The organism is Caproicibacter fermentans (assembly GCF_009746625.1).
Classification (GTDB): domain Bacteria; phylum Bacillota; class Clostridia; order Oscillospirales; family Acutalibacteraceae; genus Caproicibacter; species Caproicibacter fermentans.
The window spans coordinates 1-115343 of the sequence record NZ_VWXL01000053.1; the positions used below are offsets into that span (position 1 = coordinate 1).

Annotated in this window: 102 protein-coding genes, 3 riboswitches and 1 other annotated feature (1 of these 106 running past the window's edge); of the genes, 40 read left to right on the forward strand and 62 right to left on the reverse strand. The window is 53.5% G+C overall.

Translation table 11 applies throughout. The annotated features are described in order from the left end of the window. The first annotated feature begins 574 nt into the window (after positions 1-574). The 6 genes from CAFE_RS09565 (at position 575) to CAFE_RS09590 (ending at position 8054) form a co-directional block, all read left to right on the forward strand. Positions 575-1306 carry an HAD-IB family hydrolase gene (locus tag CAFE_RS09565; protein ID WP_156990522.1) on the forward strand — a complete coding sequence of 244 codons (732 nt, stop codon included), beginning with the start codon at positions 575-577 and terminating at the stop codon, positions 1304-1306. A 231-nt stretch (positions 1307-1537) separates the two neighbouring features. Then, positions 1538-3328 carry an ABC-F family ATP-binding cassette domain-containing protein gene (locus tag CAFE_RS09570; RefSeq protein ID WP_413814427.1) on the forward strand — a complete coding sequence of 597 codons (1791 nt, stop codon included), beginning with the start codon at positions 1538-1540 and terminating at the stop codon, positions 3326-3328. Positions 3329-3449: 121 nt separating this feature from the next. Further along, positions 3450-4280 carry a Cof-type HAD-IIB family hydrolase gene (locus CAFE_RS09575; RefSeq protein ID WP_156990523.1) on the forward strand — a complete coding sequence of 277 codons (831 nt, stop codon included), beginning with the start codon at positions 3450-3452 and terminating at the stop codon, positions 4278-4280. 234 nt (positions 4281-4514) lie between these two features. Further along, positions 4515-5558 (forward strand): GGDEF domain-containing protein, encoded by a 1044-nt coding sequence (locus CAFE_RS09580; protein ID WP_233452769.1) that lies wholly within the window; start codon positions 4515-4517, stop codon positions 5556-5558. 36 nt (positions 5559-5594) lie between these two features. Next, positions 5595-6497, forward strand: coding sequence for a PhzF family isomerase (locus tag CAFE_RS09585; RefSeq protein ID WP_156990615.1), 903 nt, complete (start codon positions 5595-5597; stop codon positions 6495-6497). 197 nt (positions 6498-6694) lie between these two features. Further along, positions 6695-6937: a binding site (T-box leader), on the forward strand. A gap of 91 nt (positions 6938-7028) precedes the next feature. Next, entirely contained in the window at positions 7029-8054 is a 1026-nt protein-coding gene (locus CAFE_RS09590; protein ID WP_066643974.1) for a branched-chain amino acid aminotransferase, read from the forward strand. A 216-nt stretch (positions 8055-8270) separates the two neighbouring features. On the opposite strand, the gene CAFE_RS09595 is transcribed toward CAFE_RS09590, so the two are convergent. From CAFE_RS09595 to CAFE_RS09620, 6 genes are all read right to left on the reverse strand, one after another. After that, positions 8271-8702: a hypothetical protein gene (locus tag CAFE_RS09595; RefSeq protein WP_066643973.1), complete on the reverse strand. Its 432-nt coding sequence runs from the start codon at positions 8700-8702 to the stop codon at positions 8271-8273. A 226-nt stretch (positions 8703-8928) separates the two neighbouring features. After that, positions 8929-9663: a phosphatase gene (locus CAFE_RS09600; protein ID WP_156990524.1), complete on the reverse strand. Its 735-nt coding sequence runs from the start codon at positions 9661-9663 to the stop codon at positions 8929-8931. After that, entirely contained in the window at positions 9660-10697 is a 1038-nt protein-coding gene (locus CAFE_RS09605; RefSeq protein ID WP_156990525.1) for an ABC transporter ATP-binding protein, read from the reverse strand. The genes CAFE_RS09600 and CAFE_RS09605 overlap by 4 nt, the downstream gene beginning before the upstream one ends. Continuing rightward, entirely contained in the window at positions 10694-12421 is a 1728-nt protein-coding gene (locus tag CAFE_RS09610; protein WP_156990526.1) for an ABC transporter permease, read from the reverse strand. The genes CAFE_RS09605 and CAFE_RS09610 overlap by 4 nt, the downstream gene beginning before the upstream one ends. Before the next feature lie 63 nt (positions 12422-12484). Further along, the gene (locus tag CAFE_RS09615) at positions 12485-13549 is read right to left on the reverse strand and encodes an ABC transporter substrate-binding protein (RefSeq protein ID WP_156990527.1); all 1065 of its coding nucleotides are present in this window, start codon (positions 13547-13549) and stop codon (positions 12485-12487) included. Beyond that, positions 13546-14328, reverse strand: coding sequence for a sugar phosphate isomerase/epimerase family protein (locus CAFE_RS09620; protein ID WP_330593920.1), 783 nt, complete (start codon positions 14326-14328; stop codon positions 13546-13548). Before CAFE_RS09620 ends, CAFE_RS09615 begins: the two co-directional genes overlap by 4 nt. A 161-nt stretch (positions 14329-14489) precedes the next feature. Here CAFE_RS09620 and CAFE_RS09625 point away from each other — a divergent pair, with 161 nt between their 5' ends. Next, the gene (locus tag CAFE_RS09625) at positions 14490-15317 is read left to right on the forward strand and encodes a MurR/RpiR family transcriptional regulator (RefSeq protein WP_156990528.1); all 828 of its coding nucleotides are present in this window, start codon (positions 14490-14492) and stop codon (positions 15315-15317) included. Positions 15318-15451: 134 nt separating this feature from the next. Next, the gene (locus tag CAFE_RS09630) at positions 15452-15940 is read left to right on the forward strand and encodes a ribonuclease H-like YkuK family protein (RefSeq protein ID WP_066649708.1); all 489 of its coding nucleotides are present in this window, start codon (positions 15452-15454) and stop codon (positions 15938-15940) included. A 212-nt stretch (positions 15941-16152) separates the two neighbouring features. Here CAFE_RS09630 and CAFE_RS09635 read toward each other — a convergent pair whose 3' ends face one another. The 10 genes from CAFE_RS09635 to nifH all read right to left on the reverse strand — a co-directional run bounded on the left by CAFE_RS09635 (position 16153) and on the right by nifH (position 26807). Further along, on the reverse strand, positions 16153-16986 hold the full coding sequence (locus tag CAFE_RS09635) for a beta/alpha barrel domain-containing protein (RefSeq protein WP_330593921.1): 834 nt from the start codon (positions 16984-16986) through the stop codon (positions 16153-16155). Further along, complete coding sequence (locus CAFE_RS09640) at positions 16961-17959, reverse strand: homocitrate synthase/isopropylmalate synthase family protein (protein WP_156990529.1); 999 nt, start codon at positions 17957-17959, stop codon at positions 16961-16963. The genes CAFE_RS09635 and CAFE_RS09640 overlap by 26 nt, the downstream gene beginning before the upstream one ends. Positions 17960-17999: 40 nt before the next feature. Beyond that, entirely contained in the window at positions 18000-18308 is a 309-nt protein-coding gene (locus CAFE_RS09645) for a 2Fe-2S ferredoxin (protein WP_156990530.1), read from the reverse strand. Continuing rightward, a complete protein-coding gene (locus CAFE_RS09650) occupies positions 18305-20743 on the reverse strand; it encodes a nitrogenase component 1 (RefSeq protein ID WP_156990531.1) in 2439 nt (812 codons plus the stop codon). Before CAFE_RS09650 ends, CAFE_RS09645 begins: the two co-directional genes overlap by 4 nt. A 28-nt stretch (positions 20744-20771) precedes the next feature. Beyond that, positions 20772-22121, reverse strand: coding sequence for a nitrogenase iron-molybdenum cofactor biosynthesis protein NifE (gene nifE, locus CAFE_RS09655; protein ID WP_156990532.1), 1350 nt, complete (start codon positions 22119-22121; stop codon positions 20772-20774). An 80-nt stretch (positions 22122-22201) separates the two neighbouring features. Then, positions 22202-23566 (reverse strand): nitrogenase component 1, encoded by a 1365-nt coding sequence (locus CAFE_RS09660; RefSeq protein WP_066649717.1) that lies wholly within the window; start codon positions 23564-23566, stop codon positions 22202-22204. Continuing rightward, a complete protein-coding gene (locus tag CAFE_RS09665) occupies positions 23559-25175 on the reverse strand; it encodes a nitrogenase component I subunit alpha (protein ID WP_156990533.1) in 1617 nt (538 codons plus the stop codon). Before CAFE_RS09665 ends, CAFE_RS09660 begins: the two co-directional genes overlap by 8 nt. 43 nt (positions 25176-25218) lie before the next feature. Further along, positions 25219-25608, reverse strand: a complete 390-nt coding sequence (locus CAFE_RS09670) for a P-II family nitrogen regulator (RefSeq protein ID WP_066649721.1) — start codon at positions 25606-25608, stop codon at positions 25219-25221. A 14-nt stretch (positions 25609-25622) separates the two neighbouring features. Further along, a complete protein-coding gene (locus tag CAFE_RS09675; protein ID WP_066649723.1) occupies positions 25623-25949 on the reverse strand; it encodes a P-II family nitrogen regulator in 327 nt (108 codons plus the stop codon). Between the two features lie 33 nt (positions 25950-25982). Continuing rightward, on the reverse strand, positions 25983-26807 hold the full coding sequence (gene nifH, locus CAFE_RS09680; RefSeq protein WP_066649726.1) for a nitrogenase iron protein: 825 nt from the start codon (positions 26805-26807) through the stop codon (positions 25983-25985). 355 nt (positions 26808-27162) lie between these two features. Here nifH and CAFE_RS09685 point away from each other — a divergent pair, with 355 nt between their 5' ends. The 4 genes from CAFE_RS09685 to CAFE_RS09700 all read left to right on the forward strand — a co-directional run bounded on the left by CAFE_RS09685 (position 27163) and on the right by CAFE_RS09700 (position 29120). After that, complete coding sequence (locus tag CAFE_RS09685) at positions 27163-27492, forward strand: hypothetical protein (protein WP_156990534.1); 330 nt, start codon at positions 27163-27165, stop codon at positions 27490-27492. Beyond that, the gene (locus CAFE_RS09690; protein ID WP_066649732.1) at positions 27449-28393 is read left to right on the forward strand and encodes a hypothetical protein; all 945 of its coding nucleotides are present in this window, start codon (positions 27449-27451) and stop codon (positions 28391-28393) included. The genes CAFE_RS09685 and CAFE_RS09690 overlap by 44 nt, the downstream gene beginning before the upstream one ends. A gap of 175 nt (positions 28394-28568) precedes the next feature. Then, a complete protein-coding gene (locus CAFE_RS09695) occupies positions 28569-28913 on the forward strand; it encodes a phenylpyruvate tautomerase MIF-related protein (protein WP_066649735.1) in 345 nt (114 codons plus the stop codon). 27 nt (positions 28914-28940) lie between these two features. Beyond that, on the forward strand, positions 28941-29120 hold the full coding sequence (locus tag CAFE_RS09700) for a YjfB family protein (RefSeq protein ID WP_066649737.1): 180 nt from the start codon (positions 28941-28943) through the stop codon (positions 29118-29120). Positions 29121-29217: 97 nt separating this feature from the next. On the opposite strand, the gene CAFE_RS09705 is transcribed toward CAFE_RS09700, so the two are convergent. The 11 genes from CAFE_RS09705 to CAFE_RS09755 form a co-directional block, all read right to left on the reverse strand. Beyond that, a complete protein-coding gene (locus CAFE_RS09705; RefSeq protein WP_156990535.1) occupies positions 29218-30261 on the reverse strand; it encodes a zinc-binding alcohol dehydrogenase family protein in 1044 nt (347 codons plus the stop codon). Positions 30262-30580: 319 nt separating this feature from the next. Further along, a complete protein-coding gene (locus tag CAFE_RS09710) occupies positions 30581-31792 on the reverse strand; it encodes a YibE/F family protein (RefSeq protein ID WP_156990536.1) in 1212 nt (403 codons plus the stop codon). Positions 31793-31896: 104 nt separating this feature from the next. After that, complete coding sequence (locus tag CAFE_RS09715) at positions 31897-37638, reverse strand: CehA/McbA family metallohydrolase (RefSeq protein WP_156990537.1); 5742 nt, start codon at positions 37636-37638, stop codon at positions 31897-31899. A 303-nt stretch (positions 37639-37941) separates the two neighbouring features. Further along, a complete protein-coding gene (locus tag CAFE_RS09720) occupies positions 37942-38730 on the reverse strand; it encodes an alpha/beta hydrolase (protein ID WP_156990538.1) in 789 nt (262 codons plus the stop codon). A gap of 28 nt (positions 38731-38758) precedes the next feature. Continuing rightward, positions 38759-39112 (reverse strand): VOC family protein, encoded by a 354-nt coding sequence (locus CAFE_RS09725; RefSeq protein ID WP_156990539.1) that lies wholly within the window; start codon positions 39110-39112, stop codon positions 38759-38761. Between the two features lie 144 nt (positions 39113-39256). Continuing rightward, positions 39257-40666: a glucuronate isomerase gene (gene uxaC / locus CAFE_RS09730; RefSeq protein WP_156990540.1), complete on the reverse strand. Its 1410-nt coding sequence runs from the start codon at positions 40664-40666 to the stop codon at positions 39257-39259. Between the two features lie 93 nt (positions 40667-40759). Further along, on the reverse strand, positions 40760-42046 hold the full coding sequence (locus CAFE_RS09735) for a TRAP transporter large permease (RefSeq protein ID WP_156990541.1): 1287 nt from the start codon (positions 42044-42046) through the stop codon (positions 40760-40762). Further along, positions 42043-42591, reverse strand: a complete 549-nt coding sequence (locus tag CAFE_RS09740; protein WP_156990542.1) for a TRAP transporter small permease — start codon at positions 42589-42591, stop codon at positions 42043-42045. Before CAFE_RS09740 ends, CAFE_RS09735 begins: the two co-directional genes overlap by 4 nt. A gap of 64 nt (positions 42592-42655) precedes the next feature. Further along, complete coding sequence (locus CAFE_RS09745; RefSeq protein ID WP_233452770.1) at positions 42656-43711, reverse strand: TRAP transporter substrate-binding protein; 1056 nt, start codon at positions 43709-43711, stop codon at positions 42656-42658. A gap of 115 nt (positions 43712-43826) precedes the next feature. Further along, positions 43827-45317, reverse strand: coding sequence for a UxaA family hydrolase (locus tag CAFE_RS09750; RefSeq protein WP_156990543.1), 1491 nt, complete (start codon positions 45315-45317; stop codon positions 43827-43829). Between the two features lie 2 nt (positions 45318-45319). Further along, on the reverse strand, positions 45320-46780 hold the full coding sequence (locus CAFE_RS09755) for a tagaturonate reductase (protein ID WP_233452771.1): 1461 nt from the start codon (positions 46778-46780) through the stop codon (positions 45320-45322). A 231-nt stretch (positions 46781-47011) separates the two neighbouring features. Here CAFE_RS09755 and CAFE_RS09760 point away from each other — a divergent pair, with 231 nt between their 5' ends. Both CAFE_RS09760 and CAFE_RS09765 read left to right on the forward strand, forming a co-directional pair. Then, positions 47012-47758, forward strand: a complete 747-nt coding sequence (locus CAFE_RS09760) for a GntR family transcriptional regulator (protein ID WP_066649756.1) — start codon at positions 47012-47014, stop codon at positions 47756-47758. A 216-nt stretch (positions 47759-47974) separates the two neighbouring features. Continuing rightward, the gene (locus CAFE_RS09765) at positions 47975-49147 is read left to right on the forward strand and encodes a DUF362 domain-containing protein (RefSeq protein ID WP_156990545.1); all 1173 of its coding nucleotides are present in this window, start codon (positions 47975-47977) and stop codon (positions 49145-49147) included. Between the two features lie 31 nt (positions 49148-49178). Here the strand turns inward: CAFE_RS09765 and CAFE_RS09770 are convergent, their stop codons facing one another. From CAFE_RS09770 to CAFE_RS09790, 5 genes are all read right to left on the reverse strand, one after another. Beyond that, complete coding sequence (locus tag CAFE_RS09770) at positions 49179-49976, reverse strand: MerR family transcriptional regulator (protein WP_066649762.1); 798 nt, start codon at positions 49974-49976, stop codon at positions 49179-49181. Between the two features lie 150 nt (positions 49977-50126). Next, positions 50127-51290 (reverse strand): AI-2E family transporter, encoded by a 1164-nt coding sequence (locus CAFE_RS09775; RefSeq protein ID WP_166525109.1) that lies wholly within the window; start codon positions 51288-51290, stop codon positions 50127-50129. Positions 51291-51616: 326 nt separating this feature from the next. Continuing rightward, a complete protein-coding gene (locus tag CAFE_RS09780) occupies positions 51617-51775 on the reverse strand; it encodes a DUF6132 family protein (protein WP_139104158.1) in 159 nt (52 codons plus the stop codon). 60 nt (positions 51776-51835) lie between these two features. Further along, complete coding sequence (locus CAFE_RS09785; RefSeq protein WP_156990547.1) at positions 51836-52063, reverse strand: 4Fe-4S binding protein; 228 nt, start codon at positions 52061-52063, stop codon at positions 51836-51838. A 130-nt stretch (positions 52064-52193) separates the two neighbouring features. Further along, positions 52194-52826, reverse strand: coding sequence for a CatB-related O-acetyltransferase (locus tag CAFE_RS09790; protein WP_156990548.1), 633 nt, complete (start codon positions 52824-52826; stop codon positions 52194-52196). Between the two features lie 288 nt (positions 52827-53114). Here CAFE_RS09790 and CAFE_RS09795 point away from each other — a divergent pair, with 288 nt between their 5' ends. The 4 genes from CAFE_RS09795 (at position 53115) to CAFE_RS09810 (ending at position 56323) form a co-directional block, all read left to right on the forward strand. Next, positions 53115-53540, forward strand: a complete 426-nt coding sequence (locus CAFE_RS09795; protein WP_066649768.1) for a DUF3842 family protein — start codon at positions 53115-53117, stop codon at positions 53538-53540. Between the two features lie 61 nt (positions 53541-53601). Beyond that, positions 53602-54165, forward strand: coding sequence for an ECF transporter S component (locus CAFE_RS09800; RefSeq protein ID WP_066649771.1), 564 nt, complete (start codon positions 53602-53604; stop codon positions 54163-54165). 201 nt (positions 54166-54366) lie between these two features. Continuing rightward, a complete protein-coding gene (locus CAFE_RS09805; protein ID WP_066649773.1) occupies positions 54367-55362 on the forward strand; it encodes an asparaginase in 996 nt (331 codons plus the stop codon). Between the two features lie 103 nt (positions 55363-55465). Then, positions 55466-56323 carry a patatin-like phospholipase family protein gene (locus tag CAFE_RS09810; protein WP_066649776.1) on the forward strand — a complete coding sequence of 286 codons (858 nt, stop codon included), beginning with the start codon at positions 55466-55468 and terminating at the stop codon, positions 56321-56323. Here CAFE_RS09810 and CAFE_RS09815 read toward each other — a convergent pair. The 14 genes from CAFE_RS09815 to CAFE_RS09880 all read right to left on the reverse strand — a co-directional run bounded on the left by CAFE_RS09815 (position 56320) and on the right by CAFE_RS09880 (position 72104). Next, entirely contained in the window at positions 56320-58110 is a 1791-nt protein-coding gene (locus tag CAFE_RS09815) for a glycosyltransferase (protein ID WP_066649779.1), read from the reverse strand. The two genes, CAFE_RS09810 and CAFE_RS09815, sit on opposite strands and share 4 nt — an antisense overlap. Positions 58111-58279: 169 nt before the next feature. Continuing rightward, positions 58280-59419 (reverse strand): PdaC/SigV domain-containing protein, encoded by a 1140-nt coding sequence (locus CAFE_RS09820; protein WP_156990549.1) that lies wholly within the window; start codon positions 59417-59419, stop codon positions 58280-58282. Between the two features lie 115 nt (positions 59420-59534). Beyond that, positions 59535-60941, reverse strand: a complete 1407-nt coding sequence (lpdA, locus tag CAFE_RS09825) for a dihydrolipoyl dehydrogenase (RefSeq protein WP_156990550.1) — start codon at positions 60939-60941, stop codon at positions 59535-59537. Positions 60942-60996: 55 nt separating this feature from the next. Beyond that, the gene (locus CAFE_RS09830) at positions 60997-61998 is read right to left on the reverse strand and encodes a lipoate--protein ligase (RefSeq protein ID WP_156990551.1); all 1002 of its coding nucleotides are present in this window, start codon (positions 61996-61998) and stop codon (positions 60997-60999) included. After that, complete coding sequence (gene gcvPB, locus CAFE_RS09835; RefSeq protein WP_066649791.1) at positions 61988-63427, reverse strand: aminomethyl-transferring glycine dehydrogenase subunit GcvPB; 1440 nt, start codon at positions 63425-63427, stop codon at positions 61988-61990. Before gcvPB ends, CAFE_RS09830 begins: the two co-directional genes overlap by 11 nt. Continuing rightward, the gene (gene gcvPA, locus CAFE_RS09840) at positions 63424-64749 is read right to left on the reverse strand and encodes an aminomethyl-transferring glycine dehydrogenase subunit GcvPA (protein ID WP_156990552.1); all 1326 of its coding nucleotides are present in this window, start codon (positions 64747-64749) and stop codon (positions 63424-63426) included. Before gcvPA ends, gcvPB begins: the two co-directional genes overlap by 4 nt. A 4-nt stretch (positions 64750-64753) precedes the next feature. Beyond that, the gene (gene gcvH / locus CAFE_RS09845; protein WP_156990553.1) at positions 64754-65140 is read right to left on the reverse strand and encodes a glycine cleavage system protein GcvH; all 387 of its coding nucleotides are present in this window, start codon (positions 65138-65140) and stop codon (positions 64754-64756) included. A 61-nt stretch (positions 65141-65201) separates the two neighbouring features. Next, positions 65202-66290 carry a glycine cleavage system aminomethyltransferase GcvT gene (gcvT, locus tag CAFE_RS09850; RefSeq protein WP_156990554.1) on the reverse strand — a complete coding sequence of 363 codons (1089 nt, stop codon included), beginning with the start codon at positions 66288-66290 and terminating at the stop codon, positions 65202-65204. 77 nt (positions 66291-66367) lie between these two features. Then, a riboswitch (glycine riboswitch) is annotated at positions 66368-66439 on the reverse strand. A gap of 3 nt (positions 66440-66442) precedes the next feature. After that, positions 66443-66528, reverse strand: a riboswitch (glycine riboswitch). A gap of 283 nt (positions 66529-66811) precedes the next feature. Then, positions 66812-67582 (reverse strand): LamB/YcsF family protein, encoded by a 771-nt coding sequence (locus CAFE_RS09855; protein WP_156990555.1) that lies wholly within the window; start codon positions 67580-67582, stop codon positions 66812-66814. Between the two features lie 18 nt (positions 67583-67600). Then, complete coding sequence (locus tag CAFE_RS09860) at positions 67601-68386, reverse strand: putative hydro-lyase (protein WP_156990556.1); 786 nt, start codon at positions 68384-68386, stop codon at positions 67601-67603. A gap of 72 nt (positions 68387-68458) precedes the next feature. Then, complete coding sequence (locus tag CAFE_RS09865; RefSeq protein WP_066649807.1) at positions 68459-69400, reverse strand: 5-oxoprolinase subunit C family protein; 942 nt, start codon at positions 69398-69400, stop codon at positions 68459-68461. Then, positions 69390-70130 (reverse strand): 5-oxoprolinase subunit PxpB, encoded by a 741-nt coding sequence (pxpB, locus tag CAFE_RS09870; protein WP_066649810.1) that lies wholly within the window; start codon positions 70128-70130, stop codon positions 69390-69392. Before pxpB ends, CAFE_RS09865 begins: the two co-directional genes overlap by 11 nt. Before the next feature lie 14 nt (positions 70131-70144). Then, on the reverse strand, positions 70145-71215 hold the full coding sequence (locus CAFE_RS09875; RefSeq protein ID WP_066649813.1) for a DUF4392 domain-containing protein: 1071 nt from the start codon (positions 71213-71215) through the stop codon (positions 70145-70147). Between the two features lie 25 nt (positions 71216-71240). Beyond that, complete coding sequence (locus CAFE_RS09880; protein WP_066649816.1) at positions 71241-72104, reverse strand: aminotransferase class IV; 864 nt, start codon at positions 72102-72104, stop codon at positions 71241-71243. A 385-nt stretch (positions 72105-72489) separates the two neighbouring features. Here CAFE_RS09880 and CAFE_RS09885 point away from each other — a divergent pair, with 385 nt between their 5' ends. Continuing rightward, on the forward strand, positions 72490-73617 hold the full coding sequence (locus CAFE_RS09885) for a GGDEF domain-containing protein (protein WP_066649819.1): 1128 nt from the start codon (positions 72490-72492) through the stop codon (positions 73615-73617). On the opposite strand, the gene CAFE_RS09890 is transcribed toward CAFE_RS09885, so the two are convergent. The 3 genes from CAFE_RS09890 to CAFE_RS09900 form a co-directional block, all read right to left on the reverse strand. Continuing rightward, positions 73611-74366, reverse strand: a complete 756-nt coding sequence (locus tag CAFE_RS09890; protein ID WP_066649822.1) for a protein-glutamine gamma-glutamyltransferase — start codon at positions 74364-74366, stop codon at positions 73611-73613. The two genes, CAFE_RS09885 and CAFE_RS09890, sit on opposite strands and share 7 nt — an antisense overlap. Then, complete coding sequence (locus CAFE_RS09895; protein WP_066649823.1) at positions 74363-75355, reverse strand: hypothetical protein; 993 nt, start codon at positions 75353-75355, stop codon at positions 74363-74365. Before CAFE_RS09895 ends, CAFE_RS09890 begins: the two co-directional genes overlap by 4 nt. A 142-nt stretch (positions 75356-75497) precedes the next feature. Beyond that, positions 75498-77126, reverse strand: coding sequence for a peptide ABC transporter substrate-binding protein (locus CAFE_RS09900; RefSeq protein ID WP_166525110.1), 1629 nt, complete (start codon positions 77124-77126; stop codon positions 75498-75500). Positions 77127-77288: 162 nt separating this feature from the next. Between CAFE_RS09900 and CAFE_RS09905 the strand changes: the two genes are divergently transcribed. From CAFE_RS09905 to CAFE_RS09920, 4 genes are all read left to right on the forward strand, one after another. Next, a complete protein-coding gene (locus CAFE_RS09905) occupies positions 77289-77732 on the forward strand; it encodes a LytTR family DNA-binding domain-containing protein (protein ID WP_228725136.1) in 444 nt (147 codons plus the stop codon). A 12-nt stretch (positions 77733-77744) separates the two neighbouring features. After that, positions 77745-78179 (forward strand): DUF3021 family protein, encoded by a 435-nt coding sequence (locus CAFE_RS09910; RefSeq protein WP_066649825.1) that lies wholly within the window; start codon positions 77745-77747, stop codon positions 78177-78179. Between the two features lie 148 nt (positions 78180-78327). Continuing rightward, the gene (locus CAFE_RS09915) at positions 78328-79242 is read left to right on the forward strand and encodes an ABC transporter ATP-binding protein (RefSeq protein WP_413814428.1); all 915 of its coding nucleotides are present in this window, start codon (positions 78328-78330) and stop codon (positions 79240-79242) included. Next, the gene (locus CAFE_RS09920) at positions 79239-80099 is read left to right on the forward strand and encodes an ABC transporter permease (protein WP_156990557.1); all 861 of its coding nucleotides are present in this window, start codon (positions 79239-79241) and stop codon (positions 80097-80099) included. Before CAFE_RS09915 ends, CAFE_RS09920 begins: the two co-directional genes overlap by 4 nt. A gap of 76 nt (positions 80100-80175) precedes the next feature. On the opposite strand, the gene CAFE_RS20650 is transcribed toward CAFE_RS09920, so the two are convergent. From CAFE_RS20650 to CAFE_RS09950, 6 genes are all read right to left on the reverse strand, one after another. Beyond that, on the reverse strand, positions 80176-80358 hold the full coding sequence (locus CAFE_RS20650) for an energy coupling factor transporter S component ThiW (protein WP_187038036.1): 183 nt from the start codon (positions 80356-80358) through the stop codon (positions 80176-80178). A gap of 115 nt (positions 80359-80473) precedes the next feature. Then, positions 80474-80583, reverse strand: a riboswitch (TPP riboswitch). Positions 80584-80715: 132 nt separating this feature from the next. Next, on the reverse strand, positions 80716-81039 hold the full coding sequence (locus tag CAFE_RS09930; protein ID WP_066649831.1) for a P-II family nitrogen regulator: 324 nt from the start codon (positions 81037-81039) through the stop codon (positions 80716-80718). A gap of 230 nt (positions 81040-81269) precedes the next feature. Beyond that, positions 81270-82781, reverse strand: coding sequence for a 2,3-bisphosphoglycerate-independent phosphoglycerate mutase (gene gpmI, locus CAFE_RS09935; protein WP_066649833.1), 1512 nt, complete (start codon positions 82779-82781; stop codon positions 81270-81272). A 21-nt stretch (positions 82782-82802) separates the two neighbouring features. Then, entirely contained in the window at positions 82803-83570 is a 768-nt protein-coding gene (gene tpiA / locus CAFE_RS09940; RefSeq protein ID WP_066649836.1) for a triose-phosphate isomerase, read from the reverse strand. Between the two features lie 68 nt (positions 83571-83638). Next, a complete protein-coding gene (locus CAFE_RS09945) occupies positions 83639-84832 on the reverse strand; it encodes a phosphoglycerate kinase (protein WP_066649837.1) in 1194 nt (397 codons plus the stop codon). A gap of 156 nt (positions 84833-84988) precedes the next feature. Beyond that, positions 84989-85489 (reverse strand): tRNA (cytidine(34)-2'-O)-methyltransferase, encoded by a 501-nt coding sequence (locus CAFE_RS09950; RefSeq protein WP_066649839.1) that lies wholly within the window; start codon positions 85487-85489, stop codon positions 84989-84991. 155 nt (positions 85490-85644) lie between these two features. Between CAFE_RS09950 and CAFE_RS09955 the strand changes: the two genes are divergently transcribed. The 6 genes from CAFE_RS09955 (at position 85645) to CAFE_RS09980 (ending at position 95087) form a co-directional block, all read left to right on the forward strand. Beyond that, entirely contained in the window at positions 85645-85824 is a 180-nt protein-coding gene (locus tag CAFE_RS09955) for a hypothetical protein (RefSeq protein ID WP_066649843.1), read from the forward strand. A gap of 266 nt (positions 85825-86090) precedes the next feature. Further along, positions 86091-87623: an MORN repeat-containing protein gene (locus CAFE_RS20335; protein WP_156990558.1), complete on the forward strand. Its 1533-nt coding sequence runs from the start codon at positions 86091-86093 to the stop codon at positions 87621-87623. Next, a complete protein-coding gene (locus CAFE_RS09965) occupies positions 87610-88908 on the forward strand; it encodes a ComEC/Rec2 family competence protein (RefSeq protein ID WP_156990559.1) in 1299 nt (432 codons plus the stop codon). The genes CAFE_RS20335 and CAFE_RS09965 overlap by 14 nt, the downstream gene beginning before the upstream one ends. 415 nt (positions 88909-89323) lie before the next feature. Further along, the gene (locus CAFE_RS09970; RefSeq protein ID WP_156990560.1) at positions 89324-92209 is read left to right on the forward strand and encodes a hypothetical protein; all 2886 of its coding nucleotides are present in this window, start codon (positions 89324-89326) and stop codon (positions 92207-92209) included. A 286-nt stretch (positions 92210-92495) separates the two neighbouring features. Continuing rightward, on the forward strand, positions 92496-93887 hold the full coding sequence (locus tag CAFE_RS09975) for an MBOAT family O-acyltransferase (protein ID WP_156990561.1): 1392 nt from the start codon (positions 92496-92498) through the stop codon (positions 93885-93887). A 12-nt stretch (positions 93888-93899) separates the two neighbouring features. Further along, on the forward strand, positions 93900-95087 hold the full coding sequence (locus CAFE_RS09980; protein WP_156990562.1) for a DHHW family protein: 1188 nt from the start codon (positions 93900-93902) through the stop codon (positions 95085-95087). A 36-nt stretch (positions 95088-95123) separates the two neighbouring features. On the opposite strand, the gene spoIID is transcribed toward CAFE_RS09980, so the two are convergent. Continuing rightward, on the reverse strand, positions 95124-96122 hold the full coding sequence (gene spoIID / locus CAFE_RS09985) for a stage II sporulation protein D (RefSeq protein ID WP_066649855.1): 999 nt from the start codon (positions 96120-96122) through the stop codon (positions 95124-95126). Between the two features lie 277 nt (positions 96123-96399). Between spoIID and CAFE_RS09990 the strand changes: the two genes are divergently transcribed. The 8 genes from CAFE_RS09990 to CAFE_RS10025 all read left to right on the forward strand — a co-directional run bounded on the left by CAFE_RS09990 (position 96400) and on the right by CAFE_RS10025 (position 107333). Further along, on the forward strand, positions 96400-97767 hold the full coding sequence (locus CAFE_RS09990; protein ID WP_066650110.1) for a citrate/2-methylcitrate synthase: 1368 nt from the start codon (positions 96400-96402) through the stop codon (positions 97765-97767). Positions 97768-97786: 19 nt separating this feature from the next. Beyond that, the gene (locus tag CAFE_RS09995; protein WP_066649857.1) at positions 97787-98800 is read left to right on the forward strand and encodes a hypothetical protein; all 1014 of its coding nucleotides are present in this window, start codon (positions 97787-97789) and stop codon (positions 98798-98800) included. Positions 98801-98895: 95 nt separating this feature from the next. Then, entirely contained in the window at positions 98896-99912 is a 1017-nt protein-coding gene (gap, locus tag CAFE_RS10000) for a type I glyceraldehyde-3-phosphate dehydrogenase (RefSeq protein WP_066649867.1), read from the forward strand. A 344-nt stretch (positions 99913-100256) separates the two neighbouring features. Next, the gene (glgB, locus tag CAFE_RS10005; protein ID WP_156990563.1) at positions 100257-102251 is read left to right on the forward strand and encodes a 1,4-alpha-glucan branching protein GlgB; all 1995 of its coding nucleotides are present in this window, start codon (positions 100257-100259) and stop codon (positions 102249-102251) included. A 1-nt stretch (position 102252) separates the two neighbouring features. Then, positions 102253-103488, forward strand: coding sequence for a glucose-1-phosphate adenylyltransferase (locus CAFE_RS10010; RefSeq protein ID WP_066649870.1), 1236 nt, complete (start codon positions 102253-102255; stop codon positions 103486-103488). After that, complete coding sequence (gene glgD / locus CAFE_RS10015) at positions 103475-104587, forward strand: glucose-1-phosphate adenylyltransferase subunit GlgD (protein ID WP_066649871.1); 1113 nt, start codon at positions 103475-103477, stop codon at positions 104585-104587. The genes CAFE_RS10010 and glgD overlap by 14 nt, the downstream gene beginning before the upstream one ends. 31 nt (positions 104588-104618) lie before the next feature. Beyond that, the gene (glgA, locus tag CAFE_RS10020) at positions 104619-106046 is read left to right on the forward strand and encodes a glycogen synthase GlgA (RefSeq protein WP_066649874.1); all 1428 of its coding nucleotides are present in this window, start codon (positions 104619-104621) and stop codon (positions 106044-106046) included. Between the two features lie 24 nt (positions 106047-106070). Then, the gene (locus tag CAFE_RS10025; protein WP_066649875.1) at positions 106071-107333 is read left to right on the forward strand and encodes a glycoside hydrolase family 3 protein; all 1263 of its coding nucleotides are present in this window, start codon (positions 106071-106073) and stop codon (positions 107331-107333) included. A 94-nt stretch (positions 107334-107427) separates the two neighbouring features. On the opposite strand, the gene CAFE_RS10030 is transcribed toward CAFE_RS10025, so the two are convergent. After that, on the reverse strand, positions 107428-108132 hold the full coding sequence (locus tag CAFE_RS10030) for a helix-turn-helix domain-containing protein (RefSeq protein ID WP_066649877.1): 705 nt from the start codon (positions 108130-108132) through the stop codon (positions 107428-107430). Positions 108133-108285: 153 nt separating this feature from the next. Here CAFE_RS10030 and CAFE_RS10035 point away from each other — a divergent pair, with 153 nt between their 5' ends. Next, positions 108286-109029 carry a histidine phosphatase family protein gene (locus CAFE_RS10035; protein ID WP_156990564.1) on the forward strand — a complete coding sequence of 248 codons (744 nt, stop codon included), beginning with the start codon at positions 108286-108288 and terminating at the stop codon, positions 109027-109029. A 169-nt stretch (positions 109030-109198) separates the two neighbouring features. On the opposite strand, the gene CAFE_RS10040 is transcribed toward CAFE_RS10035, so the two are convergent. After that, positions 109199-109687 (reverse strand): deoxycytidylate deaminase, encoded by a 489-nt coding sequence (locus CAFE_RS10040; RefSeq protein WP_066649882.1) that lies wholly within the window; start codon positions 109685-109687, stop codon positions 109199-109201. A 98-nt stretch (positions 109688-109785) separates the two neighbouring features. Here CAFE_RS10040 and rsmA point away from each other — a divergent pair, with 98 nt between their 5' ends. Together rsmA and CAFE_RS10050 are read left to right on the forward strand one after the other, a co-directional pair. Then, positions 109786-110643, forward strand: a complete 858-nt coding sequence (gene rsmA / locus CAFE_RS10045; protein WP_156990565.1) for a 16S rRNA (adenine(1518)-N(6)/adenine(1519)-N(6))-dimethyltransferase RsmA — start codon at positions 109786-109788, stop codon at positions 110641-110643. Beyond that, positions 110640-110879 carry a hypothetical protein gene (locus CAFE_RS10050; RefSeq protein WP_066649888.1) on the forward strand — a complete coding sequence of 80 codons (240 nt, stop codon included), beginning with the start codon at positions 110640-110642 and terminating at the stop codon, positions 110877-110879. Before rsmA ends, CAFE_RS10050 begins: the two co-directional genes overlap by 4 nt. A gap of 16 nt (positions 110880-110895) precedes the next feature. Here the strand turns inward: CAFE_RS10050 and CAFE_RS10055 are convergent, their stop codons facing one another. The 4 genes from CAFE_RS10055 to CAFE_RS10070 form a co-directional block, all read right to left on the reverse strand. Next, positions 110896-112068 carry a homocysteine S-methyltransferase family protein gene (locus tag CAFE_RS10055; RefSeq protein WP_066649891.1) on the reverse strand — a complete coding sequence of 391 codons (1173 nt, stop codon included), beginning with the start codon at positions 112066-112068 and terminating at the stop codon, positions 110896-110898. Between the two features lie 33 nt (positions 112069-112101). Beyond that, positions 112102-113796, reverse strand: coding sequence for an arginine--tRNA ligase (gene argS, locus CAFE_RS10060; protein WP_066649894.1), 1695 nt, complete (start codon positions 113794-113796; stop codon positions 112102-112104). Further along, entirely contained in the window at positions 113768-114229 is a 462-nt protein-coding gene (locus CAFE_RS10065; protein ID WP_066649896.1) for a YwiB family protein, read from the reverse strand. The genes argS and CAFE_RS10065 overlap by 29 nt, the downstream gene beginning before the upstream one ends. 66 nt (positions 114230-114295) lie before the next feature. Next, positions 114296-115343: the 3' portion of a D-alanine--D-alanine ligase family protein gene (locus tag CAFE_RS10070; RefSeq protein ID WP_156990566.1), read on the reverse strand. Its footprint extends 20 nt past the window's final position; the window shows 1048 of its 1068 coding nt (coding positions 21-1068); the start codon falls outside the window, past its right edge; its stop codon occupies positions 114296-114298.

A 115343-nucleotide genomic window follows, 5' to 3' on the forward strand; every position in this document is an offset into this window, starting at 1 on the left:
CAGGAAGGCTAAAAACACATTTGTTTTGCCTTCAAAAAGAGTAGATTCCAGAAAAACAGAAAATGATTGATTTTTCAGCTTCGCTTTACGGCGGAGCTTAGCATTGCTATTCCTATTTCGACGATTTATCTCGCAAAGTTTTCAACAAAAGCTTCGTATTTAGATCACTTTTCAACATAAATGGGGGTGTTGCAAAATTTTCATTTTGCAACACCCCCATTTTGTTTGTTTCAGTATGGTTCTTTGGCCCCAAATGGCGGAAGCGGTCGTTACCACTCCGATTACGCTTCTTGCAGGAGGTCTTTTCTACGAGTGAATGTATGCCATCTGTGTTAACGGACCGAATCGTGGAACAGAATCAGAGCAAAGGCTTCTTAAACTGAAAAGTAGACTGAACAAATTGACCTCACATCATGCTGGTGTTATTCTAAAAAGTCATAATCAAATTTAATGCCGGTAATTGAAGGTGAAATTTATAATATTTTGCAGCCTGAGCACGCGGAGTAAACTGTCGTTTGGCACTCATAATATGGGAAGGCAGACATACCATCGCGCCTGGAGGAGGATTTCGGCAATGAGAAACATCGCCGCTTTTTTTGATATTGACGGGACAATCTCCCGTGAAGGTTTAATCAGTGAGATGTTCAAAAAAATGATCAAATACGAGCTGATCAACAGCAGCAAATGGTATATTGAGGTGGAACCGGCCTTTACAAGATGGGACAAGCGTGTCGGCGATTACGACGACTACCTGCAGAAAATGGTAGATATTTATACCGAGACCGTCAAGAACACGGATTCTTTCCATGTTGCCTACATCGCTAAAAAGGTGATTGAGCAAAAGGGGGAACGTGTGTATACCTACACGCGCGAAAGAATTAGGTGGCATAAGGCGCAGGGGCATTTGGTGATCGCTATTTCCGGTTCTCCCATCGAATTGGTGCGCGAGATGTCTGCTAAATACGGCATGGATGACTACAAAGGGACTATCTACCAAGTGGACGGCAACGGAATCTACAACGGAAAAATAACCCCTATGTGGGATGCCGAAAGCAAACGAAAGGCGGTTCTTGAAATCGCCGAAAAATATCGCATCGACCTTTCGGCCAGCTATGCTTACGGAGATACGAACGGTGATTTCGCCATGCTGAAGCTCGTCGGCAATCCATTCGTGATCAATCCAACCAGGGAATTGCTTACAAATATCCGGAAGGATAAACCGCTCAGCGATAAGATCAGCATTATCGTTGAGCGCAAGGACGTAACATACCGGATGAACGTGGACCGACTCGATCTGCTCCAGTAAAATCGGTTAACGGTTTTTTGCAAGGAAAGTCAGGCCATGGTAGCCGACGAAATGAGACGGTCAGAAAGTATTTTGAAATTGTGGAAGAAATCGGACCGGAGCCGCTTCGATTTGCCCCAAAAACATGAAAGTTTATACCGCGTTTTGGTTTACTTTATTTGACGGACGCCGCCCGCTAAAGGTATAATGAAATTAATACAGACCATCATGATGCTAAAAGAGGATAATAATGTGCTGCTATTAACTGCGGAAAAGATTCGTAAGAGTTACAATGAAAAAACGCTGCTGAAAGAGGCTTCCTTTGGGATTAACAGCGGGGATAAGATCGGTTTGATTGGAATCAACGGCGCGGGAAAATCCACTTTGCTGAAGATCATTGCGGGATTGGAACCCCCCGACGCCGGAACCGTCACAAGATCCGGAGGGGTTCGTGTGGGTTATCTGCCGCAGAATCCGTTGTTCGAAGACGGCGTCACCGTCCTCGGGCAGGTCGTTCGGGGAATCTCGGAGCAGCAGAGGGAATCGAAAGAATACGAGTGCAAGGCGATCCTCACAAAGCTGGGAATCCATGAATTTGACGCGCCTTTAAGCCGGCTTTCCGGCGGACAGAAGAAACGTGTTTCACTTGCGAGCGCTCTGGTAACACCGGTGGAAGTGCTGATCCTGGATGAACCCACCAATCACTTGGACAACGATATGGTGGACTGGCTGGAAAACTATCTTGCCGGTTATAACGGCGCTCTGCTTATGGTAACGCATGACCGCTATTTTCTGGACCGCGTCACAAATAAAATCATGGAATTACACAACGGGAATTTGTATTCCTATCAGGCAAACTACACGAAGTATCTCGAACTCAAAGCGGAACGGGAAAGCATGGTTGCCGCAAGCGAGCGGAAACGCCAGAGTCTGCTCAAAAAGGAGCTCGCGTGGATCAGCCGGGGAGCCCGCGCACGGGGAACCAAGCAGAAATTCCGGGTGGAACGCTTTGAAAAGATGAGCTCGGAGTCGGTTGACCTGGAACAGGAAAACCTGCAAATGAATTCCATGAGTTCAAGGCTTGGGAAAAAAATCATTGAGATTTGCGGCGTTTCCAAGCGTTACGGTGACAGGCAGTTAATCAGTGATTTTTCCTACAACCTGCTGCGCCGGGACCGCATTGGCGTCGTCGGCCCGAATGGCTGCGGAAAATCCACGCTGTTGAAAATTATCCTCGGTGCCGTCCCCGCGGATAATGGCGAAGTCCATATCGGGGAGACGGTGCGGATCGGTTATTTTTCGCAGGAATGCGAAGAAATGGATCCGGCGCTGCGCGTGATGGATTATATCAAAGATATTTCGTCGGAAATTGAAACGCCGGAGGGAACCCTGACGGCATCCCAGATGCTTGAAAAATTTCTGTTTTCATCCGACTTGCAGTATACAGCCATCCGAAAACTTTCCGGCGGAGAACGGCGCAGACTGTATCTGCTGGGAATCTTGATGCAGGCGCCGAATGTTCTGCTTTTCGACGAGCCTACCAATGATCTGGATATTCAGACGCTTACGATTCTTGAGGATTACCTGCAAAATTTCTCAGGCGCGGTCATTGCGGTATCACATGACCGTTATTTTCTTGATAAGATTGCGGAGCATGTGTTTTCCTTTGAGCAGAATGGAGAAATTCTCGATACCATCGGAGGTTATTCAGACTATTTCATACGAAAAGAACAAAGACAGCAGAACGAACCGAAGGCTGCCGTCAGCAGACCAAAATCAAGTCCGCGAGTGAAACCCGGTAAATTGAAATTCTCGTTCAAAGAGCAGCGCGAATATGAAGGGATTGACGCCGCCGTCGCGGACCTCGAAAATCAGATTTCTCAAATTAACAGTGAAATAGAGCAGGCATCCAGCAACTACCTTCTCCTGACGGAGCTGACGACGAAAAAAGAAGCGCTGGAAGCGGAGCTGGATGAGAAAACGGAGCGATGGGTCTATTTAAATGAGCTGGCGGACCGAATCGCGGAGCAGAATCAGGATTAAATCCGACGTACGGCGCAAAGGCTTTTTGAAGCAGATGCCGGAATCGGGGGCTTTTGCGTACTTCGTCCCTTCCTATCATTGCGATAGAACCGGGGGACACAGAAATGTGTGAGGAAAATTTATGAGTACATATGATTTGATTGGCTTCGATATGGACGGGACAATATTAAACAGCGAAAAGACCATATCCGGCCGCACGCTGGATGCGGTAAACCGCGCGGCCTCTTCGGGCAAGAAGGTGATCCTGTCGACGGGCCGATGCATCAGTGAGCTGAAAGAGTTTGAAGATCTTCTTCAAAATGTCCGCTACTATGTCTGCGAAAGCGGTGCGCTAATCTATGATACCGCCTTAAAAAGCGTTCTTCACTCGGAAACTTTTCCTAGGGATACAGTGGAAAGAGTGCTTGAGATTGCGGCGGCGGAAGACGTCATGGTGTATATGATGAGCGCCGGAGCTCCCTTTGCAAACCGAAGAGAGGTTTCCAATACAAGCCACTTCCATATGGGCCTCTATCAGGATATGATGAATCGCACGGCGAATCAAAAAGACGACCTTGCTGCCTATTACCGGTCTACTCAGATTCCTGTGGAGAAATTAAATCTGTTCTCGGCCTCCGCCGAGATTCGCGAACGGATTTACGCGCGTATTCGGGAGCTTCCCGTTTCCATCGCTTACTCGGAAGAAACTTCGCTGGAGCTGTCGCCGCTTCATGTCAGTAAAGCAAGCGGGCTGGTTTGGCTGTGCCGTTATCTTCGGATCCCGCTGGAGCGAACCGTCGTCGTCGGTGACGCGGACAACGACGCGGAGGTACTGCGCATCGCGGGCTTATCCGTTGCCATGGGCAATGCGCTGCCGCGGATCAAAAAAATATGCGATGTGGTGGTCGCGGACAACGACCACGACGGCTGCGCCGAAGCCGTCGACCGTTATCTGCTTTCAGCAAACTCATAGGGAGCGAAGTATCAGACGGTTCCCGGGTCGGCAAACATTCTGACTTTCTGTCCTTATCCGAACAGAATCGTGAAATGAGGCGGAATCCGGGCATTCGGAGGATATAGGTGGAAGATGAACATTCTCGCTTATTCAGAGCTTAATAGTTTCGCATTCGCATTTCTTTTTGTGATATTTTTAAATGTCCGCAACAAAGGTCAAAAATATCTTTATGACCAAAGGGTATTTTTAACGATGCTGGCATTGAATGCGGTTCTGCTTGTCCTGGACACGATGCAATGGATTCTAATCGGAAAGCCGGGCGCAGTCATGAGGATCCTTTCGCTGCTGACAGCGACGGTCTACTGCGCGATGACTCCGTTTCCCTGCTTCTTTTGGAGCATCTATGCGGACTATCAGATTTACAAGGACGAAGACCGCATTAAAAAACGGTTCGTTCCGATGGTAATTCCTTTAATCCTCAATCTGCTTCTTACTTTTTTGAGCGTTTTCTACGGATTTTTGTTTGTCATCGATCAAAATAACATCTACCACCGGGGCGGTCTTTTTTACTTCATGGCCGGCGTCTGCTATTTCTACCTTGTGTATTCCGTCATTTCCATCGTTCGCAACAGAGAGTCCCTTGAAAAAAAGGTTTACATTTCGCTGCTTTTATTTGCGCTGCCGCCCTTTCTCGGCGGAATCATCCAAGCCTTGTTTTATGGGGTTTCCATTGTGTGGGCCTGTACGGCGCTTTCCATTATGATTATCTTTCTCAATATTCAAAACAGCCAACTGTACACGGATCCTTTAACCGGGCTTTACAATCGCAGGCAGTTGGAAAACTATATGCGGGGCTGGATTAAAAACGGCAGGGAGGGCGCCGCGCTCGGAGTCATTATGACGGATTTGGATTCGTTTAAGAGGATCAATGATTCCTGGGGCCATGATGCCGGGGATCAGGCTCTTGTGGAAGCCGGAAACATTTTGAAAGACAGCTTCAGAAGGGAAGACCTGATCTGCCGCTTTGGAGGAGATGAGTTTGTCATCGTTTTAAAAATCAAAGAGGGCGGCGATTTAACCGACGCGGTAAAACGGTTGAAAACGAACACGAGAACATTCAATGAACGGACGGAATTTCCGTATTCAATCAATTTCAGCGTGGGGTTCGACGTTTATGACCGGGAATCCGGAATGTCGGTTCAGCAGTTTATGAAACAGATCGATCTTTTCATGTACGAAGATAAGAGCCGCAAGAAATCTGCTGAAAAAACCGGTGCCGGCCTCCATAAGATTTGATTGGTACATACGGAAATACCGGAAACGGAGGAAATGATGAAAAATCTTTATCGCGTTTATCAAATCGACTCATTCACGCAGGAAAAGCTGTCCGGAAACCCCGCCGGGGTGGTTACTAACGCGGACGGATTATCAGACCGGCAGATGCAGAAAATAGCGCGCGAGCTAAATAATTCCGAAACGGCTTTCATTTTTCAATCGGAAGACGACGCTTACGATGTCGAGGTCCGTTTTTTTACCCCCATGAAAGAAGTTCCGATTTGCGGCCATGCCACCATCGCCGCACATTATGCAAGAGCGGTCGAAAACCATTTCGGCTCGACGCGGGTATTACAAAAAACCGGCGCCGGAATTTTACCGGTTGACATCATAAGGGAAAATGACGACTACAAAATTGTCATGACGCAGGGGAGAATAGAGGTACATGATGAGCTACCGGGTAAGGCAAAACAGGCACTGACCGACGCGTTGGGGATTCGTTTAAGTGATATTCTTGACAACTGCCCGATTGCAATCGCATCGACGGGGCATTCCAAAGTAATGGTCGGCATTCGGGATATCAACCTGCTGCATCGTTTGCAGCCCGATATGGCCAGGCTTGTAAAACTGAGTAACGAGATCGGCTGCAATGGGTATTATGTTTTTACCATGAATCGGAGCGAAACGCCGATGATACACGGAAGAATGTTTGCGCCTGCGATTGGAATTGATGAGGACCCTGTAACGGGGAACGCAAACGGGCCCCTCGGCGCTTATTTGGTTCACTATGGGTTAGCAGATCATAACGGAGCTCTGCTTGCTTTTTACGCGGTACAAGGCGAGGCGATCGGCCGGCCGGGCACAATGGAAGTTCAGGTAAAAATCGAGAATGGCAAACCCGCGGAAGTTAAAATAATCGGTCATGCCGTGATTGCGCTTTCTGCAGAACTGATGCTTTAGCGCTCTCGCCAGAGCAGGCCGTGCGGGCAACGAGACGGATGAGCTTCCCGCGATGTTATGGCATACTCGGAAAATCGCGGAGAAATCATATGACAGCGAAAGCACTGATTGGCCGCCGCGATGAATTCTGAATCAAATTCAGTTGCAGCGTTGACTTTTTGACGGGTTCGAGCTATAATAGCTTCAATTAAAAAATATCAAAAGCTGAGAAGAAGAGCAGTACCCGTTTTTGGATGCGCAGAGAGAAGATGGCCGGTGCAAATCTTCGGGAAAAAAACAGGGAAGTCGTTTCCGAGCTGTTGAACCGAACGAATCCATTCGCTAAGTTTTACCGGAGCTCCGACCGTTAGCGCGGAAAGCAGTGCTTTGCTCTGCTGATGAGTGCAGAGAGTATCTTCTCTGAATTAGGTGGTACCACGGATTTCAGATTCGCCCTAAGCTTTTTGGCTTAGGGCTTTTCGTTTACGCGGATGGCCGCTAAATTGGCAGTATTTACAGTACTTTTAATAAAATACAGAAAGGTCGTTTAAGATGGAAAAGAAAAATCTCGACTGGGCGAATCTTGATTTCAGCTATAAAAAGACAGACAAGAGATTCGTTTCAAATTTTCGTAACGGGGCATGGGACGAGGGAAAACTGACCGAAGACGATACCGTGACAATCAGCGAATGCGCAGGCGTTCTGCAGTACTCCCAGTCTTGTTTCGAAGGCCTGAAGGCGTACACGACGGAGGACGGGCGAATTGTGGCGTTTCGTCCAGACATGAATGCGAAACGAATGGAAAACAGCGCGAAAAGACTGGAAATGCCGACGTTTCCGCCGGAAAGGTTCATTGACGCGGTCGTTCGGACCGTAAAGGCGAACGCGGGCTATGTTCCGCCGTTCGGCTCCGGTGCGACGCTTTATGTACGCCCGTATATGTTCGCAAGCGGCCCGGTGATCGGCGTTGCCCCGTCCGACGAATATCAGTTCCGCATTTTCTCAACGCCGGTCGGGCCGTATTTCAAAGGCGGCGCGCGCCCGCTGACCCTTTGCGTCAGCGACTTTGACCGGGCGGCGCCGAACGGCACCGGGCATATCAAGGCGGGACTGAATTATGCCATGAGCCTTCACGCGATTGTTACGGCGCATAAAAACGGATTCAACGAAAATATGTACCTTGATGCGGCGACTCATACCAAGGTTGAGGAAACCGGCGGCGCAAATATTATCTTTGTCACAAAGGACAATAAAATTGTAACGCCAAAGTCCGGCAGCATCCTCCCGTCGATTACCAGACTTTCCCTTTTGGAAATTGCCAGGGATTATCTTGGCCTTGAAGTGGAAGAAAGAGAAGTTTACTTTGAGGAAGTCAAGGACTTTGCCGAATGCGGCCTTTGCGGCACGGCGGCCGTCATCTCGCCGGTCGGCAAAATTGTGGACCACGGGAAGGAAATCTGCATGCCGAGCGGAATGCAGAATATGGGGCCGATTACAAAGAAGCTGTACGACACGTTAACTGGAATTCAGATGGGCCGGGTCGAAGGACCGAAGGGTTGGATCAAAGTAATCGAATGAACCCCGTTCTGCGAATCAAGGCGCACTGGAGCCGAAGGTTATTGAAAAGTCCGGCGAAAGCCGGGCAAAAGGGAGACAATGCGGGTCGAACTTGCGCGGACGCGGGTCGGCGATCCGCGTTCGGGACTTCCGCCTGTCATCACGGTGGGCAAAACAAAGGGGTGCCGGTCTGAAAAAACAGATCGGCATCCCTTTTTGTTTTACTTCCCGCCCCGTTCAGTCTTTTGGGGCATAAAAAAACGTGGTGTTATCCACGATTTTGCACCATGTCTGGTGCTCCAGAACATGAATGATGTCGTTTCGCTTGACGCCCTTTCCGATCGCTTTTGAAAGATCGGAGATATGAATGAGTTTATTTGCGTTTTGCTGGAAAACGACGAGCAGCCGGTCCGCCAGATCTTCCGTGTTGGAGGAAGAGGCCTTTGTTTTGGTCTTAGCGCCAACCAGACATTCCGGATGTTTTCTAAAATAAAGAACGCAGATGGCCTTGATCCGGCTGAGCAGCATGGGAGAAAGGTGAATTAATTCCGGCAGCTCTTCAAACCTGCAGCCCATCAGGTCACGCATTCGTTTAAAACCGTGAAGATCGCAATAGCTTAAAAACGCGGTGTAGCTGTCGCCACAATAGATTTGCTTAATTTCGTCCATTCAATCTGTCCTTTCGATTCCGTATGACACAAATAATAATTCTACTCGGATTCCCGGGTCTATTCAAGACTTGACATTTCTTAAAAAATTGCTTGTGAGGACTTTATTCGGGAAGATCGTCATAAAATTGTCATGGAATCGAGGAGAGCCCGGCTTCCGGAAATCCCCGAGAAGCAGCTTCCCATGAAACGGTGCGCTGGGGTCGGCGATATTTTCCGACCGGATTTTAGAAGGCCGGCAATATCCTGTGTGATTTTGAATTTAAAATCATTTTAAGACCGTCAAAACTCAGATTCAGAACCAATTCCTCGGGAAATCCAACCTCGTTGATGAGCGCAAACGCCTCCTCAAAACGTCCCACGTCATACCAGATGTGAGCGTCGCTCCCAATGACGACGGACGCTCGATTTCTTTTACAGGCTTCCAAAAGTTTTTTGGCGTTTGCTCTTGCACCGACTCTGGTCGAGCCGGGGATCAGGGAGGAATTGTTGAGTTCCAGAGCGGTTCCGCGTTTTTTAGCGGCGGAAACAAGCGCCCCGTAATCCAATGGGTAGCGGCTGTCGTCGGGATGGCCGATGATTTTTACAGATGGATTTTCCATTGCTCGGATCAGGGCGTTCGTGTTCTGCCGGATGCTTCCGCTCTGAATACAGGGGGAGTGAAGGCTTGCGATCACATAATCGAGTTTTTGGAGCAGGGAGTCGTCTACGTCGATTGTGCCTTCAAAATCACAGATGTTTGCTTCGATCCCGCAGAAAACCCGGACGCCCTCGAAGGATTCCCGAACAACTTTATAATTGCTGAAAAGGGCGGGATTTGCACGCGGCATTTTTTCCGCGTGGTCGCTGGTTCCGACCGCCAAAAGCCCTTTCTGCCGTGCCGATTCGATGTTTTCCCTGAGGGTGCTGAACGCGTGGCCGCTTGCAAGCGTGTGCGTATGCAGATCAAAAAGCGCTTTCAATCTGTTTCCTCCTTTTTGATCAGGACGACCGTGTCGTTCAGATCGTAGTCTTCCCGCACGGGGGCGTAGACCGTGACCGGTCTGCCCGAACAGTCGACAGAATAGTGAATCTCACGCCCGCAGTACTGCCGGTTTGTGATTTTTCCCTCTATTCCGTCTCCCTGCTTAACAATTCGGAATTGATCCGGACGAACGGGAAACAGGTTCTGCTCTTTTAACTCCGAACAGGTCGTGCGGTCGTGAAAACACGCGTTGGAGCTTTCTTCATAAAACCGATCGTGGTCCCAGATTCCGCGCAGCAGGTTGTATTTTCCCACAAAGGCGGCGGTAAAGGCCGTGCGGGGATGAAGGTAAATTTCTTCCGGGGTGCCGATCTGTTCCACTCTGCCGTTTTTCATAATCATCATGCGGTCCGCCATCGCGAGCGCCTCGTTCTGGTCGTGCGTAACGTACAGGATGGTTGCCCCGGTCATTCGGTGGATATCCTGGATTTCTTTTCTCATGCTGATCTTCAGCTCCGCGTCCAGCGCGCTGAGCGGTTCGTCCATCAAAAGAATTTTCGGCCTTGTGATAATGGCCCTGGCAAGGGCGACGCGCTGCTTCTGCCCGCCGGACAGTTCGTCGGGGTAACGGTCCGACAGAGTTGACAGCCCAACGCTTTCGAGCGCCTGATCGATCAGCCTGTTCTTTTCCGCCGCGTCCATCCGGGCGTATTTTTTCCGGAGCAGGGGAAACTCCGCGTGCTGGCGAACCGTCATATTCGGCCAGAGGGCGAAGGACTGGAATACCATTCCAAGATTTCGCCGTTCGACCGGGAGACATTGCTCAGGGGAGGAGTAAAGTGTGTCGTTTAAAAGAATGGAGCCTGAGGATGGCGTTTCAAAGCCGCCCGCCAACCTGAGCAGCGTGGTTTTTCCGCAGCCGGAGGGCCCAAGAATACAGAGAAATTCCCCGTCGCCGATTTCTATGGATACGTCGGACAGAGCAATGTTTTTTCCATATAGTTTTGACAAATGTGTGATTCTCAGGCTCATAAAATGCTTTCCTCCATCCTTTTTAAGGCGTCTTTATGGCTGGAACGGGTTCCTTCGGCATCGTGCTCCGGCGATCGTTCTTTCTTTCCGCCGGATTCCCGGCATCCATACTGAATCAGGCCGTAGCCGAAAAGAATCAGAATGACGATCAGAACGGAGAACGCATACGCAATGTTGTAATCGCCGGACTGCTGAAAGTTGAAAACGGTCAGCCCGATGGTTTTGGTTCCGGCGGAGGCCAAAATGGAGGACAGCGTCATTTCCGTCAGGGAGGAGACAAAAATCAAAAGGGAGCTGGATAAGGTTTGCCTGAACAGCAAAGGAGTCAGAATTTTTTTCCACATTCTGATTTTTCCGCCGCCGGCTACATGGGCCGCCTCTTCCAGGGACGGGTGAATGCAAAGCATGGCCGCGGTGCTGCCTTTGATCTGAAGAATCAGATAACGTGTAAGGTAGGCCGCGATCAGAATCCAAATGCTGCCGTAGACGCCCGGAATCTTCGACCAGTGGAAGATCATTGCGAGGGCAAGCACAATGCCGGGAATCGCATAGGTCAGCGACGCGCAGAATTCCAGCAGGCGAACCGCGGCGCCTTTGCCGCGCAATTTTTGGTAGGCGGCCGCCGTACCGATGAGAATACACACCGCGCAGGTGGTTAGCGAGAGGAACAAGCTGTTGCAGACCGCATTCAGCACGCCGCTGTTGGTAAACAGGAACCGGTAGTTTTGAAAGGAAAGGTTCGCGGGTGAAAAGCGCTGGCCGTAAATTTTTTGAAAGGACGCGGCTGTCATATTCAGCAGAGGAACCAGATCAAGCAGCAAAAAAACCGTGATGCCGATCCACTCGACGCGTCTGCGCGCAGTTTGATTCAGAAAGATGCGCGCGGAAAAATCAGGACGGATGCTGTCCGTCTGCCTGGATTTTCCGGCAAAGGCGGTCATGGTAAGAGATCCGGCAACCGCCACGACGGAAAGCAGCACGGACAACGCGGAAGCGAGGGAAAACGAATCGGGGCCGAAACCGATCGCCTTTTCATAGATATAGGTGCTGAGTACCGGGATGGAAGCGGGAATTCCCAGAAAAGCGGGCACTGAAAAATTATCCATGCACGAAAGGAACGCCAGTACGCTTCCGCCGAGGATTGCCGGCGCGGCCTGAACCAGATCGATTCGAAACAGGGTTTCCCACCGGCCGCAGCCGGCTGCCCTGGCAGCCCACTCCAGCTCTCTGGGAATTTTCCGAAGCGTGTTGACGGTCGTCAGGTAAACGAGCGGAATGTTGCAGATGCCGAGAACAAAAATGATTCCGCCAAGCGAATACAGATTGACCGGTCCAAGATGCAGCAGGCGCAGAACGCGATTGAGTTCGCCGCTGCCCGTTAAAACGCTGGTCCAGGAAATGGTGATGACGTAGGATGGAATGATGAAAGGGGCGAGCACGAGCAATTCGAGCAGCTTTTTCCTTTTCAGATTCCAATAGGCGTTCAGAAAAGCAAACAAAACGCCCAGAGCGGTCGACAAAAGCGTTGAGACCAGCGCGATTACAACCGTGTTTCCGATTGCGCGAATGGTTCGTGAATCTTCAAACAGCGCGGCATAGTTCCCAAAGCCATATCCGCCGCCCTGCGACAGGCTCATCAGGACCAGTCGGAATAAGGGAACAAGGAACAGAAAAACGACGGCGGCACAGCCGAGCGCCTGATAGAGCAGGTTCCTTTTTTTCATTTCTGATAATCTCCAAAAAGGGCCGCGGTTTTCCGCAGCCCGGCTTTTTATCATCCCGGTTCGTTAACCGAACATTTTGCTGAATTTTTCTTTATCGCTGTCTCGTGTCTGAACAAGTTTTGAAAGATCATACGTCAGATTTTTGATTTGATCGACGGATTGAAACCCGTCGGGAGCCTTTACTCCGGATTTAATGGGCGTATAGCCGATTTGCGAGGTTGCCGCCTGGCCGCCGTCGGACAGAAGAAAATCCACAAAGGCCTTGGCCTGGCGCTCGTTCGGAGTACCTTTGACAATTCCAATCGGTTCGGTGACGCTTAAAGAGCCCTCGCTGGGGTAGATGAAATCGACCGGCGCGCCCTTTGCCTTGTCGCGAAGCGCAAGATAATCCACTACAATGCCGCAGGATTTCTGACCGGCGAGCACCGCTTTTTCCACGGCACCGTTACCCTGCTGAACGGATACGCCGTTTGTTTTCAAAGACTGATAATAATCCCAGCCGATTCCGTCCGTCCTTGTCAGAACCCCGAGATTGTATGCCGCCGCGCCGGAATACAGCGGGCTCGGCATCACCAGATTGTCCTTGTAATCGGCGGACTTTAGGTCCTTGTACCCCGCCGGCGGTTTTTTCACCAGGTCGGTGTTAATCACGATTCCCGTGGAAATAATTTTGGTTCCGGTGTATGTATGGTCCGCGTCATAGTAATCGCTGCTGATTCCTTTCAGCTCCGGGGAAGCGTAGCTCATCAGCAGGTCGGCCGATTTCAGGGATTCAAAGGTTGCCGCGTCCGCCACCAGAAGCAGATCGGCTTTTACCGCCCCGGCCTTTTTTTTCGCGAGAATTTTACTGACGACTTCTTCCGTTCCGCTGCGGAAGACGTTGACTTTGATCTCGGGCTGCTTTTTGTTGAAAGCCTGAATCAGCGCCTGAATATCCTGCTCCGGCTGCGAGGTGTAGATGGTTACGCTCCCTTTTAAAGTATCCTTCTGCGACGATGCTGCCGAACTGCTTGATGACGGCGCCGTGTTCGTTTGGGAGGAAGCCGAGCCGTTCCCGGCACAGCCTGAAAAATTTGCCGCCATGCAAAGAGCGAGAATGCCGGCTGCCAGCTTGGTTTTTGTTTTCATTGCAGATTCTCCTTCAGCTTTTTAATATATTTCATATTTTCGCGAAGCATGGTGTATTGGCCGGAAGCGTCAAAGCCCTCAATGACCATGGGACAGCCGCTGTGTTCCAATGCCGGCCACAATCTTCTAAAAGAAAAATCGCCGTCCGAAAGAAGCGTGTGGTACGTCGCGCCCCGGCGGTTGCTGATGTGGATTTTCGAGACCTTGGGGAGGTCCCGAAGATGATTGAACAGCTCTTTTTCATTGTCGCAGTGAGCAACATCGACCGTATAGGAAAATTCGCGGTAGAGGCCGCGGGTGATTTCCCGGACGTCGTCCGGAGTTGTCATGATCTCCTTTGGGATTTTTTCCATCATCTCAAGAGAAACCGAGACGCCAGACCGACTCGCGTACCGGAAGATTTCTTCCAATCCCCGATAGGCTAGCTCCTGATAAAGCGGACGGTTTCCGCAAAGGGATTCCCGGGGAGGGTGCACCGTCAATTCCCGGGCGTGCAATTTTGCCGCCAGATCAATGGAATTCCTGATTTCGTCCAGCGAGGCTCTGCGGATTCGCCGGTTCACCGATGCAAAATTCAAATCCCAGGTTTTGCTGTGTACAAAAATTGGAAGCGGACAGCGATCCAGCAGGCTGAGACATTCCGCTTCCCTGTATCCTCTGCTGTCGAACTGCTGCGCCCAAAGCTCGATGCCTTCCGCCTGGAATTCACGCGCCGCTCGGAACAGCTCCGGCAGCGCAGCGCTCCACATGAGCGTTGAAGAAAAAAAGATTTGATTCACGGCTGTTTCCCCCTAAATGACAAGCTCATCATAAAGCCGGCGCGTTAAGTCAATGTTATCGGATGGTTATGATTTGTTTAATGTTTTTCATATAAATTTAAATGAAATTTAATTTTCATTTTTGATCAAGGACAGTATAATGGAACAAAGGAGGAATAGGGATGGATTTGTCCGATGTGAATCAAGCTGATTTTACCAAAGCAGACCATATCATCCTGAATTATCTGATGAGTCACGAAAACACGCTGTATTTTGAAACGGCGAGCGAGATATCCGCCAAAATCGGCGTCAGCCCGGCGACCATCGGCAGGTTCTGGCCGAAGATTGGCTATGCGAGTTTGAAGGAGTTAAAACGAAAGCTGGTTTCCCAAAACAGCACGACTCCGGTTTCCAAAGTAAAAAAGACGCTGTCCGCGCTGCCGGACTCCGACCGGACGACGTCCGAACTGATTCTTAAAAACATAGAGGCGCTGGAAAAAACGCTGCGGCTGATTTCCCCGGAAGCAATGGACACGGCGGCCCGACTGATTACCCAAACGCCGAAAATCTATATTTTTGCTCCGGATGCTTCCTATGGGGTTGCCCTTGTCATGAGGTACCGGCTGCGGCGGTTCGGCATGGAACCGATCTTTCTGGAGGGCGGTTCTTCCCTGTATGAATCCCTGAACAATGTTCGAAAGGAGGATCTGGTAATTCTTTTCTGTTTCAGCCGTGTTCTTGCGGAAACGACTGTTTTGATGCAGCACAGGCAAAACGTAGGATACTCCTGTGTCGTGTTCAGCGACCTGTTGTCGGACGGACTTCAAAACACGGAGGCTTTTCTCTATTGCTACCGGGGAGAACCGACGGAGTACCACTCCATGGTAAGCGCGATGGCCGTAGTGGACAGCCTGATTATTAAAATAGCCATGAAATCACATGATTTCATGGCTAGGATCGACCAGCTGAACGGCCTTCGGGGGAAATATCAAAAATTGATCCGCCGATAGGTGGAACAATCCCCGCCTGCGTGATATAATCTGGGGTAAAAGAAGAGCGGCTCTCAACAAAAGCCCGTGCCGGAAGGCGGAATGCACTTGACGGGATTCAGATTTTATATTTCATGACAGAAAGGAATAACGCGATGATCAGTCCAACCTACGGGAAATGCAGCGACGAGCAAATGATCAATATCATAGCAAATTACATCCGGACGAACAGCAAAACATCCGAGGGATTTAACCTGACTGTAGGAACGGACAGCCAGAATTTTTCCGATACCAAGATAGTGGTTGTAGTCGCCGTTCAGAATATCGGTCATGGCGGAATCTTTTTCTACGATGTTTTCAGAATCAACAAGATCGACAACATCAGGCAAAAGCTTCTTTACGAAACCAATATGAGCCTGATGTATGCGGACAGGGTGCTGTCGAGATTTGAAGACCTTTGTCAAAAAATGAATTTGGATTCGAGTAAAATTAATATTTGTATTCACGTTGACGCAGGTTCCAATGGAAAGACCGGTAAATTGATTCCGGAGCTTGTCGCATGGGTCAGGGCCTGCGGCTATGAATGCAAGGTCAAGCCGGACTCTTTTGCGGCAAGCAGTATAGCGGACAGATTCAGCAAATAGATCATATCACATTCCTTGTTTCCCCGGATCTCGTTGGCTTTATCGGTCCTTTCCGATGGGATCCGGCAGTGCGCCCGGAAGCCGGCATAGCGCAGATTACAGCCGGTCAGAAGCGCCGCGGCCAGAGTTTTCGAATTTCGGAAGAGGCCGCTTTCCCGCTGCGCCCGCTGGAAGCAAATAGGATCGCCGCGCAGAAAACGAACAGAAATTTTCTAATTCCACATTTCATAAGAACCGTTCCTTTGCTTTTTCAGTAGAACTTCGCTGGCTTTTCGCTCAACCTCCCTGGCCTCGCCGCGGTTGGGCCGAATGGAAAAAGCAGGTTCGCAGACGCGGACAAACTGCGACATGTTGCAGTTTCCAGCCCGTTCGCCGATGCCGAAAATGGTTGTGTCAATATAAAGAGCCCCCGCTTTTGCGGCGGCAAGGGAGTTTGCAACGGACATGCCCAAATCGTTGTGAGCGTGGATCTCAACCTCCATGCCGGTATACTGAATCAATTCCTGAATAGCCTGAAACGCACGGGAGGGGCTCAGTACCCCGACCGTATCGGCGAAGCGGACGCGCTTGATTCCTTTTTGCCGCAGCTCGTTTGACAGCGTAATCAGGAAGGTCGGGTCCGCCCGGGACGCATCCTCAAAGCCGACCGTCACCTCGGCGCCCCCGGAAAGGGCGAGCTCGACGCAGGACAGCATTGTTTTAAGAAGCCAGCTTTTATTACGCCGCAGCTTGGAATAGATTTGAACATAGGAAACGGGTACGCCGATATGGATGATATCCGGTCCGCACGAGGATGCGGCTTTGATTTCATCGGCATTCATGCGGCTCCACACGGAAATTCTGGAATTGCGCTTTCTATGGACGATTTCCCGTATGGTATCCTGCTCATAGGACCCCATCGCGGGGATTCCCGCTTCAATCTGGTCGATTCCGGCGTCGTCCAGCATGGCAGCGATTCTGACTTTCTGCTCCGTTGTCATGGCGAAGCCGGGGCTTTGCTCACCGTCGCGCAGGGTGGTGTCAACCAGCTTCTTTTTTGGTTTCACCGCATTCACCCCCTTCCCGGGTATTCGTTTTTATCAGTTCAAGAAATTCACCGTCCGTCAGGCTTCTCCGCTTGGCGACGCTGACCCGGCGAACCAACTGCACAATTTGAGAAATCTCATCGGAATAAGCCGCGAGTCCCATTTCCCGCATTTTCAGCGCGACGGAGGCTTTTCCTGAATGCTTGCCGATGACAAGCCTTCGCTGCGCACCGACCAGCTCCGGTTTGTAGGGCTCGTAAATTCTTGGGTTTTTCGCGACTCCGTCCGCATGAATCCCGGCTTCCACATAAAAAATTTCTTCGCCGATTACCGGCTTGTGCCTTGGAACCGGAATTCCGGTGATTTCTTCCAACAGCCGGCTTGCGCGCGGCATCGCGGAATAATCCTGAGTCGGCTTATACCGGGCGAGCAGGCGAAGGGCAAGAAAAACTTCCTCCGTCGGGGCGAATCCGCCGATGCCGTTAAAACCGGTGACCACGTTCCGCTCCCCGAACAGAATCCATTCCACCGCGGCGGCCGTCGCACAGGCATAGCCGTTTTCCGGGCAGAACTCGATTTTTCCGGAGAGGTTTTTTACAATCTGCCGGTACGCCATGTCTGCGTTGTGGCACATTAAATCGTCCAGACCGGTTACGCGCACATAGGGCAGAACACGGCACTGCCGGAGAAAAGGGATTTCACTGATTCCGTTAATATGTACCTCGCGGATCACATCCGGTCTGACGGCGCCGCCGTTTATCCGGCACACGTAGAATCCGATTTCCGGAATTCTGGGAACCTCCGACAGATCGTCTAATTTGAGAATGTATTTTCCGCCGCGCGGCAGTGCTCCGATTTTTCGGTATGCGTTTTCTGAGAGTTCGATATAATCCGTTCCCAGTTCCAATAGAAGCTCACAAAGCTCGCCGAGCTGACCTGGCGACGCCTGATAGCAATCCAGACAACTCAAAGTTTTGTCCGTTACTCGAATCATTCCCAAATCCCTCCTGTTCCAAAACGGGGAAACGTCCCCGTCAGATCATCAGCGACTGAACGGGTTCATCCCCCTCGATGTGCTGTTCCATAATGGTCTCGACGTCTTCTGGGGTTACGTTGCCGTACCACACGCCCTCCGGATACACCACGACGACCGGGCCTTTCTCACAAAGCCCGAAGCAGCCTGTGTTTGTCACCGTCACTTCGCCCTCCAGTGCGCGCTCCTCAATTTCCTCCTGAAACCGCCGGGCGACGGCGGCGGAGTCTTTTGTGCAGCAGAATCCCCTCTGCGTTCCGTTGATCCGGCTGCTTGTGCAGACGAAAATATGATGCTTCGGCCGATTCATGTTTCAATCCCTCCTGTCATCTGCTTTGCCCCGTTTTTGACCGCGTGTTCCATCTTGTCGTAAGTCGTGAACAGCCTGATGCCGTGCCCGCTCAACTTCTGCTCCGGTATGGCGTCAGCCTCGCATGTGGGCTCCGGTTTGCCGTCCCGCGCCGCAACGGCAAACCGGAGCGGAGCTTCTGACTTTTGCTGAGGTTTTTCCCGGAATTCAATGGAACGGTCGTTGTCGAGCGTCCCGATTGCGTCGGCGCGGCAGTGACGGCAATGAAGCATTTGGGGCAGAATTTTTCCGCATTCCCGCCGGAGGTCCGCCAGCTTTCGGTTTGGGACGGGAGAAAGATGCTCAAACGCGCTGCCTTTGACCGGAACAAGCTGCATGATGTTGGTCAGCTTGGCGCCAAGCTGTTTTACCGTTCTCACGACTTCTGCAATTTCATTTTCGTTGATGCCGCTGAGCAGAACGATGTTTATCTTGCAGACGACTCCGAGCGAGCAGAGAAGCTTCAGCCCGGAAAGCTGGTTCGCGAGAAGGATGGAAGCCCCTTCCTCGCCGTAATACCGTTTTCCCATAAAATCGATATGGGAGTAAATCTTTGCCCCGGTCTCAGGACTTACGGTGTTCAGGGTGACGGTCACATGCGTTACGCCGAGCCGGACCAGCTCCTGCGCGTAAAGCGGAAGCATCAGGCCGTTTGTCGACAGGCAGAAGGTGACGTCCGGGTCATACGCGCGGATCAGGCGAAGCGTTTCCGAGGTTTCGGGAAAGTTCGCGAGCGCGTCTCCCGGCCCTGCGATGCCGGCCACGGTCAGGTTCGGAATTTTTTCCTTGACGCGCTTGTATTTTTCCAGTGCTTCCTCCGGGGTCAGAATGCCCGATGTGACGCCGGGCCGGCTTTCGTTGGGGCAGTCGAATTTTCTCACGCAGTAGCCGCACTGAATATTGCATTCCGGCGCGACGGGAAGGTGCATTCTGGCATATTTCCCCTCGGCGCAGGTAAAGCATGGGTGTTTTGCCGTTCGAAGAGCAAGGCTTTCGGCGGTTTCATCGGGGGGCGAAGTCTCTTTCGCACCCCGATAATATTTTTCATACTGTTCGCCGCGAAAACGTGAGTTCCGTTTGGACAGCAGCGTGTTTGTCATGCGGTCCAGCAGCTGAAGCGACCCTTCGTACCCCAGCATCCGCAGGCGCTGCCCGCCGACGTGGTCGTGAACCGGGAAACTGTGGCGCACCAGGTCAAGCCCCAGGTTGGCGGCGGCCCGACGCGCGTCGGAGCTGCCGATGATCAGATTGGCGCCGTTTTCCCTCGCGGCGTGTTCAATTTCATCAAAATCCGCGTCGTTTAAGACGGAGAACCGTTTCACAAGCTGAACGGAGGCGGCTTTTTCGATTTGCGGATGTATGCTTTCTTCCCAGCCCTTGCAGTCCGAGCCCGTTGCCGCAACGACCGGCACCGCGCCGTTTTCACAGCAGAGGCCGACGACCGACCGGACGAAATCCGGTTCCCCGCAGATTACGGGGCGGGCGAGCGCGTTGTATTTATGGGAGTCGATCATCGCGTCGAGGTATCGTTCGCGCTCTTTCCTCAGTCCTTCCGAAACCGTTCCGCCCAGCTTTTTCAGTTCACGGATGAGCGCATCCGTGGCGGCAAGCCCGCAGGGCAGGGGAAGGCGGAGAAACGGGACTCCGTATTTTTCATTCAGGACCCGAGCCGGAGACGTGTCCTTGTTCTGAAACGCCGAGAGCTCCAGAGTCATCCGCGCGCCGCCCATTAGCCCAATTTCCGAAATCGGCGTGCCGCCCATCGGAAGGCGGCTGTAGGAATCACCGTGGCCGCCGTCAAGATTTTCAGAAAGGTCGGGAAGAAGAATCGCCTCGACGCCCATCCCTTCCAAAAGCGATTTCAGCCAGCGCGTATCCGCCGGAGAGATCATTCCCGTGATGACGTTCACTTTCCCGTTCGGACGAGTGTCCATCTCGACTTGGGAGACAACGGCCCGCAGAGTTCTGAAAAAACCCTCGTACTGAGTCCCGGAGTAACCGGCGGACGGGACCGTGATCAGCGCTGCGTCAAGCTCAGGGTGTTTCTGCCGAAAGGTTTCAACAATGGCGGGTACATCTTCGCCGATTGTCTCCGCAAGACAGGAGGTCGCAACGCCGATGACCTCCGGGTGGTAAAGCTGAATCAGATTTTCAAGCCCGCGAATCAGATTGTCCGCTCCGCCGAACACGGTCCCCTGCTCGGTCAGCGAAGAAGAGGCGATATCCACCGGCTCATTGTAATGCGTCGCCATGTGGCGGCGGATATAAGTACTGCATCCCTGCGACCCGTGCAGGATGGTCATGCAGCCGCGAATGCCGAAAAAAGCGGTGAGGGAGCCCATCGGCATGCACATTTTGCAGGGGTTTACGTTGAGCTGAACCAGATTTGCCCCCATAAGCGTAACTCCTTTCTGTTTTCCATGATTATATCGTCCGGGAGGAAACTGCCTGCCACACGGGACTGTTCACGGACAGATTGATTTCCTGTGCAAAGTTTACAACGCCCTCGTACCCCGCGAGCGCGTGCTTGCGCTCATGGTTATGGTCGCAGAATGCGATTCCCAGCTTGTAGGCGAGCGGCCGTTCTTTTACGCCGCCGACCAGAAGGTCCGCGTGCGTTTTGCGGATGAAGGCTTCCAGCTCCGCCGGGTTTGTGTCGTCCAGAATCACCGTGCCCGGATTTACCAGACTCTGAATGGTTTCATAATCCTCCGGCTTGCCGGTCTGCGTTCCGACAACCACGGTTTCAACGCCCATCTCGCGGAACTGACGAATCAGCGAAATCGCTTTGAATCCGCCGCCCACATAGATGGCGGCGCGTTTTCCGCGCAGCTTTTCACAGTACGGCGCGATGGCGGCTCTGACTTTTGCGCTCTGCTCTTTGGTGAACGCCTCCGCGCGTGCTGTGGTTTCTTTATCTCCCAGCGCCTTCGCGGCCTGAAGCAGGGAATTCGTGGTGTCCTCTATTCCGAAAAAGCTGACTTTCAAAAAAGGGATTTCCATCTTTTCCTCCATCCTTTGCGCAAGGTACAGGGAGGACCCGGCACACTGTACAAGGTTCAGTCTGGCGGAAGGCGCGCGGATCAGCGTTTCGTAATTTGCGTCCCCCGTCATGGTGGAAATGACCGGAACGCCTATTTCCCTGAAATAATTTTGAATGATCCAGATTTCGCCCGCCAGATTAAAATCCCCAAGGATATTGATTCCGTTTTGCTTCGGCTGGTTTTCATGCGGCGCAAGCAGCTGCAAGATGGCGTTGCATGCCAGTTTGTAACCCTGCGACTTGGTCCCGGAAAACCCCGGCGCCTTTACGGGGATGACGCGGTTGTGATAGGTTTTTTCCGCCTGACGGCAGACCGCTTCCACGTCGTCACCGATGACGCCGACAATGCAGGTCGCATAGACAAAAATGAGCTTGGGCGCGTATTTTTCCATGATTTCATCGATGGCGGCCTTTAACTTTTCGGCGCCGCCGAACACGATATCCTTTTCCCGAAGGTCGGTGGAAAAGCTGTTGCGGAACAGGGTCGAACCGCTGGTCAGACTGCCGCGGATATCCCAGGTGTAGCTCGCACAGCCGATCGGTCCATGAACAATATGGAATGCGTCCGTGATTGGGTTAAGCACTACGCGGGCGCCGCAGTATACGCAGGCACGCTGGCTCACCGCGCCGGCTACGCTTGCCCGGTCGCATGTGATCGGCGCCCGGCTGCCCTTTCTGTTTTTCAGCAGGATGGAGCTTTTGCGCTCCTCCAGAATTCCGGTTGTCTGCAATCGATCGCCTCCAAAAATACAGAAATACCGCAAAGGTACTCGCACCTTTGCGGTATTCACAGAAAATAGTAGGATGATTCCTACATAACCATTTCAAAATCTTCATCCGCGCAGTCGCGGTCCCTGCGGTCCATCATTGCGTTTGCGATTTTTTCTACCAGACGCATCACGCCGCGGTATCCCACCAGAGGCTGATAGATATGTCCGTAGCGGTCCAGAATCGGGAACCCGGCGCGCACGATTGGAATATCCTCCGCGCGGGCGATGTATTTTCCGTGCGAACCGCCGATCAGAAGATCCACCGGGTCGTTCTTGATCCACTGGTGCAGCTCGAAAAGGTCGGCCGCGGCTTTTGCCGTGCAGCCCTCCGTCCCGAATTGGGTGAACAGGGCGTTTGCCTTTGTGACGAACGCTTCGCCGGGTGTTCCGGTAATGACATACTTGGGGATCATCCCCATTTCAAGCGTCAGACTTGTCAGCCCCAGCACGGTATCCGGATCGCCGTAAATTGCGGCGGATTTCCCGTAATAATACGGGTGGGCATCCATCATCAGGTCGATTGCCTGCCCGCGTTCCTCCTCCAGCGCGTATGGAACCTCCCCGCGAATATGCCGGGAAAGCGCCATGACGAAGGAGTCGGTCGCTCCGATGCCCATCGGGTAGGGGAGCAGCGTGTGCGGAACCTTGCATTTTCGCTCCAGGTCGGCGGCGGGCTGGGCGCTTGTCAGCTCACCCAGAGCGAAAACTCTGTCGCAGTCCCCGAGAGCGGCGATCTCCTCGATTTTTGTTCCGCCCCGCGGATACATTTCATAGGAGCCGGTCATCGGGGAATCCATAACGCCGCTGGTGTCGGGGAACAGAATGCAGTCCGCCCGCATCAGACCGGCGATTCGCTTCAGCTCGCGCATATCCCCGGGGTTCACAAAACCCGGAAAGATTGCTGCTTTTCCGTTTGATTTTCCCGTTGAATGCGCCAGATAGCTGATAAACCCGCTCATCATGTTGGAAAACCCGGTGACATGGGAGCCGACGTAGCTCGGAGTGTTGGCATGGACAATGAATTTTCCTTCGGGAATCTCCATCTCCTGAAGATAGGATTTGACGTCGTCGCCGATGGTTTCACTCAGACAGGTGGTATGTACGGCGATAATGTCCGGATCGTAGATGTCGAAGATGTTTTTGACGGCGGTCTTCAGATTGCTGTTGCCGCCGAACACGCAGGCGCCCTCTGTAAACGAGCTGCTGGAGGCGATGGCCGGCTCCTTGAAGTGGCGGGAGAGATAGGTCCGGTGATAGGAGCAGCATCCCTGGGAACCGTGGCTGTGCGGCATACAGCCGTGAACGCCGAGCGCGCAGTACATGGCGCCGACCGGCTGACAGACTTTGCACGGATTGATCCGGAGTGCGGTCCGTTCGTTCATTTCTTTCGGCGTCATGTTAAGCATTTTTCTTTCCCTGCCTCTCTTCCTCCGGATGCGTCAGCCTTCCGGTAAGGGTCGGTTCCGTTTTCCAGGGGGGTGTCACGTAGCCCCACACGGGGACGTTCAGGCCCATAGAGATATCCCTGGCGAAATTTACGGCTCCGCGGAATCCCGCATAAGGCCCGCTGTAATCGTAGGAATGCATCTGGCGGGAAACGACGCCCGCCTTTTGCAGGATATATTTGTCCTTGATACCTGAAAAGAAGAAATCCGGTTTGAACAGACGCAGCAGCTCCAGAGTTTCGAAATGGTTGAAATCGTCGATTACCATATTGCCGTCGTTCATCTCATGAATCATTCCGCCGTAATCCGCGAGCGGAATTTCCTGCTTCAGATCTTCGAACCGCTCTTTGGAAACAATCATCCGGTAATGCTTTTCGTCCGGCTGCATGTGGAGCTGTTCAATGTTTTTGCTGTCCGCGTCCTCTTTGATGTTGGGCAGGATACCTCGCCCTTCATAATCGTCGCGGTGCGCGAACTCATATCCGGCAATCACCGTGTGAACGCCGAAATCGGCCAGCAGGTTCTGGTAATGATGCGACCGCGAACCGCCGACAAAAATTCCGGCCGTTTTTCCTTTCAGCTTTTCGCGGTAATAATCGATGTCGTCCTGGATCTCGGAAAGCTCGTCGGCAATCACCGCCTCGGTACGGGCCGTCAGGTCCGGATCTCCGAAGTACTTTGCCATGTCCCGCAGGGATTTGCATACGGCCCCAAGACCGATGAAATTGATCTTGATCCAGTCGATATTGTATTTATCCTTCATCATTTCCGCGATGTAATTGATCGACCGGTGGCATTGAACCAGATTCAAACTGGCGGTGTGGGCATTTTTCATCGTTTCATAGCTGCCGTTGCCGGTGAACGTCGCGACGATGTCGTAACCGATCCGCTTGAGAATGCGGGCGATCTCCCATTCGTCCCCGCCGATATTGTATTCGCCCAGAATATTGACGGAAAACCGCTTGGCGGGGGGTGCGTCGCCCGACCCAACGATATATTTCATCAGGCCGTTGTTTGCGATGTGATGCCCGGCGGACTGGCTGACGCCTTTATACCCTTCGCAGCTGAACGCTAGGCATTTAATGGAAAATTCCTGCTGCGCCCAATCCGCCACAGCCTGAATATCGTCGCCGATCAGGCCGACCGGACAGGTGGAGCAGATCATGACGCATTTCGGGTGAAAGATGCCGACGGCTTCGCGGATCGCCTGCTTCAGCTTTTTTTCCCCGCCGAACACGATATCCGGTTCCTGCAGGTCGGTTGACAGACAGTACTCCAGAAAATTTCTTCCGTCAACGGGCGTAGCCTTGTTGCGGCGGGTTCCCCAGCTGTAAAAACCGCATCCGATGGGGCCGTGCGTGATGATGGCCACGTCCTTGAGCGGGCCGAGCACCACGCCCTTGCACCCTGCGTAACAGCATCCGCGGTTTGTCATGATTCCCGGGACCGAGCGGGAATTTGCCGCGATGCTCTGATTGCTGGGGGCGTTTTCCACCTGTACGACATGTTCTTTTCTGTTTTTATAGACTCTGGCCCCGTACTGATCCAAAATCCGAGTTCGTTCTTCCAACGATACCAGTCCTTTCCCGGCCGGCTTTTTCCACCGCGCCCCGTTAAATCAGGCGGTCCGCGGAAAATTCCGCCGTACGCACCTTGTATGTTTCCGCCACCGGAAGCACGAAAATTTTTCCGTCCCCGGGATTTCCCGTCTGATTCGCGCGGATGATTGTATCGACCGCCTTTTTCACCTCGCCGTCGTCGACCACAAGCGTAAAAAGACGTTTCGGAATCAGCCGCGCGCTTTCCGTCAGCGCTTCGCCGTAGGGGGTTGCGGGAATCTGCATTTCACTTTCGACCATCAGTTTCAGCGTGCTCAGGTCAAGACTCCGCTTTCCCCGGCCAAGACATTTCCGGCAGAAAAAGGAAGGAAAACCCGCTTTCGAAAGCGCCTCTTTTGTGGGGCCGATCATGTTGAGCCGGATCAGCGCCATAATCTCTTTCATTCCGACCACCCTCCTTACAGACCGGCCTTTCCGGTGCTGATGGTAAAAGCCTCTTCCACGGGAGAAATAAAGATTCTTCCGTCGCCGAACGTTCCTTTCGTCCCGGTGCGCGCGTTTCGCAGAATGACCTTGACCACATCGTCTTTGTCTTCGTCACGGACGACGGCCAGAAGCATCTCCTTCGGAATTTCGTCATAATGCACGTCTTCCACCGTAATCCCTCTTTGTTTGCCCCTGCCGTAGACATCCATTTTTGTGACGGCCGGAAATCCCGCGGCCATCAATTCGGACAGTACGGTCCCCATTTTCTCCGGTCGGATGATTGCCCTGACTAAAACCATTTCAAAATCCTCCTCTCCGGCTTTTGGCCAGTCTTATGCGATATCCATCATTCCGTGGTCCATTAATATCTGTTCCAGGCGTTCCTGCTTGAGCGGTTTCGGAATGACGAACATATCGTTGCCGTCGATTTTTCTGGCAAGTTCCCGGTAAACGGCAGCCTGGTCGGATTCCGGCGCGTATTCGATCACCGTCTTTTTGTTGATTTCCGCCCGCTGCACCATATTGTCGCGCGGCACGAAATGGATCATCTGCGTGCCAAGCTCTTTGGCAAATGCCTCCACCAGCTCCGCTTCTCCGTCCACTTTGCGGCTGTTGCAGATGATCCCCCCGAGCCGCACGCCGCCGGTGGAGGCATATTTTTGAATCCCTTTCGAAATATTGTTCGCGGCGTAAAGCGCCATCATTTCTCCGCTGGCCACAATATAGATTTCCCGCGCCTTTCCTTCGCGGATCGGCATGGCAAACCCGCCGCACACAACGTCGCCCAGAACGTCGTAAAACACATAGTCGAGATCGGCGGTATAGGCCCCCAGCCGTTCCAGCAGGTTTATTGAGGTGATGATTCCTCTTCCCGCGCACCCGACGCCCGGCTCCGGTCCGCCGGATTCGACACACTTGATTCCGCCGTATCCGGTTTTCATCACATAGCCCAGGTCGATGTCCTCGCCCTCCTCCCGGAGCGTGTCAAGGACGGTTTGCTGAGCCAGCCCCCCGAGAATCAGCCGGGTCGAATCTGCCTTTGGGTCGCAGCCGACGATCATGATGTGTTTTCCCATTTCCGCCAAGCCCGCGTTCAGGTTCTGCGTTGTTGTGGATTTCCCGATTCCGCCTTTTCCGTAAATGGCAACTTGCCGCATTGTGACAGCCTCCTAACTCTTATGTTCGCGTCCGAACTCCGGCCGGCAAAGTGTTCCGGGGCTAAAATTCGGAGTTGATGATTCTGTGACTTGTTGCATAAAAGTATATCGATTTATTCTTTTTTCAGCAATACATCAAATCATAGAGAATGCCTGACAATTTTTCTAGAATTTGGATAATAGTTCTAAACATCGTAATATTTTGCGATATTCCTTGACTATTGGAAGTGAAGGTCCTATTGTTATATTGATTGATATGAATAATCATTTCGAATTATCCAAAGTTATTTGATCTAAAAAGAAATCATGCTGAATAATTTAATAATAAAAACTGCAATTTAAGGAGGCAAATTAGATGGGTTCAATTTCGGTTGATTTGAATGGTACGGGAGAAACCGCGGCAAAGTCTCTATCCTGTCTCCGGGATAAGATTACCGATCTAACGAAAAAGCTGCATGCTGAAATTCTGGTGGAAAAAACGGGGAACAGGCTGTTTTACCGGATCTTTGGCCGGAAAGGATTTCTGATCCTCAAGGCGGGCCGGTTTTCCCCCGGACTGCTGGAACGTATTGCGCTTGAAGCGGAACAGGCGGGACGGGTTACGGTGGAACCGGCAACCTGTGGAGAAGGAGGGACCGAGTATGGAAATCGATACCCGTTACGGTCGTCTGGCCGGCTGCTTTGATGAAGAGTTTTACAGCGGCGGAACATTGAAAAGCTGCAGCTTTGAGTGCGAAAACCACGTGGAAACCGGCTGCGGAACCCTGATTCCGCGCTTTGGCCCGGAAAACGCGAGAAGAAAATACGGAAAGGCGGTCGGGTTTTACCCGGACGGAGCGATCAAGCGGGTCGTTTTGGAGAAGCAGGCCGGAGTCATTTCCCCGATCGGAGAATTTCCGGCCGAGCTGGTCACATTTTATGAGAACGGTTCCGTCTGCCGCGTTTTTCCGCTGAACGGGAAGATTTCAGGATTCTGGTCGGAGGCGGATGAGGAAAAACTAGCGGTACCTCTTCACTTTTCTTTTGATTTCGGGGAATTTTCTGCAAAGATGATCAGTATTCATTTTTATCCGGGAGGCAGTATTCAGAGCATTACGCTGTTTCCCTGTGAAAGGATCACCTTGCAGACGCCTTTAGGAAAGGTGAAAATACGCGGCGGATTTTCTCTGTATGAAGACGGCAGGCTGCAGTCGATGGAGCCGGCGGAACCAACGCCCGTTACCACACCGATCGGTGTCCTGCACGCTTTCGACAGTAATCCGGTTGTTGTGACCGCCGACCGCAATTCCCTCTGTCTGGAACCCGGCGGAAGCGTTGCACGGCTTTCGACGGTAACGGATGAGATCATCGTTCAACTGCCGGATGCACGGCTCGAAAGAGTGCTGCCTTTGAAAAAGACAAATCCGCTTGATGACGAGACAACCGTGACCCTGCCGGTTCAGGTCGAGTTTCAGGACGGGGGTGTTCGGCTGACCTGCGAAAAGGTGCATCGCTATTCTCTTGCGGAATGTGCTTTCACAATCCTGCATGTTCCGTACGTCGCGGGATTTTCGCCATGCTCCGGCTGCAGCGGATGCGGGGGTTAGCTCCTAGCTTCCATGTGCTGACCGGGCTGGCAGATGAACTCGATTCTGTCCAGATCCGTATGCCGGAAAATAAACGGAATTTCAGATACGCGGCGGGAAGATTGCTTGTTGAAAACTTGCCGTATCCTTTTCGGTGTGATACAATAAAGGAAAAAGATGGGAAGTGAATCCAAACATGCCTTGCATCCAGACAAAAGTAAACGTGGGCATTTCACCTGAAAAAGAAGAGACCTTGAAAAAAGAACTGGGAAATGCGATTGCGCTGATTCCCGGAAAATCGGATAGCTGGCTGATGCTGACCTTTGAAGACAACTGCCGCATTGCGTTCCAGGGGAACAGTCAGGAACCAGCCGCTTTCGTCGAAGTAAAGATTTTCGGCAAGGCGCCGGATTCGGCTTATGAGGCTCTGACGGCTGAAATTACAAAAATTCTGGGCAGGGAACTCGGCGTCGGCGCCAAACGCATCTATGTAAAATACGAGGAAGTTCAGCACTGGGGCTGGAACGGCGGTAATTTTTAAATTGTCCCTTAGAAAGGAGAATCGGTTATGGATGTCGGTAGCATCGCAGACGCCAGTATGGCAATGAGCATGGCGAATACCCAACAGGCAGTCGGGACCACCGTACTGAGGAAAACCCTTGACATGGAACAGACGGAGGGAATTTCACTGATTCAGAGCATGCAGGAAAGTGCCCCTTCAAACCACATCCTGGATATGCTGGTCTGAACACAGAGCAGCCGTAAAGGGAATACGCATGCAAAACCGCCGCCCGGGATTTTATCCGGGCGGCGGTTTGCCGCACATGGGGTCTGATGTTATAGTTTCAATGGCTGCTTTCATCGCAAAATTTCAGTAAAACCTTCATCATTTTCCCGGTGTTCCTGTCAAAATCAGAAAACGCGTCGGCAGCTCTGGTAAAGTCGTAAACGTTCGTTATGACCCGTTCGACATTCAATTTTCCGTCGCCGACCGCTCGAATCAGGTGCCGGAAATCATCGTTTCGCGCGTTTCGTGACCCGAAAATATTCAGTTCTTTTTTCTGAATCACGGTAAAATTGAATTCCAGATTCTTTTTGCCGACCCCAATCTGTACGACCCTTCCGCCATAAGCGGCGGCGTCGATGCAGTTTTGAAAGGTAGAGGGCTGTCCCACCGCTTCCACAGTGACGTCGAACCCGTTATGGTTTGTAATGGAGCGAACCTGCTCCTGAAAATGTTCGCTGCTGTCGTTCAGCAAGGTTCCCGCAAAATCGAAATTGGTGCGGACAAACTCAAGTTTAGCCGGATCAATATCACTTAAATACACTTCCGCGCCCATCAGTTGAGCGGACACGGCCGTTAAAACCCCGATTGTCCCGGCGCCGACGACAAGAACTTTATCACCGGATTTCACATCCGCTCTTTTGACACCATGATACCCAATGCTGAACGGTTCGATCAAAGCCAGCTGCCGAGGGGGGATTCCCTCGCCGTCGAACAGCCGGTCGGCAGGCATGGTGAAATATTCCCGGAAGGAACCGTCTCTCTGCACGCCCATCGTTTCGTTGGTTTCACAGCAGTTTACCAATCCTCTTTGGCAGGAATAGCAATGGCCGCAGTGAAAGTAGGGATTCGCCGTTACCACCATTCCCCGCTTCAGCCCCCTTTCGTTTGGGCCGATCTCCACGATTTCCGCAGAGAACTCATGCCCGGGGATGCGGGGATAGGAGGCATAGGCCATGATGCCGCGGTATGTACTTAAATCGCTTCCGCAAATCCCGCCGTAGAGCATCTTTAAGAGAACTTCTCCCTCTTCCGGGCGAAAAGAGGGGAAAGATCCTTCGCCGACTAAAATTTCATACGGCTGCCGTATGGACAAATACTTCAAATACTTTCCTTCCTTTTCGTATCCGAATCGATGAATCTATTGGTATCATAGGTTATATTTTACGAATTGTCAAGGAAACGCTTTGTGACAGATGCACAAATGAGATTCATGACCGGCCATACGTAAATGCACTTTGATCGGCTTAAAAGCCTACTCAAAGCGCATTGTTTCTATACAGGACGATTGCTTTTGCATTTTGCTGCTGAAAAATCCATCCTTTATACGCCGGTTACAGGAAGGTGCCCGCTTCAGAGCGCGGGCCGCGCGGCGGAATACCTTGCCCCGAGAAATTCATCTGACTGCCGCATAAGAAGAGCATTTAATGACGGCCGGCGTCTTTTTTTAAAACAGGACCGGGATTTGCAAGCAGCTCAACGCGGGAGCTGATCAGCGCCACCAGAGGGACCGTCAGAATGATTCCAATACATCCGGCAATGCTTTGAAGCAGTTCCACCCCGATCAAATCGGTGCTGATCAGCTGTGAAAACGGAATGCCGTAAGACCCGATCAGCACCAGCATATTCAGGGAGGAGCCGGTGAATGCGAGAATCAGCGTGTTCGCCATGGTCCCCATCGCATCGCGGCCGATGCTCAGCCCGGAGCGAAACAGCTTCCTTGCCTCCATTTTTGGACTTGCCGCGTGAAGCTCGCTGACCGCCGAGGCAATGGAAATTGCAATATCCATCACGGCGCCCAGCGAGGATACGATGATTCCGGCGACTAAAAGCCCGTCAATCTGAATATTGGATTTCCCGGTTTGCAGCAGGAGCGACTCCGCTTCCTGCATATTGAAACCGTTCATGCCGGCAGCCGCCCCGGCGGCTGCCGAAAACAGGCCGGAAAACGTGACGCCGGCCACCGTGCCCAGCATGGCGGAAACCGCCTTTCCATTCCACCCGGCAAGCAGAAGAAAGCAGACCGGAGAAGTCAGCAAAGCAATCACAACTGCGGCCAGCACGGGGGAAACGGCATTTAAAATCATGGGAATCAGAAGAAAGAAGACGCAGCTCATGGTAAAGAGAAGCCCAAACATGGACCGGATTCCCCTTTTTCCTCCGGCGACGCAGAGCAGCAGGAGGAAAAAAGACGTGATTCCCAGAAGTACGGCGGAGCGGTCGTAGTTGTATACGGAAGCCGCATAGCTGCCGCTTTTCTGGGTATCGATTCGAACAACGATGCGGGAGCCCTGGTGTGCGTAAACATTGTGAAGCGCGCTCAGATAATTGGGCGTTTCCATCACTTCTCCCTTGTGCGGCCCCTGAAGAATCTGAATTTTCAGTTGTTGCTCGCCGACCCGCCGGCCTCCGGAGGCGGGGTCGGTCGAAGTGTTGTCTTCTGAAATTTCCAGCACTTTGGCGGAGACGAAATCCGAATCGCCGCCCTGTCCGGACAGTGTCAGGAGACGGAATCCGCCGAATGCGGCGATCAGCCCCGCCGCAGCGATGAGGAACACCAGAATGACGGCAGCGCGCAGGCATAACGCTTTCTTTGGCTCCCGGATGATAAGGATAGACCGGATGTTCTTTTTCATATTTTCTCTCACTCTTCCGTGCGGAAAAATGGAAACCGCCCGGCTGTGCCCCAGCGGACGGCTTCCTATCGCTTTTTTGACCGGACCGTTTTTTAAATTCCTGATCAACCCTTCACGAAAAGGTAGCACAGCGTGACAGGCTTTTTTCCGTTCAGCGTACTGTACAGGGCGGTGACTTCACCGGGTTTGCCGATGGCCTTCACCGTGACATAACAGACGCCGTTTTTCCGTCTGACCGACGCGGTGAACACGGAGGCGTCGCCCACATTCAAGGCGGGCACCGTGCCGTTCGAAGCGGTTACGGCGAACGTATAGCTTTCGCCCTGCTTCAGGCCCACCGGATAGGTCGTGTCGGTCTGAACCGGATAAGAATGTGCGGCCGCGCCGGGCATCAGAATATATTCGGAGCAGTGAACGATCCGGATCGTGACAGTACCGCTCGCGTCCACCGTGTATTTCCCGTCCGGCAGCGGTTCCAGTATATTCGCCTGAGGATTGAAGTAATACAGGTAGACGGTGGAATTCGGCCGGATTCCCTGCTGGCCCCCGACGTAGAGATGAACATTGGCCGGGGCGGGAAGAAGGCCGTTTTCACCGAATTTCAAAACGACGCCGATCCCGCCGGGTGCGTTGTCGGATATGATCTTTGCCTCTGCCGAACCGGATTCCGCAGGCCCAAGGCTTACGGCAAGGTCAAGGTCCGCAGCGGGAGAAACCGGCGAAGCGCTCAGAGCAGATCCTGTGAAATCCCAGCAATACAGTTCCTTTCCGCCGGCGTCCTCCACAGACAGGACGATGTTTTTCAGGGTGGATTTCGCTTTGCTCAAAACCTCCTTGGGAAGGCAGAGAGACAGCCCGGCGTTTTTACCCGTCACGATTTCGGAAGGAATGCGGATACGGATCCCGACCGTCTTTACGGCGCTGCTGTCGAACTGGGAAACGAGATCTGCCGAAGCCGGCTCAATTCTGATAAGCGCCGGATGCTGCGGCGTTGCGCCGGAGATTTCCGATGTTATGGAAGACGGTACGGTGATGGTGATATCCGCGCGGTTTCCGCTGACGACGGGGGCGGAATCCGGTCTGCCGGTAACCGTCGCGACGGTTTTTCCGCCAACCGTGGAAGTGGCGACCGTCGAATTTGTCGCGGAGGAAATGACGGTACCCTTTTTCGGGGAGGAATCGTCGTCGGAACGGCGATGATGCCCGGAGTCCCCGCCGTCCGTGCCGCCGGCCGGCGTGATTTCATTACGGTCGCGAACTCGCAGGCAGACGCCGTCCGGGTCCATATAAACCAGGCCAACCGCGCTGACGGCGGCGTTTTCTTTGACCAGACCGCTGAGGTCGATATCCGGCGAGATGTAACCGTTGATCAGAATACGGATTTTGCCGGAGCCGGAATTCAGTGTGAAGCTTTGAATCACTCCGCCGAGTTTTTTAAGATCGGAGACTGTCCCGGTCACTTTGACCAGACTGCCTCCGCGTGAGGTGTAATCGGAGGCGTCCGCCACACTGAGGGAAACGGGAGAGACGGGTTTTTCCGCCGTGTCGATCACTTCATAACCTTCGACGCCGCTGCCGATTTTTAATTCCTTGTCGCCCTGATACGAATCGACATGGCCGACGACGCGCAGTTTCTGGCCCACTTTGATTCCGCTGCCGTTCGCGATGGGGTAAATATCGATTCCGCCGGTCGAATCCTGAAGATAGACGGTGTCCGTAAAGGCGTTCGGCGCTTCGCTGCCGGCCGTTACGATCCCCTCCACCGCATAGACGGCTCCGGTTTCGCCGGTGGCCCTTACGCTCGCGATGGAAGTGGTTGGAATGTCGGTCTTAACGGAATCCAGAATGTTCCCGAAGATGGTTTTATTTGCATAATCAAGGTCCTCGTAATTGTCCTTATCCGCTTTTACTTCAAAATCGGAGAGGAATACGGTGCCGGCAATCAAGACTTTGCCGTTCCCGACCGGTTCTTCCGCCAGCGCGCAGACGTTTCCCTTCTTCTTAACCGCGTTGCTTTCGTCATAGACGGCTGTGGGAGAGGAAACGGGGATTCCGGATTCGCAGACGCTGTCCGATGCCCGCGAATTGATGGAATAGGTCGTGTCAAATCCATCAACCAGCCGTGTGGCGCCCTTGCCTGCGTTCACCGTGCAGCCGCTGTAAAAGCTGTATTTCTGGTCGGGAGAAACATCTTTCATGTAGGGGGAATCCGTGTTGTAATTTTGGAAATAAAGGCGATACGGCTGACCGCCGTTTTGATCCTGGTCGACCACTTCGTCGTTGGAAATGGTGCTTGTCGCGCCGATGCCTTTCAGCAGGGAATTCACCTGTGCGGCGGAAGTATACGGATCGTTTGGACTGTCGGAATAATCGGACAGGCCGCAGATCACGGCGGTTCCGCCGTTTTGTACATACTCTTTCACCATCCGGATGAAATCGTCGCTGAAGGTTTGCGGCTGGTAGGCGTCGCCGGCCTTGCTGGTACCGCTGTTTTTGGCCGGGGCGGAGATGACCAGCAACTGCGTGCCTTTCAGCGTTTCCGGGGTAATCCGGTCGGCGACAACTTTAATCTGGGTTCCGTCGTCCGCCGCAATTTTTGTAACATTTCCCATGCTCTGGCTGTAATAGCCGGTGACATAGTCGTTAAAGTGAGTGCCGTCAATGATGACTTTTGTCACGGCGCCCGGGTCAGCCACCTGCATCAGCAAAGCGTTCGTGTAGGTTTTGGAGGTTCCGCCAAGCGTTCCCTTTAATGTGACGTGAATGGTTGTGCTTCCCGCCGATTTTGGCGTATAGCGGAACGAATCGTTCTTTGTCCCAAGGGAATCGAGGGTTGCCCCGCCGTTTAAGCCGCTGCCGCTCACGGCTCGAATCACCTCGTCGCCAATCTTGTACTCCAGCGAATCAATCGTCAGGGGGGAGGTCTCGTTGTTGAAGAGGGATGCCGTAATGTTGACCGGTTCGCCCTTGATCGGCAGGTCGGTGTCCGCCGAAACGGAGGCGATGCCGGCCTTATCGACTTCTCCGGTCCAGACGGGGGCGGTGACGGCGATGTCTTTATCCGCTTCGGTTACGCGCAGATAGTAGTAGGAGTAGTTGTTCGGAATGGAAAAATCAACCGAGGCTTTGCTGGAGCTTATCTCTTTTTCCGCCGCGACACGGCCGCCGTTGACGATGACTTCGACCGTGCCGATGCTCTTGTCGGTCGGGTCGGAAAGGTCCGCGTGTAAGGACAGGCTTTCGCCTTTTTTCACCGAAATTTCGCTGCCCATGACTGCGCTGTCGACGGTGTAATAAATGCTCAGGTCATTGTCCTCCGTCGCGTACACACGGCGGTTGCGCAGCGCGTCGTACAGGTTTTCTTCCGTAAGGCTCTGGGCCAGGATGACGCTGCGGGCCGTATTGGAGTCGCCCCAGTTGCCCTTGTGGTTATCCTGATTGTTGGTCGGAGCCACGTGCCAGCCCTTATCCAACGCGCGGGTGTAGTATTCATAGGAGGGGAAATACCCGACTCCGCGGATCGGCCCCTCGCCGTTGCCGACTTCGATCAAATTGATCAGCTTGTCGAACGTTGGACTGTAGTCGGCAAAATCATAAAAATCACCGAACGTGGTCCCCGGATGGTTAAATTGAGAGATCGAATCCGGTACGGTTGTCAGGGTTTTATAGTACGCGTCCAGGCCGGCAGGGTTGGACGCCGACTGCTTTTTGTTGCAGTAGGTTGGGTTCTGCCGGTCTTCAAAGCCCGGCGTGTCAAAGGTGTTGATGTGGCCGGAACCGTCGCTCCAAGTCATTTCATACCCGTAAATGCCGAGAAAAGTGGAGCCGGGGTCGTCGGCGCTATCCGGGTTTGGAATTTTTTCATCCGTAATCGCCTTCGCGGCGGCATGACCTTCTTTCCAGTTTTCGCTGCCGGAGCCGTCCAGAATCGTGTTTTTGTGCGCCTGGGCTTCGGATGCGGTTTCAAAATAGTTCGAATGATCTGTGACAGCCTCAAAATCCAGGTTTTTAGCTTTAGAAGCATGGTCATAGGCCTGTGTGATACTGCCCACACCGTCCGAAAGCGTCGTATGGGAATGCAGCTGTCCAAAGTAGATGTGATAAGTTCCTGTAAATTTTTCCCGGTAAGTAAAGACGGACTTTTCGCTGTTCTTGAGACCGTCCTTTGCCGCGTACGCCGTCAGGGTGGCCGGCAAAGCTGTCAGCGTAATCGGCGTGTTCGCGTCGTAAAGCAAATAGTTGTCGTCCGCTGCGGCCGGATCCAGCGTATAATAGATTTTCGCGTCTGCGGTCGCGCAGGAAAGCTTGACCGTATCGCCGACCTTGGCGTTTACACTGCTGCCGGGATCCGCGGTTACGGGAGCGGCCTGCGGAGTTTCCGGCGTGGAGTCTTTAACATTGGTGATGCCGTCCGCGCCGAGCAGCTGCAGGGTGTAAGCGCCGCGATAACCTTGGAGGATTCCTGTGAAATCCGCAGTCTGTCCTTTGGAAACCTTGGCCGCAACGGCGGAATAGTCGTCGCCGCGCCTGCTGTCCATTTCTGCGGAAAGTGTTTTTTCGTTCTGAGTTAGTGTGAAATTAGCGTTTTTATAACTGTCTTCCGACAGATCGGAGACAACGGCCCCGGAAATTTTCACCAGCAACCCGCCGGTGGATTCGCCGATGGCTGAAATGGAGACGTCCTTCGGCGCAGGTACTTCCCCGGGCGTCTTCGTGATTTTGACGCCGGTGACTTTCAGCTCGAGATTGTTATTATAAACAGCCGTGTCGCCGGTGGCCTCAACGGTGTCGCCGGGCTGAATCCCTGCGTCCTTTAGAACACTGTCGCCGAACAGCTCAATGCCGCCGGTCGCGTCCTGTATGTACAGCCCCAACGACGAATTGGCATAAGGATGTGTCGCAATGCCGGTCAGGGTAACGGTGTGACCTTCTCCGGCCTTTCTGGCGTCGCCGATCGTGTTGACGACCGCGTTGTCCACTTTGTACGTCCGCGTCTGCGGATGATCTTTGCCTCCGTCCAGCCAGGCGCGGATCGTTGTGGTGTCGTGAATTTGAATCGGATCCCGGTACTTTGTTCCGTCGCCCGGCTCATTGTTTCCGGGATTGAGTTCGTAATAAATCGCGGTGTCGGTCGTTGCGGTAAGCTTCACCGTGGTTCCCCCCGGCACGTAGCCGCTGGAGTCCGGCGCGCTGCTCGGCGTGAACACAACGGTTTCCGTACTGCCGCCGCCTCCTGTTTGGCCGGTGACGATAATGTCGTTGATATAGCAGGTTCCACCGCTTGAAGTCGTGCCGTTATCCGCGGGAGTGAACCGGACCGCGATGGTGCCGTCGGGCAAACTCAATGCGGTGTCCCCGCTGCCGAAAGTAACGGCTTTTACGCCGCCCGAAGTGGCGCTGATGGTGAAATCGCCGTTCGCCACATCGGAAAAGGAATCGCCGTCTTTGGAACTTTGAACTTTCCAATTTGCGGTAACGGTTTTGGACCGCCGAAAGCCGGCCGAGACTGCTATGCGGGTGGAGTCCTTCGTTTCGTCCGGCAGACTGACCTGCCAGTATTTTGTACCGGGCTCACCGTCAAATCCGCTTGCCGCAAGGAAATATTGTGTGCTGGTGCCCCAACTCCCGGCGGCGTTTGTCGATAAAAAACCGGAATCCTTGAAAGCGCCGTCCGTCGCATAAATTTTTGCTTCCGACGGTGCCTCGGAGGGGTTGCTGGAAATATTCCACGATGCCAGAGTCTCTGTTTCCGCTTTTGCCAAAATGCCCGGTGAAACCGATACTGCGCTGAGCACCAGTGCCATGGATAAAAACAGTGACACCGGCTTGCTCCATAATTTTTGCATTCGCTTCCCGTCCTCTCTACCAATAAGAAAATAAGTTTTCGTATTTATTCTATAGAATGAATATTAAAAGGACAGGCAAAAAATGTAAGATCGGTGTAAAACAGCACAGTGATTTCTTCTTTAACGGTTCGTTGCAATCTTTAAAAAGAGCAGCGTCGCGGGAAATCCCTGGCCTGATCTTACAGGATTTTTGGGATTGGCGGGGGAGTGGAAATTCCCGGTAGTATTGCCGAGGCAATATGGTCTGCGGAATCAGAAACACGGCGGGAATCGATTCCCGCCGCGTTAATTGAGCTATGAGTATTATAGTTGGATAAAAGTCTGGTGCATCCATTCGACGCACAGAGAACTCCATGATGCAACGTGAGGATCTGCGAAGCGGCCCTTTTCGGGTTCTTCGACCTCGGGCGTCGCCAGCGAAAGGCCATGCACCCCTTTTGGAAACAGATGAAGTTCGCAGGGAATGTGATGTTCCACAAGGGCGTTAAAAAACAGCATTGAATTCTGAACGGGGACATCTCCGTCCTGAACCGTATGCCAAAGAAAAGTCGGCGGGACGTTGTCAGACACCTGCTTTTCCAATGAGAAAAGGGACTGCTTTTCCTTAGCTTGGAAAAGGCGCTCAAAGCTTTCACGATGAGCGAAGGGGCCGGAAGAAATGACGGGGTATCCCAGAATCAAAGCATTTGGCCTGTGACGCTCCCATAGAGAAGCGTCCGGAAAAATATCTTTATTGTTCCAGAATACCCCAAGGCTGGCCGCCAGATGACCGCCTGCCGAGAAGCCGCAGACCGCGATCCGATGGGGGTCAACATACGGCTCGCCGGAAGATTCTCTGACCTCCTTTACGGCCCAGGACAAGTCCCGCAGCGGCCGCAAGCCAAGGGGAGGATTTTCCACTGTGTATCTGAGTACGAATGCGTGAAACCCGTTTTGACGAAACATTTCGGCAACCGGCCAGCTTTCTCTGGGAGAGAGCCAGGAATACCCGCCGCCGGGGCAGATGACGACGGCGGGCAGAATCCGTTCAGAAGAGGCAGGATAACAGTCCAGTCGGGCGGAGCTGTCGGGACAGCATAAAGTCTGTACCAATGTAATTCCCCATCCTTCAAAAATCAGCTTATTTTTTCAGCAGATGAAATGCAAATCCGGCAATCTCATTTTTTAGATAGATGAGCTTTAATTCTCCGTTTTCTTCGTTGTAGGCTGCCGTGCCGTTGTCAAATTCGATTCCCTTGCCTTCCAGATATTTTTTTGCTGCCGGAACGTCGGTGGTTCCAATCGCGATATGCCCGAGGGTTCCGGCGCCCTTCTTTTTCATAATCTCAATTTTGGAACTGGAAAAAACAGAAATCGGCGTGTCTGTTTCCGAAAAGCCAAACAGGCTGAGTAATAAGTCGGCCGTTTGCTGTGCCTCTGCCGTGTCCTTACAGTTGAGCCCGACATGCATTACCTCAAAACCCAATTCTTTCATGATCATGTTCCTTCTTTCAGCGTAAAGTAAAATGGCGCAGCGGCTCTCATTGAGGACAACCGGTTTGACATGCGCCAAAATTCACCTATATCTTAATGCAAGTCACAACAAAATTCAAATGGCGCGCAACAGAATTTTACAGGATCAAACATCGTAATGAAAATATGCCTTTGCATTCTCATAGCAGATTCCTTTTATAATGGATTCCAGCATGTTTTTGTCATCGGGATATTCTCCGTTTTCCACCCAGGAACCGATCAGGTTGCACAGGATTCTCCTGAAATATTCATGGCGGGTATAGGAGAGAAAGCTGCGGGAATCCGTCACCATGCCCACAAAATTGCCCAGAAGGGAAAGATTTGCAAGACTGGTCAGCTGGCTTTCCATGCCGGCTTTGGAATCGTTGAACCACCACGCGCAGCCATGCTGGATTTTTCCGCGTACACCGGGACCCTGGAAACTGCCGATCACGCTGCCGAGCATCGCATTGTCATTTGGGTTCAGCGAATAAAGAATCATTTTCGGGAGGCCGCAGCGGGCGTCCAAAGCATCCAGAAGCGCGACCAGACCATCCGCACAGGCGGCGGTGCCGATGCAGTCCATGCCGGTGTCGGGGCCCAGTACGTGATACAGACCGGTTCGGTTGTTGCGCAGCGCATTGTAATGAATCTGCATCGCCCAGTCGTGTTTTGCATATTGTTCCCCCAAAAACAGGAGCAGCTCTGTTTTGTAGGCTTCAATTTCTTCCGTCGAGAGGGACTCCCCGTTCAGGGCTTTCCTGAAAACCGTGTCCGCTTTGGCGGCTCCCTCCGCCCGGCAGAAAAGATACTCCAGAGCGTGGTCGGAAGCGCGGCAGCCCATGGAATCAAAGAAATCAATGCGCGCGGCGAGTACGGAGAACAGGTCGTCTATGGAATGAATCGGAGTATCGGCGGCTTTGGATAGCTTTTGTATGTAAGCGGCAAATTCCGGTTTTTCCACCCGCAGCGCCTGGTCGGGACGCATGGAAGGTACGACGAGAAAATCACATGTGGGGTCGCCGCGCAGCTTTTTGTGCCAGCACAGGTTGTCTGCGGGGTCGTCTGTTGTTGCGATCACTTTCACGTTTGACTGGTGAATGATGCCCCGTACCGAAAGGGAATCTTCGCGCAGCTTCTTATTGCACAGATTCCAGATATCTTCCGCAGACTCCGCTGTCAGAAACTGATTGCAGCCGAAGTAACGCTTTAACTCCAAGTGGGTCCAGTGAATCATAGGGTTGCCGATGGCGCGCGGCAGCGCTTCGGCAAAACGTTGAAATTTTACGCGGTCGGAGCTTTGAGAGCCGGTGATTTCGGCTTCATCCACGCCGTTTGAGCGGATGATTCTCCACTTATAATGATCTCCGCCAAGCCAGACCTGCGAAATATTTTCGAAATTGCGGTTTTCCGCAATTTCTTTCGGGCTGATATGGCAGTGAAAGTCGATGATCGGCATTTTTTCGGCAAACTCATGAAACAGGGCTTTTGCCGTATCGTTAGTCAGCAAAAAATCCTCATCCATAAACGGTTTCATCTTGACATCCTTTCTGAAAACAGATTGCAATAGACGAATACGAAAGATTCCCACGGATATGCGAAAAGGCGCGCCGAGGCACCCGCGCGGGACTCACAGCAGGCCCGGAATCCAAAGCGAAATGGCAGGGATAAAGGTAACCAGCATCAGTGCGATCAGCATGGCGGCATACATTGGAAGCATTGCCACGGTTACTTTTTCAACGGAGATTTTACCGATGCTGCATCCAACGAACAGTGCGCCGCCGACCGGAGGCGTGCACAGGCCGATCGCGAGGTTCAGAATCAGCATGACGCCGAACTGGACCGGATTCATACCGTACTGTTCCACAACCGGAAGAAGAATCGGCGTGACGATCAGAATCAGAGGCGCCATATCCATAAAGCAGCCGAGTACCAGCAGCATCAGATTAATCAGCAGAAACACAATCACACGGTTGGTGGTGACGGAAAGCAGAAAATTGGAAATCAGCATCGGAACCTGCAAATAAGCAAGCAGCCAGCCGAATGCTCCGGCAGAAGCTATCAGGCTGAACACAACGGCAAGGGTTCTTATGGTGTTCATCAAAAGTCTGGGGATTTCCCGCACCTTCAATTCGCGATAAAAAAATACGGAAATAATGAATGCGTAAATGCACGCAAACGCCGCCGACTCCGTGGCTGTAAAAATGCCGGAAACTACGCCGCCCATGATGATGATAATGGTGCCGAGCGCCAGAATGGCGTCGCGCGTGATTTTCAGGGCGTCGCGCAGTTTAACTCTTTCCCCCTTTGGGTACTGCCGTTTTACGGAAATGATCCCGCAGACGATCATCAGGCACACCCCGAGAAGAATTCCCGGAATAACCCCGCCCATGAACAGCGCGCCGATGGAAACGCCGCCCGCCGCAAGGGAATAGATAATCATGTTGTGGCTCGGCGGAATCAAAACGCCCTGGCAGGCGCTCGTCACCGTTACGGCGACGGAGAAATCCTCGTCATAGCCTGCGTCCGTCATCATCGGAATTTCAATGCAGCCAAGGGAAGAAACATCGGCGACGGCGGAACCGGATATTCCGCCGAAGAACATACTGGCCAGAACATTCACATGCGCGAGTCCGCCGCGCAGACGGCCGACGATCACGTTGGCGAATTTTAAAAGCCGGTCGGAGATTCCGCCCGCCCCCATAAGTTCGCCGGCAAAAATGAAGAACGGAATCGCCATGAGGGAAAAACTGTCGATGGATTTACTCATTTGCTGGACCAGCGTCATAACCGGGATCTGCAGATACAGCATGGTGATTGCGGTGGAACTGGCCAGCGCGATGGCGACCGGCATTTTGCAGATGATAAAGATGACGAAACTGATCAGAAGGAGAGCAATGGCAAAGTTGAGGTTCATGTGTTTTCCTCCTTTTGAAAGCCTTCTTCCAGTTCCCTGTGCCGGAACCGTTCCAAATGGAACAGATCGATCAGTGCGTAGTAACAGATGAAAACCCCGGAAACCGGAATCATAATGTACAGGGTGCCGCCGGGCCAGCCGGTCGCCGGAAGAATGGAACCCATCGAAGCCTGCGTCATCCTGACGCCGTAAACAATCAGCGTAACGCCAAACAGGACGGTGACAAGGCTGTTAATAACATTCAGAATCTTTTGAATGGGAACGGGAAATTTTTTAAAGAACATTTCAATGGCGATGTGCAGCTTCTTTTCTACACCGATTGCCATAGAAATAAATGCCATCCATACCATAAGAAGCAGGGCAACCTCGTCGGACCAGGAAATACTGAAACCCAGAAATTTGCGGCAGATGACCTGCGCGCTGACGATCAGAACGATGACCAGCATTACAATTTTGGAATACTCCTCCAAAATCCGGTAAATAAAATCGAACAGAAAGGAAATACCATACATCAGCCGGTCGAGCGGATTTTTCTTGGTGTTCATAGAGTTCTCCTTATTTAAGGGTCATGAGCCGCGGAAAAAGCGGCTCATGACTGAGGATCGAAAGTTATTTTGTGTTCTGGATTTGCTTGATCAGATCCAAGTTGTCCTTGGCATATTTTTCATACAGCGGCTGTACGGCATCCTGGAATTTCTTGAGTTCATCCGCGGAAAGCTCCGTTACCTTGACGCCTTTGGATTTTACTTCATCCAGGGCGCTCTTTTCGGAATCAGCCCACAGCTGACGCTCTACCTTGGAAGCTTCTTCGGCACATTCCTGAATAATTTTCTGGTCGCTGGGTGACAGAGAATCCCAGGTCTTCTGCGAACACAGCATCATTTCCGGCAGACGGCTGTGACCATCCAGAAGCAGATTGGGGGCAACTTCGTAATGCTTGGTGGATTCATAGGACGGAAGGTTGTTTTCCGCGCCGTCGATGACGCCGTTCTGAAGGCCGGAGTAAACCTCGCCGTAATCCATCGGGGTTGGGCTGGCGCCGAGTGCCTTGACCATATCCATCATCAGGCTGGATTCCTGCACGCGAATTTTCATGTTCTTAAGACCCGAAAGGTCTGTTACCGGTTTTTTGGTGTAGAAGTTTCTGGAACCGGCGTCGTACCAGCACAGGCCGACCATCTTGGAGCTTGAGATTCCATCGAGGAATTTTTTGCCGATATCGCCGTTCAGCACATTCCACATCTGGTCACTGCTGGAGAACAGGTACGGAAGGGATAAAGTGTTCAGCTTCTGGTCAAATCCGGACAGAACACCAAGACTTGCGCGGGTGAAATCGAGTCCGCCGTACTGCACCTGCTGCACGCCTGATTTTTCATCGCCGAGCTGAGCATTGTAGTAAACCTGAATCTTGATTCTGCCGTTCGATTTTTCCTGAACCAGATCCACAAACTTTGCGTCCGCCTGGGAAGCCGGGTGTGTCGTCGCCTGAATTTCGGAGAAACGGAACGTGTATGATTTCCCGCTGGAATCGGCGGAAGCCGCCGCGGAATTCCCGGCTGAAGTCGGGGCTGCCGAACTTGATGCCTGACCGGAAGAACAACCCGCAAGAATACTTGTGCATGCCAATGTGCCTGCAAGCAGGATGGAAATTGCCTTGTTCATCATAAACTCCTCCAATTAACAAATTTCATATCTTGTATTTAATAATTCCCACATGGACTGCTTTTCTGATTTTCCTCCCTTCCGGGATAAGACTGTTAACCTGACTGAAAAAACGGGATTACAGGGTGACTCCGTTTTTCCAGACGGCAATCTCGGCAAAGTCATATTTTTCGCTGCATGTTTGCTGCCCGGAGGCAGTTTGCAAAACAAGCCGGGTCAGATCGCCGCACAGATCATCCGCTTTTTTGCCGGCCGCGATCGGACCCGCGTCAAAATCAATCCATCGCGGCTTTCTTTCCGAAAGCTGCGTATTGGTTGAAATTTTGATAGTCGGAACAACCGTTCCGAACGGCGTCCCTCTTCCTGTTGAAAACAGAACCATTTGACAGCCCGCTGCGGCTAGGGCGGAGGCGGAAACCAGATCGTTTCCGGGCGCACAAAGCAGATTCAGCCCTTTCTGTGTGATTCGTCCCGCATAGGGAAGGACGTCCTCCACTTCGGCCGACCCGCCTTTTTGAATGCAGCCAAGCGATTTTTCCTCCAGAGTCGTAATTCCTCCGGCTTTATTGCCGGGAGACGGATTCTCATAAACCGGCTGCCCGGCGTCGGTAAAGTATTTTTTGAAATTGCGGATTAAACCGACGGCTTTTTGAAAGACGCCGCTGTCCCGCGCGCGGTTCATCAATATTGTTTCCGCGCCGAACATTTCCGGTACTTCCGTTAAAATCACCGTGCCGCCCTGTGAAACAAGAAAATCAGTAAACCGGCCGATCAGCGGATTTGCAGTGATGCCGGAAAGTCCGTCGGACCCCCCGCATTTCATGCCGACCCGCAGTTCCGTCAAAGGAATCGGTTCCCTGCGGTCGCCGGCCATTCGGTCGTTCAGCTCCGCCAATAAATCGGCGCCGCGTTCAATTTCGTCATCCGTTTCCTGAGCTACAAGAAAACGGACGCGGCTTTCGTCAAAAGAGCCGAGCTCCTGCCGGAAGCTTTCGGGCGTGTTGCTCTCACAGCCAAGGCTGAGAACCAGAACCCCGCCCGCATTCGGGTGCCGCGTAAAGTCCGCCAGAAGGCGTCTTGTAGCGGATAAATCATCTCCCAGCTGGGAGCAGCCGTAATTGTGTTTCAGAATTCGGATTGCTTCGGCATGCGCCGGACTGTGCTTTTCTCTGAATCGGCGAACAATCAGTTCAGCCGTTCCGTTGACGCATCCGACGGTGGGTACAATCCACAGTTCATTGCGGATTCCCGCGGAGCCGTCTGCGCGGCGAAAGCCGTCAAACGTCAAATTGCGGTTTGGAACGTCCGCCGGCAGGGGCGTTTTCCGGTAACGGTACTCGTCTGCGGCAGCGTTAAGGCCCGTCGCCATGTTGTGGGAATGAACCCAGGCTCCGCGTGGAATATTCTGTTTCGCACGGCCGATCGGGAAACCGTACTTGATGATTTCGGAATTCGCCGAAAGATCGGAAAGCGCGAATTTATGTCCCCGGGCGATAGTTTCCACTAGCGTTATGATTTTGCCGCCGAGTTCGACCGGTTCGCCTTTTTTCAGGTCGCACAAAGCCACGGCGACATTGTCTTTGTCGTTAATCTTGATTGCTTTATTCATACTCAGGATCCCTGCACGATCTGTTCAACCGCCTTTTTCATGCCGGATTTTTCAATTTCGGACAGATCCTTCGCGACCGCGTTTGTCAATCCGGGCACCAGGTTTAAGTCCTGCTTCCAGACGGATTCGAACGACAAAACACCGCGGACCAGATTCAGCAAAGATTTCTCCGTTCCGTCGTAAGCCGCCCATTGCTTTTTCATCAGTTCAAGCACCGCGTCTTCGTCGCTCAGGGCAATGGACTCTTCGCCGCGTTTGCCGCGGTAAAATTCCAATAGAGCGGCGAGCGAAAACACCAGATGCTTCGGCAGTTCTTTTGTCCTCGAGAGGTATTCCAGCAAAGAGGGCAGGACGCGGGTTTCGTATTTCGAGAAAGAATTCAGAGCGATGCTCATTAAGTAGTGCTTGACAAACGGATTGCGGAAGCGATCAAAAACTGCTTTCGCAAAGTCTTCCAGTTCCTGCTTTGGCAGGTCGAGCGTCGGGATGATTTCCCGCTCGACGGCCTGCGTAAGAAACTTGCCGGCCAGCGCGTCGTCGACCGCTTCGCCGACCGTGTCCAAATGAAGCAGGTAGGCGACCGGAACCAAGACCGTGTGCGCGCCGTTCAGGATGCGGACTTTCCGGGTGCGGTATGGCGTCATATCCGCTACAACCTTCACATTCAGCCCGGCCTTTTCAAACGGAATTTCGTTCGAAATCCATTTGGGGCCTTCGATGACCCAAAGGTGGAACAGCTCTCCTACGTCGACCGCCTTGTCTATGTATCCAAGCTCCTTTGTCACTTCATCAATGGTGTCTCTCGGGTATCCCGGCACAATCCGGTCCACGAGGCTGCAGCAAAAGGTGTTCGACTGATTCAGCCATTCAATAAAGCCATGTTCCAGCTTCCACTGCTCCGCGTACTGCAAAACACATTTTTTCAGTTTTTCTCCGTTGCGGTCGATCAGCTCGCAGGGGATCACGATCAGCCCCTTATCTTTCGCTCCGCCGAAAACCTGATATCTGCGGTACAGGAACTGCGTCAGCTTCGCGGGGTAAGAGGTTGGAGGAGCATCGTCCGGGCCGCAGGCCGGGTCGAAAGCGATTCCTGCCTCCGTTGTGTTTGAAACCACCAGACGCAGGGTTTCGCATCCGACCAGGGAAAGATAATCCTGATAATTTTCATAGGGATTGATTGCTTTGTTTACGCAGCCGATCACGCTGTGGGTGCGGACCGGTTTTCCGTTTTCCATCCCCTGCAGAAAAAGCGTGTACAGGCGGTCCTGCTCGTTGAGAAGAGCTGCGTTTCCCTGTGGCAGAGGCTGAATGATGGCGACGCCGGCGTTAAAATCCGCCTTTTGATTTATCTGTTCTATCTGCCAGTCGACAAATGCGCGCAGAAAATTTCCTTCGCCGTACTGCAATACTTTAATGGGGTTTTCTTTGCTGCCGGAATATGTATTCTTCGAAAGTCTTTCCAATCGTAAATCCTCCCTGTTATACGTAAATGTATACCTTGTTGTATACATCAAATAATAAACCGCATTCATTAAATTGTCAATAATGTTTTTAAATTTCACAATATTTTGTTGAAAGAGACCTTTTGCGTTCTTTAAATGGAAAAATAATGCTTGAAATTTTTTCTCGAGCATGATATAATACCAACAAAAATACGCATGTGAAATACAACATGTATTCCAGAGGATATTAATGTGAGTGCAAACAGTTTAAAAGAAAAAGCCTATCATATGATTAAGGAGAAGATTGTATCCTGCGAATATCTTCCCAACACCTTCCTAAACGAAAATATTCTTCAGAAAGAAATCGGAGTCAGCAGGACGCCGATTCGGGACGCGATCGGTCGGCTGGAGCAGGAAAATCTGGTGAGGATTCTGCCCAAAAAAGGAATCGTTGTGTCCGATTTATCCATTAATGAAATCAGCTCTATTTATGAAGTCAGGTTGCTGATCGAGCCGTTTGCGATTGAGAGGTACGCGGATAAAATTGATAAAGCAACGCTTCTGAACTATAAAAATTATTACTCTCAGAATAATTCGTTTGGAAATATTGACGAGGCTTATCAGATTGATGATGAGATTCATCATATTTTTATATCCGCCACGCAAAACAAGTACTTAATCCAGACGTATGAAAACATACAGGTCCAAAATTGCCGAATCCGCATTCTGTCCGGAAAAAAGATAGAGGAAAGAATGGAGAGGTCGAATCAGGAGCATATCAGGATACTGGACGCGGTTATGTCCGATCAGTTCGAGCAGGCGGCCCGCTATATGGCGGAGCATCTTCAGAACGCAAAGAAAGCCGCGTTTTCTCTGATCCTTTCCAATGGCGGCTGGGATTATCCATCCGTGAATGCGGCGGGAAGTTCTTTCCTGCCGCAGAATTCGTTTGCGGCCGTGTCAAGGCACCTGATTGCCCCGGGGAAAAAAGAGGACTGACGAAAGCCCGCTCTCACCTGCTGATAGTGAGATTAGGAGCGCTAAGACAAAATAAAGAAACAGGCAGACCACTTGTTCTACGAGGGTCATGCCTGTTTTCTTGTTGTGCCAGTATGCGCCGGCGAAAATTCCACGAATAAAACTGAAAAGCGCTTGACAAAGTATCTGCCGTGTGCCACACTGCGGTTAGAGAGATAGTTACAAAGGAGAATCGTAATGAGCAAATCTAAGGTTGCGTTGGTCCGCTGCGGGGACTATGATTTCGGCCATGTGAAAGAAGCGGTTCAAAAGGGGATCGATTTGCTTGGGGGGCCTGACGGATTTGTGTCGGCAGGTGAGAAAATCCTGCTGAAACCCAACTGGCTTTCCGCGGATCCTCCCGAAAAATGTGTTACTACGCACCCGTCTGTTTTCAAAGCGGCTGCCGAAATATTTCAAAAGGCGGGGGCGGAGCTCACTTATGGAGATTCACCGGCCTTTCAGAATCCGGAGCGCGCGGCGAAACGGAGCGGAATCGAGGCTGTTGCCGCGGAGCTTGGCATTGCCCCGGCAGATTTTTTATCCGGACGCGAAGTGTTTTTTTCCGAGGGACGTCAGAATAAAAAGTTTACGATCGCGAACGGGGTGCTCGACAGCGACGGCGTCGTCAGCCTGCCCAAAATGAAGACCCATGCCTTTCAACGCGTAACCGGGGCGGTCAAAAATCAGTTCGGATGCATTCCCGGAACAAGGAAAGGGGAATTTCATGTCCGGATTCCGGACGCCGCGGCATTTGCCAGAATGCTGATCGATTTGAATTCCTATATCCGTCCAAGGCTTTTTATCATGGACGGCATACTGGCGATGGAAGGCAATGGCCCGCGGGGAGGAACCCCCCGGAAAATGAATGTGCTTCTGCTGTCGGCGGACCCCGTTGCGCTGGATGCTACGGTTTGCAGATTGATGAATCTGGATCCGGAACTGGTTTTAACGAATCAGGCCGGCATGGAAATGGGATTGGGCACATGCCGGCAAGAGGAAATCGAATTGCTCGGGGACCCGGTCGACAGCTTTGTTGCGAATGATTTCCGGGTCAATCGGAAGCCGATGAAAGCCGGACGGTCGGGCGGCGGCATGGCGGTCATCAAAAACGCTCTCGTGCCCAGGCCGTATATCATAGCGGACAAATGTGTTAAATGCGGCGTCTGCGTTAAAATGTGCCCCGTAACGCCGAAAGCGGTCGACTGGCACGACGGCAATAAAAGTAATCCGCCGTCGTACCGTTATGACCGCTGCATCCGCTGCTACTGCTGCCAGGAGCTTTGCCCGCAAAGCGCGATTCGCGTCAAGGTGCCGTTTATTCGCCGGGTATTTGGAAAAGACGGCGGTCACGAGAAGCTGTCGTCCTGAACCGGGCGAGCCGCCTGAACACGCGAGGGATTTATTCGGCTTTTGTTACCGGAAACAGAATTCCGGTTTCATATTCATCCGGGTCGGAAACGGAATGCTCGTCTTTCAGATACCGTTCGATGGCCGGACCGCTGATTTGATATTCGGGATGCCCGGCCATCCAATCGCAGATGGCGTCGTAAGCGTATTTTACGGTCTCGTAAGGACCGACATGCGTGGTTGCGACGCAAAGCTGTGCGGGGATTTCCTGAACGTCCGGCCCGTCTCCGGAAACCTGAACCTGTGCTTCCGCGTCCATGCTGTCATAGGAAAATTCTCTTCCGTGATACAGCAGCTGGGTTGCGCCGGCGCGTTTCAGACCCCGGCGGTCGGCTTCCCGCAGCAATTCCTGAAACAGGTCGTGAACCTCCGCGATACTGATTGTTTTGCGAAGCCCGAATACTCTTTGAGCGGGCGTATCCATCACAATGACGTGGTATTTTTCCTGAACCATACGGTTACCCTCCATATTGATGATATCGTCTTCCATTCGTCGGAGAGTTTTTCGAAGCTTATGCAATTCGTCGTATGCCTGCAGCCGCTTTGCATGGATTTTTTTTGCCAGCGCTTCCCGGGAAAGCACCAGCAATTCCGAAATTTCAGAAAGCGAGAATCCGTAGTCCTTCAGAGTTTCAATCTGAAGAAGAACGGGCAGCTGCGCGGCGTCGTAATACCGATAACCGTTCTGCTCGTTGACGTGCGCGGGACGCAGCAGGCCAATGGCGTCATAATGCCGCAGCATCCGTGCCGAAATATGGCTCAGCTTTGAAAACTCTCCGATTGTAAACATGCTTGCCTCCTGGGAATCGATTCCTGAACTATCTTACACCTTGTCATTGTGTTAAGGTCAATCCCTTTTTTTGTTTTATTTTTATAGGGGTATAATAATCAACGGGCTGCAGGCGAAAACCTGTAACCCGTTGATTTGATGGAAATGAATTTATTTCGGGTCGGGGGACGGCTGTTCCTTCGGCCGGCGCATTCTTTTGTTTACGTTTTCACGGAGAAGTGTGTACAGTACGGAACAGACCGGAATGTTGATGAGCATTCCCAGAATGCCGAACGCGTTGCCGCCGATCGTGACGGCGACCAGTACCCACAGCGCCGGAAGGCCTACTCTGGAGCCGACCACACGGGGGTATATCAGGTTGCCCTCCAACTGCTGCAGGACCACGAAATAGATGATGAACCAGAGCGCCTGAATCGGATTGACAATCAGAATCAGAAGAGCGCCGAAGACGGTGCTGAAAAACGCGCCCAAAATCGGGATCAGCGCCATAAAGGCGACAAAGACCGAAATCAGCAGTGCGTAGGGGAAATGGAACAGATTCATTCCGACAAAACAAAGCGAGCCGAGAATGCAGGCTTCGGTGCAGGTGCCCGCGATAAAGTTGGAAAAAGCGCGGTTCGTCAAATGAAGGACATGATATACGGAGTCCGCATGTTTTTGGGGCAGGTAAGCGTACATGACCCGTTTGACCTGATGATAAAGGCGTTCCTTCTGAGCCAGGACGTTGACGGAAATGACGAAGGTCAGAACGAAAGAGATGGCGCCGTGAAAAATCATCCCCATCATTGAAACGCTGGAGCCGACCAGGCTGCTGGCGAATTTCTGTCCGTATCCCGCAATCATCTGGCTGAGATTGGTCCAGTCGATATTCAGGTTTTTAAAATACCCGGCGATTTCCGGGTGGTCGCGGTCGATTTTCGCGAGGCTGTTTTGCAGTTCGTTAAAAAAGGGCTGTATGTTGTTGGTCAAATTCGTGATGGTGCGGACCAATTCCGGGATCACGATCAGCATAATCAGCGCGATCAAACCGAATACAATGACAAGGGACAGAAAAATGCCGGCGGCCCGCCTCGTTTTCGGCCAGACTTTTTTGTACCGCCGGTTCAGCGGAGAAAAGAGACGTGTCTCAATCGGAACGAGAAGAACGTTGATCACGAAGGCGACGGCGAAGCCCGCAAGAACCGGGCCGATGATGTTGGAAACGGAATTGATCAGCCAGGGCAGCAGGTATAAATTTTTCAGGACCATGAAAAATACGATGCCAAAGGCGATCAAAAGCGCCAGATTCTTCATGTTGCTTTTGTTGAGTTCCATTTTGGACGTCCTTTCCGACAGGTTTTCCTTTTTATATTTGACTCTCTTGAGGATTGTATACAGATGCAAACCGCGCGCGGCGGGGGCGGGATAGAAATTTTCAGCTTTATTATACGTGGAATTGCCAGATATTACAAGCCGCCGGATGCTGCGGATCAAAAGAAAGGTGCTGTGCAAAATGAATTTGCGATAGCAAACTGTACAAACCAATAACCCTGAAAGCAAAAAAATGCGCTTTGAGACGGCTTTAAAAGCCCAGTCAAAGCGCATTTTTTGTACGTTTTTTTACGACGAGGCTAAACAGCCCCCGTGTGTTTCGAGCAGATTTAAAAGAAAGAGCCGACCAACAGCCCCATGACCGCGCCGTACAGAGTGGAACCGTAGGGATTCGACGTAATGGGGCATCTGCCCGTAGGGCATCCCACCTTTTTATAATAAAGAAAGCCCAGAACACCGCCGGCCAGTATGCCTGCAATTTGAAACATCCGTTCATCTCCTCCTTCACGGATTCTGTCAAATCGAATTTTCGTTCTCCAATACAGCCTTTATTCCAGCTTTAAAGCACGCATGGGGCAGGATTTTACACATTTCCCGCACCGGATGCATTTGTCGGAATTGACGGTGGGCGCATGATAGCCCTCCTGATGCAGCGCCCCGACCGGACAAACCCTGACGGAAGGGCAGGGGTGATTTTGCGGGCAGCGGCTGATTTTTACAATCAGCGTCTTGTCTTTTGCGCTGTTTTCTCCGGACTTTCCAAGGCCGAAAATCATGGTGAAACTCCCTTTTCATAAATAGTATGTTTTTATTATACTCCCTTGCAAATCAGGTTCCGTGATCAGATCACACAGGAAATGCGGCGGCCGGGCGCCCCGTTTCCGGAGCGCCCGGCCGAAAAATCCGTTATTCGTTCGTTATTTTCTCGACCTTGCCGCTCATGATTTCCCATAAGTGTCTACGAATCTTTTCATAAGGCCAGTTCCACCACCCGAGCTTTTGCAGCATGGCGATGGTCTTTAAGACGTATCTCTTTCTGATTTCCCTTGCCGGGACGCCGCCGACGATGGCATAGGGCGGCACGTCTTTTGTGACGACGGCCCTTGTACCGATGATCGCGCCGTTGCCGATCGTCACGCCCTGCATGATGACGGCTTCATAGCCGATCCAAACGTCGTTGCCGATGACAATGTCCCCTTTGTTATCCCAGGCCTCGGTGACGTTTTTCCAGTCCAGCCCCCATTCGTCCGCGAGGATCGGAAACGGATAGGTGGAAAGCGACTGTAACGTGTGGTTTGCGCTTGTAAAGATAAATTTGGCGCCGCACGCGATGGAACAGAATTTCCCGATTATCAGCTTTTCCCGGTTGACGGGATAATGATAAAGGACATTGTTTTTTTCAAAACGGGTCGGGTCGTTTACGAAATCGTTGTAGAACGTATAATCTCCGACCGCGATATTGGGGTCTTTCACAACGTTCTTTAAAAATACGGTTTCATGGTCGCCACGGGGATAAATGCTTTTTTCCGGAATAGTCATTTTCATGCTCCTTACTTCATTTTGTAAAACTGCAAACTATTCCGGCAGTTACAATGCACCTTTTCATCGAACCACCACCTGTTAATGAATTCAGTATATCCAACTTTCGCACGCAAGTAAAGGCTCAACGGCGAATGATTTTCTGCGAAATCAAAGGCAAATATGAAAAATACTATTGAACTGACCGACGCTTCTGGTTAAAATAAGAAAAGACGCTCAGGCTGTTTTCATTTATGCCGGACCGGCCGAAAAGGCCTGCCGCCAGGAAGGCGGCAGAAAGGAAACGATATGAATATCTTAGTCATCGACGGCCAGGGGGGCAGCCTTGGAAAACAGTTGATCGCTCAGCTTCGCAAAGCTCTGCCGGAGCAGCCGGTTACCGCGGTCGGCACAAACAGCATTGCCACGGCGGCAATGCTGAAAGCCGGGGCCGACGCCGGTGCCACAGGCGAAAATCCGGTTCTTTTCGGCAGCGCCTGGGCCGATCTTATCCTGGGACCGATCGGAATCCTGATCGCGGATTCCCTTTTTGGGGAAATCACGCCTGCCATGTCGGCGGCGGTGGGAAAAAGCCATGCCAAAAAAATTCTGATTCCCATCAGCAAATGCAACTGCATGGTCGCCGGAATCCCGGAGTTGCCCCTGTCCCGTTATATTGAATCCGCCGTCTCGACGACGGTCAATTTTGTTCAGGCTGAACATACAAAAGATTAAAGTATCATGAAGATATTTTTCTTTCCCAAGGGAAGGCCAACTTATATTGGGAGGAAAAATTATGGAATCCAATCAAAAAGCACTTGCATCTCATGCCGAAGGTTTGTCTTCGGTGCAAAATCTGATTTTTTCCGCGCTGTTTCTGGCACTTGGCCTGTTGCTGCCCTTTCTCACGGGGCAGGTCCCTCAGATTGGTTCAATGCTGCTGCCTATGCATATCCCGGTCCTTCTCTGCGGATTCTTATGCGGCTGGCCTTACGGCTTGCTGGTCGGGCTGATCACGCCTTTGTTCCGTTCCGTTCTGTTCGGTATGCCCCCGATTTACCCGACCGCGGCGGCGATGGCGCTGGAGCTTGCCTCATACGGCTTTTTCAGCGGATTTTTTTACAGAAAGTTCCCGAAGACGATTTCGTCAATTTACGCCGCTCTGATTTTGTCCATGATTTTGGGCCGCGTCATTTGGGGCGGAGCCAGTATTTTTCTGTATCAGGCGGCTGGAAAAGGGTTCACTTGGGTGATGTTTCTCGGCGGGGCGTTTCTGAACGCAATCCCCGGAATCGTTCTTCAAATTATTGTGATTCCGGCGCTGGTCGCCGTTCTCCGGAAAACGGCTGCACACCGCTAACCCAAAATCACTGCCCCTTTTCCGCGGCCGTGTACCCGCATGGAAAGTCTCCGAAGAAAGCGGGGACTTTCTTTTTGTTTTATATGAACGGATTTTCCAATGATCCGAGTAAAATATTTTCTGTTCTGTTTCTTTACTTTGCTTTCTGTTCATGCCATAATTGATATAATAATTGTTTTGACAAGTGAATCTGGAGGCCGTATGAAAAGAATTCTGATGCTGACTACGGGCGGGACGATCGCCTCCGAACCGACCGAGGAAGGCTTGGTTCCCGCGATGGACGGCCGCCTGCTTGCGGCATACCTGAACGGGCTTGCCGCGGAAAACCAGCTTCAAATAGAAAACCTGTACCAGCTGGACAGCTCCAATATCCAGCCGGAGGAGTGGCAGGGGATGGCGCGTGCCGTTGCTTCCCGGTTTCAGCAGTACGACGGCATTGTCATGACCCACGGAACGGATACCATGGCCTATACCGCTTCGGTGCTGTCCTTTATGCTTCGGAACATTCCGGTTCCGGTTGTGCTGACCGGTTCTCAGCTCCCGATCCGGCACCCGCTGACCGACGGCGTTGAAAATCTGCGCTGTGCTTTTGCCATGGCGACCAGCGGAAGGGCGGGCGTTTTTGTCGCGTTCGACCGAAAAATCATTCTGGGAACCAGGGCGGTCAAGGTGCGCACGACGGGATTCGACGCCTTTGAAAGCGTCAACTGCCCCTACGCGGCGATGGTGGATTCCACAGGGCTGAATCTGAACGAGGCCGTCCTGCAAAAGCCTTCGGGTGATTTTCAGCTGGAAGACCGCCTCTGCGACGGCGTCATTTTAATCAAGCTGACGCCGGGCTTAAATCCGGAAATCTTCGATATGCTGCTGCAAATGCAGTACAAGGGGATCGTGATTGAAGCGTTCGGCGCGGGCGGCCTGAATTTTGTCCGCCGCGACTTGATTTCCAAACTGCACAAGGTGGTACAGTCCGGCATTCCGGTCGTGGTTTGCAGCCAGTGCCTTTACGAACGGAGCGATTTTACCATTTATCAGGCGGGGCAGAAGGCCCTGGAGTCAGGGGTGCTGCAGGCCTATGACATGACGACCGAGGCTGCGGTCACAAAGCTGATGTGGGCGCTGGGGCAGACAAACCGTCCGGGGGAAATCCGACGGATTTTTGAAACCTGTTACGCCGGAGAAGTCAGCCTTACATAAACCGGCAAAAGACATATTCCGTGTACGGCGTTGCCTCTCCGCTTTCTTTAGAGAAACGGAGTAAATCATCTCCGGAAGATCAGTTTAAAGGAGCATCATTAAGATGAACGGTGTTGTTGATGTGGGCGGCGGTTTGCGAGGGATCTATGGGGCCGGTGTTTTTGACTGCTGCCTGGAGCAAGGAATTCAGTTCGATTACTGTATCGGCGTCTCCGCCGGCAGCGCGAACATCGCATCCTACCTGGGAAAACAGAAGGGCAGAAATTACCGGTTCTATACGGAATACTCCTTCCGCAGGCAATATATGAGCTTAAAGAATCTGGTCCATACGGGTTCCTACATCAATATGGATTACGTTTACGGCGATCTTTCCAATCAGGACGGAGAAGACCCTCTGAATTTCAAAGAGATCGAACGGTTCGCCGGCGAGATGAAGACCGTTGCGCTGAAAGCTGAGACGGGAGAAACCATTTATTTTGATAAAACGGACATGAAGCAGGATCACTACGATATTCTCAAAGCGTCGTCCTGTATCCCGGGCGTTTGCGAGCCGTATTTGGTCAACGGCATCCCCTGCTTTGACGGAGGGCTGGCAGATCCCGTCCCGGTTCAAAAAGCGTTTGACGACGGATGCGACAGAGTGGTGGTGATTCTGACCAAGCCTTTGAATTTTATCCGCGCGCAGAAGGATGATGCCCGCATGGTCAGGCTTTTAAGACGAAAATATCCGGTTGCGGCGGACTGCCTTTCCCACCGGTATCGGAAGTACAATGACGGTGTTGCGCTGGCAAAGAAATATGCCGGGCGGGGCAGTGCGCTGATTCTTGCCCCGGACGACTGCTGCGGGATGAAGACACTGACGAAAAACAAGGAATGTATGGAGCAGATGTATCGGAAGGGGTACGCCGACGCACGAAAGATCGAAGGCTTTCTGAAACGGAAATTCGTGAGTTTCTTTTAACCCTTGGCCGCTGCGGCGAGTGTTTTCGAAAGGATCGAAAGTCCTTCCGCATCGATTTCGCCGGTGACGCAGATCGAGCGTTTCAGCTCGCGGCACGCCAGCTCTGCGTAACCGTATCGATAGCACAGCTTGCCGAGTCGAATCAGAACGCCGCGATCGTCGATCTGATTCAGAAGCTGTACGGCTTTTGTAAATTCGTTTAGCAGGCCGCCCCGCAGCAGGATTTCCAGCAGACCGAAAATGGAGTCCGCACAGAGATGCGGTTCCTTCCGGTTTTTGCTCAGGATCGGGCAGGGTTCCCCTTTGAGCAGCGCCCGAAACGCGGTCGCGGCAGCGGCGTCGGCGGCAGAGAGCCCGAAGGATAGCTCATCTGTCTCCACAGGCGCCGCGGAGGGGTCCACCAGGCTGCAAAGGGCGCGGAAGAATGCGGCGCGGCTGTCCGCGCGTACATCGGGAGTCCGCGACAGGCACCGGTACGCGCGCCGGTACTGCCCCAGAAAAAACCGGCAGACTCCTTCATCATAACGGGCGGCGGTGCAGCATGCCGGCGCCCGTTTTTGCGCCCTGACGGCAAACTGCAGGGCCTCAAGGTACATCCGCCGGTCGTAAAACAGATCGGACAGCATCAAAAAAGAACAGAAGTCTTTATCCGACAGCCGCAAAAGGCTCGACTTAACCTGAACAGGGGTGCAGCCCTTAGCGAACAGCAGATATGCCATGCGGGCAAACGCTTCCCGGTCGCGGGGATTCAGGCGAATGGCTTTACGGCAGTAACGAAGAGCGAGCTCCGGTTCCCCAAGCTGTTCATATAACACGGACAGCCGGTGATACGGCTTAAAGGAGGAGACGCCGTAGACGCTGTTCATGTCGGAAGGCGGCGGGCCCATGCGGATGCACTTGCGGCAGGATCGAACGGCTTTCAGCAGCTTGCCCTGACGGTGCAGCATGCACGCCCTTAGGTATTCAAAATCGGTCAGCCGCGGATACAGCCGGAGCCCCTCCAGAATATACCGCGCCTGATCTTCGTCTCTGCCAAGCTGTTCGCAGCACAGAATCATCCGTGTGAGAAGCATGGTGCCGTATCCGTAAGCGGGGTCCAGAGTCCGGTAACTCTCACGATAACAATCCATGGCGTCCTCTGCTTTTCCAAGGGCGAGGTATTCATTGCCAAGATTGAAAAGCATGAAGCCGTTGCCGGGACTGTCTTCCAGCTCCTTTTGAATCAGGGCGATATTGCGCCCGTGCTTCTCTTTTTTTTCAATCTGAGAGGATAAATATCCGTAATGGTAGAACCGAATGCCCGAAGCAGTCATGCGCGGCGGGCCTTCGGGACCCGAGAGCTGCTCATGAACGCGCCCTACATAGCGGTACCCTTTGCCGTTTCGGATCAGCCGGACGTTCATGGTGACCAGAAGGTTGCAGCAGTCCGCCCGGTCCCCCGAATAGCAGAGCGTTTTACCGCAGAAGACTTCAGAAGCGCCGTCCTCTTCCCGTGCGAGAGCAATCAGTGCGCTACGGTCTTCCGGCTCCAGCTCCTCATCCGCGTCCATGACGAGAATCCAGCTTCCGGCCGCCTTTGAGAGGGCGTAGTTTCTGGCGTCTGAAAAACTGTCGTTCCACCGGTAAGAGAAAAAGGAGGCCCCGAAATCCCGCGCGATTGAAACGGTGCGGTCTGTGGAGCCCGTATCCACCAAAATTATTTCACTGACAAGGTCTTTCACGCTGTTCAGACACCTTGTAAGGTTTTCTTCCTCGTTTTTTACAATCATACAAAGACTGATTGACATTCCGAGCCTCCGTTCCTTTGTGTCACGAATGGAACCGTTTCTTCTTTACTGGTATAGTAAGTAGTTCGGGGGCGGAACGTGACAGGAAGTTGGTTTGCGTGAGGGCGCCGGGAAAACATAAAAAAGGAGCACCATGAAGTGCCCCTTAAATACCGCTTTTCTTTTTCTGTTATGCGGTTCGATTCAGCTTTTGGGAAAGGCGGCTGTACGATGGATTCAGCATTTGAGAGATGGATTCAAACGAAACCGGGAATTCCTGAATTCCCGCCGCATAGGGGAAATATTCGTACTGCTGGAAGTAGAAGGTGATCCCGTCGCCGGAAAGGTAAAAATCAGGATTGTCGCCGAGCGTTTGAAAAGGAGTATTTTCAAACAATATTTTTTCTTTCACGCGCGAGTCGATTTCGTTCCGTACTTTTGCGTCGAAAAATTTCTGATACCCGCTGTCTTTCTTCATGAAATCGAAAAGGGCGAGCTGTTTGCCCGTATTCAGATCGAAGGCGTACGAGGTCTGTATGGTCGAACCGTGCGCGCCGCCCGCATACTGGTAATTGCTCAGAACGACGCTGAAAAGGCCGTTCTGGCTGTACTTGATATCGTAGTCGAAATAGACCGAGCATTGCATCGTGCCGCCGTATTCGTTGCCGGAGGCTTTTTGAATCGCCGCAATGTTTTCAAGCTCCTTTGAGTTTTTGCGTCCCTGGTCCACGGCGGAATCCGCGGCCTGCTTGAAGATTCCGTTCATGGTCTCAAGCGCCTGCGCGTTCCACGGACCGGACAGCACCGGGTACTGAATAGTTGCCGTCAGCAGGCCTTCGGAGAGATCGTTTCGCTTCGTTTCAATGTTCAGGACATTTTGGATGATTCCGCGCACCATGACGGTTTTCTGCGTTTCGTTGGTTTGCACGTCGAGCCCCAGCAGATGGGACAGCAGGTCGGCGCGCATATAAAGCCTGCCGTTTAACCGCATACAGCCGCCGCCCAGCGTATCCTCGGGGGACAGATAGGAGACATTGAGCGTATGCCCGTCTTTCACGATTTGATTTCCGGCCGGGTCAATCTTTATGGTGTCGGAACCGTTTGTCAGGCGGATGTCGCTGCCGGCATCGGCCGGAGTGACCGTGTAGCTCAAATACCGGCAGACCGGTTCCAACTCCAGATATAGAACTCCGTCATTGTAATAGGCTCCCGACTGCGTTATGGTCTGCCCCGCTTTTAAATTCATTGCACCGTTTGACGCCGCGAAGCAGTTGATTGGAATCAAAATCAGAAGAACAGCCGTAAAAACCGCAAGAGTTTTTCTCATCATGCAGGTTCCCCCTTAGTCAAATATTCTTATAGTATTATTTTACCAGTCAGGGTTAAACTCTGCAAGGAAATGTGCAAAATAGTACGCTGAGGGTGTGATTTTTTCGAGAAACAGGCTAGGCTCTTCTTACACGGGGCATCGCGTGGATCGCGCCGCCCAGCGCGTCCTCCGCCGCTTCGGTTACAGCCTCCGAGAAGGTGGGGTGCGGGCGAATCACGCCGGCCAGCTCGCGCGCCGTCGCGCGCCGGTCAATCGCCTGCACCAGGCCCGCAATCAGGTCGGTCGCGCGTTCGCACACCAGCTGCGCGCCGATCAGCGCGCCGGACTGCTTTTCAAACACCAGCTTGACAAAGCCGCGCTCATTGCGCTCGATGACCGATTTCCCAAGGGAAGCGGTCAGAGCCTTGCCGACGGTGACCTCAATGCCTTCCTGTTTCGCCTCGTCCGCGCAAAGGCCGGCGCAGGCGATTTCCGGGCTTGTGTAGACGCAGGAGGGGATTGCGCGGGGGCGAGCCGGTTCCGTTCCCTGCGCCATGTACTCCACCGCCTCGATTCCTTGGGCGGAAGCGGCGTGGGCAAGCTGGATTCCCCCGGTCACGTCCCCTACGGCAAAGACGCCGGGCAGGCTTGTTTCGTGGTGCCCGTCGGTCAAGATAAATCCTTTTTCCGTTTTTATTCCGAGTCCTTCGGTGAAAAGATCATTGGTCGCGGGTTTGCGGCCGACTGCAATCAGGACAAGGTCCGCTTCCGCACGGTTTTCCGTCTCCTTTTCCGTGAACCGGCAGACAAGCGGAGAATCCCCGGCAATTTGCTCCACCTTTGCGGAAGAGTGAACCCGCACGCCGCGCTTTTTGAGAATCATGGAAAGGCTTTGAGAAATTTCACGGTCCATGGTCGGCAGAATCCGGGGCATGGCCTCCACGATTGTCACTTCACAGCCCAGATCGGAAAAAGCGGTGGCAAACTCCGCGCCGATGACGCCGCCCCCAATGATGACCAGACGGCGGGGGAGGGCATCGAGCTCCAGAAGACCGTCGCTTGTTACAACGCCGGGCAGTTCTGCCCCGGGAATCGGGGGAACGGACGGTGCGCAGCCGGTTGCCAGAAGAATCCTGTCGGCCCTTAGTTCCTGCGTGCCGGAGGACCCCGTTACGGTAATCCGTTCGGCGCTTTCCAGAAAACCTCTGCCCTCAAAACAGCCGACCCCGTTTGCTTTCAGCAGCTTTTCAATTCCGGCGCGCAGCTCCGCAACCACCTGGTTTTTTCGGCGCAGGATGGCGCCGAAATCAAAGGAAAGGCCGTCTGCCGCAAGGCCGATTTCACCGAACTCTTTTGCTTCACGGTACAGCCCGGAAGAGTGAAGAATCGCTTTTGTAGGAATACAGCCGCGGTTCAGGCAGGTTCCGCCCATGTTGCGGGCTTCGATCAGCGCGACGGAAAAACCGAGCCGGGCGGCACGGATGGCGGCTTCGTAACCGGCGGGGCCGCCCCCGATCACCGCCAAATCATATTTTTTCTCCATACGGATGCTCCTTTTTAAGAGTAAGCCCGCAGGTTTTTTTTGCCTGCGGGCTGTTTTAAAACTGCTGTTGGGTAAGTAAGCGCTCAATATCTGCTTCGTATTGGCTGCGCTCCTCGGATTCACCGGAAAATTCCGTGCGAAGCCGTTTGACCGCTTCTTCGGAAGAAAACGGGCAGCCGGTCAGGCACGGCGGGATCCGGCGGATGAATTCCTCATCCATTGCGTCGGAGTCAACCTGCACTCCGGCAATGACGCCGCCCTGAACCCGCAGTCCGATTCCTACGCCGCCCCAGGAAAAACGACTGGAAAACTCGCAGGAGAACGGCATCTGAACGCCATAGATCCAATCCGGATCCGAAAATTCTAGCCGCAGTTCTTCTACGCGCCGCTCGTCAATCGAGTCCGGAGAGATGATTTTCGGCTCTGTTCCGTAAACCTGGCCAAACGCCTTTGAAAGCTCCCGTTTCATATCATTTACGGTTAGTCCGGGACAAAACTCATTCAGGTTCGCGATGCGCGACCGAACGGAATCAACTCCCTTGGAGCGGATTTTTTCTGCGGAAACACTCAGGTATCTTCCCGCTTTCTCCTTATCCACATCGATCAGGATCGTGCCGTGGTGATAGGCGCTTTCCCCGCTGAAATAAAATGCGTTGCCGGAAAACTTGCGCCCGTCGACCGTGATGTCGTTGCGGCCGGATTTTTCGGCCTGAATCCCGCAGGCGGAAACGGCCCGCAGAATCACATCGAGCTGGCGGGAAACGTCATAGTCTTCTTTACGAACCAGGAACGTAAAATTCAGATTGCCCAGGTCGTGGAAGACCGCTCCTCCGCCGGAAAGGCGGCGGACAAGGTGCCCGCCGTCGGCTTCCAGTTCTTTCACGCGGCATTCCTTCCAGCAATTCTGGTTCCGGCCGATGACTACGGTGTTCTGGTTCTGCCATAGATAAAGAATACAGGTACCCTCGGGAACAGTGTCCATCAGGTATTCTTCCAAAGCCAGATTCCGGTACGGAATCAGATGGTCGGTTGTGCAGAGTAACGCGTTATGAATCATATTCGTATTTCACCACAGGATGCCTTGCGGCTTCCACCTCGTCCGGGCGTCCGATCACGCGTCTTTCCGGGGCACGGTGCATAGCTTCCGGGTTGGCAAGCGCCTTTTCGTACAGCTCGAGCAGAGCTTCGGCGGCCCGGTCCAGCGTCTCTTTTGACTCGGTTTCGGTCGGCTCAATCATCAGGGCCTCGTGCACAATCAGCGGGAAATACATGGTCGGCGGGTGCATTTCAAGGTCCTGCATGGATTTCGCGACGTCCATCGCGGTCACGCCGCAGGAATCCTTTAAGTCCTGCAGGGAAAGAACAAATTCGTGCATACAGGGAACGTCGTAGGCCACCTGATACCGCTTTTTCAGCAGCGCCATCAGGTAGTTTGCGTTCAAAACGGCGTTTTCCGCAACCTGAGGGACGCCTTCTTTCCCAAGCGTCAGCAGATAGGTCAAAGCGCGCACGATGACAAGAAAATTGCCGTAGAAGGATTTGACACTGCCGATGCTCTGCGGGCGGTTGTCGTCGAGATAAAATTTCCCGTCGTGCTCCGCGACGCGGGGCACGGGCAAAAACGGGGCAAGAGAAGATTTGCATCCGACCGCCGCGCCGCCGGGGCCGCCGCCGCCGTGAGGAGTGGAAAATGTTTTGTGCAGGTTCAGGTGAATCACGTCGAAGCCCATGTCTCCGGGTCTCGCGACGCCGACCACCGCGTTCAGGTTTGCGCCGTCATAGAAGCACAATCCGCCCGCTTCGTGGACAATTTGCGTAATCTGCAGAATGTTTTTATCGAACAGGCCGAGCGTGTTCGGGTTGGTCAGCATCAGCCCTGCGGTATCGTCGCCGACGGCTTTTTTCAGCGCTTCCAGGTCGACGCAGCCGTCAGGGCCGGACGGGATGTTCACAATGGTGTAGCCCGCCATGGCCGCGCTTGCCGGGTTGGTGCCGTGCGCGGAATCCGGCACGATGATTTTGGTGCGCTTCTGGTCGCCGCGGGAATGATGCCAGGCCTTGATCAGCAGCAGGCCCGTGTATTCGCCGTGGGCGCCCGCCGCAGGCTGAAAGACCATTTCATCCATCCCGGTGATTTCGCAGAGAAATTTTTCCGCCAGATGCAGTACTTTCAGGCATCCCTGAGCCGTGTGAGCGGGCTGAAGAGGATGAATTTCCGTGAATCCGGGCAATGCCGCCATTTCCTCGTTGATTTTTGGGTTATATTTCATAGTGCAGGAACCGAGGGGATAAAAACCGTCGTTGACGCCGAACGAACGCTTCGCGAGCGCGCTGTAATGGCGGCTCAGGTCGTTTTCCGACAGCTGCGGAAGACGAAGAGGAGCCTTGCGCGCGAATTGCTGCGGCAGGGCGGTTTCCGGCACGTCGCATGCCGGAAGAATCGTGCATCCGCGGCCCGCGCGGCTTTCTTCAAAAATCAAATTCATTCTTGTTCCGCCTCCTCCAGCAGTTCGGCAAGCCGGTCGATTTCCTCTTTGAAGTTGCATTCCGTTACGCACCAGAGCAGTCCGCCGTCCGGCAGGGGAAGACCGCCCAGAATGCCGTGCCGTTCCAGTAATTCGAGTGTCTTTTGCACGTTCGGGCAGGCGGTGACGAACTCATGGAAAAATTCTGTTTGGTTCTTCAGCTCAAAGCCTTTGACCGCGCCGATTTTCTTAGCGGCGTAATGCGCTTTGGAATAGCACTGCTCCGCCGCCGCTCTGAGTCCGTCCGGACCCATTGTACTCAGGTAGACGGACGCGGTCAGCGCGCAGAGCGCTTCGTTGGAGCAGATGTTGCTCAGCGCCTTTTCCCGGCGGATGTGCTGCTCGCGCGCCTGAAGCGTCAATACAAACGCGCGGTTGCCGGCGTCGTCGGAGGTCTGGCCGACGATTCTGCCGGGCAGGCGGCGCATCATCGCCTTTTTGCAGGCCATAAAGCCGAGATACGGGCCGCCGAAGCCGAGCGGCATACCGAACGGCTGACCTTCGCCGACCGCGACATCCGCTCCGCATTCGGCGGGTGTTTTCAGAACAGCGAGGGAGATCGGGTTGCATCCCATAATGAATTTCGCCCCGGCCGCGTGAGCAATTTCACCCAATGCCGCTGCGTCTTCAATCGTTCCGAAATAGTTCGGCTGCTGCAAAAAGAAGCATGCCGCGGTTTTGTCCTGTTCCAGCAGGTCTTTCAGGGCGGAAGCGTCCGTCGCGCCGTCCTTCTCGGGAACCAGGCAAACCTGAGTGTCCGCGCCGAACGCGTAAGTCCGAATGGTCCGAATGGTATCCGGATGAGAGGCCGCGGAAACATAGACCGTCGTGCGCCCGCGGTCGCGGCACATCGCGGCGGCTTCCGCGGCGGCGTTTGCGCCGTCGTAAACGGAGGCGTTCGAAACTTCCATGCCGGTCAGTTCACAGATCATGGTCTGGTACTCGAAAATCGACTGTAAAATCCCCTGGCTGATCTCCGCCTGATAAGGGGTATAGGCGGTCAGAAAGGTCTCGTTCGCGGTAATGCGGGTGACGGCGGCGGGAATGTAATGCCGGTACGCGCCGGCCCCGCGGAATACGGTGGGAAACACCTTGTTTTCCGAAGCGATCGCGGTCATTTTCCGCCGCACTTCCAGTTCGGAGAGACCCTGCGGCAGGTCGAGCAGGCGGCTCAGGCGGACCGATTCCGGAATCTGCGAGAACAGGCCGTTAAAGGAATCGAATCCGGCGGCGGAAAGCATCTCTTTCTGCTCTTCCGGGGTGGAAGGAATGTAAGAACCCATACCGTTAGTCTCCTTCTTTTCCGGACAGGAATGTGAGGTATTCGCCGGCGGAAAGGAGTTCCTCCGTTTTGGAGATGTCGCCGACCCGTACCATCCAGGACTCATAGGGGGCTTTGTTCAGCTGTTCGGGCGCGTCGAGCAGTTCTTCGTTGACTGCCTGAACCGTTCCCGTGACCGGGCAGTAAACGTCGGAAACGGCTTTAACGGATTCCACGTCCGCGAACGCCGCTCCGGCTTCCACGGAATCGCCCTCCTGCGGCAGGTTGACGAAAACAATGTCTCCGAGTTCTTTCTGTGCAAAGTCGGTCAAGCCGATTTTAGCGCTGCCGTCCGGCAGATAACTGACCCATTCATGAGATTTTGTGTACTTGAGTTCTTCTGGCAGATTCATATCAGTTCCTCCTTAAAATTCGACCGGTGATTTTTAAACGGGTTTCGGTAGGGAGAAAATATTATTTTGCTCGTTTATAAAAAGGCAATGCGGTGATCTGCGCCGCCACACGGCGGCCGCGAATGTCCAGCTCCACGTCGGTTCCGATTTCAGTATTCCCGGAGTCGATCAATGCCATCGCAATAGCCGATTTCAGAAACGGGCAGAAGGTACCGGAAGTGTTTTTTCCCACCGCTTTTCCGTTGATGAGCACGGGTTCGCCGCCGCGGGCGATTCCTCGCCCGGTAACCGCTAAACCGACCCTGACGCGGGATGGCTGAATTTTACCGGCTAACGCGTTTTTGCCGATAAAATCGTGGGAATCCATCTTGACGCCGAACGAAAGTCCGGCTTCGAACGGATTAATCGTTTCATCCATTTCATGGCCGTAAAGCGGCATGGCGGCCTCCAGACGGAGCGTGTCGCGGGCGCCGAGCCCGCAGGGAATCAGCCCGTATTCCCTGCCCGCTTCCAGGAGCAGATCCCACAGACGCTCCGCGTCCTGCGGGGCGCAGTAAAGCTCATAGCCCAATTCGCCGGTGTACCCCGTGCGGGAGACCAGGCAGGAAATTCCGCCGACGGCGCCTTTTTCCACAAAAGTGTAGTATTTCTGGGGGATGGAGGATTCGCCAGCCAGCTTTTTCAGGATCTCCGGCGCTTTCGGGCCCTGCAGGGCGATCTGCGCGACATGATCGGAGATGTCCTCAAACCGAACGTCGCCTTTCAGGTGGGCTTTGATCCACTCCGCGTCCTTTTTGCGGTTCGCTGCGTTGACGACCAGCAGATATTTGCTTTCGCTCATGCGGCACACGACCAGATCGTCCACCACGCCGCCGTCGTCATAGCACATCAGGGTGTAGCGGACGCGGCCGTCGTACATGCCGGTAAAATCGTTGGTCAGGATATGGTGGAGGTTTGCGAGGGCGTCCTTGCCCTCAAGAATGATTTCTCCCATATGGGAGATGTCGAACAGCCCCGCGGCGGTTCGCACCGCCATGTGCTCGGCGATGACGCCGGAGGGATACTGAACGGGCAGCAGGTACCCCGCGAACGGTACAATTTTGCCGCCTGCGGCGACATGCCGGTTGTAAAGAGGGGTTTTGCTTTCCATAATATTGTTCTCTTCTTTCCACAGTGGTATCAAACAAAAAAGGACGGAGGCATACGGCAGGACTTCCTGCCGTATGCCTCCGTTGATCAACCTGAAAGATTCTTCCCGACCGGGAATTGCCTCTTCGGTGTCCGATGGACTTTCCGGAGTTTCGTCGGATCCCGGTTTTTTTGCCTGAGAGTTTTTGCGTTCCCCTTCGGCGCCGTCTGTGACAGACGGTCTCTCCCGGAATCTTCATCCGATATTTACTTTTATGAGTTTTCTTTGCCGCTCTGCAATTTCGCCGCTTCTTCTTCAGCGGAGCGCAGTGCTTTTGTGCGGTCTTGCACAGACCGTTGATTCCCCGCGCAATCGAAAGCATTTCCCGTGTCGCCGCAGGAGGGCTTAGATGCAGGAAATTAGCTGTCCTGATTCAGATAGTATGAATTATAAAAGAAGATGAAAAAGCCGTCAAGGCTTTTGATTCGATTCTAAAAAAAACAAAAAATTTTAAGAAAATATTCAGGTTATGCTTTAAAATATCAAGAAACAATCTGGGCGAGCGGGGCGATTTCAATTCCTTCCGCCGTCAGCGCGGAACGGATTTTCCGAACAAATTCCAGCGCATGGGCGTTATCTCCGTGAACGCAGACAGAGTCGGCCCGAATCGAAATATCTTTTCCCGTCGCGGCCGTGACTTTACCCTCTTTTGCCATGCGGACAACACGGCGGATCGCCTCGTTTTCGTCCGTGATCATGGAGTTCGGCTTCGTTCTGGCCACCAGGGAACCATCCTCTTCATAGGCCCGGTCCGCGAAAACCTCGCTCGCAGCGCGAATGCCGGTGTCCTTCGCGGCGCGGATCATTTCGCTGCCGGAAAGGGCCAGCAGAATCAGGCTGCCGTCGAACTCGGCGATGCCCTCGCAGATGGCTTTTGCAAGATCATAATCCTTGCCCGCCATGTTGTACAGGGCGCCGTGCGCTTTTACGTGGACCAGCTTTACGCCGCACGCCCGGCAGAATGCGGAAAGCGCGCCGATCTGGTACTGAACGTAAGCCTTCGCTTCCGCCGGAGAGACCTTCATGTTTCTGCGGCCGAATCCCATCAGGTCCGGAAATCCCGGATGCGCCCCCACGCAGACTCCGCTTTTTCCCGCAAGCTCAACGGTTTTTCGCATCACGACGGGGTCGGATGCGTGAAAGCCGCAGGCGATATTGGCGGAGGAAACAAACGGGATGACTTCCTCGTCCATGCCAAGCTGATAGGCGCCGAAGCTTTCCCCCAAATCGCAGTTTAAATCAATGCGGTTCATCGGTAATTTCCCCTTTCCTCAGTATTTGAGCTGTACGTTTTTTACATCCGTAAGAAACATATGCCCCGGCGAGTGCGTAATGGCGATTTTCGGCTTCACATTCATGATCACCGACTGCGGGGTTACGCCGCAGGGCCAGAAAACCGGAACTTCTCCGTCGCGGATGGTGACGCTGTCGCCGAAGTCCGGGTGATTGATGTCCTTGATGCCGATTGCTTCCGGCGAACCAATGTGAACCGGAGCGCCGTGCACCCGGGGCATTCCTCCGGTAATCAGCGCGGCGCGCACCACCTCGTCATGGGGGAGGGGGCGCATGGAGACAACCATTTTGCCGCTGAAAATACCGGCGGGTACGCAGTCGATGTTCGTACGGAACATCGGAACATTGCGGTTTTCTTCGATATGGCGCACCGTGATGCCCGCTTCCAGCAGCTCCGCCTCAAAGGAAAAGCTGCAGCCGATCAGGAAGCTGACAAAATCGTCCCGCCAGAGACGGGAGGCGTCGGTGCGTTCTTCCACCATCACGCCGTTTTTATAGACGCGGTATTTCGGAATGTCGGTGGCCAGATCGGCGCCCTGTGCAATGGCATGCAGCTCTCTGCTGCCCGCGTCCGAAACCTCAAGCAAAGGACAGGACTTTGGATTTCTCTGACAGAACAAAAGAAAATCGTATGCAAGCTCTTTTGGAAGCACGGCCAGATTTGCCTGCGCGTATCCGGCGCACATGCCGGCGGTCGGGCCGGTAATTTCGCCCTTGCGGATCAGCCCGCGAACCTCCGACGGCGCCATCGTTGTCAGATCCATTCGTTCAACCTCCGTTTCAACAGCCGGGACGGACGCGCTGAGCGTTCTTCGGCCCGGCGGGTCTTTTTTCGTTTATTCGTTCAAATACCGATTCAGCTTACTGAGCTTTTTTGTCTCTTTCCGCAGCAGCTTTTGGGCTTCCCCGACGGAAATGCGCTGAAACCGTACGGAATCGCCCGGGCGGCACTGCGCGAGCAGGGAAAGATCAACCGACGCCACTGTGCCGATTTTGGTGTATCCGCCCGTCGTCTGGCGGTCTGCCAGCATGATGATCGGCTTGCCGCTCGAGGGAATCTGAACGGCTCCTGCGGGGATTCCGTCGGATATGATGTCCGCTTTGTCCCTGCATTCGACGACGGGACCGTCCAGCGCGCAGCCCATACGGTCAAACCGGGGCGTCACCTGATAGGTTTCCTCAAAGAAAGTACGGACTCCTTCCTCGGTGAAAGCGTCTTCCTGCGGGCCCAAAATCACCCGCAGGATCGTTTCGCCGCCGAAAGACGGGGCCTCCAGCGTGCGGAGCGGAAAAAAGGGCAGTTCCTTTTTCGGCGAAGAAAATGCGATGGCATCACCCGCCTGCAGCTTGCGTCCCCCGTAGCCTCCGAATCCGCATTTCAGGTTGGTTGATTTGCTGCCCATGACAACCGGCAGTTTGAGGCCGCCGGCGAACGCAAGGTAAGCGCGGCAGCCGCTTTTGGCGGGGCCGAAGGAAAGAACATCCCCATCCTTTACCGGAATGGCGGCGTACCGCGGCATCGGCGCTCCGTTGAGTACAGGCGACAGGTCCCCTCCGGTCACCGCGACAAAATTATCCGCGGTAAAACGAAGCTCCGGTCCCATCATGGTGATTTCCAGCACGGCTTCACCGGCGGAATTTGCCACCAGAAGATTTGCGAGAATCATGGCTTTGCGGTCCAGCGCGCCGGAGGGAGAAATGCCAAGCTTTTGGTAACCGGTGCGCCCAAAATCCTGCACGGTGGTCAGAAGCCCGGGTTTTATCATTTCAATCCCCATCGGAGGAGCCCCCTTCCCGGACGACGCACTGATATTCGCCCTTTTCCGAAAGGGAGTGAATCCGCAGGTATTCTTCGCGCGGCACCGGGACAAAACGGATCCGATCCCCGGCCCGGTACAAAATCGGGTCCTCCCGGTTCGGGTCATAGGGCTTTACCGGCGTGCTGCCGATCAGCCGCCACCCGCCGGGGGATGCGATGGGGTAGATGCCGGTCTGTTCGCCGCCGATGGCAACGGAACCCGCCGGGATTTTCACGCGCGGCGTTTTCAGGCGGGGCGTCGCAATCCGGGGATCCATTCCCCCAAGATAGGCAAAGCCGGGCAGAAAGCCCAGCATGTAAATCAGATAATTTTTTGAAGAATGAATCCGGACGACGTCGTCCTCCGCCATACCCGCGTGGGCCGCAACATCCGGCAGGTCCTCGCCGAATTCTCCCCCGTAGCAGACGGGGATTTCGACAATCCGGCCCGCGCCGGAAGCGGCGGAGCCAAGGTGGTTCGCAAGGCGGGAGACCTTGCGCTTTAACGAAGAATAGCGGATCACGCAAGGGTCGTAACAGATTAAAAGAGAACGGTAAGTCGGTATCGTTTCCGTGATACCCTTGAGGCCGGACTGCCGAAGAGCGCGGCCCAGCGCGAGGACTTTACCGTTGATTTCCTCACTGATTTCATTGCCGAATTCAACCGTGAGGGCACTGTCCCCCGCCATCAGGATTCTGGGCTCCTGCATTTACAGTAACCTCCTCACTGAAAAAATCCCAACTCAAGCACCTTTCGAAACCAGGTTTTCCCCGGCTCATATCCTGCGTAATCCAGAGCGTAGGTGACGCATTCGCGCATCAGCTCCAGAATCAGCACGTTCATTTTCAGGCCGAAGCCGTCCACCGCGGGGGTCAGGGAACCGTCCATATTGACCATTCCGCAGCGGGAAGCGGTTTTGATCGTTTCCCCGAGAAGCTCTCCGTCATGAAGAATCTCCGGATTCTTCATCAGAAACGCGAGCGCGGCAATCATTCCGTCGCAGCCCCAGTTGGAAACCGTCGCGGTCAGGACGGTTCCGGCCCTGGTCGCGGCGGCCAGCCCGCCCCCGCATCCGCAGGAACAGGAGCCCGGCGCGGCGTAGGGAATATAACGGTTCAAATGGTCGCCTAGCGTGCCGAGTCCAAGCTCGTTGCCGAGATCCCCGATGGAAATGGTTGCAACACCTTTTTGCTGCAGCTTTTCAAACAGAATATCTGCTTTCGCTTCCAACGGGGTGACGTCTTTTCCCACGGCGTTATGATAGAAGCCCTTTGCGTTCGCTCCGGGAGCTTCAATGCTGACAACAGCGGAAGGGAGCCCCTGTGCGATGATTTCATCCGCGCGGCCTGCCGCCTTTTCCGCTTCCTTCGGGAAAGTCAGGAACGCCATGGAAAAGGGAAAGCGCTTTGCTTCCTCGACGGATTCGTAAAGATGAAGGCCGGTCAGCGGGGCGATCGCCTTCACGGCCGGAACGTTTTCTTCCGGGCAGACAAGGACGGGAACCGCGCGGAACGCTTTTTCAAGCGCTCTTGCCAGCAGCATGGCACCGATAATTCCGTCCGTTTCGGCGCAGAGGGAAGGGGTCAGAACAAAACCGGTCAGAATAAGGACTTCGTCACCTTCCCGGACCGTTTCCATCAGCTTTTTTGCCGCGTGCATGGTTAACGGTTCACCGGCGAGCTTTCGCGACCCGTCGTACAGAATCCGGCAGACCCCGTATCCGCGGGGGTCCAGATTCATCAGGTCGTCAAGATTCTGGCCGACGTTCCATTCGGTTAATGTTTCCTGATTCATTTCAGTCACGACGATCCTTTCGCTCTTATTTTGCGTAATCCGCGAATTTCACTTTCGTATAATCCTCAAATTGCTTTACAGCGGCGTCCTGCAGCTTTTTGAGCAGCTCGGGGGCGCGCCCGCCGACCCTTTTGCCGTCGATTTCCACAGCGGCGTTGCACAGGGTGCCGGAGCTATGTACGATGACTTCGTCGGCGTCCATCAGCTCGGCGACGGTAAAGGGCTTTTCACTGACCTGCATTCCGACCTGCGCGGCAAGCGCGACCAGATGTTTTCTGGCGGTGCCGGGAAGAATCAGGTTGTTGAGCGGAGCCGTGCAAAAAACGCCGCTTTTGATGATGGAGACGTTGCTGTGCGCGCACTCCGTGACGATTTCGCCGCGATGGAACACCGCCTCCTGGCAGCCGGCTTCTTTCGCCGCCTGAGCGGCCATAACGCTTGGAATCAGGTTCAGCGTTTTAATATCGCAGTGCAAAAACCGCGTGTCTTCCACGGTAATCAGCTTGAGGGTCCTGTCGATCGCCGTCAGCGGATTCGGACGGATGGTGACAAAAAGGTTTGCCGGGCCGTCGGGAAAAACATGGTTGCGCATTCCGGTGCCGCGTGTGGTCTGCCAGTAAACCATCAGGCTTTCGGAGTTATCCACCTGATTGACCAGATCCTGCAGTGTTTTTGCAAGCTCTTCTTTCGACATCGCGAACGGAATTTTCAGCTTGGAAAAGCTGCGAAAAAACCGGTCGATATGGTCCTCGAGCGCAAAGATGACATGGTTTACCGCGTAAGTGGCGTCATACACGCCGTCGCCGAAATAGACGACACGGTCGTTCATGGGGATGGTCATTTCCTCAATCGGGCCGGTTTTTCCATTATAATACCCAATGTTTTTCATGCAGGTACCTCCACAAACTGTTTATTGTCGGCTGCGAATCCGGATGATAGCGCGCTAAAGAGGACCGGTTCTGAATAAAAAAGAAGCCACTTAACCTAAACAGCGAGTTAAATGACTTCTGTATCATTTACTTTACGGTTCTTTGCCCTGCCCTCATTGGCGTACGGCTTCCGTAATATTTTTTTGTAAAACGGGCCTACATCCGCATTTTACCGGCTGTAATCTTTCCCTATTTTATTCTACGATGCCGCTTTTGTCAACCTTTTTTTCGGGAACGGGGCTAACGGGACTTTACTCGGTGTTAATTCAATATTATAATAATATCAGAGGAAGCAAATAAACGGTTATTCGCTGGAACGAAAGTAAGGACAGGATGTGTGGGAAAATGGGGAAACAGGAGTTTGGCAGGATCCGATTGAAGTCCTCGGGACATGACGTGAAGCCGGGGCGCAGAACGGCGTACTTTAATTACCAGCTCATCTCCAGCCGAAAATACATCAATCAGGTTTGCCTCGCTGTCGGCGTATTCAATGAAGCGCTTTTAATTCCGGATTTGATTTTTGTAAAAAGCCCGCTGAGCAAGCTGCTCATTGCGTTGTTCCGCACCCTGTTCACAGGCCTTCTCGTCCTTTTTTCCCTGTATTGCTCCAGAGCCAGGGGATACAGGTCCTTTTACCGCTGCACAACGGGGATGGAGCTTCTCGCGGTCGCGATCTTTCTATTCGTTTTGGTTCAGTACGACCCGCCGAATTTTATGGTTCAGGCGGCGGGGCTGTACATCCTTCTGCTGGCCTTTTTTCTGGTTCCGAACCGGTACCGGAATATGCTTGCCGTGTCGACCGTTGGGATGGCCGGCTTTCTCTATTTTTCCTGGAGAAAGCTCGGCGGCCTGAGTATAGACGAGCTGATGGCGGCGGTCATCTATTTTGCCGCCACCGTTTTGATCTGTTCCATTTTCGCGTTGGGAAGGGACCGGCAGCAATACGGCGAATTTCTTTCCAAAGCTCAGCTGATGAAGCTCAGCTATACCGACCAGCTGACAAAGGCCTCCAGCAGAAACCGGCTTTTTTCGGAATTTGCCAGGTGGCAGAAAATCTGCCTCGGGCGATGCAGGCCCCTTTCGCTCTCTTTGTTTGACATAGACCGGTTCAAATCCGTCAACGACCAGTTCGGGCATTCGATTGCGGACAGGGTTCTTGCCGAGCTGGCCGATGTGATCCGCGCTCATTTGAGAAGCCCCGATCTTCTGGTCCGGTGGGGAGGGGATGAATTTGTGATCCTGTTTCCGGAAACCGACCGGAATAATGCCGCGGGAATCCTGAACCGGATCCGCTTCGCCATTGAAAAGAACCGGTTCGCCGGTAAAATACATATTACCTGCAGCTTCGGTTTAGCGGAAATGGAGGAAGGCTCCACGCTGGATTCCATGGTCCAAAAGGCGGACGATCTCATGTATTCGGCGAAAAAGCAGGGAGGAAACCGGGTGGAAGTCCGTGAGGAAAAAGCTCAGTGATTCTGGGAAATCCGGTACAGGTTTTTAAAATCGGGCCGTCCCGCCGAGTCCATCAGATAGGCGGTTTCATCCGCGTCCTCAATCCTGTTTTGGTTCAGGGACCTGATGATGGTGTCCGCGTCGTAGATTCCGACTCCATGGCCGTAATATAGTTTCCCGTTTAAGTCGATGACATTTTCACCCTGCCATTCCGGGGTCAGTGGGTCCACGTCCGGATTGGCGAAGTAACGTCGGTCGCCCGGAAGATAGAACGGGTACTTTTTCATCAGGCCGACATCTCGGAGAAGCCGGTCGAGATGATGCCAGTTCATCAGTTCTATTTTTGGAAAGACCTGATTGAACCGGTCCGCACCCAGTACGGCAAGAAGGGCGCGGTAATAGACGATGACCATGGCGGTCGCGCATTCCGTCGCGTATTTTCGGCCATGATCAAAAATGTCCGAAATCGCCTCACTCGGCTTCGCGCCGCTTTTCAGACGAAAACCGCCTTCCGCCGTGCGGTCCCAGAAATCAGGATTGCATCTGGACTTGCGGAAGATCGCGAAATCCATGCCGCTTTTGTCCAGTTCCTTTGCGGCGGCAACGGTCTGAGCGCGCAGGCGGAGTTCGAATACCAGCTGTTCACTGGAATCGTAATCAAGCTTTTCTTCGGCGGACGCAAGCTGAGAAAGAATGGAGCGCTCCGTATTTTCATGGGTCAGATTCGAGAGTTCTTCGGACGTGATCTGCTTTCCGGCGATAAAAATCATACCAGCCGCCTCCCCGTTCCGTTTTTCGCAAGTCGAAGCTGCTCTTCTACCGGAAGGTGTATCCACCGGTTCCAGGACTCCGGATTGCTGGCATGGAGGGCTTTGGAATAATCGGAAAGGACGGTCTGCTCGCTTTCCTCCGCCTGTGCGAAACAGCTGAGGGATTCTTTTTCCTGACTGGTCAGCGGATCGACCGGAGTGCGCTTGCGCGGGGAAATCTGTTTGCACAGATATTTTGCCTCCCGGTCAAGGCCACAGATTTCCGGCTGATTGGAGCTTTGCAGGCTTTCTCCCGTAAAATACAGATAAGGGCTGTTGTCCTGCAGCCACTTCATGAATTTTCGGTACTGGGTTTCCCATCGGCGGGAATCCGCGCCGATGTCCGGAAGATGCAGGAGCAGGTGGGCAAGTTCCCGGTCCCTTGCGTTCGCGGAACGCAGGTACGGCGCGAGATACCGCAGCGCATTCGGGTCGTGCGACTGGAAAAAGGCCCAGATCAGGTCGTGCAGATATCCCTTTTTGCGGTTGCGCCGGAAAATAAGGGCCGCCAGTCCGGGCAGTATGGACGTCTCGCGGTATCTTCTCGTCAGCACGGAGGCCGAAAGATCAAGAATCTCGTCGTAATCGTCGCTCAGCCCGTCGTTTTCCGCTCCCGTTTGGAAGATCCATAAAAAAGCGGCGTGAACGTTTTCGTCCGTATAAGAAATTCCGCCGCCGGGCAGTGCCTTTTTTTCTTCCAGAACTTTATCACAAATCTGCAGCGCAGCCCTGTTTTTTTCGCTGAGTCCGTCCTTCAGTCCGGATTCTTCAATCTGCGGTTTCAGCGAGAACAGGGTTGCAAAGCGCAGCCCCTCGTCATTCAGCAGGCGCGGCGCGGCTTCCTTTTGCTTTCCGATGATTTCCTGAAAACGCCTTTTGCAGGCGTTGACGCCGCGGTTTCGCCGGATATACTCCAAGGTGCCGACGGGCGCGCGGGAATCGGAATACATATAATCTCCTTCTTTCACCGTTCGAATTCTGTTTCTAATCCATTTTATCGGAAATCGGGAGTTTTGTTTCCGCATTCTTGATGCGATCGAACGAAAAAACCGCCGCCCTGGGAGCCCCAGAGCGGCGGTCTGCCGCATTTTTTTATTCCTTGCCCGCGCCGATAAAATCGACGCCGCCCTGATAGGGGTGGAACACAATTCCGGTCACGCCCTTCGCCATGGCGTAATAACGTTTGCCGTAGTACAGCGGATAGAACACGGCCTGACGGCTCAAATATTCTTCCGCCGCAGCGTAGTCGTCGGCGGCCTTTACCCCGTCTCCGGTTTCCCCCTTGGAGAGCAGGGCGTCGTACGCGGTGTTGCTGTATTTCGTAAAGTTCCCGTCGGCTCCGCTGCGGAACAGGGACAAAACCGAAAGAGGCCCGTCGCTGTCGGGAGTGATTGGAGCAAGCGCGATTTGATAGTCCCCGGACTTCACCTTGGCAAGAAGATCGCTTTTGTCCATTGCTTCCATATTAAAATAATTGTGAAACTGTGAGTTCCAGGATATAATCATTTCGTTAAGCATCAGCTTAACGTTTTCATCATCATCCGGGCACAGAACGCTGACGGATTCCATTTTGTCTTCCTTGGAAAATCCGAGTTCCCCTAGCCCGTTCGCAAGAGTCTGCGCGGCCCCAGCATCCTGGGAAAGCAGGAACGGGTCGCCTGCCAGTTTCCGGTAGTTCTGCCCCAAAAATGCGGTGCCGGGCAGAAGAATGGAATCCGCGGCAGACGTGTCCTGCGGCAGATGCGACAGGACTTTTTTCCGGTCAAGCGCCTGAACAAAGGCTTTGCGGACATTCACGTTTTTCATTAGATTGGAAGAGGTGTTAAAACAAAGCCCCCAGGTCGTGTCCTCAAACGATACGATGGAGCAGCCGCCGGCCGAAGCTTTTCCGGCCTGAGCGGCGGAGACCGAAACGGCGTCTACGACCCCGTTTTTTAACGCGGCCACAGGATCGCTCAGGTCAAGGTCGTCCCCCTCAATCTGAAGATCAACGTTGGACGGCAGGGGAACCGTGCCGCCGGTATAGGTTGCGGAGCGCCTCAGATTCAGATATTGGTCGTGTGCCCAGCCGTATTTTCCGTCGATACGGAACGGGCCGTTTCCCAGAACATAGGAGGCTTCAAGTCCGTAGCGGCCGGAGGTCGATTCGAAAAAATCCCGGCTGCAGGGCATAAAAACGGCATTCGCCGTCAGCTTGGGGAAATCCGGATAGGAATATTCCAGACTGACTTTCAGCGTGTGGCTGTCCACGGCCGAGACCCCCAGCTTTTCCGGCGGCAGCTTTCCGGAGCTGATCTGCCGGGCGTTTTTCAGGCAGAACATCTGCGAGCCGACCGGCGAACCCGTTTGCGGGGATACGGCCCGTTGGAAAGCGTAAACGAAGTCGTTCGCGGTAACGGGCTTTTTATTACCCCATTTTGCGTCGCCGCGCAGGTAAAAGGTAAACTCCGTGCTGTCCGTGTTGGCCTGCCACCGTTCGGCCACTCCGGGTTTGGCGGTTCCGTCCGCGCCGAGTCTTGCCAGTCCCTCAAAAAGTGCCCCGATCGCAATAATGGACGAGGAGTCCGAGGCAATCTGCGGATCCAGCGTTTTCGGGTCGCTTTTCAGGCCATATAAAATTGTTTTGTCCGCGTTTGACGGCCTGCTGTTTTTGCAGCCCGTCATGGAAAGCAAAAGAACGGCGAGCGCAAGGAAAACGGAGACCATTTTCCTGTTTTGCAATGGATACCCCTCCCGGCGGTAATAATATCGATATTTTAACATCTTTTTCAACCTATTTCAATTCTAACCGTTTTCCCGTGCCGGTACTCGTCAAATTCCAAGAAAAATCCTTCTTCTCAAATGCAATTTTTATGGTATAATTTCATCAAACTTGCGCGCGGGGTGAAAGAATTGAGAATCGTTATTGAAGAGCCCAAAGAAGGCGAAGAGGAGCAGATTTTGATACGCTGCCGGGAAATGTCGCCGGAAATCCTGCGGGCAATCTCCATTTTTAAATCTCAGGATGCCATGGTTGCCTATGAGGGAAATGAGATTTACCGTATTAAGCCCTCGGATATCTATTATATTGAAGTTGTTGACAATAAAACATTCGTATATGAAAAAAAGAAAGTTTATGAGTCAAAACAAAAGCTTTACGAGCTGGAGGAGGCCCTGTCGGCCGGCAACTTTCTGCGTGCCTCCAAATCGGTTCTTCTCAATTTAATGAAAATCCGGTCGCTCAGTCCCGCTTTCAGCGGACGGTTTGAAGCGCTCTTGGATAACGGAGAAAAAGTGGTGATATCCCGGCAGTACATAGGCGATTTGAAAAAGAGACTCGGTATATAGGAGGAATCAGCGGTGCGTCTTGATGAATTGCTCAAAGCAATGTTCAGGTCCTTTTTTGTAATTACAACGGGGGTTGTCGCTTCCATGTATCTTTACTGTGCCCTGCTCAACCCCGGGGCGGTGTTTACCGTGAAAGACATCGGCAGAATCTTGCTGATGGCCGTTGTCGGCGACCTGCCTCTCTTTCTGTTCTGGTCGCGCAGGGAACTGAGCAAACGCCGGTATTTCATCAGAAGAATCGTCCACATGGCAGTCCTTGCCCTCATACTGCTGTATTTTGCGTCGCTCTGGGACTGGATCAGTCTGGATAAAGCAGGAGAGGTTGCTGTGTTCCTATTGTGTGTTCTGGCCGTTTACGTCATCGTCCTGTTTGCCGCAGTACTCAGGGACAAAAAGCTGTCGGACCGTCTGAACCGAAAGCTGAAGGAACGGTACCATACCCGCTAAATTTTAAAGGCACGGGAGAAGTTCGCGCGGCTTACCATGCTTTTTTTACAGTTTGCGTCCATATAAGCGCAGCATACCGTTTTTTGATTGCACAATTCCCGTCCCTTTGATACAGTAGTTGCAGAAAGGGGTTATCGCATTGAACAAGATGATTGAGGTCAACGGGCTGAAGAAAAATTTCGGGAATATTGAGGCTGTAAAAGGAATCAGCTTTTATGTGGAGAGGGGAAAGCTTTTTTCTTTTCTCGGCCCCAACGGCGCCGGAAAGTCGACGACGATACAAATCCTCTGCACGCTTCTCAGCTACGACGGCGGAACGGTGACGATCGACGGGATGGATTTAAGCCGGAACAGCCGGAACAGCCGGAATATCCGTCGGGAAATCGGCGTGGTGTTTCAGGAAAATATGCTCGATTCGCTTCTGACCGTTCGGGAAAACCTCACAATTCGCGCGGGGCTTTACACAAAGGAAAAAGCGGCGATTCAACGGGCTGTTTCCGACGCGGCCCGGGTTACGGAACTAAATGAGGTTATGGACCGCCCGTACGAGAAGCTTTCGGGTGGGCAAAAGCGCAGAGCCGATATCGCCCGTGCTTTGCTCCATACGCCGAAAATTCTGTTTCTCGACGAGCCCACGGCCGGGCTCGATCCGCAGTCCAGAAGGAATATCTGGGAAACCGTTCGAAAGCTGCAGACGGAAACCGGGCTGACCGTCTTTTTGACGACGCATTACATGGAAGAAGCTGCTGAATCCGACTATGTCATTGTGATCGACCATGGAGAAGCAGCCGCAAAAGGGACGCCGGCGGAGCTTAAGACGCGATTTGCCAGTGATACGCTTCAAATCAGCACACAAAATGAAAAAGAACTTCGTGGCGTGCTGGAAGAAGTGAAAGCGGACTTTGCCGTTTCCGGCGGAAAAGTAATCGTAAAACTTCCGGATACCGTAAGCGCGATTCCGGTGCTAAAACGCTGCGAACCGTTTATTGAAAGCTTTGAGGTTCTGCAGGGAACGATGGACGAGGCGTTCATCGGCATCACCGGAAAGGAGTTAAGAGAATGAGCGTTTTAATCAGACGGAATGTAAAGCTCTATTTTCGAGACAAAAGCGCGGTGTTCTTTTCCCTTCTGGCGGTCATCATCATCATCGGCCTGTATGCGCTTTTTCTGGGCGGTGTGTGGCTCCCGAGCCAGCTTACAGGGATTCCTTCGGTGGATTATCTGATGAACAGCTGGCTGATGGCGGGACTTCTCTCCGTGGTATCCGTGACGACGACCATGGGAGCCTTCGGAATTATGATCGAAGACAAAACGCGCAGAATCGACCGGGATTTTTTTGCTTCTCCGGTGAAACGGAGCGGAATCGCGGCGGGATATATCGGAAGCTCTTTTTTGATCGGCGTGATCATGTCTCTGATTACCGCCGTTTTAGCGGAATTTTATATCACCTCGAAAGGCGGGGAGTGGCTTTCCGCGGAAAGTCTGCTTACGGTTTTCGGCCTGATTCTGCTCGCGACTCTGACGAATACCTCCCTGGTATGCTTTTTGGTGTCTTTCTTTAACAGTCAAAACGCGTTTGGAACGGCAAGCAGCATCATAGGGACTCTGATCGGATTTTTGACAGGCATTTATCTTCCCATAGGGGAACTTCCCGCCTCGGTGCAGACGGTGATCAAGCTGTTTCCACCCTCTCATGCGGCGCTTTTGTTTCGTCAGGTGATGATGGAGGCCCCGATGAAAACGGCCTTTGCGGGGGCTCCGTCTGATACGGTGCGGCAATTCAAGGAATATATGGGCATAGAGTTTTCCGTGGGGGGACAGGAACTTGCGCCATGGGTCAGCGTTGTGGTCCTGCTGGCTTCCGCAGTCGTTTTTTACGGATTGTCGGTTCTTAATCTCTCCAGAAAAAAGAAAGATTAAGAGCCGTTTTCAGAGAAAAAAACGAACCGGACGGTTCCGTTTCTTGTCTGCCCTGAACGGAAAACGGCTGCCTAAATTAGAAATGATAAGAATGGGCCAGATCGAACAGTTTTGTCCGCTCAAGAATTTTCAGCAGCACGACGGAAATAGCAGAACCAATTAAAGAGCTGACCATAAAGGGCAGAACATAAGTGAAAAGGGCCGCCGGAGCCGACAGAAGATAAGCGGCGACGGGGTATGCGGCCAGCGCCCCCAGGATTCCCGTTCCCGGTCAATACGATTTTTCTCAAGTCTTTCATTAAAATCCCCTTCCAATCTTTCAATCATGGTAAAAAAGAAAGCGGGACATGCCGAAAAGGCATATCCCGCTTTCTTCGTAACGGAAATAAAGTCCCTTCGTTGGCATTATCCAAATCAGGTTAACGGGTCGAAGTTCACGCTAACTTCCTCTCAGCCTGTATCACAAGCTCCCTGCTTTTGATTCAATTTTCATAGATTGTACTCTTGACGGATGAAGATGTCAACCGGCTTTCACTTGAAAAGGAATGCGGAGCCGTTTTAAAAGGCTCCGCGTATTTCTGCTTATGGTCAATTCGGTTTGAGAAGGCTCAGTCCGTCAAATTGCGTCGTCTCCGCTTTCACCGGTTCTAATGCGAACCGCCTCTTCCACAGGGAATACGAATATCTTTCCGTCTCCGATTTCTCCCGTTTTAACGGCCTCACAGATTTTAGAAATCAGTTCGGTTACGATCTCGTCGTGCACAACCGTTTCCACCTTGACCTTCGGGAGAAGGTTCAGATTATAAACGGTTCCGTGGTAAACTTCTTTCATGCCCTTTTGGTTTCCGCATCCGGAGGTCATCGTGACCGTCATGCCATAAATGCAAAGGTTGTTGAGAACGGCCTTTACCTCTTCCAGCTTTTCCGGGCGGATAATCATTTCGATCTTTTTCGTAACCTCATCCCCTTGTCAGATTTTTTGTATGAAGGAAATCTTATCTGCTTTCATTATATCGTTAAGTTCTTCCGAGTCAATACAAGAGGAGATAAAACGAGGAAAATAAACCCTGCGGTATTTGAAGGGATCGAATCCCGGATGTTTTACCATACAGGAAAAAGAAAAGAGGATCATCCGTGAAAGGATCATCCTCTTGTTCGTAACTGTCTTATTTATTGAATGATGCTTTTTCCTGTCATTTCGGGCGGCTGCGGGAGCCCCAAAATTTTCAGCATCGTCGGGGCGATGTCCGCCAGCCTGCCGCCGGAGCGCAGCTTGCACGGATAACCGACAACGCAGAACGGAACCGGGTTTGTCGAATGCGCGGTGAAGGGCGAGCCGTCGGGCTCCTCCATCTGCTCGGCGTTTCCGTGGTCCGCCGTAATCAGAGCAACGCCGTTCATTTCCCGAATTGCTTCAATCACACGGCCGACGCAGGAATCCACGGCTTCCACGGCGGCTTTCGCCGCGTCGAAAATCCCGGTGTGGCCCACCATATCGCAGTTCGCGAAATTTAAAATAATCACGTCGTATTTGCCGCTGCGAATCCGTTCGACCAGAGCGTCCGTCACCTCGTACGCGCTCATCTCCGGTTTCAGATCGTAAGTCGCGACTTTAGGAGAATTAATTAACACACGGTCTTCCCCGGGAGTAACGGTTTCCACGCCGCCGTTGAAGAAAAACGTCACATGGGCGTACTTTTCCGTTTCAGCGATGCGCAGCTGCGTTTTTCCGTTTTGGCTGATGACCTCCGCCAGCGTGTTTTTCAGCTGCTGGGGGCGGAAGGCGACTTCGACATTCGGGATCGTGGCGTCGTACTGCGTCATGCAGACAAAATGAAGGGGGAAGAAACCGTTCGCCCGTTCAAACCCGTCGAAATCGGGATCGACAAAGGTACGGGTAACCTGACGGGCGCGGTCCGGACGGAAATTGAAGAAAACGACCGAATCGCCGGATGAGATGCAGCCTTCTTTCTCACAGACAACCGGAATGACGAATTCGTCCGTCACGTCGTTTTTGTAAGATGCTTCCACCGCGGCGGCGGGATCACGGTTCTGTACGCCTTCGCCGAGAACCATAGCGTCATAGGCTTTTTCGACGCGTTCCCATCTGCGGTCGCGGTCCATCGCGTAATAACGGCCCGTCACGGTAGCAATTTTGCCGATGCCGATTTCCCGCATTTTGTTCTGGCAGTCCAGAATAAAATCTTTTCCGGAGGTGGGGGGTACGTCGCGGCCGTCCAAAAACGCGTGAACATACACCTTTTTGCAGCCGCGTTGCTTTGCAAGCTTCAAAAGGGCGTAAAGATGGCTGTTATGGCTGTGGACGCCGCCGTCGGACAGCAGGCCCATCAGATGCAGCGCGTGGCCGGAGGAAGCGGCGGTGTCCACTGCGCCGAGCAGGGCGGGATTTTCAAAAAAGTCGCCGTCCTGGATCGATTTGGTAATCCGGGTCAATTCCTGGTAAACGATGCGGCCGGCGCCGATATTCGTATGCCCGACCTCGGAATTTCCCATCTGCCCGTCGGGAAGGCCGACGTCCATGCCGGAAGCGCCGATCTGTGTCAGCGGATTTTCTGCGAAGAGACGGTCGAGGTTCGGGGTGGAGGCCGCCTTGATGGCATTGCCGTATTCCGGCCCGATGCCGAATCCGTCCAAGATCATAAGAATCAGAGGCTTTTTCATTCCTGTACTCCTTTTATGGCTTTACTTTCCGGCCGCTTTGATAATCTGGGCGAAATCGTCCGGCTTTAAGGAAGCGCCGCCGATCAGGCCGCCGTCAACATCCGGCTGCGCGAGAAGCTCAGCGGCGTTCTTCGCGTTCATGGAACCGCCGTACTGGATGGTCAGGGCGTCCGCCGCCGACGAACCGTACAGCGAAGCCACCGTAGCGCGGATGGTCGCGCAGACTTCGTTCGCCTGTTCGGCGGTAGCCGTTTTGCCCGTGCCGATTGCCCAGATCGGCTCGTACGCGATGATGATCCGTTTCAGCTCTTCTGCTGAAACGCCGCCCAAAGCGATCTTTGTCTGCATGGCGACCAGTTCGGAGGTAATCCCCTGTTCGCGCTGTTCCAGTGATTCGCCGACGCAGAGGATTGCGGAAAGTCCGCCGTCAAGAGCCGCGCGGATCCGCCGGTTGACGGTAAGGTCCGTCTCGCCGAAATAAGTGCGGCGCTCGCTGTGGCCGATAATGACGTACTGTACGCCCATGGAAGCGAGCATCGGAGCGGACACCTCGCCCGTGAATGCGCCGGAAGGAGCCCAGTGGCAGTTTTGAGCGCCTACGCCGACGGAGGAGCCCTTCGCGGCTTCCAAAACAGGGAACAGGTCCACATACGGCACGCAGACGACGACTTCGCATCCCGCGTCCTTAGCCAAAGGCAGAATGGCGCCGACCAGCTTTTTTGCTTCTTCCGGGGTTTTATTCATTTTCCAGTTCCCCGCGATGACTGCTTTTCTGAGCTTTTTATTCATGACTGTAGCCTCCTGTATCATCATAAACGCGAATGAAAAGGAAGGGGCGGTTTGCCGCCCCTTCCGCCTTATTTATCGTTCAGGCAGGCGATTCCGGGCAGTTCCTTGCCTTCCAGGAATTCAAGAGACGCGCCTCCGCCTGTTGAAATATGGGTCATTTTTTCCGCAAAGCCAAGCTTTTCAACCGCGGCCGCGGAATCGCCCCCGCCGATGATCGAAACGGCGCCGCTGTCGGCAACCGCCTTTGCGACGGCGACGGTGCCTCCCTCGAAATGCTCCCATTCGCTTACGCCCATCGGGCCGTTCCAGACGACGGTTCCGGCTCCGCAAATGGCGTCCGCGAACAGCTTGCGGGTTTTCTCGCCGATATCAAGGCCCATCCAGCCGTCCGGGATTGTATCGGAATTGACGGTCTTGTACTGAGCGTCCTTTTCGTATTCGTCGGCGACCACATTGTCCACAGGCAGCAGGAAACGCACGTTCTTTTCCTTCGCCTTAGCCATCAGGTCGGAAGCAAGGCCGACTTTGTCCTCTTCGCACAGAGAGGAGCCGATGGAATAACCGAGCGCTTTCATAAAGGTGTAGGCCATGCCGCCGCCGACAATCAGCGTATCCACTTTATCCAGCAGATTGGTGATGACGCCGATCTTATCCGATACCTTCGCGCCCCCGAGGATCGCGACAAACGGGCGTTTCGGGTTCGCGAGCGCGCCGCCCATAATGGTGATTTCCTTTTGAATCAGGTATCCGCACGCGGCGGGCAGATAATCCGCGACTCCCGCGGTGGAGGCGTGCGCGCGGTGCGCGGTTCCGAACGCGTCGTTGACATAAATGTCCGCGAGGGAAGCCAGCTCCTTTGCAAAGGCGGGGTCGTTCTTTTCTTCTTCCTTGTGGAAGCGGACGTTTTCAAGAAGTTCCACTTCGCCGTCCTTCAGGCCGGCGGCAATGCTCTTCGCGCTTTCCCCGATGACGTCCTTTGCCATCTTAACCTCGGCGCCCAGCTTTTTAGACAGATAGTCGGCGACCGGCGCGAGGGAAAATTTCGGGTTGAACTCGCCCTTCGGGCGGCCCAGATGAGAGCAGAGAATCACTTTCGCTCCGTGGTCCCTCAGATAGCGGATTGTCTTCATGGCTTCGTCGATCCGCTTCGGGTCGGAGATGTTTCCCTCCGGGTCAAACGGAACATTAAAGTCGCAGCGGACTAGAACCCGCTTGCCCTTTACGTCAATATCCTCTACGGTTTTTTTGTTTAAAGCGTTCATCAAATACCTCTCCTTCATAAACAGGCAGAATTTTGGGAGATCTTTTCGATATTGTTACCTTTCTAACAAACTTTTTTTATTATACAACCAACGAATGGCATTTTCAAGCATTTCCGGCGTTGCACTGGCACGAATTTTGGAAGAAAAGGGGATTCATTACCAGTGATATTGCCGAAGCTGCCCGCTGCGCAGCATGCCGGGAAAATTCCATTGGCGCAGAACCTCGAACACGCCGACCGCGACGGAATTCGAAAGGTTCAGACTGCGGGCGTCGGGGTTGTTTCTCATCGGAATCCGGACGCAGGAGTCCGGATTCTCGTAGAGCAGCTTTTCCGGCAGCCCGGCGGTTTCTTTCCCGAAGACCAGGTAGCAGCCGTCCGGATAGGCCGGCTCCGAATAAACGTGCTGCGCTTTGGTGGAAAAATAGAAAAAATTACCGGTATTGCGGCTGAAAAATTCGGAAAGACTTTCGTAACAGGTAATATCCAGAAGGTGCCAGTAATCCAGCCCGGCGCGCTTCAGCTTTTTGTCGTCGATCTGAAACCCCATCGGCCCGACTAGGTGCAGCCGCGCGCCCGTCGCGGCGCAGGTTCGCGCGACGTTTCCGGTGTTCTGCGGGATTTCCGGTTCCACCATGACAATATTCAGTTCCGGCATAGTATTCTCCTTTTTATGAAAAAAATGTGTGATTTTCAGGACAGCTTTTCCAGCGTTTCACTTCAATATTTCGAAAGAAAAGAGGCAGAATAATGAAAGGGTGTAATCTCATTTATTTTACTCATACTTTTTTCTGTGTTTGGAGGTTTTATAAAATGTATAAGCAAACCATGGGCTTTGTCCGCGGGATCGGCACCGGCCTTGTCGCCGGAATGGCTCTTGCGACGGTTGGGAATCAGATGATGAAAAACAACCGCGGCTTCCGTAAACGCGCGAACAAAACGCTGCATACGGTCGGGGAACTGATGGACAGCATGCAGTATCTGTTTAAGTAGGATTATGAATCAAGACCCGAGGGGGACGGACTTATTATAGCCCGTCCTCCTTCCTTTGCGCAACCCTTTTGCGTGCGGGGCTTCGCCGGCGAGTCCATCATTAATAGAAATAGTATATTGAGAGGCGCGAAGAATTGGAAAAATTGTTTCATAATTGTTCCACCGTGAGAATTTGGTGGAATCCTTGAAAATTCCTTGGAAATAAGGTAGGATAGAACAAGAAAAGAAAAAGGGAAGAGTTTCCTAGGGAAAGGGGTCCTGAACCCATGGCGGAAAATCCTTTGCAGACTGTCTTCCATACGGTATCCTATCGCCCGTTTGACGGCGGCGGGGAAAGGGATTCTCTTTTGGCCGCCGCGCGGGAAAAGGCGTTTTCCGGCAGCCCGGCGAAAGGCTCGGCGCGCGGGGTGGAAGCCGGGCGGATTATCCGCACGCGCTATAAGATCGGCGGGGGGGAATTCCGCTGGCGCAAGATTTCCGGCAAAACCGTGGTGCAGGAGGCGTTCCGCCGCCCGGACGGGTTTTGCCTTGTCAGCCGGAACCTTTCCGGAGAAATCGTATCCGAATCGGTGTACGGGCCTAAGCTTGAGTGGCTGCGCACCGCGTATTTCGCCGGGACCCCCGGCAGGCCGGAAGCCGTTCTGCGCCCGGGCGGGAACGGCATTGAACTCCTTTTATTCGATGCGACCTCCGGCAGGTACCGCCGGGAGGAGCTGCTTCCCTGCCCGGTGGCTCCCGGAACGGCGGCGCAGAGCTATGTCAACAGCGCCGCGGGCGGCGAGCCCAAGGTGCTGGCTCGCACCAACGAGGGCCTTTTCTGCTACTGCGGGAGGGCGGAACGGGAAAAGCGCCTTGCCCTTTTCCGGCGGCTGGAGGAAAACGGCGGCGTTCCCGACCCCGACTGGACGGAGACGGACGGCGACGCGAAGCTGGAATTTTCCTACATACGAAACGACGGTACCGTTCCCGAACGGGCGGAAGAAAAAGGCCCGGCTGATTTTGCACGGGCGGCAGTGCCCGCGTTTGCCGCCCTCGCGGCTGCCCCGCACGCCCCGGAGGACCTGGATTCTTCGGATTACGCGGTCGACCGGGAGGTTTTTTCGGTTGAACCGCCCATTCCCCGGCCGGTTCCGAATCCCATGCCCGCGCCGGAGCCCGCCCCCCTGCCGAATCCAGCCGCTCCGCCGCGGCCCGCGCCGACCAAATACGGAGTGGCCGCCAAGGGACTTGGCGGAAAAGTGGTTCATACCAGAAATCTGGAGAAGAAATCCGCGCGGATCGAACCCCTCTTCGGCGAGGGCCTGATTCCCGCGAAACGCATCGTCATCAGCGAAGCGGAGAGCTACCTGTATTTCGGCGAGCTGATCGGCGGGCTGCGGCAGGGGCAGGGCCGCACGCAGATGGAAAACGGGCACACCGCGTACGAGGGCGGGTACCTCGACGACAAGCGCGACGGCTTCGGCGTGTACTATTATAAATCCGGAAAGCTGTGCTATGCCGGGAACTGGAAGCGGAATCTGCGCGACGGCATGGGGGTCGCGTTCGGTTCCTCGGACGGCTCCGTGTTCATCGGCCGGTGGAAGGACGGCGTCCCCGGGCGCGGTTCCGCGTTCGACATGGAGGGCAACCTGCTCTACACCGGGGAATGGAAGGACGGCAAGCGCCACGGGCAGGGCACCGAATACCGGGGCGGGCGGGTCGTGCGTTCCGGCGAGTGGCGCGACGGCGAATTTTACTCCGGATGGAGCCGCACACAGGCTCAATCCGACGGAACGGAGGGCGCGGGTGCGCTGGATTGACCTGCACGACGTCGGCTGGGGCGAATGTATCGTTCTGGGCGGCGACCGCGGCGGAATCCTGATGGTCGACTGCGGCAGCAGTAATCTGAAGCTGGGGGAAAACGGGCCGGGATTTTACGAGTATGTCGCGGATTCGATCATTCCCCGGTACCGCGAAGCGGAAAGCCGCTCGTTTTTTCTGACCCATTGCCACCGCGACCATCTGTGCGGCCTGTGGAGGATTCTGGAAGCCGCGCCCGGCTATTTCGGCGCGCTGTACCTGCCGGTTCCTCCGGGCGGGGAGGAGGGCCGGCCCGTTCTGCTGGAATTCGCCCTGTACGCCGCGGCGTTTTTAAGCCGCCTGACCGGCTACGCGCGGGTGAATGTCTCCGTCCTCACGCTGTTTACGCGCGCCGCGAGGCTCGCGGGGGCCGGCGCCGTGTTCCCCGTGCGGGAGGGCGACGGGTTCTTTCTGGACGGGGCGGAGTACGAGGTGATCTGGCCGCCGGAAACCGGATTTGTGTATCCGCCGGAGCTGACCGAAGCCGTGGACGCGCTGGACGCGATGCTTTCCGCGCCGCTTCTTCCGCCGTGCGCGCGGGAGTTTCTGGCGCTGCGGGAGCGCTTCTGCGCCTCCTACCGTCATATGTGCTCCGCTTCGCCGGTGCGGGGGGAGGACGCGGAGGAAACGCGGGCGCTGTACAATCGGATCGAAGCCCTGATCCCCGAGCTGCTCCTGCTGCCCTGCGCCGGGGACGCGGCGGCGCTTCTGGCTGCCGGTGAAACGCAGGACGCGTACTCCGGGGCTCTGAACGCCGCCTGCGCGGTGTTTCAGAACGTGCGGCGGGGCGGCCCCGGCCCGGACGACATTCTGATGACGGGGGACGCGCCGCCGGAAAGCATCCTCGCGGCTTCCGCGCGGATGTACGACGGGTATTCCGTGCTGAAAGCGCCGCACCACGGCACGGCGGGGTATTTCTTCCCGCTGGAAATCGCGGCGGACCACATCCTCATCAGCAACGGGCCGTACCGGGGCGGCGGCGAAATCGCTTCCGGCTATGCTGAACTGCCCGCCGTCCGCCACTGCTCCGGGAACGCGGCCTGTTCTTATTATAAGGAATACGGTTCCTGCTGCAACCGCCTGGCCCTGTGCGGCGCGCCGCCCGGCGGGGCGATCCTGCCCGTCCGCTGCCCCGCCGCGGCCCGCCCCGGCGCCCGGCCCCCTTGCCGTGTCCGCGTGGTGTCCCGCGAAAAGAATCTTTCCTGTCTTTGCGACGCCGGTCGGCGGGCACAAAAAAATTTTTAGGGTATGGGAAAAATTTTCACGGAATTTTTCCAAAGAAACCGGCATAAAATTCCTAAGCGGGGACATCCCGCGGGCGGCTGTCTCAGCCGGTAAAAAAATCTCATCGCCGCGCTTCCAATTTCTTCCGGAGAAAATGAAGAATTTGGCTTAAAATCTGTAAAAATCATAGCGAAAGTGCAAATTTTATTAAAAAATATATCCACAATGTACTTGACATTAAGTACCAAATATCTTATAATCCAATTAAACATATGAGCGGTGCTTGTGGTCGCCGCGCTCAGGCGCGCTGTGGGGCGCGGGGAAAGCGGGTATCGTTTTCAGTCAAGGGCCTTGCGGTCCGCGGCTAAGATGTATGTTAAAATTCTCATAGCACACGCAAATGCACAACGAACTATTTTAAGGAGGACAAAAAAGGATGAAAAAATTCAGAGGAAAAGCTCTGGCAGCACTGCTTTCATTAGCACTGATTGCCTCAAGCCTTCCGGTAACCCTCGCATCCGCTTCCACAAGAAGCATGAGCGGAATCGTCAATAACCAGAAAGAAGATGACATCTATCTGGTGAACGGCGGTAAGAGCAGAGAAGTCGATTTGACGAACTTTCTTGTTGACAGCGACACGCTCGTGACAAACACCAGGGAAGAAGTGGATAATCCGAAGATTGCCGCGATTTCTCATGTTTCCGGCGACAGCCTCGTTTCGCTCAGCTTGGAGGGCGATGATGACGACACCGCCAAATTAAAGCTGAAAAGTTCCACGAAGGATGGCACGGAAGTAATTTCCATTTTGTACAAAGGCGATTATTCAGACAGCGACACCGACACGGACTATACCGTTAAGGCAAGAAAAAATTTAACGGTTCATGTCTTTGACAAAGACGCGCCGGTATTCGGCAAGGTGTCTTCGGGCGATGGCATTAAAGCCGGTAAAGCTCCCGATGATCTGGATACATTTGCGAAAACCAGAAACACAAAAGCACAAGTCGGCATTTTTGCCGCTGAACCTGAAAGCGATACCAGCGCGTTGGCGGTTTATAAGTCGGTTCAGCTGACCGCGATAACTTCTGGAAAACTTGATGCTGATGACTTAGGTGCGGTCAAGGATAAGGACGGCACGTATGTTCCGACATACTCGATCGAAATTACCAGCGGCGACAGCGATGTTCATCTTGAGTCGAACCTTAATAAGGATGACAAATCAACAAAGCTTGTGAAAACAACAACCAGCGAAGGTGTCACGGTCACGATCGGCAAGACTCTTAATGATGCCAAAACATCTTATACAAGAGATGCGAGCACGACCAATGTGACATTCACCCTGAAAAAGGTTGGCGAAGACGGCTCTGTTTCCTCCGCTTCCGGTGATAAGTACACACTGAAAACCAAAGTGGAAGATAAGGTCGATGTTAAAACTGCATACGAGAATATCCATGATGGTGAATCTGAAGGCATGCCGACCAGCTTCACGATCGAAAAAGACGGAAAGACAAGAATCAAGGACCTGAAGGAAGACACCGATTCAGACAGCAAGAATCTGGATGTAACGAATTCGATCGTTGTTTTCCCGGATACTACTACTAAAGTTACAGTCGACGAAAAGACAAACCTGAAGGGCATTGAAGGAACCGTAGGCACAAAAGACTCGGGCGGTTTGGTTATCGGCGATGCGCGCGTAGGGTATGTTGATGTTGACTGCGGCAACGTAGAACTTTCCGACGGTAAAGTCGGCGATATCACCACGTCTGGCGCGACCGGCAAAGTTACAATCAACAGCGGTTCCGCTGGAAAAATTAAAACTACAGACTGCACCAATGGGGCACCTAGTGATGTAAAAATTGCCGGCGGCACGGTTGGCGATGTAAGCACGAACGGCACGATTGATGTTGATTCCAATGATGAGGACACCAAGGTAGTCACGGGAACATTGGAGGCTCCGGTTATCGATGTTTACTCTGACGAGTCTGCTGTGACAATCGGTGGATTGAAAGCGAAAGATGATGGTACTCTTACCGTTAAGGGCGACAGTGCCACGATCAAGTCGATTGATTTGGATTCTTATGAGAGCACCCTTGCTCTTGGCGACGATGACGATGCGTTCACAGGTTCGGTTCCCGCTCCTAAGAATGCAACAAAGGGTACGATTGAGACTGCCAATGAAGACACAAAGGCTACTATTTCCGGTGATGTCGATGTTGATACGATTAACCTTGACAGCGACACAACCACAGTTTTTCCGAATAAGATTACAGTACAGACAGTGGAAGGCGACGGCAGCATGGTCGTTAAGGCTGGCGATATGTATGTTTCCGGCAGCGTTTCCGGCACAAAGCTAAAGCTTTCCGATTCTACTCTTGCGGCAGGCACGACCGTTTTCAAGGCCGCTGCCGATGAAGTAGACACCGATGATTTTGATTGCTACGGCTTTACGCTTACTAAATCCGAAGGCAATTCCGTTGATACCTTTAAGATCGATACGCTGAGCTTTGCCGGACTTCAGATCAACAAATCTTCTTCCAGCATTGCGAAAGGTCAGTCCGAAACCTTTACGGCTTCCGCTTATCCGGGCGGCACTTCCCTTCCGGCGGGTTACACCATCGGCTGGGAGCTTGACGGCGGCAGCAGCGACGTGTTCACGATGACTTCTTCCGGCAACACGGCTACGGTTACGGTCAATTCGATTGATCCGGACTTTGCTTCTGAAAACCACACCGGTTTGACCGCAAAGCTTTACGATGCCGACGGTTATGAAGTCGACAGCGAAGATTACGGCGATGCAGTCTGCAACATTACCGCTACGGAAGTTCCGGCAATTCAGTCCGACACGACGAAAGACTTTACACTGGCTCCTGGCGCTTCCTATCAGTTCAAGATCACAGCTCCGACAGCTCCGGTCATGACTGCTGGTTCCGCTGGTGTCATCAGCTCCATTACAAACGTTGGCAAATCCGGCAACGATTATTTCATTAAGATCACTGCTGCCGCAAACGCTAACGGCAAAGCAACCGGCATCTATGTAAACGGCACGAAGCTTCTGGTTGTCACTGTTTCCGGTGCCCAGACCTTCAAGAGCGACACAACGTCTGCTCTTACCGTGAAAAAGGGTGCTTCTTACCAGTATGGCATTACCACGAACAACGGCGCGGCCCCGACCTTTACGCTTGGTTCTTCCAATGTGTTCCACTATGAACTGGCTGGACACAACGGCAGCACATACTTCTTCAAAATAACTGCTGTCGGCGCTGTGGGCGCACAGACCGGCGTATATGTTAACGGCACTAAGGTGAACGTTGCTAAGGTTGGTTAAGCAAAACCCCCTAAACAAAACAATTACTGACTCAACAAATTAGTAAGTTGTATTTGCGTGGCGGCGGTTTGGGTGAAAGCTCAGGCCGCCGCTTTGTGCGAATCATATGGGAAGAGACGTTGAAAAGGAGCCGCCGGGCCCGTACAGCGCAGATTTGAAGCGGGCACAGCAAGGCGGCTGATAAGGGAGAACGCGAAGAAACATCTTCGCGTTCTCTTGCTTTTTTTAATCAATGCTCTTAAAATAGAAAGGGATAAAAAATCGGGAGAAAGGACTCGAAATACATATGTTATTCAGCAGTCTGTTTTTTATTTTTATCTTTCTTCCGGTTTCGCTCGCGGCGTATTATCTTCTGCCGCGCAAATGGAGAAACCTGTGCCTGTTCGTGTTCAGCCTGGTCTTCTATGCCTGGGGCGAGCCGGTTTATGTCTTCCTGATGCTGTTTACCGCCGTGTTCGATTACGCGGTGGGAACGCTTCTGGAGCGGTTTGCGGGCCGTCCGGGCCCGCGCAGGGCGGTGCTTGCGTTCGGAATTTGCGTCAACCTAGGCATGCTGGCTTATTTCAAATATGCCGCGCTTTTTGTTTCTACCGTGAATTCCGCGTTTTCTCTCTCGATTCCGGTTCCGGCCGCCGCGCTGCCGATCGGAATTTCGTTCTATACCTTTGAATCCCTTTCCTATGCGATCGATATTTACCGCGGCGAAGCGCCCGCGCAGAAAAGCCTGATCGATTTTGGAACCTACGTGTCCTTTTTTCCGCACCTGATTTCCGGGCCGATCATCCAGTATAAAGAGATGCAGGCGCAGCTTCGCGGCAGGACGGAGTCCATGGAGCATGTGACGGAGGGGGCGCTGCGGTTTCTGCACGGCCTGTTTAAAAAGGTGCTGCTTGCGAACAATCTTGCGCTGATTGCGGACAAGGTTCAGTATTTCGGGCATCCCTCCGCTTTAAGCGCATGGCTGGGCGCGCTTGCTTTTACCTTTCAGATCTACTTTGATTTTTCGGGCTATACCGACATGGCCATCGGCCTTGGCAGGATGTTCGGCTTTATCCTGCCGGAAAATTTCAATCTGCCGTACAGCTCTCGCAGCGCCTCCGACTTCTGGCGCCGCTGGCACATGACGCTGGGCCGCTGGTTCCGCGACTACCTTTATATTCCGCTTGGCGGCAACCGGTGCTCCACCGTAAAGCTTGTCCGGAATCTTGCCGTCGTGTGGGTTCTGACGGGCTTTTGGCACGGTTCCAGCTGGAATTTTGCGGTCTGGGGCGCGTATTGGGGCTTTTTAATCATATGTGAGAAATTGTTCCTGCAAAAATGGCTGGACCGCATTCCCGTGTTTTTTCAATGGTTGTACGCATTTTTGGCGGCGGTTGTGGGATGGGTGTTCTTTTCGTACACGGATCTTCGCGCCGCGTGCGGCGTGGTCGCGGCGATGTTCGGCTTTTCCGGTGGGACGGATTCCCTCGGCGTGTACGCGCTGATCACCGGCGCGCCGATCCTTCTGCTTGCGGCGCTGTTCTGCACGCCGTATCCCGCCAGGCTGCTGGGGTGGCTTGACCGGAAGGGAAGAACCGGGCTTGCGCTGCGAAGCGCGGGTATGACGGTGCTGTTCCTGCTCTCGATTGCCGCTCTTGTCGATAATTCCTACAATCCGTTTTTATATTTCCGTTTTTGACGGGGGACGCTGATGAACAGATTGAGAAAAGTGCAACTGAAAAGGTTCGTCTGCCGGCCGGCGGCACTCGCGGCTGCGTTCTTGCTTGCCGCCGCGATCTTAGTCGGTGTATTTTGGCTGGCGGCTGCGCCGAAACAGACGTTTTCGGAAAATGAAAACAGAGCTCTGGAACCGACGCCGGTTCCGACTCTGGACACCGTTTTGGACGGGCGCTTTATGAAATCGGCTGAAAATTACGTCGGCGACCATTTCCCGCTGCGCAATACCTTTGTCACGCTGAATACGGCGGAGCAGCTGATGCTCGGCAAGCGCGACCTTGCGGCGGATTACGGTTCGATCCCCGCGGAGGGCGGCGTATACTTCGGAAAAAACGATCATATTTACGAGGTTCTTCTGCCGGATAGAACCGGAATCTTTCAGAAAAACGCGGAAGCACTCGCGCAATTCGCGGAAAAATCCGGTTTGCGGCTCACGATCCTTCCGGTGCCCTCCGGCTCTCAGGAGCAGTCTGAGAACCTTCCGTACTCAGCGCCGAACCATGACCAGCATCAGGAACTGGAGGAGCTGGAACAGACCGTGGGAGGAAAAGCAAAGGTAGTCGACCTGTTTTCCAGCTTGAGTTTGAAAACGGGTCGGGATTACTATTTTAAAACCGATCATCACTGGAATACCGAGGGGGCCTACGTCGGCTATCGGGCGCTTGCCGCCGCGATGGGCTTTGACAGCCTGCCCAAAAGCGCGTTTATTTTTCAGGCTGTGCCGCAGCCATTTTATGGGACGCTCTATTCCAAGGCGGTCAACACATGGCAGAAGCCGGATACGCTGGTTCTCCCGTATACAAAGGAAAAATCCGCCGTTACACAGGTGACCGGCAAAAAAACGCATCTCGGGATTTACTGGGATCAGTATTTGAACAGTAAGGACAAATACTCTGTTTACCTTGGCGGAAATCCTTCGGTAACAGTGGTTAAGAATCCAGAGGCAAAGGGCGGCAAGCTGCTTTTGATCAAGGACTCATTTGCAAATTCGATGATTCCTTACCTGTCGCAGAATTTCTCAGAAATCCACATGATCGATTTACGCTATTACAATCTGGATATTTATAAATATATACAACAAAACGGAATCGATCAGGCCGCAGCAATTTACAGTATTAAGCAGCTTTGCGATGTCTCCATCGCGAATAAGCTCAGCAGGTAGAGAAAGGGACAGGGCGGTTTTATCCGCCCTGTTTTGTTAGGCCGCAAGCGTGGTCGTCGGATAGTACCAGGATAGAATCTGCCGGTAATCGGCGCCCTGCTTCGCCATATACTGGGCTCCTGTCTGGCTCATCCCGACGTCGTGGCCGTAGCCAAGCACCGAAAAGGTAAACTGCCCGTTGGAATAACTGACGGTGAAATTCGCGGAGCGGAGGCCGAAAGCCGCGCGCGCGTTGTTCCCGGTTACGCTTTTTCCTCCCAGCAGGATCGTTTTTACGGAACCCGCTGCGGTGCGTTCGGCGGTACCCGCCCAGCCGGATGGATCGCCGGATAGATCCGCATCCGGAGCGGCGGATAAAATGCAGGCTTTCATTTTTTCTAAGGACAGGGTGACGGTGGTCTGGTATCCGCCGGCGAATCTGTCTCCCGGGCTTGCGACAGAGATGAGGTAGGGACGTTCGCCGCCCCAAACGTCAGCGGAAGATTCCGTGTTCCCGGATGAGATTGCATAATAGGTTGCCTCGATCAATTCCCCGCCGCTTTTCAAAACCAGACCGAACACCGGGTCGATGGCGGTTTTCAGGGCCTGAGCGTATTCGTCGTAATGGGTGCCCCAGCGTTTTTTTCGAAGTTCGTCCGTCAGATAAATCTGGCCGTTCTGCAGATCGGCGGAGAAATCGGCGCCGTTCAGCGACGAATCGGGTGTCTTTTTTTGATTTTCGCGCAGTCGGCAGTAATAAGTGTAACAGGCTACTGCCTGTGCCTTCAACGCCTCCTGTTCCGCGCTGGGGGACATTTCCGCCGCAACGGCTCCGGTCATGAATTCCCGATCGCCTACGGTCAGGATTTGTTTCGTCGCGGTGTCAAGAATATGAAACGAGCTGCCGGTTTCCTGGGGGTGGCTGGACGCCGGACTTTCGCTTTTACTGGAACCGGCCTTGCCTGCCGCCGGGTTGCCGAAAGCTACAAAGGGGATCAGAAACATGGCCAGAAAAAGGAAAAATCCCAGAAGAAATTCTCCTCTGCGGTGATGCATTTTGCGTTCCTCCTTAGTGTCCATACATTTTATGAATCGCTATAATGCAATTATATACATTTATAATTTTACATAGGAATAATAAGCTCAAATAATGAAATTAATAACAAATTTTATTGCAAATACCGCAGCAATGTATACAGCAAATCACTTGACTTTACTTGTGCGGTGGGATAAAATACATTTATTAATTAAATAAATTTCCATTGGGCCGCACGATCTTCCATTTGAGCTGCGGCTTTATTTTTACTTTAATTACAGAAAGAAAGGTGCTATGATGACGGAAATCAATCTGGAAAATCACAGTCCGGAACTGGAAGCCCTTTGCAATGAGTTTCGTGCGAATAACCGAATTTCCCCGGAGAATTTTGAACTTTATCAGGTGAAGCGAGGACTGCGCAATCCGGATGGAACGGGCGTCATGGCGGGTCTTACGCTGATCTGTAATGTACACGGATATCTGATTGCCGACGGTGAGCTGATCCCGGACGTTGGAAAACTGACTTACCGGGGAATTGACCTGAATGATATCGTAAACGGATGCACGGCTGAAAACCGGTTTGGATTTGAAGAGGTCGCATGGCTGCTCCTTTTTGGAAAACAGCCGACCAAGAGCCAGCTGGACAATTTCCGGGAGGTGCTGAGCAGCTGCCGGGAACTGCCGGAGTATTTTGCGGAGGACATGATCATCAAGGCGCCTTCCAAAAATGTCATGAACAAGCTCGCGCGGTCTGTTCTGGCGCTCTATTCCTATGACGGCGATCCCGATAACCTTTCGCTGGAAAACAACATGCGTCAGGCGATTCAGCTGATTGCCCGCCTGCCAACCATCATGACCTATGCTTATCAGGTAAAACGGCGGCATTTTGATAAGAAAAGCATGTACTTTCATCCTTTGGACCCGAATCAGTCTACGGCGGAATCGATTTTAAACGCGATCCGTCCGGACCGGTCGTTTACGGATGAGGAAGCGAAGCTGCTTGACATCTGCATGTTGATTCACGCGGAGCACGGGGGCGGGAATAATTCCACCTTTACGGCTCGGGTGCTTTCGTCCACGGGTACCGATATTTATTCTGCGATCAGTGCGGCGATCGGTTCACTGAAAGGCCCTCGGCACGGCGGCGCGAATCACCGGGTCATGACAATGATGAACGGGCTGATGGAAGGCGTTAAGGATTGGAAGGACGAGGAGGAAGTTTCCGACTATCTCGAAAGAATCCTGCGTAAAAAAGTCCCCGACCATTCCGGCCTGATCTACGGAATCGGGCACGCGGTTTACACTTTGTCCGACCCGCGCGCGGTCATTTTGAAAAAACAGGCTTGTAAGCTGGCCGAAAAGCGCGGGATGAAGGACCAGTTCGACCTGTTCGAGCGCGTGGAACAGCTCGCGCCGGAGGTTTTTGCCAAAGTAACAGGAAAGCCCAAGGTCATGTGCGCGAACGTCGACTTTTATTCCGGCCTTGTGTATGAAATGCTTGGAATCCCAAGCGATCTGTACACGCCGATGTTTGCCGTTTCCAGAATTGCCGGCTGGTGTGCCCATCGAATTGAGGAAATGGAAACCTGCGGCCGGATTATGCGTCCGGCGTACCGTTCGCTTTCGAAAAGCATTCCGTATGTTCCGATCGATCAAAGAAATTAAAATTATGGAGGAAACCACTATGAAACGGGCTTGGATTGCTTTTTTGGGTACCCTGGTTCTGGTTCTCCCAATCAGAATTTTTTCGATGCTCCGATATCTGAATCCTCAGACCGGGTTTTATTCGGACGGGGGAAAGTCGGTCGCAGCGGCGTCCATACTGCTGGTTGCCGGAGCTTTTCTAACAGCGTATTTTTCCAGCCGGGACGGGAGGGCTGAAATCAGCGCCGCACCGCTCAGGAATGTTGTCGCCGCTGTTTTGGGCGCGGTCGCCGGAATCTTTGTTCTCGTTCAGTCGGTCGTCGGATTAACCGCCGGCTTTTTTGGGGAAGGGCAGATTTTTTACCAGATTTTTTGCGGAGCCGGAATTCTGACCGGAGCCGTTTTAATGCTGACGGCTTACGACCTTGCGACCGGCCTGCGCAAAATTGGAAGCCATCCGCTTCTGGCGCTGATTCCTTCGGTTTGGGGATGTTTGTACCTTGTGGTTCTGTTTATTGCCTATTCTGCCGTGGTGAATCTGGCGGAGGATGTCTACCATACATTTACGGTTGTTTTTCTGCTTTTATTCCTGTTTACGCAGGCAAAACTGTTCACAGGAATAGAAAGTACAAAAAGTGGAAAAATGATTTACATGGTTGGTCTGCCGGCGGCGTTAATAGCACTGGCGACAGGAATTCCGAGCAGCATCCAGTTTTTCGCCGCGGGCATCACCGCGGGCGTTGTTTCCATCGGCATGCACATGGCGAATATTGCGCTGGCATTCTATATCGTCGCTTTTTTATCTGCTTTGCAGGCGGTTCCCGCCGCAGCGGAAACAGTTCCGGCCGGAGCAGTTGACCGCGAAGACCCATCTCAGCCGACGGCCCTGCCCGACACGGACGACCAGGGAAACAAACCGATGCTGAACGCGGAAGGATCCATTTCCGAATATGCAGGTTTTTTACGCAAGGCCTGCGGGAGCGGTATAAAATTTGTTACGGCGGGTCCGAGTCCGTTTTACTCCAGAAATGACCCCACAACGGAAGAAAGCTAGTTAAAATATTATCAAAAGGCTTGTAAAAGTTTTCCCAATGTACTAAAATAGGTGTTGAAAGAAAGAAGTCTGATTGAATTAGGAGGTAGCAATCTATGTCCATCAAGATTGGCATCAACGGTTTTGGCCGTATCGGACGCCTTGTGTTCCGCGCGGCGGTCGCTCAGCCCGAAACTTTTGAGGTCGTAGGAATTAACGATCCTTTTATCGATCCCGATTACATGGTTTACATGGTAAAATATGATACCATGCACGGTCATTTTCAGGGGGAGGTCAAAGCCGAAGATGGAAAGCTGGTTGTAAACGGCAAAGCCATCTCTGTTTTTGAGGAAAAGGACCCCGCTCAGATTCCGTGGGGAAAAGTCGGGGCTGAATATGTCGTCGAATCCACAGGCGTATTCCCCAGCACCGAAAAGGCTTCCGCTCACCTGACCGGCGGAGCAAAGAAAGTCGTTATTTCCGCTCCCGCGAAAGACGACACGCCCACATTTGTCTGCGGCGTAAACCTTGACATGTACAAGAAGGATATGAAGGTTGTCTCCAATGCGTCCTGCACAACGAACTGCCTGGCTCCGATTGTCAAAGTTGTCAATGACAAGTTCGGCATTGTAGAGGGCCTTATGACAACCGTACACTCCACCACGGCAACCCAGAAAACAGTGGACGGTCCTTCCAAGAAAGACTGGCGCGGCGGCCGTGCCGCGGCCGGCAACATCATCCCCTCCACAACCGGCGCCGCAAAGGCCTGCGCTCTTGTAATTCCTTCCGTAAAGGGCAAGCTGACCGGCATGTCCATGCGTGTTCCGACGCTGGATGTTTCCGTAGTCGATCTGACCGTGAACCTTGCAAAGCCCACGACTTATGAAGCAATCTGCGACGCGATGAAGGAAGCTTCCGAAGGCGGGATGAAGGGCATTCTCGGTTATACGGAAGATATGGTTGTATCCTCCGATTTCCTCGGTGATCCCCGTACCTCCATTTTTGACGCGAAGGCCGGTATCATGCTGAACGATCATTTTGTTAAGCTGGTATCCTGGTACGACAACGAGTGGGGCTACAGCAACAAGGTCCTCGAACTGATTAAGCACATGTTCAAGGTTGACCACGAATAAAGAACGGATTGCCGTTTTGATTTTCAGGCGCCTCTTATCGGATTACGGTAAGAGGCGCTTTTTATGTTTTAATTCATCCTGCTGCATTCATGCCTCCTGCGCGGGCAAAAGGAGCACGCCATTTTCCGTCCGAAAGCGCCGAGAGGAACAGAAATCGACAGATCCCCTGTGCTATGATGAAAGACAAAGATTTTATTATAAAACAGATCCTTCAACTTTTGTAACAAAACAAACAAAAACCATCTAACTTAACAAGAAAAACACTTGAAAATAACTAAAATTATCTTGATATTTTCCCAAATTGTGCTATGATAAAATTAAATAAGAAAAGGGGGTCAGGCTAAATGCAAAAGAAAGAGATGCAAAACGGCATGGACCCGTCGCTGACCGGATTCTTAGCAGGGACGAATGCCAGGGCGTTTGATTATCTGGGTATACATAAGTCGGTGAGAAACGGGCGGGAAGGCATGATATGCCGCGTTTGGGCACCGAATGCCTCGGAAATCTCCATTGTCGGCGATTTTAACCGCTGGCAGGCCGGACTTGACTGCCTGGAACGGGTCGGCGGCGGAGTATGGGAATGCTTCCTGTCCGGGGTATGGAACCGATTTGACTCCTACAAATTCTGTATTGTCGCACCGGATGGGAAAAAATTATATAAAAGCGATCCCTATGCCTACCACTTTGAGTCAGGAGAGGGAAAAGCGTCCAAGTATTACGATCTGGAAGGTTTTCCCTGGAAGGATGCCGCATGGATGCGACACAAGACGGCAAAACCGCATTACGGGCAGCCTGTCAATATTTATGAAATTCACCCTGGCTCCTGGAAGAGGCACGCGGACGGCAGCGTTCTGACTTATGAGGAATTGGCGGACGAGCTGCTGCCCTACCTGAAGGATATGGGCTACACGCATGTGGAACTGATGCCGGTGACCGAATACCCTTTCGAAGGCTCCTGGGGGTATCAGGTTACGGGGTATTTCGCGCCGACCAGTCGTTACGGGGAACCGAAACAGTTCATGAGCTTTGTGGAAAAATGCCATGAGGCGGGAATCGGGGTGATTCTCGACTGGGTTCCCGCTCATTTCCCAAAAGACGCGTTCGGTCTCGCACGGTTTGACGGAACGCCCTGTTATGAATATGCGGACCCCCGGAAAGGGGAACACAAGGACTGGGGAACGCTCGTGTTCGATTACGGCCGCAGCGAAGTGGTCAGCTTTCTGATTTCCAGCGCGGTGTTTTGGTTGGAAAAATATCATGTGGACGGGATTCGGGTGGATGCGGTCGCCTCTATGCTTTACCTGGATTACAGCCGGAAAGAGGGAGAATGGGTCCCGAATATCAACGGCGGAAGGGAAAACCTGGAGGCGGTGGCATTCCTGCAAAAGCTCAACGAGGCTGTGTTTTCCCTTTTCCCGGACGTGATGATGATTGCGGAGGAATCCACCGCATGGCCGATGGTTTCGCGCCCTACTTATTCCGGCGGGCTCGGCTTTAACTACAAATGGAACATGGGATGGATGAACGACATGCTCCATTACCTGAAGCTGGATCCCGTATACCGACCGTTTAACCATGACAATCTCACCTTTTCCTTCTTTTACGCGTTTTCCGAAAACTTTATTCTGCCGATTTCCCACGACGAGGTCGTGCATGGAAAAAGCTCCCTCATCAATAAAATGCCCGGTGACTACGAGCAGAAATTTGCCGGGGTCCGCGCGTTCCTGTGTTACATGATGGCCCATCCGGGCAAAAAACTGATTTTCATGGGAACGGAGTTCAGCCAGTTTATTGAGTGGAATTATCAGAAGGAACTGGACTGGATGCTGCTGGAGTATGAGCAGCACCGCAAACAGCAGAGCTTTTTCCGCGATCTGAATCATTTTTACCTGAATACGCCCGCGCTGTGGGAAATAGATTTTACATGGGAAGGCTTTTCCTGGATTTCCAACGACGATTATACACAGAGTGTGATCGCGTTTCGCAGGATAGACAGGTCCGGCAAAGAAGTGATCGCGGTCTGTAATTTCCAGCCGGTTCGGCGGGACAATTACTCCATTGGGGTGCCGTATGACGGCATTTATGAAGAAGTCTTTTCCTCAGACGCGGTTCGGTACGGCGGCAGCGGCATCAGCAACGGTTCCTCCATTCAAAGCGTTAAAACACCGTTGCACGGCTGCGAACAGTCCGTTTGTCTTACTTTGCCGCCGCTTTCTGTTTTTTATCTCAAATGCAAACGCCGCAGGACAAAATCTTCGGGGGGGCCGGCCCGTCCGCGTCAAGGCGGCGAACGCCGGAAAGCGCGCGGACAAAGATCCGGTCAAAAGGAGGAGAAATAGTATGTTTCCGAAGCAACAGGTCGTGGCCATGCTGCTGGCGGGCGGTCAGGGCAGCAGGCTTGGGGTGCTGACAAAAAATCTTGCAAAACCCGCCGTGCCTTATGGAGGGAAATACCGCATTATCGATTTCCCACTGTCAAACTGTGTGAATTCCGGAATTGAAACCGTGGGCGTTCTCACCCAGTATCAGCCGATGATATTAAATGAATATATCGGAAACGGGCAGCCCTGGGATCTGGACAGCATGAACGCCGGGGTTCACGTGCTGCCGCCGTTTCAGCGCAGCCGCAGGTCCGACTGGTACAAGGGTACTGCCAACGCAATTTATCAGAACATTCCGTTTATCGAGCGGTACAATCCCGACTATGTCGTGGTCCTCTCCGGCGACCACATCTACAAAATGGACTATTCCCGCATGATTGCGTTCCACAAGGAAAAGGAAGCGGATTGTACGATTGCGACAATCGAGGTCCCAATGGAGGAAGCTTCCCGATTCGGAATCCTCAATACCAACCCGGACGGCTCCGTCTACGAATTTGACGAAAAGCCGAAGGCGCCCAAAAGCAACCAAGCTTCCATGGGAATTTACGTATTCAGCTGGAATAAGCTGAGAAGCTATCTGGAGGAGGACGAGGCGGCGCCGAAGTCCTCGAATGATTTCGGCAAGGATGTTCTGCCTGCCATGTTGAACGCGGGCGAGCGTATCTTTGCCTATCGCTTCGAAGGATACTGGAAGGACGTCGGTACGATTGACAGCCTGTGGGAATCCAACATGGATCTTCTGGACCCGAATATTCCAATGGACCTGAATGAAGAAAGCTGGAAGATTTTCACGCGCAATCCGGTCATGCCGCCGCATTATGTCGCCAAGGGCGCCCGGGTGCAGAACTCGCTTGTCGCGGAGGGCTGCACCGTTTACGGCGAAATCGATTTTGCCGTGCTTTTTTCCGGAGTCTACATCGCGCCCGGCGCGGTGGTGCGCGACTCGATCATTATGCCGAACACGCGGATAGAGGAAGGGGCCGTTGTGCAGTACGCGATCGTCGCGGAAGAATGCGTCATCGGCGGCGGTGCGAAGATCGGCGCGCGTCCGGAGGATATTGTCAACAAGGAGGAATGGGGAGTCGCGGTTGTGGGAAACGGCTGCGCCATCCCGCCCGGCTCCGTCGTTGCGCCAAAGTCCATGATTGATTCTGAATCTTTCGCACAGGAGGCGGTGAAAAATGCGAGGAAATAATGTGCTGGGACTGATCTTTTCCAACACGCACGAAGAAAAGCTCCGCGATTTGACGGAAATCCGGACCATGGGCTCAGTGCCGTTCGGCGGCAGGTATCGTCTCATCGATTTTCCGCTTTCCAATATGGTCAATTCCGGGATCAGTAAAGTCGGCGTCGTCACAAAAAGCAATTATCAGTCCCTGATGGATCATCTCGGTTCCGGCAAGGCCTGGGACCTCTCCAGAAAAAGGGAGGGGCTGTACATTCTGCCGCCGTTCGGCGACACCCGTCTTGTGAATAACAGGGTCGAATCGCTAGCTTCCATTAAGAGATTTCTGACCAATTCCAAGGAGGACCTGGTGCTGATCACGGACAGCGATGTTGTCTGCAACATCGATTACTCCGATGTGGTTTCCAGCCATATCGGAAAAAATTCGGATGTCACGCTGGTCTGCCGCTTCGGGCCGCTGCCCCGGAAACTGGTCGAACCGCTGGTGCTGACAACCGACCCGGACGGCCGCGTGATCGATCTGCTGATCGACCCGAGAACCGATGGAGAATGCTGTTATGGAATCGGAATGATTTTGCTCAGGCGAGAGCTCCTGATTCGCCTGGTGGACGACTGCGTCAGCCGCAACCTTTACAGCTTTAAGCGGGATCTGCTCCAGCGGAATCTGTCCTCTCTGCGGATGTATTCCTATGAGTTCAGCGGCTATGCCCGCATCATCAGTTCCCCCGTTTCCTATTTTGCTGCAAATATGGAGCTGATGCAGCCGAATGTCAGAGCGCAGCTGTTTAATCCGAACCGGCCGGTCTACACGAAAGTGCGTGACGACATGCCCGCGCGGTACGGCCTTGGCTCGGAGGTTTCGAATTCCCTGGTCGCCGACGGCTGTGTGATTGACGGGGAGGTGCGCAACAGTGTCCTGTTCCGCGGCGTGCGGGTCGGCAAGGGTGCCGTTGTGGAAAACTGCGTCGTTTTACAGGACGGACAAATCCGGCCCGGGTGCAAAATGAAGTACGTCATCACGGATAAAGACGTCCTGATCCAAAGCGACCGCTCTCTGCTGGGGTTTGAATCCTACCCGATTTTTATCAGCAAGGGCAGCGTTGTTTGAATAAACGATTTCACGCAAGGGGGTATTAGAAATGAAGGTACTGTACTGTACAAGCGAAGCACTGCCATTTGCTTCGACGGGCGGATTGGCGGAGGTTGCCGGTTCATTGCCGCAGGCGCTCAGGCTTCGCCTGATCGGCTGCCGTGTGGTGATGCCGCTCTACGAGGACATTCCGCAGGAGCTGCGCGACGGGATGAAATTTTTGACCAGCCTCTCCGTGCCGGTCGCATGGCGCAGGCAATACTGCGGTGTTTTTGAAACTCATGTCGGCGGCGTGATTTACTACCTGATCGACAACCAGTATTATTTTAAACGTCACGGCCTGTACGGCCATTTCGATGATGCGGAGCGCTTCGCCTTTTTTTCCCGCGCCGTGCTTGAAATGCTGCCCTACATCGACTTTAAGCCGGACGTCATTCACGCAAACGACTGGCAGACCGCGCTGGTGCCGGTTTATTACAGCACATTTTATGCGGATACCGACTGGTTCCGCGGAATGAAAACGGTTCTGACGATCCATAATATTCAATATCAGGGCAAATACGGGGAAGAACTTCTCGAAGATGTTCTCGGGCTGCCGAAGAGCTCCCTTCCGCTGCTGCAGTTCGGTGAGTGCATCAATTTTCTGAAGGGCGCGATCGAATGCGCAAACCGCGTCACAACGGTCAGCCCAACCTATGCTTCGGAAATCCTGGATCCGTGGTATTCCCATGGGCTGGACAGCATTCTTCTGGAACGGAACTGGAAGCTGAGCGGAATCCTGAACGGAATTGACACCGGGGTTTATAATCCGGAGACGGACCCGGAGATTTATTCCAATTATTCCGCGGATGATTTGTCCGGGAAAGCGGCGAACAAGACTCAACTGCAAAAGAGGTTAGGCCTTTCAGAATCCGAGCGGACGCCGCTCATCGGCATGGTGACGCGCATGGTTTCCCACAAGGGACTGGATCTGGTGCGCGATTCGTTGGATCAGCTGCTGAACTCGACGGACTGCCAATTTGTCATTCTCGGCTCCGGCGACTGGGAATACGAAACCTTTTTCCGGCAGCTTCAGGAACGGTTTCCCGGGCGCGTGTGCGCGTGCTTCGGGTTTGTGCCGGAGCTTTCTCACAAAATCTACGCGGCGTCCGACATTTTCCTGATGCCGTCCAAGAGCGAGCCTTGCGGACTTTCTCAAATGATCGCGTTACGTTACGGTTCGATTCCCGTCGTGAGGGAAACCGGCGGCCTGAAGGATTCCGTTACCGACAGCGGCGACGGGGAAGGCAACGGTTTTACCTTCCAGACCTATGACGCCGGCGATATGCTTCACGCGCTTGGCCGGGCGCTTCAGGGTTACCAAAATCCGGAGGGCTGGGAAATCCTGATGCGGCGCGCTATGGAATGCGATTACAGTTGGGGCCGTTCCGCGAACGAGTATATTCGTCTGTACCGGGGCCTTCTGAAAAATGGTTAATGCACTCGGCGGGGAGGGAAAGCGATGAAAAAGCGGCGTGCCAAAGGCCTGCGCATCGCGGGGAAGACCATACTTTTTCTATTGCTCTTTCTCTGTGTGGGCGCCGCGGCTTTCGGCTTTTACAGGATTGCCGACAAAGCTTTAGACCGCATGTTTCCCCCCGCCGGCGGAATCAAGGTGTCTCAGCCGTCCTCTCTCCCTTCCTCCTCGGCGGCGCTTTCTTCCCTATCCGCGGCCTCGGGAACGCAATACAAGCCGGTGAAAGGGCTTTTCTCGGCCTACAGCGAGGCGGCGCAGCGGCGCCTGACAAAAATGACAACCAGGGAAAAGGTGGGCCAGGTTTTCCTGATTACCTGTCCCGCGGCGGGACAGGTTAAGGTGATCGATGATTATCAGCCGTGCGGATACTGCCTGACGGCACGGGATTTTGAGGACAAAACGGCCGATCAGGTTCGCAAAACACTTGCTTCCTATCAGAATTCCAGTAAGATCAAAATGATTCTCTGCTGCGATGAAGAGGGCGGCACGGTGGTGCGCATCAGCAAGTTTCCCGCCCTTTCAGAGCAGAAATTCCGTTCCCCCCAGCAGATTTTTCATCAAAGCGGACTGGACGGAGTTAAACAGGACACGGAGAAGAAGTCCCGGCTGATGGAATCACTTGGCCTGAATCTGAACCTGGCGCCGGTCTGCGACGTTTCCGTCAATCCGTCTGATTTTATCTATGCGCGCTCTTTTGGGCAGAACGCCGGGCAGACCGCGGAATTTGTCACGGTTTCTGTGAAAGCCTACCGCGGCCAGGGGCTTGCCTGTACGCTCAAGCATTTTCCGGGGTACGGAAACAATGCGGACACTCATACCGGCGTTGCGACGGACAAGCGCAGTTATCAGACCTTTCAGCAGTATGATTTTCTTCCGTTTCAGGCGGGAATTCAGGCGGGCGCGCCCTGTGTGATGGTCTGCCACAATATCGTCGAGTGCATGGATTCCAGAAATCCCGCGTCGCTGTCTCCGCAGGTGCACAGGATTCTAAGGGAAACGCTCGGCTTTTCCGGGGTCGTCATGACGGACAACCTCTCCATGAAGGGAGTAACGAACTTTCTGGACGGCAAAGATGCGGCTGTAAAGGCGTTTCAGGCGGGAAACGATCTTTTACTGACACCGGATATCAAAGACAGCTTCAACGCTCTGTACGCCGCCGTGGAGGACGGCACGATCAGCGCGGACAGGCTTAACGATTCCGTGCTGCGCATCCTTGCGTGGAAATACAGCATGGGAATGCTTTCGTAAAGGTCTGAAAAAGCCGGAGCGCTGCGCGCTCCGGCTTCATTTTGCCCAATTTTGGCCTTTGCCGTTTTCAAACGATAAAGGCCGTGCTATAATTTTATTTGATTTGTTTTTTTGCTCCCATCCGCAATTCCGAATTCTGAATCAGGTTGAAGAGCGAAGAGGCAAACAGGGGATATTCCGAGGACAGCTTTTCGGGGGAAAGGGAAGGCAGCGCGTTTTTATCCACACCCTCCATCTCATCGACCTTATCGCCGGAAATCAGGCATTCCGCGTTGGACAGCGAGATCTGCTGCGCCGCTGCGGACCGGCCTGCGCCAAGCTTTAAGGGCACCGAGAAAAGCCCCTGCGGATTTTTAAGGTTCGCGGAATACAGCATCCGGAACACCTTGTAAACGGAAAGATTCAGATAGGCGGAAATTTCCATGGTCAAAGCTTTGTTTCCGCATTTCTGCAAAATTCCGAAAATAATATTCAGGGAATTTGCGATCAGTTTTTTATTCAGTACCGGCAGCAGGCTCCCGCGCAGGGTGTTTTCTTTGCCCACCGCATCCGGCTCGGGGATATCCTCCACAGAAATCGTTGCTCCGCTGCGGTGCGGCGTCCTGCCCAGCAGGTAGTCGCAGGATACGCTGTAGTAGTCCGCGACCCGGACTACAAAGTCAAGTCCGCATTCACGGATTCCCTTTTCGTAATGGGAAAGCAGCGCCTGAGAAACGCCGAGGTCCCCGGCGGCTCTTTTCTGGCTGTATCCTCGTTCCTTGCGCAGTAAAGTAATAATCCGGGCAAAATTGTTGTTCATTTGACTATCCCCTGTCGAATCCTGTATAATAAACGCAATGTAAAGTATACAATAGATATAACAATTTGTAAAGCCGCTAGATATCGTGCCGGGACTTCCGATATTTTCCGTATCTTGAGCAAAACGGCAGGGGCGGCGCTGAAGGAGAGCATTATGAAATCCTATACCGTTCATCTGATCCGCCATGGAACGACAGAAGGAAACGAGCAGGGCAGATATATCGGTTCAACGGACCTGCCTGTTTCCGAACACGGGGCGGAGCATCTTCGCGCTTTGCGGGAAAAACACCCATACCCTCAGGCTCAGGCGTATCTCTGCAGCCCGCTGCGCCGCTGCACCGACACAATGAAGATCTTATATCCGGATGCCAAACCGATTCTGATCCCCGATCTGCGGGAATGTGATTTTGGGGACTGGGAGGGAAAAACGGCGGAAGAAATCGCGCGGGAAGACGGCCGTTTCCGCCGGTGGATCGCCGGAAACGGGGAACCGGTCACGCCGCCGAACGGAGAGGACGGCGCGGCGTTTTCCCGGCGGGTCTGCGCGGCGTTTGAAAAGATTGTGGAAGGTCTGATGCGTTCCGGCATGACTTCCGCGGTACTTGTGGCGCACGGCGGGGTGCTGATGAGCATTCTTGCAGCATACGGGCTTCCGCGCGCCGAGTTTTACGACTGGATCACCGAGCCGGGCTGCGGATATTCCATGAGGATCATTCCAGGTTTGTGGATGCGGTCCAGAGTGGGAGAGGTCTATGCGGAGATTCCGCCCAGGCCGCAGAAGGACGGGGACGACAATGATAGAATTCTGGTTGACCTTGCGCGGGAAGCGGCCGACCGCGCGTTTGGGAAGCGGGACGAAGCGGACAGGGCCGGCAACCAGGAGAAAAAAGAAAAATGAACGGGGATGTGCTGACGGTATCGGTTGTTACGATGAACGCCGCGTGGGAGGAGAAAAGGCAAAATACCGAACTTGCGCAGACGCTTCCGTTTTGTAAATAACCGTCTTTTTGGAAAAGGCCCTCGCGGCAGCCGGAAGGCGCCGCGAGGGCCGATGCTTTCAATAGCGGTCAGTACCCGAACGTTCCGGCGAGGGACTCGTCGTTTTCCACCCAATCCTGCACGTCCGTCACGGTGAAGTCGGAGGCTGTGTTTCTCGCCACGACACGGGTGATGCCCGCGTTAATGATCATCCGCTTGCACAGCGAACACGGAGCGGGGTGGGCAACGTAGTCGCCGGAGTCTGCCTCCCGGCCGACCAGGTAAAGCGTGGCGCCGATCATGTCCCCGCGCGAAGCGCTGATGATCGCGTTCATTTCCGCGTGGACGGAACGACACAGCTCATAACGTTCTCCGCGCGGAACTTTTAAGGATTCCCGTACGCAGATTCCGGTATCGATGCAGTTTTTTCGGCCGCGCGGCGCGCCGGTGTAGCCGGTGGACACAATTTCGTCGTTTTTGACGATGATCGCGCCGAAATTGCGCCTCAGGCAGGTCCCCCGTTCCAGAACGGTCTCCGCAATGTCGAGATAATAATTTGCCTTGTCGGTGCGCTTCATAAAAAGTCCTCCCAGTAAATCGCAGAAATGCTTGAAATGGAAATTCGGATCAGGGTATGCTATAATAAAGGCAGAAGAGAGATCGGAGGATCAGCAACATGGAGTTGACGGACCTTTCAACCATACAGGCGGTGCTGAAACGGCACGGCTTCCGCTTTTCAAAGTCTCTGGGCCAGAATTTTCTGATCGACCCGGCCGTCTGCCCGCGCATGGCGCGGGAGTGCGGAGCGGATGAAACCACAGGGGTGCTGGAAGTCGGCCCCGGTTTCGGGGTATTAACCCGCGAGCTTTCCGCGCGGGCCGGCCGGGTGGTCGCGGTGGAGCTGGATAAAGGCCTGCTGCCGGTCCTTGGGGAAACGCTGGGCTCCTGCCGGAATGTGGAGATTGTTCAGGGGGACGTGCTGAAACTGGACCTCGCGGAGCTGTTGAAGGAAAAATTCGGCACAATGAAAATTTCGGTTTGCGCCAATCTGCCGTATTATATCACGTCGCCCGTGCTGATGCGGTTTCTGGAGGAACGGCTGCCCGTGTCCTCGCTGACGGTCATGGTGCAGAAGGAAGCGGCGCGGCGGCTGTGTGCTCCGCCGGGCAGCCGGGACTGCGGAGCCGTGAGCGCGGCGGTCAGCTACTATGCGAAACCGCAGATTCTGTTCGAAGTGCCCAGAACTTCGTTCTATCCGCGGCCGAATGTGGATTCCGCCGTGATCCGGCTGGACGTGCTCGACGGACCGGCGGTTCGGGTACTCAGTGAAAAAGGCTTTTTTGCCCTTGTCCGCGCGGCGTTCGGCAAACGGAGAAAAACGATTTTAAACTCCGTGTCTTCCGGGCTGGGACTTGAAAAGGAGCAGGTGCTCCGGGTGCTTCAGGATGTCGGAATTCCCCCCGCAACGCGGGCGGAGCGGCTGACCCTTCCGCAGCTGGCTGATTTTGCAAACGGACTGGAGGAACTGAAATGAGCAATGAAAGACTCGCAATGCTTTTTTTCGACATCGGGCTTGTCCTCGCGATGATCTCCATGGTGATCGGGCCGTTCGGAATTACAAACTGGGCGCTGACGACCGGCGTGGTCGCCTGCTTTTTCGGGATTGCGTCCCTGTGCCTCGGTTTCCTGAGCTGGGACGAGTGGATGGAGCCGGAGCGGCCCTATTCCGGCCCGGACTCAGCCGAGCCTGGGGAAACGGCGGAGCATTGATGCGGAGGCACGATGCTCAGTAGATGATCGCGCCGTATTTCGCGGCCAGCGGCTCCAATATTTCGCGTTCAATCTGACAATCGGAGTCAACGATCAGCCTGCCCTGAAAATACCGCAGCGCTGCGTCCAGAACCGTCGGAGTATCTGCATGAACCGCAATCGGCAGCCGGGTCATGCCGCCGACGGTGCCGAGCAGAACCGCGTCGTCCATGCCGGTTATTTCTACCAGCGCGGCGGTGACCTGTTCGTCGTCCAGATCAATCAGGTCGTCTTCAAGCGAACTGGTGCAGCGGATCGGTTCGCTTAGAATAATATCGTCGCCCAGGAAAAAGGCTTCCTGTTCAATGGCGGCGGCGTCGCAGTCCGGCTCTTCCGGCAGCATGGGGGGGCTGGAATCTTTTAGGATTTCCGCAAGGGCTTTCAGGTGTTCCGGCTCGGCCCCGGTCCCCGTTCCCAAGAATCCGACGCCCGCGTCTAAAAACGAAACGGCCGCCTCGGCCAGCTGCCGGGGAGACAGACCCGCGGCTTCAAGCCGGACGGCAAACGGCACCGCCGCGTGCTGCCGTGCGCGCCCAAACTGTTCGGCAAGGTCCGGCTCTGCGGTGCAGCAGAGTCCGACCGCGTCCGCCCCCATGGACTGAAGGGTGATCAGCCCAGGCAGAAGGCTTCCGCCGGTCATGGTATTCCCGTCGGAATCAACGGACATCAGCGCGATCACCGGAAGGCCGGTGGTTCGGGCGGCAAGCAGGGCGGCGCGAAGATCCGAAAGAGCGTGAAATCCTTCCAAAAGAAGGAAATCGGCTCCGCCTTCGTCCAGGGCCCTGATCTGTTCCCGGTATCCGTCAAAAATATCGTCAAAGTCGGATTCGCCGTGCGGCGGCACAAACAGACCGCTGGGGCCGATTGCTCCGCCCACGGGGATTCCGGGCCGGGCGGCGCTGCGGGCGAGGTCAAGCAGCTGCCGGTTCAGTCCGGAGATGTCGCAGTCGGGCAGGCAGAACCGGTTCGCCGCCAGCGTGGGCGCGCGCAGAACCTGAGCCCCGGCGGCAAGAAATCCGCGCAGCAGATCCCTTGCCGCGTCCGGGTGCTCCGTAAGCCAGAGTTCTGGTTCGGCGCCGGCCGGCATTCCGGCGGCGTGAAAATCGGGAATCGGGTCCAGAAGAAGAGGAAGCCGATCAAGTAATTCCATTTTTCTTTCTTTACACCTGCATTTCTGAACGGCTCACATGCTTTCGGGAGCCGTGATTTTAAACATGGAAAGCACATTGCGAAGGACCGTCATGGTTGCGCGGCACAAGAAAAGCCGCGCCGCGGTTAAAGGCTCCTCTTCGCCCTTGACTCTGCGCATGTTGTAAAATTTATGGAACAATGTCGCAAGCTCGATGACATACCGCGTGATCCGCGCCGGATCGTAATTCTGCGCCGCGGCGACGATTTCGGAAGTAAACGAAGCAATATGGCGGATCAGCTCGATTTCTTCGGGCGAATTCAGCAGAGCCAGCTCCTCGTCCGTGCAGTCGCGCGGAAAGATTCCTTCCGCCGCCAGATTTTTCAGGATGCTGCAGATTCTCGCGTGCGCGTACTGGACGTAATAAACCGGGTTCTGGGAATCCTGCTGTACGGCGAGGTCCAGATCGAATTCCATCTGGGAGGTGGCTTCGCGCAGGTTGAAGTAGAAACGCGCCGCGTCCACGGGAACCTCGTCCAGAAGATCGGCAAGCCCGATTGCCTTGCCGGTGCGCTTGCTCATACGGACGACTTCGCCGCCGCGCACCAGCCGGACCAGTTGGATCAGAACGACGTCCAGTTTGCCGCCGTCCAGCCCGACGGCGTCCATCGCGCCTTTCATCCGCGCGACGTGGCCGTGGTGGTCCGCGCCCCATACGTCGATGCAGCGGTCAAAGCCCCGTTTTGAGAATTTGTTGCGGTGATAGGCGATGTCCGCCGCAAAATAAGTCGGGTTTCCGTTCTGGCGGATCAGGACCTCGTCCTTTTCTGCGCCGAGCGCCGTCGCGCGGTACCACAGCGCGCCGTCCTTTTCATAGGTCATGCCGCGGTTTTTCAGAAGATCGATTGTCTCCTGCAGCTCACCGTCTTCGTGAATCGTGCTTTCGCGGAACCAGACGTCGTAACGAATGCGGTATTTTTCCAGGTCTGTTTTCATCTTGCCGATATTTTTCGGAAGGGCGAAATCGACCAGTGCCCGGCGGCGTTCAGCGGAATCCGCCTTGACAAAGCGGTCGCCGTTTTCGCCGGCGAACTCTTTTGCGCGCTCGCGGATATCGTCCCCCTGGTAGCCGTCTTCCGGAAACTCCACGGTTTCTTCCCCCAGATAAATCTGAAGATAGCGCGCTTCCAGCGAAGCCCCGAATTTTTCAATCTGGTTTCCGGCGTCGTTTACATAGAACTCCCGGGTGACGTCGTATCCGGCGGCGTCCAGAACGGAGGCGAGGCAGTCGCCCAGCGCTCCGCCGCGGGCGTTGCCCATGTGCATCGGTCCGGTGGGGTTGGCGGAAACAAATTCCACCATGATTCTTTCCTTTTGACCGAAATCGCTGCGGCCGTAGCCGTCGCCGAGGGCGATTACGTCTTTTAAAACATCGGAGTAAAATTGACTTTTAAAAAAGAAATTCAGAAAGCCGGGTCCGGCAATTTCCGAACGGTCGAAATAGGTGCCGGAAAGGTCGATATGGTCCGCGATGGCCTGAGCAATTTTACGCGGGGGGAAGCGAAAGCTTTTCGCGCCGACCATGGCGGCGTTGGTTGCCCAGTCCCCATGCGTGCGGTCCGCGGGGATTTCAACGGTAAATTCGGGCAGGGGAGCTTTGGGCAGGGTCCCGCTCTCCATCGCCTTCTGCATGGCCTCGCGGATGGCGCCCCTCAGTTGTTCAGTTGCCTGCAGCGCTAATTTCGACATCCTTGTTGTTTGCCTCCTTGATGGTGATGAAAATCTCGTTCTGGCTGGAGAGGCTGGAGTTGATGTCCAGCGTGTAGCTGACTTCCAGTTTTCCGCCCAGATCATTGAGTTCGGACTGAACCCGGCTGGTAAAAACGCCGATCATCATGTTGCCGAACTCGGTGTCGTACTGGCAAAGGTGGCGCTTGCCGCGTTCCAGAATCAGGCGGGTGCTGTCTTCACCGCCGCGCATCAGCGTCACCTTGTTTCCTCCGTCTACTTTCAGGATGGACGTTCTCGTTGTGTTTTTATCCTCGGATGTGTATTCCTTATACACGATATAACGGCTGTCGCCTCGTCGGACATAGGAACCGAACGTGGTCAGTTCCACTTCTCCGGTCTCGTCGTCGACTCTCTGGCGTCCTTTGATCGATATCAAATAGTTTTCCTGCATTCTATACTCCTATAGATAAGTAATTGGTGATTCCGTTCCCGCCCGTTTCGTTCCATGAGGAACGGTTTAGGCTTTTTCCAGAGCCAGTTCGATCAGCCGGTCGAGAAGTCCGCCGTAGGAGAGACCGGAGGCCTCCCAAAGCTTCGGATACATGCTGATTGGGGTGAAGCCGGGGATCGTGTTCAATTCGTTGAGCAGAATCTCCGTCTTGCCCCGCACAAAGAAATCCACTCGGGCAAACCCGCGGCAGCCCAGAGTACGGTAGGCTCTGACGGCGATTGCGCGCAGTTCCTGAGTCACTTCGTCGGAAAGGCGCGCCGGGATATACAGCCTCGATTTTCCGGATTTGTATTTGTCGTCATAATCATAGAAAGCGGCGGAAGCGGCAATCTCGCCGATCAGCGCGGCGGCCTCCGGCTCTTCGTTGCCCAGTACCGCGCATTCCACTTCCTGCCCGGATACGGCTTCCTCCACCAGAATTTTTTCACCTTCCGTCGCAGCCAGTCTGACTGCGGCGTCCAGTTCCTCTTCGCTGTTTACGCGGCTGACTCCGACGGAGGACCCGGAACCCGCGGGTTTTACAAAAACCGGGTAACCGAGCCTCGCGCCGATTTTAATGCGAACTTTATCAGGGTTCTTTAAATATCTGGAATAATAGAACCATAGGTACTGTGCCTGTTTGATGCCGACGCCGGCTAAAAGCGTGTGGGTGACCGCCTTATCCATGCACACGGCGGAGCTGAGGGTTCCGCAGCCGACAAACGGAAGTCCGGAAAGCTGCAGAAGGCCCTGGACGGTTCCGTCCTCTCCGTTTCTGCCGTGCAGAACGGGGAACACACAGTCGACTTTCAGAATTTCGGTTCGGTCCGGCCCGCACACGGCGAAACCGGCAGCTCCCCGGTCCGGGGTCAGGTAAGCGGGACGCTTTTGTTCGCTTTGTTCCCATTTTCCGTCGGGAATGGAATCCAGCGGTCCCTCATAAAGATACCACCGCCCGTCCTTGGTAATTCCGATACGGTAGATTTCGTATTTCTCCTTGGAAAGATTGCTGATCACAGAATACGCGGAAACGCGGGAAACCTCGTGTTCAGAAGAACAGCCGCCAAACAGGACG

Excerpts from the sequence above, each read along its gene's own strand:
- CAFE_RS09565 (WP_156990522.1), top strand. The coding sequence starts at position 575 with ATGAGAAACATCGCCGCTTTTTTTGATATTGACGGGACAATCTCCCGT.
- CAFE_RS09575 (WP_156990523.1), top strand. The coding sequence starts at position 3,450 with ATGAGTACATATGATTTGATTGGCTTCGATATGGACGGGACAATATTA.
- CAFE_RS09580 (WP_233452769.1), top strand. The coding sequence starts at position 4,515 with ATGCTGGCATTGAATGCGGTTCTGCTTGTCCTGGACACGATGCAATGG.
- CAFE_RS09585 (WP_156990615.1), top strand. The coding sequence starts at position 5,595 with ATGAAAAATCTTTATCGCGTTTATCAAATCGACTCATTCACGCAGGAA.
- CAFE_RS09590 (WP_066643974.1), top strand. The coding sequence starts at position 7,029 with ATGGAAAAGAAAAATCTCGACTGGGCGAATCTTGATTTCAGCTATAAA.
- CAFE_RS09595 (WP_066643973.1), bottom strand. The coding sequence starts at position 8,702 with ATGGACGAAATTAAGCAAATCTATTGTGGCGACAGCTACACCGCGTTT.
- CAFE_RS09605 (WP_156990525.1), bottom strand. The coding sequence starts at position 10,697 with ATGAGCCTGAGAATCACACATTTGTCAAAACTATATGGAAAAAACATT.
- CAFE_RS09610 (WP_156990526.1), bottom strand. The coding sequence starts at position 12,421 with ATGAAAAAAAGGAACCTGCTCTATCAGGCGCTCGGCTGTGCCGCCGTC.
- CAFE_RS09615 (WP_156990527.1), bottom strand. The coding sequence starts at position 13,549 with ATGAAAACAAAAACCAAGCTGGCAGCCGGCATTCTCGCTCTTTGCATG.
- CAFE_RS09625 (WP_156990528.1), top strand. The coding sequence starts at position 14,490 with ATGGATTTGTCCGATGTGAATCAAGCTGATTTTACCAAAGCAGACCAT.
- CAFE_RS09630 (WP_066649708.1), top strand. The coding sequence starts at position 15,452 with ATGATCAGTCCAACCTACGGGAAATGCAGCGACGAGCAAATGATCAAT.
- CAFE_RS09640 (WP_156990529.1), bottom strand. The coding sequence starts at position 17,959 with ATGATTCGAGTAACGGACAAAACTTTGAGTTGTCTGGATTGCTATCAG.
- CAFE_RS09645 (WP_156990530.1), bottom strand. The coding sequence starts at position 18,308 with ATGAATCGGCCGAAGCATCATATTTTCGTCTGCACAAGCAGCCGGATC.
- CAFE_RS09650 (WP_156990531.1), bottom strand. The coding sequence starts at position 20,743 with ATGGGGGCAAATCTGGTTCAGCTCAACGTAAACCCCTGCAAAATGTGC.
- CAFE_RS09660 (WP_066649717.1), bottom strand. The coding sequence starts at position 23,566 with ATGCTTAACATGACGCCGAAAGAAATGAACGAACGGACCGCACTCCGG.
- CAFE_RS09670 (WP_066649721.1), bottom strand. The coding sequence starts at position 25,608 with ATGAAAGAGATTATGGCGCTGATCCGGCTCAACATGATCGGCCCCACA.
- CAFE_RS09675 (WP_066649723.1), bottom strand. The coding sequence starts at position 25,949 with ATGGTTTTAGTCAGGGCAATCATCCGACCGGAGAAAATGGGGACCGTA.
- nifH (WP_066649726.1), bottom strand. The coding sequence starts at position 26,807 with ATGCGGCAAGTTGCCATTTACGGAAAAGGCGGAATCGGGAAATCCACA.
- CAFE_RS09685 (WP_156990534.1), top strand. The coding sequence starts at position 27,163 with ATGGGTTCAATTTCGGTTGATTTGAATGGTACGGGAGAAACCGCGGCA.
- CAFE_RS09690 (WP_066649732.1), top strand. The coding sequence starts at position 27,449 with ATGGAAATCGATACCCGTTACGGTCGTCTGGCCGGCTGCTTTGATGAA.
- CAFE_RS09695 (WP_066649735.1), top strand. The coding sequence starts at position 28,569 with ATGCCTTGCATCCAGACAAAAGTAAACGTGGGCATTTCACCTGAAAAA.
- CAFE_RS09700 (WP_066649737.1), top strand. The coding sequence starts at position 28,941 with ATGGATGTCGGTAGCATCGCAGACGCCAGTATGGCAATGAGCATGGCG.
- CAFE_RS09710 (WP_156990536.1), bottom strand. The coding sequence starts at position 31,792 with ATGAAAAAGAACATCCGGTCTATCCTTATCATCCGGGAGCCAAAGAAA.
- CAFE_RS09715 (WP_156990537.1), bottom strand. The coding sequence starts at position 37,638 with ATGCAAAAATTATGGAGCAAGCCGGTGTCACTGTTTTTATCCATGGCA.
- CAFE_RS09725 (WP_156990539.1), bottom strand. The coding sequence starts at position 39,112 with ATGAAAGAATTGGGTTTTGAGGTAATGCATGTCGGGCTCAACTGTAAG.
- uxaC (WP_156990540.1), bottom strand. The coding sequence starts at position 40,666 with ATGAAACCGTTTATGGATGAGGATTTTTTGCTGACTAACGATACGGCA.
- CAFE_RS09735 (WP_156990541.1), bottom strand. The coding sequence starts at position 42,046 with ATGAACCTCAACTTTGCCATTGCTCTCCTTCTGATCAGTTTCGTCATC.
- CAFE_RS09740 (WP_156990542.1), bottom strand. The coding sequence starts at position 42,591 with ATGAACACCAAGAAAAATCCGCTCGACCGGCTGATGTATGGTATTTCC.
- CAFE_RS09745 (WP_233452770.1), bottom strand. The coding sequence starts at position 43,711 with ATGATGAACAAGGCAATTTCCATCCTGCTTGCAGGCACATTGGCATGC.
- CAFE_RS09750 (WP_156990543.1), bottom strand. The coding sequence starts at position 45,317 with ATGAATAAAGCAATCAAGATTAACGACAAAGACAATGTCGCCGTGGCT.
- CAFE_RS09765 (WP_156990545.1), top strand. The coding sequence starts at position 47,975 with ATGAGCAAATCTAAGGTTGCGTTGGTCCGCTGCGGGGACTATGATTTC.
- CAFE_RS09770 (WP_066649762.1), bottom strand. The coding sequence starts at position 49,976 with ATGTTTACAATCGGAGAGTTTTCAAAGCTGAGCCATATTTCGGCACGG.
- CAFE_RS09775 (WP_166525109.1), bottom strand. The coding sequence starts at position 51,290 with ATGGAACTCAACAAAAGCAACATGAAGAATCTGGCGCTTTTGATCGCC.
- CAFE_RS09780 (WP_139104158.1), bottom strand. The coding sequence starts at position 51,775 with ATGTTTCAAATTGCAGGCATACTGGCCGGCGGTGTTCTGGGCTTTCTT.
- CAFE_RS09785 (WP_156990547.1), bottom strand. The coding sequence starts at position 52,063 with ATGATTTTCGGCCTTGGAAAGTCCGGAGAAAACAGCGCAAAAGACAAG.
- CAFE_RS09790 (WP_156990548.1), bottom strand. The coding sequence starts at position 52,826 with ATGACTATTCCGGAAAAAAGCATTTATCCCCGTGGCGACCATGAAACC.
- CAFE_RS09795 (WP_066649768.1), top strand. The coding sequence starts at position 53,115 with ATGAATATCTTAGTCATCGACGGCCAGGGGGGCAGCCTTGGAAAACAG.
- CAFE_RS09800 (WP_066649771.1), top strand. The coding sequence starts at position 53,602 with ATGGAATCCAATCAAAAAGCACTTGCATCTCATGCCGAAGGTTTGTCT.
- CAFE_RS09805 (WP_066649773.1), top strand. The coding sequence starts at position 54,367 with ATGAAAAGAATTCTGATGCTGACTACGGGCGGGACGATCGCCTCCGAA.
- CAFE_RS09810 (WP_066649776.1), top strand. The coding sequence starts at position 55,466 with ATGAACGGTGTTGTTGATGTGGGCGGCGGTTTGCGAGGGATCTATGGG.
- CAFE_RS09815 (WP_066649779.1), bottom strand. The coding sequence starts at position 58,110 with ATGTCAATCAGTCTTTGTATGATTGTAAAAAACGAGGAAGAAAACCTT.
- CAFE_RS09820 (WP_156990549.1), bottom strand. The coding sequence starts at position 59,419 with ATGATGAGAAAAACTCTTGCGGTTTTTACGGCTGTTCTTCTGATTTTG.
- lpdA (WP_156990550.1), bottom strand. The coding sequence starts at position 60,941 with ATGGAGAAAAAATATGATTTGGCGGTGATCGGGGGCGGCCCCGCCGGT.
- CAFE_RS09830 (WP_156990551.1), bottom strand. The coding sequence starts at position 61,998 with ATGATTCATAACGCGTTACTCTGCACAACCGACCATCTGATTCCGTAC.
- gcvPB (WP_066649791.1), bottom strand. The coding sequence starts at position 63,427 with ATGAATTTGATTTTTGAAGAAAGCCGCGCGGGCCGCGGATGCACGATT.
- gcvPA (WP_156990552.1), bottom strand. The coding sequence starts at position 64,749 with ATGGGTTCTTACATTCCTTCCACCCCGGAAGAGCAGAAAGAGATGCTT.
- gcvH (WP_156990553.1), bottom strand. The coding sequence starts at position 65,140 with ATGAATCTGCCAGAAGAACTCAAGTACACAAAATCTCATGAATGGGTC.
- gcvT (WP_156990554.1), bottom strand. The coding sequence starts at position 66,290 with ATGGAAAGCAAAACCCCTCTTTACAACCGGCATGTCGCCGCAGGCGGC.
- CAFE_RS09855 (WP_156990555.1), bottom strand. The coding sequence starts at position 67,582 with ATGAACCGCATTGATTTAAACTGCGATTTGGGGGAAAGCTTCGGCGCC.
- CAFE_RS09860 (WP_156990556.1), bottom strand. The coding sequence starts at position 68,386 with ATGGATCTGACAACGATGGCGCCGTCGGAGGTTCGCGGGCTGATCCGC.
- CAFE_RS09865 (WP_066649807.1), bottom strand. The coding sequence starts at position 69,400 with ATGGGGATTGAAATGATAAAACCCGGGCTTCTGACCACCGTGCAGGAT.
- pxpB (WP_066649810.1), bottom strand. The coding sequence starts at position 70,130 with ATGCAGGAGCCCAGAATCCTGATGGCGGGGGACAGTGCCCTCACGGTT.
- CAFE_RS09875 (WP_066649813.1), bottom strand. The coding sequence starts at position 71,215 with ATGAATCAGGAAACATTAACCGAATGGAACGTCGGCCAGAATCTTGAC.
- CAFE_RS09880 (WP_066649816.1), bottom strand. The coding sequence starts at position 72,104 with ATGAAAAACATTGGGTATTATAATGGAAAAACCGGCCCGATTGAGGAA.
- CAFE_RS09885 (WP_066649819.1), top strand. The coding sequence starts at position 72,490 with ATGGGGAAACAGGAGTTTGGCAGGATCCGATTGAAGTCCTCGGGACAT.
- CAFE_RS09890 (WP_066649822.1), bottom strand. The coding sequence starts at position 74,366 with ATGATTTTTATCGCCGGAAAGCAGATCACGTCCGAAGAACTCTCGAAT.
- CAFE_RS09895 (WP_066649823.1), bottom strand. The coding sequence starts at position 75,355 with ATGTATTCCGATTCCCGCGCGCCCGTCGGCACCTTGGAGTATATCCGG.
- CAFE_RS09915 (WP_413814428.1), top strand. The coding sequence starts at position 78,328 with ATGATTGAGGTCAACGGGCTGAAGAAAAATTTCGGGAATATTGAGGCT.
- CAFE_RS09920 (WP_156990557.1), top strand. The coding sequence starts at position 79,239 with ATGAGCGTTTTAATCAGACGGAATGTAAAGCTCTATTTTCGAGACAAA.
- CAFE_RS09930 (WP_066649831.1), bottom strand. The coding sequence starts at position 81,039 with ATGATTATCCGCCCGGAAAAGCTGGAAGAGGTAAAGGCCGTTCTCAAC.
- gpmI (WP_066649833.1), bottom strand. The coding sequence starts at position 82,781 with ATGAAAAAGCCTCTGATTCTTATGATCTTGGACGGATTCGGCATCGGG.
- tpiA (WP_066649836.1), bottom strand. The coding sequence starts at position 83,570 with ATGAATAAAAAGCTCAGAAAAGCAGTCATCGCGGGGAACTGGAAAATG.
- CAFE_RS09945 (WP_066649837.1), bottom strand. The coding sequence starts at position 84,832 with ATGAACGCTTTAAACAAAAAAACCGTAGAGGATATTGACGTAAAGGGC.
- CAFE_RS09950 (WP_066649839.1), bottom strand. The coding sequence starts at position 85,489 with ATGCCGGAACTGAATATTGTCATGGTGGAACCGGAAATCCCGCAGAAC.
- CAFE_RS09955 (WP_066649843.1), top strand. The coding sequence starts at position 85,645 with ATGTATAAGCAAACCATGGGCTTTGTCCGCGGGATCGGCACCGGCCTT.
- CAFE_RS20335 (WP_156990558.1), top strand. The coding sequence starts at position 86,091 with ATGGCGGAAAATCCTTTGCAGACTGTCTTCCATACGGTATCCTATCGC.
- CAFE_RS09970 (WP_156990560.1), top strand. The coding sequence starts at position 89,324 with ATGAAAAAATTCAGAGGAAAAGCTCTGGCAGCACTGCTTTCATTAGCA.
- CAFE_RS09975 (WP_156990561.1), top strand. The coding sequence starts at position 92,496 with ATGTTATTCAGCAGTCTGTTTTTTATTTTTATCTTTCTTCCGGTTTCG.
- CAFE_RS09980 (WP_156990562.1), top strand. The coding sequence starts at position 93,900 with ATGAACAGATTGAGAAAAGTGCAACTGAAAAGGTTCGTCTGCCGGCCG.
- spoIID (WP_066649855.1), bottom strand. The coding sequence starts at position 96,122 with ATGCATCACCGCAGAGGAGAATTTCTTCTGGGATTTTTCCTTTTTCTG.
- CAFE_RS09990 (WP_066650110.1), top strand. The coding sequence starts at position 96,400 with ATGACGGAAATCAATCTGGAAAATCACAGTCCGGAACTGGAAGCCCTT.
- CAFE_RS09995 (WP_066649857.1), top strand. The coding sequence starts at position 97,787 with ATGAAACGGGCTTGGATTGCTTTTTTGGGTACCCTGGTTCTGGTTCTC.
- gap (WP_066649867.1), top strand. The coding sequence starts at position 98,896 with ATGTCCATCAAGATTGGCATCAACGGTTTTGGCCGTATCGGACGCCTT.
- glgB (WP_156990563.1), top strand. The coding sequence starts at position 100,257 with ATGCAAAAGAAAGAGATGCAAAACGGCATGGACCCGTCGCTGACCGGA.
- CAFE_RS10010 (WP_066649870.1), top strand. The coding sequence starts at position 102,253 with ATGTTTCCGAAGCAACAGGTCGTGGCCATGCTGCTGGCGGGCGGTCAG.
- glgD (WP_066649871.1), top strand. The coding sequence starts at position 103,475 with ATGCGAGGAAATAATGTGCTGGGACTGATCTTTTCCAACACGCACGAA.
- glgA (WP_066649874.1), top strand. The coding sequence starts at position 104,619 with ATGAAGGTACTGTACTGTACAAGCGAAGCACTGCCATTTGCTTCGACG.
- CAFE_RS10025 (WP_066649875.1), top strand. The coding sequence starts at position 106,071 with ATGAAAAAGCGGCGTGCCAAAGGCCTGCGCATCGCGGGGAAGACCATA.
- CAFE_RS10030 (WP_066649877.1), bottom strand. The coding sequence starts at position 108,132 with ATGAACAACAATTTTGCCCGGATTATTACTTTACTGCGCAAGGAACGA.
- CAFE_RS10035 (WP_156990564.1), top strand. The coding sequence starts at position 108,286 with ATGAAATCCTATACCGTTCATCTGATCCGCCATGGAACGACAGAAGGA.
- CAFE_RS10040 (WP_066649882.1), bottom strand. The coding sequence starts at position 109,687 with ATGAAGCGCACCGACAAGGCAAATTATTATCTCGACATTGCGGAGACC.
- rsmA (WP_156990565.1), top strand. The coding sequence starts at position 109,786 with ATGGAGTTGACGGACCTTTCAACCATACAGGCGGTGCTGAAACGGCAC.
- CAFE_RS10050 (WP_066649888.1), top strand. The coding sequence starts at position 110,640 with ATGAGCAATGAAAGACTCGCAATGCTTTTTTTCGACATCGGGCTTGTC.
- CAFE_RS10055 (WP_066649891.1), bottom strand. The coding sequence starts at position 112,068 with ATGGAATTACTTGATCGGCTTCCTCTTCTTCTGGACCCGATTCCCGAT.
- argS (WP_066649894.1), bottom strand. The coding sequence starts at position 113,796 with ATGTCGAAATTAGCGCTGCAGGCAACTGAACAACTGAGGGGCGCCATC.
- CAFE_RS10065 (WP_066649896.1), bottom strand. The coding sequence starts at position 114,229 with ATGCAGGAAAACTATTTGATATCGATCAAAGGACGCCAGAGAGTCGAC.